Genomic DNA, 115343 nt, shown 5'->3' with positions numbered 1-115343 from the left:
TTGGGATTTAAATGTGCTTAACAACATGCTTATGCCCAATTTTGATGCTCAAATCATGATTTTTGAAAACGGGCAAAATGTGTTTAACTTAAAATCTATTGATTGATTGAAAACATGTGGGCTTCATATTAATCTGTTTCTTATTTTCATTTGCTTATCCTGCTCAGATGAAAAGACAGAAAGTTATGTGCCTACACCAAGTCCTTTAGATATTCCGCAGTTATTTGAAGACAATATTCTATCGCCCGTTATCCCTGTCGATAACCTGCAAACCGTTGAAGGTATTGCTCTGGGTAAAAAATTGTTTTTCGACCCGATTCTTTCAGTCAATAAAACTCAAGCCTGTGCCGATTGTCATGTCCCACAAAATGCATTTACTGACCCAGATAGATTTAGTGACGGTGTAAATGGCTCTTTAGGCAATAGAAATTCCATGCCGCTATTCAATTTAGCCTGGAATTACGATGAAAATTTCTTTTGGGATGGCAGTGCCTTCAGTTTAGAGCATCAAGCTTTTGACCCCGTAAGAGACCATAACGAAATGGCTAGTAGCTGGCCCGAGGTAGAGCAAAAATTACAGCAACATACCGAATACTCCAATTTATTCGAAAAAGCTTTCGGAACCCAAAAAATTGACTCCAATTTGGTAACCAAAGCCATTGCTCAATTTGAACGCACATTAATTTCTTCAAATTCAAAATTCGATAAATTCCTTTTGGGTGAAACCAATTTAACTTCAGAAGAACTTAATGGTTTTAATGTGTTTATGGACGAAAACAGAGGTGATTGTTTCCATTGCCATGGCAGCGACAAAAATCCACTCTGGACCGATAACCTATTTCACAATAATGGTTTAGATGAGACATTTACCGATTTAGGCTTAGGTGCAGTAACTGGCGACCCTGCGGATAACGGCAAATTCAAATCACCTTCGTTACGTAATCTGGCATTTACAGCACCTTACATGCATGATGGGCGCTTTGAAACGCTCGAAGATGTCATTAACCATTATTCCGAAGGCCTAAAAAACTCTAACACTATTGATCCACTGATGAAAAAAGTTGCCCAAGGTGGTGTGGGTCTATCTGAAAAGGATAAATCCGACTTAAAAGCCTTTCTACTCTCACTTTCTGATTACGAATTCATTAATAATTCGGCCTTTAGCAACCCATAACAAAAAACTATAAAACTATATACTAATATAATGTTAGGTTCTATGGTAATCCATGACTTATATTGTATATTTGCACTCTATTTAGAGTTAATCTAATTAATAATTAACTATGATAAAAGTATCTGAAACAGCTAAAAAGAAAGTGATAGAGCTTATGGCTGATGATGGCTTCAATGCTGCCAGCGACTATGTTCGTGTGGGGGTAAAAAGTGGCGGTTGTTCTGGATTATCTTACGATTTGAAATTTGATAAGGAACAACAAGAAGGGGATAAAGTTTTTGAAGACAATGGTGTTAAAATTATTGTAGATAAAAAAAGCTTTTTATACCTCATTGGAACCACTTTGGAATATTCTGGGGGACTAAACGGAACAGGTTTCGTTTTTAACAACCCCAACGCCAACCGTACATGCGGTTGTGGCGAATCATTTTCACTATAAAATTTAAAGAAGAATTATGTCGAAGTATACCGAAGATGATCTTCGCGAAGAACTAAAAACCAAGGAATACGAATACGGTTTTTATACCGATATTGAATCGGATACGTTTCCTATTGGTTTAAACGAAGATATTGTGCGCGCTATTTCCTTAAAAAAGGAAGAGCCGGAATGGATGACCGAATGGCGATTGGAGGCTTTTCGTATTTGGCAAAGCATGGAAGAACCCGAATGGGCCAATGTCAAATATGTAAAACCAGATTTTCAGGCCATTTCGTACTATTCAGCACCCAATAAAAAACCGAAATATGAAAGTTTGGATGAGGTGGATCCTGAATTATTGGAAACCTTCAGTAAACTAGGTATATCGTTAGACGAGCAAAAAAAGCTCGCTGGCGTAGCTATGGATGTTGTGGTCGATTCCGTTTCCGTAGCAACAACTTTCAAAAAAACACTTGGTGAAAAAGGCATTATATTTATGAGCATTTCTGAAGCTATAAAAGAGCACCCGGAACTCGTAAAAAAATACATGGGCACCGTTGTTCCCCAAACAGATAACTTTTATGCCGCCTTAAATTCTGCTGTGTTTAGTGACGGTTCATTCTGCTACATACCAAAAGGAGTGAAATGCCCTATGGAATTATCAACCTATTTTAGAATCAACCAAGCGGGAACCGGGCAATTTGAAAGAACATTAGTAATTGCCGACGAAGGCAGTTATGTAAGTTATCTTGAAGGCTGTACTGCACCAAGTCGTGACGAAAACCAATTGCATGCGGCCGTAGTAGAATTGATTGCTTTAGATGATGCCGAAATAAAATACAGTACAGTACAAAACTGGTATCCCGGAAATGCCGAAGGAAAAGGTGGGGTTTACAACTTTGTAACCAAACGTGGTTTGTGCGAGAAAAATGCAAAAATCTCATGGACGCAGGTTGAGACCGGCTCTGCCATTACATGGAAATACCCAAGTTGTGTTTTAAAAGGTGATAATTCGGTAGGGGAATTTTATTCTATTGCCGTAACCAATAATTACCAACAGGCTGATACGGGAACTAAAATGATTCATTTGGGAAAAAACACTAAATCGACCATCATTTCAAAAGGTATTTCTGCCGGAAAATCTCAAAATAGTTATCGCGGATTGGTTCAAATAAATTCCAGAGCTGAAAACGCACGTAACTTTTCACAATGCGATAGTTTGTTGATGGGTAACGAATGCGGGGCACATACATTTCCGTATATCGAAGCTAAAAATAAATCGGCTAAAATAGAACACGAGGCTACAACCAGTAAAATTGGTGAAGATCAAATTTTTTACTGTAACCAACGTGGTATCGATACCGAAAAAGCTATTGCGTTAATAGTAAATGGTTTTAGCAAGGAGGTTTTGAATAAGTTGCCAATGGAATTTGCCGTTGAGGCTCAAAAATTATTGGAAATCAGTTTAGAAGGTAGTGTTGGATAAATTAGTTCTAGTTAAAATGAAAAAAACAATTAGTCTACTTTTGTGTATTTCAGCCTTTTTAAGCTGTAAAAATGATAAAAAAGCAGAACAACACGAAGAACCCATTTCTATTGAGAGTTCAGAAAAAACCGCAAAGCAAAACGACGGTTTAACCCTGCTAAAAGGTGATTTTATTTATTTTGCCGATGCTGCCGTTTTGCAGACGCATGCCGAAATTTATGGTGTGGTAATAGACGAAACCATGCACAAACTTGACAAGCAAGTGCAACAATATAAATCTGTAGATACAGATATGGTTCCTGTTGAAATAAGAGGGAGAATTTCAGCAAAACCAGAAAATGAAGAAGGTTGGCCATTTAGAGTTGAAGTGAAAGAAATTTTAAATGTTTACAAACCCAAAGAAAAAGATAGTAACGTTATTAAACTAGGAGAAGAGTAGTATGTTAAAAATTAACAATTTACACGCAGGTGTTGACGATAAAAGCATCTTAAGAGGTATCAACCTTGAAGTAAAGCCAGGAGAAGTACATGCCATTATGGGACCAAACGGTTCAGGAAAAAGCACATTGGCATCAGTGGTTGCAGGAAAGGAAGAGTATGAAGTTACCGAGGGAAACATTGAATTTGAAGGCGAAGACATTGATGAATTGGCTGCCGAAGAGCGTGCTCACAAAGGCATCTTTTTATCATTTCAGTACCCAGTTGAAATTCCAGGTGTTTCAGTAACTAACTTTATGAAAACGGCCATAAACGAAACTCGAAAGGCCAAAGGATTAGAGGAAATGCCAGCTAAAGACATGCTAAAACTTATCCGTGAAAAATCAGAACTGCTTGAAATTGACCGTAAATTTTTATCGCGTTCTTTAAACGAAGGGTTTTCTGGTGGCGAGAAAAAACGTAACGAAATTTTCCAAATGGCTATGTTAGAACCTAAATTGGCTATTCTAGACGAAACCGATTCTGGATTGGATATTGATGCGCTTCGAATCGTAGCCAACGGGGTTAATAAATTGAAAAGCAAAGACAATGCCGTCGTGGTTATTACACACTACCAACGTTTATTGGATTATATCGTTCCAGATTTTGTTCATGTGTTACACAACGGGAAAATCGTGAAATCCGGATCTAAAGAATTAGCTCATGAGTTAGAGGAAAAAGGATACGATTGGATTAAAGAAGGTGTAAAAGCGTAAAAAAAGTTTGCAGTATTCACTTCGCAGTTTGCAGTAGCTCACTCCATACTGAATACTCAAAACCTTAAAAATAGTAAACAGTTTCTTACTTAGTAACCATTATCTGAATACTGAGACCGGGACTGAAAACTGAAAAACATGGAATTAAAAGACAAATTAGTATCATCATTTATGGCATTTGAAAACAATGTGGATGTAGACGCCTATGTTCACGATGTTAGAAGTGACGCCATAAAAATATTTGAAGAAAAAGGCTTCCCATCAAAAAAAGAAGAAGCTTGGAAATATACGTCTTTAAACAAAATATTAAAAGAAGATTACAGCGTATTCCCAAAATGCGAAAGAGTTTTAGAATACAGTGAGGTAAGAGAGTATTTTATCCATGATATCGACAGTTATAAAATTGTGTTTATCGATGGCAAATACTCATCACATTTATCACAAACTACGCACGATGGCATAGATGTTTGTTTAATGTCGGCTGCACTAGCCAAGCCAAAATACCAATTGGTAATTAAAAACTATTTCAATAAAATAGCCACAAAAGATAGCCTATCGTCTTTAAATACTGCTTTTTCTCAAGAAGGTGCATATATCCATATTCCTAAAAACAAGGTTGTTGAAAAACCAATTCAGATCATTCATTTTTCAACAGGCAATGAAGCGGCTACCATGCTTCAACCACGAAATTTGGTCGTAGTTGACGAGAACTCGTATGTTCAAATCATCGAACGTCATCAAAGCTTAACCAGTAATGCTGTTTTAACCAATAGCGTTACCGAAATTTTTGGGAACAAACGTGCCATTGTAGATTATTACAAAATCCAAAATGATGCCGAAAACGCATCGCTAATAGACAACACGTTTATTAACCAAAAACAACAAAGCCATGTTTCTGTTCACACCTTTAGCTTTGGTGGTAAATTAACGCGCAACAACCTTAATTTTTTCCAAAACGGCGAACATATCGATTCTACTTTAAAAGGCGTAACCATTATCGGTAATAAACAGCATGTAGACCACAACACGTTGGTGCACCACATCGAGCCAAACTGCGAAAGCCACCAAGATTATAAAGGTATTTTTGATGAAAACTCAACTGGTGTTTTTAATGGAAAAGTGGTTGTTAACAAAGAAGCCCAAAAAACTAATGCGTTTCAGGCTAACAACAATATTTTAATCAGCGACAAAGCAACAATAAACACTAAACCGCAATTGGAAATTTTTGCTGATGATGTAAAATGCTCTCACGGTTGTACCATTGGCCAGCTAGACGAAAGCGCCCTGTTTTACATGCGCTCAAGAGGTATTCCAGAAAAGGAAGCCAAAGGGCTTTTAATGTACGCTTTTAGCAACAACGTATTAAGCTCGGTTAAAATCCCAGAATTAAAACAACGTATCACCAAAATTATCGCCGAAAAATTGGGCGTGAATATTGGGTTCGACCTTTAAAAATTTTTGAAGCTATTTCCCGCTATCCGCTATATCTTTTTTGCTTTTAAGGGCAAAAAAGGATGCCGCTTCTATCGGGGCTAAACAACAACGCTATGTTCAATGTACACAATATCCGAAAAGACTTCCCCATACTTTCACGCAAAGTAAACGGGAAACCTTTAGTGTATTTTGACAACGCGGCTACATCTCAAACGCCACAACAGGTTATTGATGCTATTGTAGATTATTATTCAAACTATAACGCCAATATACACCGTGGCGTGCACACCTTAAGTCAAGAAGCCACAGACTTATACGAACAATCGCGCGAAAAAATAAGAGCCCATTTCAACGCTAAGTTTACCCACGAAATTATTTTTACATCGGGGACTACACATGGAATAAACCTAGTTGCAAACGGTTTTGGGTCATTCCTAGAAAAAGGAGATGAAGTCATAGTTTCAGCTTTAGAGCATCACAGTAATATTGTGCCTTGGCAAATGCTTTGCGAACGTACAGGAGCCACTTTAAAAGTCATCCCGATGAATGAAGAAGGCGAATTATTGATGGACGAATTCGACCAACTTCTTTCTAGCAAAACCAAACTTGTTTTTGTCAATCATATATCAAACGCTTTGGGCACCATCAATCCCATAAAGTATATCATTGAAAAAACCCATAAGGTTGGTGCGGCTGTTTTAATTGACGGGGCGCAATCCTGTCCGCATATAAAACCAGATGTTCAAAAATTGAATGTTGATTTTTACGTGGCTTCGGCCCATAAAATGTGTGGTCCTACAGGAGTTGGCATACTTTACGGAAAAGAAGAATGGCTTAAAAAATTACCACCATACCAAGGTGGTGGCGAGATGATTGCCGAAGTTACTTTTGAAAAAACCACTTACGCCGAATTACCCCATAAATTCGAGGCAGGCACCCCCAACATTGCAGGAGGTATTGTTTTTGGCACAGCCATCGATTACATGAACAACATTGGCTTTGACGATATAGCAAACTACGAACACGAACTCCTTGAGTATGCTACCGAAAAACTTTTAAGTATTGAAGGCTTAAAAATATACGGCACATCAAAGCATAAAACATCGGTAATTTCATTTAATTTAGAAGGCATCCACCCTTATGACGTTGGTACTATTTTAGACAAAATGGGCATTGCCGTTCGTACAGGCCACCATTGCGCGCAACCTATTATGGATTTCTATAGAATTCCGGGTACTGTGCGTGCTTCGTTTGCATTCTACAATACCAAAGATGAAATCGATGCTTTGGTTGAGGGTGTAAAAAAGGCGAAAATGATGCTATCTTAGCGTTGACAATAATTCGAAACGAAGCATTATCATTTTAACTAAATTTCGAAAAAATGAAAACAACAACATTTCTAACATTTGTGGGTAATCAATGCGGAAAGGCAGAAGAAGCTATAAATTTCTATACTTCAATATTTCCAAATTCGGAAATTAAAAGCATAACAAAATACCGAGAGGGAGAGGATGGCGGAACACCGGAGCTTATCAAATATGGAGTATTTACATTGAATGGTGAAGAGTACATGGTTTCCGAAAGTAATTTTAATCACGCTTGGTCATTTACGCCTGGGGTATCACTTTTCGTTGCATGCAACTCTGAAAGTGAGATACAAACATTATTTGAAGAACTTTCAAGAAAAGGAGGCCAGATTATGGTTCCTCTTGACAACTACGCAGGTTCAGGGGATTACGGCTTTGGTAAAAAATTCGGGTGGTGCGAAGACAAATATGGCATTTCATGGCAACTTAACCTTTCAGAATAAATTCGAAAAATGCTAATAACTGCTGCAACAATGTAAATGAAATCATAGCTCCCATTCAGTCGTTAAGCTTCATATACTAACCGTTATGGCATTTATCTAATCTACCATTAAAATTCAATAAATGTTATCAATTTGCAAAAACATTGAATAGCAATTTTACTTGTTGTATTTTTGCATAAAATTACTGATTGTGAGTATAGAAGACATTCAAAATGAAATAATAGACGAATTTTCCATTTTCGAAGATTGGGAAGAACGTTACCAATATATGATTGATTTAGGGAAAGATTTACCCCTAATTGACGACCAATATAAAACCGACAATAATATCATCAAAGGCTGCCAAAGCAAAGTTTGGGTACATGCTGAAATGAAAGACGATAAAATAGAGTTTACAGCCGATAGTGATGCCATCATCACCAAAGGTATTATTGCTATTTTAATCCGTGTGTTTTCAGACCAACGCCCTAAAGATATTATTCATGCCGAAACTGATTTTATTGATAAAATTGGACTAAAAGAACATTTATCACCAACGCGTGCCAACGGTTTAGTAAGTATGGTAAAGCAATTAAAAATGTATGCCATTGCATACCAAACACAACTTAAGTAAGTTGATTTGTTTAGTCGTTTAACTGTTAATCATTAGTAACAAATAAACGCATAACAAATAAACGCATAAACATTATAGAGATGAGCGAAACAACCATAGACACCGCAGAATTAGGAGAGAAAATTGTAAACGTTTTAAAAACCATTTACGATCCAGAAATCCCAGTAGATATTTATGAATTAGGATTAATTTACGATGTATTTGTTAATGAAGATTACGATGTAAAAATCTTAATGACACTTACAACCCCCAATTGTCCAGTGGCCGAAACATTACCTCTTGAGGTAGAAGAAAAAGTAAAATCTTTGGATGCTGTAAACAGTGCCGAGGTTGAAATTACTTTTGATCCGCCATGGACACAAGAGTTAATGAGCGAAGAAGCCAAATTGGAACTAGGAATGCTGTAACAACAAAAACTAAATAATATTATCATGTCAAAAGAAGTCATCAAACATAGCGAAGGGTTTGAAGCCTTAAACCCCAACTTAAACCGCAAAGTGGTTCATTTAAATGATTTAATGGTTACAGTAATCGATTTTACCAACGGCCCAATGGAACAACCTGATCCGCCGCACAATCACCCACACGAGCAAATTACTTACGTGGCCAGTGGTTCGTTAAAGTTATTTGTTGAAGATCGAGAATACCTTTTAAACGAAGGTGATGTGTTCAAAATAGCATCTAACCTAAACCATTCGGTACAAACCCTAACCGAAAATGTGCGTTTAATTGACAGCTTCAATCCAATTCGTGAAGATTTTCTATAATTAAACCATTATATAAATATGGCAGACGAAATCATCAACCGCGTTGCGAACAGTAAATTGGTTACAGTAAACCTCGAGGATTATTATCCTAAAGGACAGCGGGTGCTTTTCGATGTAAAAGATTGGCTATTTGAAGGTTTTGTTTTGCGTGAAAAAGATTTTAGGAACCAGGTTAGCGAACATAATTGGGAACAATACCAAAATAGTTATGTGGCACTGACCTGCAGTTCTGATGCCATTATTCCAGGCTGGGCTTATATGCTCATTAGTATTCATTTAGAGCCCTACACTGCGAAGGTGGTTATAGGTAATCTTGAGCAACTGGAAACTTCCATTTACCAAGATGTTATCCATAATTTGGATGTTTCAGATTTTGAGGGTAAACCACTTATTATAAAAGGCTGCTCCAAAAAACCCGTACCTCAGAACGCCTACATCATGTTAGCCAACAAATTAAAACCCATTGCAAAATCTATAATGTATGGTGAGGCATGCTCTTCTGTGCCGCTTTACAAAAAGAAATAATTTCTTATTACTTTTGTGACTTAATTCCCAATAATGGGTCTTAAGCCATAACCACAGATTTATAAAAACCTTAAACAATTAATATGAAAAGAACGTTATTATTACTTGTATGTCTTATCGGAATGGTTTCGGTAAAGGCCCAAACCATGGAAGAACTTAAAGCCCAAAAAAAAGTTAAAGAAGATTCTATAAGCACCATTAAAGACAGAATAAAAGAAATACAAAAAGAAATGGATGCTATACCTGGCTGGAGAATAGGAGCCTTTGGTATTGTTGGAGGTAGTATTTCAAACTTTAATAACTGGTATGCTCAAGGAAAACCAAATAACTCTTCAGGTAATTTTGGAATTACATTTAATGGTTATGCCAATTTAATTCAAGAAAAATATTTTTGGAGAAACACATTAACCTCTAATTTAAATTGGGTTAAATTAGATGATAGAGACGACCCCAATGATGATGATAGTTTTAGCCCTACAACCGATGTATTCAATTTATCATCTTTATACGGTAGAAACATAACCAAAACCTTGGCTGTTTCTGGTTTGATGGAATACCGAACTACCTTGCTGGATAACTTTAACGACCCAGGTTATTTAGATTTAGGTGTTGGTGCCACTTGGACGCCCATTGAAAACCTGATTGTGGTGATTCATCCATTAAACTATAATTTTGTTTTTAGTAGTGGCGATACGGTTTTCGAATCGTCTTTAGGAGCAAAAATATTAGCTGATTACACCAGAGAAATTGGGGCCATAAAGTTTAAAACAAATCTGTCTATGTTTCAAAGTTACAAAAGCAGCGACTACTCAAACTGGACGTGGACCAACTCGTTTAGCTACACGCTTTGGAAAATGATTGGTGTTGGTTTCGATTTTGGTTTACGTAGCAACAAGCAAGAAGCTTTAAATTACGCCTTAGGTCAGTTTGATCCTATGGCAGTTCCTGCTCAAACCGAACCAACTTTTGATAACGTAGATAACAAATTACAAACCTATTACACCGTAGGTATATCGTATAAATTCTAATTATCCATTAGAATGGCTAACTCTGAAAAACGTTTCCTGATTGCAGGGGGCGTTTTTTGTTTTAAAAAAAACATATTGGTTTCTAACTTACTCAAACTTCCGTTTCTTCTTCCTCCCAAACAAGCGTTTAAAAAAGCCATCACGCTTTTCGGGTTCGCAATCTAAATCTTCTAAAACGTCGTTTGATGGTTTTTCAAATTGTGCCTTTGTTATGGCGTTAAAGTTACTATCCGCATTCAGTTTTTGGTAAAACTTGGCAAAAATGGGCAATGCCGAGTTGGCGCCCTGCCCCAATCCCGTGGTTTTAAAACCAATACTGTGGTTATCGTTGCCCACCCAAGTTACGGTTACCAAATTGGGGGTTAGACCCACAAACCAACCATCTTTATTGTTTTGTGTCGTGCCCGTTTTTCCTGCGATGTCGTTTTTTAAGCCGTAGGTACTTCGCAAGCGCGAAGCCGTACCAGTGTTTACGGTTGCTTTCAAGATTTCCAATAGCACTTCCCGGGTGTAGTCGCTATAGGCTTGGATTGGGTTTATTTCAGGCTTAAATTCGGCAATCACTTTGCCATGTTTATCCTCAATTTTGGTGATACTGTAGGTCTTAACGGATTTGGAATTGTTTACATAACTGGCATAAGCACCTGTTAAGTTTTTAAGATTGATTTCGGCAACACCCAAAGCTAATGAGGGTTCATTGGGCAAATCTTTTTCAATACCCAGTTTTTTAACTTGCTCATGCACCTTATCGATGCCTACTTTATCCAACACTTTTACGGCAATGGTATTTACGGAATGGCTCAGTGCTTTTTCTAAAGTGTAATTAATATTTGGGTCTTCTTCTTTGCTTCCCGAGTTGGTGGGCGTCCAGTCGTCATAATTGGTATAAGTGACTTCTGCTAACGAAAAGTAAGTACAAGGTTTCATCCCACCATCAATAGCTGCGGTATAAACAAAGGGTTTAAACGTAGAGCCCACTTGTCTTTCGCTTTGCGATACATGATCGTATTTAAAAAAGCGGTAATCGATGCCGCCAATATAGGTTCGTATAGCACCTGTTTGTGGATCAATAGCCAGCATACCGGTATTTAAAAACTTGAGATAATGTTGTAAACTGTCTTTTACCGAAATGGTTTTTATAGTATCGCCTGTCCAACCGAACAGCTCAACAGGTCGTTTTTTAGCTAATGAATCTTGGATTTTCTCTTCTGAAAATCCCTTGTCCTTCAAGGTTTTATAAACAGGCAGGTTTTTCACTGCGGCTTCAATAAGGCGTTTGTTGGTTTTCCATGGGGCACTATTTCCGTAGGACACTTCAAATTTGGCTTGCAGCTTTGCCAAATGTTCTTTCATGGAGTCTTCCGCCAAGGTTTGCATATCGTAATCTAGTGTGGTATGTACGATTAACCCATCTTTATATAAATCGTACGCTTCTCCGTCTGGCTTTTTTATGGAGTCTAAAATAGTGGCTAATTCTTGTTTTACCTGTTCCCTAAAATAGGGCGCTATACCCAAATCGTGATTGAACGACCGATAGTTTAATTCGAGTTTTTTATTCTGAAAGGTTTCCAAAGAATCTTTTGATATATAATCGTATTTAAACATTTGATTAAGCACCACATTGCGTCGTTCTTGACTGCGCTCCACATTCAACCGAGGATTAAAATAATGATTGGCTTTTAGTGTACCAACCAATGTAGCGGCTTCAGAAATGCTTAATTCTGAAGTGGTTTTATTAAAAAATTTTTGCGACGCACTTTCAATACCGTAAGTGTTATCGGAAAACGGTACCGTATTAAAATACAGGGTTAAAATATCGTTTTTGGAATAAATATCCTCAATACGCTTAGCGATGATGGCCTCCTTAAACTTGTTTATAAGCATAGTGAAAACCACATAATCTTTCCGCCCGAACAAGTTTTTAGCTAATTGCAACGTAATCGTACTTCCGCCACCTGCTGACCTATCCCTCAAAAGAATAGTCTTTATAAATACCCGCGCCAGACTCACATTATCGACACCATCATGCTCATAAAACCGAATGTCTTCGGTAGCTACTAATGCATCAATAAGATGTTGGGGAAAATCGTTGAACTCTAAAGGTTGCCTATCGTAAATATAATATTTACCAATAAGTTTTGCGTTCCTATCTAATACTTGGGTAGATTCTTCCTGCTTGATGGAACTAAGTTCTTCTTTGGTGGGCAGCTTACCGAAAGCACCCCAATAAATGCTGAAGTAAAGCACAATAAAAAAAGTAACCACGGCAGTTCCAGCCATCAAACTCCATCTAATCCATTTATTTTTGAGCAGTTTTGAAACCCATTTCATATAAACTATAGCAGTTTTCTTTAACTTTCCTCATCGTAATCGGGATAAAGAAAGTGATTGTATGGAAAACGGGTAATATGAATTTCTCTCACCTCATCATAAACCCGTTTTTTAAAGTCTTCTAAATTCTCCTTATTTAACGCAGAAATAAACAAAGCATTGTCTCCTACCTTGTTCATCCAGGTTTTTTTCCACTCGGTAAGCGTGTAGTGTTTTTCGGTGCGTTCGGTTTCCAAATCGTCTTCCTCAAAAGGTTCGGGTTCGTAAGCATCAATTTTATTGAACACCATAATGGTTGGCTTATCGTTGCTATCAATTTCACCTAGAATTTTATTTACCGAATCGATATGCTCCTCAAAATTAGGATGCGAAATATCAACCACGTGCAATAGCAAATCGGCCTCGCGAACCTCATCAAGAGTACTTTTAAAACTTTCAACCAACTGGGTAGGCAGTTTTCTGATGAATCCTACCGTATCGCTTAACAAAAACGGTAAATTTTGTATCACCACTTTCCTAACGGTAGTATCTAAAGTAGCAAACAGCTTATTTTCGGCGAACACCTCACTTTTACTTATCGTATTCATTAAGGTAGATTTACCAACATTGGTGTAACCAACTAGTGCCACACGCACCATTTTACCTCGGTTACCGCGTTGCACGGCCATTTGTTTGTCGATGGTTTCAATACGTTTTTTTAAAAGTGCAATTTTATCGCGCACTATACGTCTATCGGTTTCTATTTCCGTTTCACCGGGTCCGCGCATCCCAATACCCCCCTTTTGGCGCTCAAGGTGGGTCCACATACCTCGTAATCTTGGTAGTAAATATTCGCATTGGGCTAATTCCACTTGCGTGCGGGCATAACTGGTTTGGGCGCGTTGGGCAAAAATATCCAATATCAAATTGGTTCTATCCAATACCTTAACATCCAATATTTTACTAATATTACGTTCTTGTGCGGCCGAAAGTTCATCATCAAAAATAGCAGTGTCAATATCGTTTTCTTTTATAAAATGGCGTACATCTTCCATTTTCCCTGTACCAATAAAGGTTTTCGGGTTGGGCATATCCATTTTTTGGGTAAAACGCTTTATCGCATCGCCACCCGCCGTATAGGTTAAAAACTCGAGTTCATCCAAATATTCTTTAGATTTTTCCTCATCTTGATCCTTGGTAATAATTCCTATTAAAACAGCTTTTTCTAAGCCCATATCATTTAATTGTAAAATCCCTGCAAAGTTACGCAATTACAAGCATTTTCTTTTTTATATTTTTAAGCCTATTTTTGATTTATGATTGAAAACTTAGAAGATATCCCTGTTCGGAAAGATTTACAAACCATAGGGTTTTATAATCTTGAAAACTTGTTTGATACTAAAGACGACACCAAAACAACAGGTGATAACGATTTTTTGCCGACTTCAAAAAAAAAATGGACTCCAAAACGCTATGACAATAAGTTACGGAAATTGGGATTTGCCATTTCAAATATTGGCAGACAAGAAACAGGGAAACACCCAGCCATCGTTGGTCTGGCAGAAGTTGAAAACGCGAAGGTTATTGAAGATTTGATAAGCTCCAAACATCTGGAAGAACTCAATTATGGCTACGTACATTATAATTCCCCAGATGAACGTGGCATTGATACAGCCTTAATCTACGATATGTACGCCTTTGAAGTTTTACATTCCGAAGCTTTCAGCGTGCCTTTGGTTGATGACGATGGCGAACCCGATTACACACGTGATATTTTGTTGGTTTCGGGATTGCTCGATGGCGAAAAAATACATATGATTGTAAACCATTGGTCCTCAAGACGTGAAGGTGCCAAGGAAACTGAGCATAAACGTTTTGCCGCCGCCGATAGGGTAATATCAATTATTGACAAATTAAAAACAGATGACACGAATGCAAAAATTGTGGTGATTGGCGATTTTAACGACGACCCATCGAGCAACAGTATAAAACGAATGGTTAATAACCAAGATTTGTACAACCCCATGGAAGTACTGCATACCTATACCAGAGGAACAACCTCACACCAATTTAGGTGGAACCTCTTCGACCAGATTATCTTTTCTACGAATTTTTTTGAGGCGACGCCTGATACCTTAAGTTTTGATAAAGCCGAGATTTTTGATACCGAATTTTTAAAACTCTTTAAAGGGAAGTATAAAGGAAAACCTTTTAGAACCTACGTTGGTCCAAAATACAGAGGTGGTTATAGCGACCATTTTCCTGTGTATGCTATTTTTAAAAAGTAGCATCGTTGCGAATGAAGTAGCCTGCTCTGAGCCTTTTGGCTACGCTCAAGATAAACTAAATCGAAGTGTAACAATTTTAATTCCAACTCCAAACAAACTGATTCTCACGTCGCTCCTAGCGTCACTCCTCAGAATGACAAGGCTATAATAAAACCTGAAATATAAATGGACACGTCATGGTGAGGGAGGCACAACCGTGAGCATCTCTCGATTAAGACAAAAAATTAAAAGATTCAAAGACTATCACTCAGAATGATGGAAAAAATAGTCGCTTGGTGAGACCCTGAATCGAGTTCAGGGTGACGTCATAAATGACGTCAAACCGCTTGAAGCAACACAAAAGCCAAACCTAAAATAGCCATTGGCAAAAACCAAAGCAGTCCTATACTGTAATTCAACTTTTTGTTTTTAAGCATGTTGGCGTTTAAAACTTTACGTTTTCTACCGCCATACTTCATCCAATTTTTAAAATAGATAGAAACAACCACTAAACCAAATAGCGTCCATGCTTTGCCTGCCGACATCACGGCTACATGCATACTTCTAAAAAAACCAGTAAAAAATACGCCCAATACCAGTAGTAAACTACACTGCAAAAAGCTTATGTAAAATACCGCAATGCCGCTGGCGCTTTTGATTTTTTTGGTTTTGTAATGTTGAAAAACATTGAAGAAAAGGGCATCGAAGGTTGTCATTCAGTTTTTTGGTAAATATAGCATTTAGAAAACTATTCTATATAGTCAACCCTAATTTCGTCCAATTCATAAACCCCATCAAAATTATCAAATCCGCTACCTGTATATTTAAATGCGATATGTATTGTTCCTGATACGCAAGATAAATCTACAGTTCCAGAGTTAAACCAAGGAGCAAAAGAGTCAGTATCCTTCACCACATAGGCATCAGTAAGAATGCCCCAAGTAGCTAAGGTTACACCTGCTTCGGTACCATCCCAATCGAGCGAATAAAGAACTTCCATGTAACTGCTATCAGCCAAACTGTTCGAAGTTTTAAAACGTAAGGTTTCCCCATCTTGAGCATCTAAATTAATGGCTGGCGTTATGAGCCAACCTATGTTGCTCACATCTCCAGAACTAGCCGATTGAAACCGTGCCGAACGACCTAACGAGCCATTTGATGATGTTGATGAATAGCCTTCCCAAGCCTCGGTTCCTGCTTCCATATAATTGGTCCAGCCATCAATTTCAATGGGCCTATTGTTTCTTTGCGGCTCGAAGTCTTCATATAATAAATTACCCGTTCCTAGCTTTGAAGCTATACCGCATGACAGTTCCATGGGGTCGCAGCGTTGGTTGTTTTCAAAATTAACGTCGGCAGAACTATTTAATATAAACACATTAAAATCGTCGCCAAAATCGCGACTAAAAATACCCGTTACGCTGCCTTGCCCTTGGGGCACTATCAAGGATTTAAAATCGGCGAATGTGCTAGTTTGCATCATAATGGAAATTCCCGATTCGCAACTTTCCAGCAGACGGAAACCATCAAATTCATCAAAAGATTCGCTGGCATAACTGGCTCCCAACTCAAAACGGTTGAGTTGCACATTGTCCAATTTTATTAAAGTATTTTGGTCCCAATCGGATAAATCGGCCAACCCAACGGTTTTTGGGATAATGGTGGCTATTTCGTTACTTCTTAAAACAATATCTTTATATTCGGCAGCCTGAATTTGCTTCACGTTTACGCCATCACCTTTACCAATGTTTATAACACCATTTTCTTCACCAATAGTCAATCCGCTCATTTTCACATAAACTTTTTGCCCAAATTGATAGGTGTCCGACAAGCTGCTGACATTGATGCTTATACGAAACCCAATCCTCGGGTCATTATCAGGATTGCTATCGTCCGTTTTGTTTTGAACGATGAGTTCCTCAAAAAAGTTTCCTGATTTATCGGAGGACACCACATAACCTTCAATGTACAAATCGGTTTCATCATCAATCATTGCAGTACTGTTTCCATTATTTACAGCTTGCTCGTACAAGGCTTTAATAGCCTTAAAAGTGGTGATTTGTTCTTGTGGGATTTCAGGCTCGGTAATTGAAATATCTGGTGTGCTAAAATCGTCATCCTGAACACAGGAAGCCAAAAGAGGCAGCACCATTAAAAACCCGAAAATTGATCTTACATTCTTCATCTATTTATTTTTTTTGAATACGCATTACTCATAATCATTGCTCTTGTTTGTCATTCCGAATTTACTTCGGAATCTCATCATTCTACAATCAAAAACTTTATGAGAACCTGAAACAAGTTCAGGTTGACAAAACCTTTTTTATTACCATTTACAACCCGTTATTTGTTATTATGCCAAATGCCCATTATTGGTTAGAACCTAAAGTTTAAATTTAAAAAATAAGTGGTTCCACGGCCATACCAGTATTTTGGTCCGAAAACGGGTGTTGACAACGCTTTATCGTCTCGCAGTTCACGGTAATTCGCATTTCTTCCCTGTTCAAAACCTCCCGTTTTGTAAATTTCATTTAAAAGGTTGTTGATACTTGCGAACAAGCCCACGTAATATTGGCCAATTTTCCAAGATTTTCCACCAACAAGATTTACAACCATATAATCATCGAAACGCTCTTGTTTTAAAAGTTCTTTAGCCAATTCTTCGTCGTAATCATTAAACACGTTTCCATCAAAATCAGTATTAAAATTTGAAGAACGCGTTAATGGGCTCACATCAATATATGTATTGCTGAAAAAATTGGCAGTAGCGCCGAACCACCAATAATCGGGGTCGCGGTATTCAAAGCCCACCGAATAGGCATTTTGTGGACCCGAAGCCAATCTGTAATTTTTTAAGTTTGATTTACCGAAATCTTTAAAGCCGTCAACAAAACCAGCTGCTACCGATTCGTCATCAGGTTCTGTTGATAAATACAAATTCGGGTTATTACCATAAGTAAATTGTCCAACGGCAGCAGCACCTTTAAGTTTTATGGTGGACGTAACCTGGGCTTCTACCCCAAGCTCTGCTCCAAAATGTTTTTTGTCAATACCTTGCAGAATTTCTTGGACAAAAACGGCATTATCACCACCAATACCATCGGCGAAATAAAATGATATTTCATTGGCATCAGTCATTTTTGTAAAATACCCCGTGAGCTTGGCTTTAACTATTGGAGACCGAAAAACATAACTCGCATCGGTAGAAGTTATTTTTTCTTCGGAAATATTAGGAGTCACATTATGGTTTTCCCTAGAGTTTGAAAAGGTATTTTGAATGGATGGCGGTCTGGAAAGATAACCCGCATTGAGATTAAAAACATGTTTTCCTGATAATTTATAGGTAAAACCACCTTTACCGCCAAAGCCCATAAAGTTTAATTTTTCACCCTTGCCAAGGGAATTATCTGGAAAGCCTCCGTTTTGGTAAATACCCTCACGCTGGTATTGGGTATTTTTCAAACTTCCCGCAACGTAAAAGTCAATTTTTTTATAGCTGAATTGAGCTTGTGCAAAAGCACTAATTTCGTTTGCAAATATGTTGTAATGGTATTTAAAGGCATCGCCTACCGAAACCAATCGATTGGGATTGAGCAAATCGCTTTGTGCTTCATTAATCTCAGTAGCAAAACCATCAATATCCAAATAAGTTGAGGCTCCCATAAGGTCTATAACCTCCGCAAAGTTTGTAGATTTTAAGTTTTTATAATTCACACCTGTATTGAAAATAATGTGGCCGTTAATTTCTTTTCTTAAAATAGAATTGACCGTAAGTTGGTTATCGTCCACTCGGTCCTCGTAAAGTGCATAAATAGCATTGCCCCCATTTTGGGCATTTATAATGTTTGCTTCGTACATACTCCTCCAATTAATTTGACCATCATTTTGAAAGGTTTTTAGCGCGCCATAGGCAAACTGCAAATCTTCAGGAAAATTACGCTCAAAATAACTGGGAAGTTTCTGATAATACGACGGGCTTGGGTTAGCCCCACCACCTTGTGGAAAACCGTCAATTAAATCGGTGCCATTATAATCCAATCGACTATTTCCCATTTTTCCAAATTGATAAGACACATTAGTATTTAAAGAAGTTTTGCTGTTTATATCCCAATAATGGTTGAGAATTACAATGGGCTCATTGATTTCTTTAATTCGGGAATTTCGCTTTTCACCATCCTGCCAACCCCAATATCCGTTGTACTTTATATCCTTTAAATTGTAAACTTCTTGCGTGTTGGGTGACGATTTACCTCGTCGGTTTGGTGTGTAAATAGCCGTTAAATTCAAACTGTGTTTCTCATTAAATTTCTTTTCTATTGAAGTGAAAAACGAGTTGGCACTATATAATGTTGCATCTTGGTAGCCTTCATTTCCCCAACGCCTTCCGAAGGAAACCGTGTATGCCCAGTTATTTTTTAATAATCCAGAGGCGTAAGTGGCCATAAGTCTATTGGTATAACTCCGGTTTGATGACGAATAGGTTATGCGGCCACCGGGACGTGCCTGTGTTGCTCTTACATTCATATTGGTTGTTCCCAAAACCCCTCCAAATGCGTAACTAGAGGGTGTTAATCCCAACGACAGCTCTTGGTTTCGCAATACATCGTTTATACCGCCCCAATTACTCCATTGTGGTCTGCCGTTAAAGGTTTTGTTCATTTCGATACCATTAATTAAAACAGTACCGTTGTTGGAATCGAGCCCACGCATTCGGAAGAAGGATGAACTAAACTCAAATGCGGCCGTTCTTTGGAAAACATCGAGCGAAGACGCCAATAGCCCTGAAATATTATCGGCACCACTGGTATCGTCGTTAAGTTCGTCATCAGATAAGGTTATGGTAAATAAATCGGCTGCATAAGCAGTGTTATGCTCTAAAATCATATCAGAGATATCAACCGTTTCGCCTTCATTAACTATAATGGGATAGCGATTGGTTAGATACCCCGTTTTAGTAATTCTTAAAACCTGTTCACCCAAAGGCACATCCTTATCAAACACAAATTCACCCAAAACATTGGTCAAAACGTATTGATTTGTTTCTTCGATGGTTACCGTAACATCTTGGAGAGCATCATATGAAAGAGCATCTTTAATACTTCCTCTTATGAGCGTTTCTTGCGAAAAAGAAGCACTAGAATACACACTAAAAAGAAAAAAAAGCAATACCTTATTCATAGTAAATTTTATACAAAATTAGTTAAAAAAGCAACTTATTGTGTAGAAATTTACAACATTTATAAGAAACACGTAAATTTGTCTTAGGTTTTGTACAATACTTTAAAACTAATAAGTACTGCATAATAATGAAAATATCAAAATATAGCTTTTTAGTGTTCCTTTACTTTGGAATGATTGCTAACGCCCAAGAAAAGACATTTAAAATCCATACCGTGGCATTTTACAATCTTGAAAATTTATTTGACACCATAAACAATCCCCAAAAGTTAGACGAATACAGCCCCATAATGGAGCTAAAAACCAATAGGCAAGATGCGTATAAACAGAAAATAAGTAATATGGCTCGGGTAATTGCGGACATTGGTAGCGATGTAACTCATAACCCACCCAGCATTATAGGTGTTTGCGAAATTGAAAATAAAAATGTTTTGGATGATTTGGTTAACGATTCGACATTAGTTGATAAAGATTATGGTATCGTTCATTTTGACGCACCAGATGCCCGAGGCATTGATGTCGCCTTGTTATATCAAAAAAAGGCATTTATGCCTATAAACACGAGTAATCACGAACTTAAAATTTACGACGACCAAAGTCAGAAACGCGTTTATACCCGTGATCAACTTTTGGTAAGCGGAACACTTGAAGGTGAATTGATTCATATTATTGTTAATCATTGGCCCTCTAGACGGGGTGGCGAGTCTAGGAGTCAACCCAAACGTATTGCCGCAGCTAAACTTAACAAATATTTAATGGATTCGTTACAAGTAATAGACCCCTATGCTAAAATTATTACGATGGGCGACTTAAACGACAACCCCAACAATAAAAGCGTAACAAACATCTTAAAGGCCAAAAACAAGCCAAAAAAAGTAGGACTTAAAGGTATTTACAATCCCTTTATTGATTTTTACAAAAATGGCTTGGGTACTACAGCATACCGTGATAATTGGAGTTTATTTGATCAAATTATGCTTTCAAAGCCTTTCTTGAAAAAAGATTTTTTGTCTTTTATGTTTTACAAGGCTGGCATCTTTAACAAGAATTATTTAATCCACAACAAGGGGCGTTACAAAGGCTACCCTTATAGAAGCTGGAGCAATGGCGCATTTAGCAATGGTTATAGCGACCATTTCCCTGTCTATGTTTATCTCATTAAGGAAGTTGATTAACTACCCTATCCAAGCACCCCAAGGGATTCTTGATAAAAACAAAATTAGGGCAATGCTGTAAAAAATCGCAATGGTTTTAAGCTTAACTTTTGATGTGAGTTTCTTTTTATGTTTAGAATAGCCAATGGTAATTAATGCCACAGCCAAAATATTTATGATAGGGTGCTCAACCAAATACAATCTATTTAAAGAATCTTTCATGATTTCACCCATACCTAGTTCGCTAAACAATTTTAATCTTGGCGAAACAAAATAAAGTACCAGACCAATGAGTAATTGAATATGTGATACGATTAAAGTGAACAGCGATTTTCTAAAATCGTTGGCTTCGTACTCTTTATCTCCAAAGGTTTTAACAATAGCATTAAGCGTTGCAATTATTAGAACCAATAATACCAAATAGGCCCAATAGGAATGAAGTGCTTTTACGGTTTCGTACATGAATTTCTAAATTTATTTGTTGTTACATATTTAACAATTTGTCTAGTCCTAAAAGAATCGACACAGATTTTTAAACAAATTCTATCGTTTCCCTTTATAATAATTCAACAAATTTGTAGTTGAAGAATCATGGCTATTGGTTGCGCTATTGTTAAATTCCTGTAAAATTTTGTTGGCCAACTGCTTTCCTAATTCTACTCCAAATTGATCGTAACTAAAAATATTCCAAATTATACCTTGTACAAATATTTTATGCTCGTACATCGCTATTAACTTTCCTAAACTTTCTGGTGTTAGTTTGTTAATGAAAATGGTGTTTGTAGGTTTATTGCCCTGAAACACCTTGAATGCAATGACATTGGATTGCGTGCTTTCAGCAATGACTTGCTGTTCGGTCTTACCATTCAACAACGCTTCCGTTTGAGCCAAAAAGTTAGACATCAATTTATCTTGATGATCTTGGTTGCCATGCAACGCCTCTGCAAATCCAATAAAATCGGCTGGAATTAATTTTGTACCTTGATGTATCAACTGGAAAAAGGCGTGTTGTGCATTTGTACCTGGTTCACCCCAAATTATTGTACCTGTTTGGTAGTATATTGGTTTTCCGTTTCGGTCTACACTCTTACCGTTACTTTCCATAATGCCCTGTTGCAAATAGGTTGCAAACTGATTTAAATACTGAGAATACGGAATAATGGCTTCACTTTCAGCTTCAAAAAAGTTATTGTACCATACACTTATCAGAGCTAAAATTACTGGTATATTAGAATTGAAATCTTCATTTTTAAAGTGCTCATCCATTTGGTGCGCACCCGTTAACAGGCTATCAAAATTATCGTACCCAACAGCTAAACTGATACTCAAACCTACAGCACTCCAAAGAGAAAAACGACCGCCAACCCAATCCCACATCGGAAAAATGTTGTTTTCGTCAATACCAAAAGCTTTCACATTTTTAATGTTAGTCGATACCGCCACAAAATGTTTCGCAATTGCATCTTCCGAAGCCGATTTTAAAAACCATTCTTTGATGGTATTGGCATTTGAAAGTGTTTCCTGAGTGGTAAACGTTTTTGAAACGATTACAAATAGAGTGGTTTCTGGGTTTAATTTTTTTATAACTTCATTTACATGATCACCATCAACATTACTCACAAAGTGTGTTGTTAAATGGTTTTTGTAAAACTGTAAGGAATCAACCACCATGGCTGGACCTAAATCTGAACCACCAATTCCAATATTAACCACATCGGTGAATGATTTGCCAGTGTGCCCTTTTCGCTCACCGTTTACGACTTCATTGGTAAAGGCTTTTATTTTTTCTTTAACCTCATAAATCTCAGGCATAACATTTACACCATCAACTTTCAAATCGGCTGTTTTAGGTGCTCTAAGTGCTGTATGCAATACCGACCTTCCTTCAGTTTTATTGATGGTTTCTCCAGCAAACTGACTATTAATTGCTTCTTTTAACTTCACCTCGTCAGCGAGTTCCAATAAGTGTTTTAAGGTTTCTTCCGTAATTCTGTTTTTAGAATAATCTACATAGAAGTCGTCCCATTTAATGGTGAAATTATTTGCACGATTAGCATCTTTTGCAAATAAGTCTTTCATGTGAAGACCTTTTACATTTCCAAAATGCTCCTGTAACTTTTTCCAGGCTCCCGTGTTTGTTGGGTTGATAGTTGGTAGTGCCATATTATGAATTTGCTTGTGTTATTGTTGGTTGAACTGGTTGTTCTTCTTTTATTTCTGGTTTAAAATACAAATTATCTAGCTGATACTTTATAGGTTCTATAAAATCTAGATATTTTACCTTTAAACTATCTGAAATAGGCTTTGCTTCAGGCAATTTTTGCTTAAATGGATCGACTTGTCTGCCATTTTTCCAGAAACGGTAGCAAACGTGCGGACCACCTGTGTTGCCGGTCATACCCACCCAGCCAATAACATCACCTTGCTTTACAAAATCACCTACTTTAGATTTACGTCTGCTCATATGCAGGTATTGTGTTTCGTAAGTGGCATTATGACGTATTTTTACATAATTACCGTTACCTCCTCTTCTTTTCGATTCGGTTACAGTACCATTTGCAGTAGCCATAATAGGTGTACCTATTGGCGCGGCAAAATCGGTACCTTTATGTGGGCGCACTTTATAACCATAAACCGCAATACGTCGCCTTAAATTATATCGTGACGAGATTCGGCTGAATTTTACTGGCGCTTTTAAAAAAGCGCGACGTAAATTTTTGGCTTCTTCATTAAAATAATCTACAATACCTTTAACACTATCGGTTTGAAATCTGAAAGCATAAAATGGTTCGCTGTTATGTTCAAAGTATGCTGCCTTAACATCATGTACACCTGTATAAATACTGTCGTCAATATATTTATCGGTGTAAATCACCTTAAAGCGGTCTCCTTTTTGAAGACGTCTAAAATCTATAGTCCATGCATAAATTTCATCTGCTAATTTGTTGGTTAAAACGGCACTCACCCCTTGCTCGTCTAAGGTTTCAGAAATACTACTATTGATAACTCCCGTTACCGTTTTTTCAACATAGGTAATAGGTTTTACGCCTTTAAAAGCATGAATAGTATCTTTAAAATTTATTACCACATATTCTTCTTTTGATGGCTGATAAATAAAAGATTGAGGCGACTCTAAAGAATCTTTAGCGCATAAAATGGTATAAGGCTTTCCTCTTTGAAAGAACCTTGCTATGTTATAGATTTCCTTTGTTTTTTCGGCGATATGGAAGATTTTAGGGTATCCAATATTGTTACGCTCCAAAATTTCACCAAAACTTTCTCCAGCCTTGACGGTGTCTCGTTTAACAATATAATCGTTGAGTTTAAAGCCAAATTCTATAATCTCTTTAACTTCCTCAACAACTTTTTCTGGTTTTTCAACTAGGACTTTTTCTTCCTCTTCTTTACAACTTATAAAAAAAGCTGCAATCGCTAGTAACGCGATTAAATATCTGTTCCCCAAGTTTCTTTCTCGTTCTCTGTCCATAAATCTGGAAAAAATATTCTTTTTTGGTATTTTGGGTGCATATACTTTACCCATTCACTTCCTCCTGTGGCTTCTGCGGTTTGCCCCCCAATATTTAAATAATGGTTTGCCGTATGGTAATGGGCCATCACCCATTTTATATTTACCGTGTAATCGTAATGCCGCATGGCCTTTATCAAATCTTTATTGATTTGCGAAGCTTTGGGCAATGCCTTAAACTTGATCCACAAATTATTAAATTGATAAAATTTTGTAAATCTAATAAATTCCTCTTTATATCGCTCTTCAAAAGCCGATAATGTATAGGTTTTTTTTCCTGTTTTATAGTCTTTACCAGCTGCTTGCCAATACAAATGCTCAAAAGCATGCTCGTAGGATGAATTTCTATCTATAGTGTCTCGAAATCTCTTATCGATTAAATTGATAAGCTCGGTAGATGCAAACTCAATTTTTCTATATTGTGCACTTTGGAAACCGCTCGCTGGAGTTAAAGTTGTTCTGAATTTGTTGTATTGGCAAACATCCATCCCATCTTTCATAATACTGAAAGATGAGGTTAGCACATCAAAGTATCTGCTAATGCGCATAATTTTATCGGTAAATACTTCTGTCGTTATTTCATCTGCCTTCGCCAACTGCTCTATTTCACTAAGAATCATTTTGAACAGCAACTCAGATATTTGATGGTACATGATGAAAACCTTTTCATCAGGAAAATCTGTTCGTTGTATCTGAAGATTCAGCAAGGCATCTGTTTGGATATAATCCCAATAATTAATAGGTTTGCTGTGCAGCAATCCTTCTAAATGTGCCTCGACATCTTGGTCGATAGCATCGTATTTCTCCTTTAGTTTTTTATTTAAGTTGGTGCTCAAAATGCGCTAGTTGTTAACTATTATTCTAAAAGGATGCTTTAACCCTTTAAAGGCTTCTAAATCTGCTCTTAAAGAGCCCACAGCCAAATTGGCCTTGATACGTAAAGGTATTTTATTTTTGTCTTTAGACACCCATAATGTCAAACTTTCTTCCTCTTTAAACACGCGGCCGGCCATTACATAGGGCCTAAACTTTAACGATTTAATGCGTCCAAAATCAGTTTCAATTGTTTCTTCACCCAGGTACTGCAATTTAAAGCCGTAATTTTCTTCATCAAAAAACATATCTACTTGAAGCTCGTCTCCTATTTTTAGGTTATCAATTTTTAAATGATTACGTAAATAATAGTAAGTAGATACCATGTCTTGTATATTCGGTCTGGTATCAACAACTTTTTTCGTATTGTGTTTTTTGTCGTTTATGTGGGCCTCATTTTTTTCATGGTCAAACTCAATCTCGAGATCTTTCGTATAACCGCCCTCATCAATATTCCTAATGAATTTATATGGTCTTATAGAATCCTTATCGAAGTAACTTTCATAACGGTCTTTTACTTTAAAAAACCATTTAATCATTCCTGTAGTCCAACCTTTACCAACTACGTGATAAACATCTTTGTCGTTTAATTTCGCATCTTTTACTGTAAGTGTAGCGTTACCTGCTTTTAGCCAATTGCTATAGCTCATTCTAAACTTAAACCATTCGCCATCGCCAAAAGCAGATTCCTGCTGTGCGAAAAGCACTTGAGCCGAAACAAAGGTTATTATTATCAGTAGTGTTTTTTTCATCGTATTTGGAACTTAAGATAGTGTAACTTCTATGTGCCACATTTATTGTTTTTCAATCAAGAAATTACAATTACTGTTCCAAAAATAAAAATTTTATCCAAACGGCTAAGGTTTATACCGTTATAGTTCTGTTAGAATTTCCTTCAAAAAACAACAAGGGCGTTTTGTACGTTACCACAAGGGTAGAGCTATCCACTGCAAGTCTTCACTTCTCACGATATCAACAGCATTACATTGGGCTTTCCTTTTCTATCGCTAACACAGAAGTAAGTTTATGCTAAAAAGAATACCGAATTGAAAAAAGACACATTTCTTGAAACAAAATATTTTAAAGCATCTTTAAAGTATTAAGTTCCTGTTCGGTTAAGTGTTTCCAATGGCCACGTGGAATATCCTTTTTGGTTAAATGTCCAATGGCTACACAATCGATACTTACAATATCGTAGTTAAAATGTTCAAAAATAGTACGGATAATAGTATTGCCGGTGTTTTTAATTTTCACACCAATCTCACGTTTTTTGGCACCATCTATATAGCTTATTTCCTCAACATCAATAAGTTTTCCATCTACTTTAAAACCGTTTTGAATGGTCTTAAAATCTTCATACTTTAAGTTTTTATCGAGTTCAATATGAAATAAACGAGCCACGCCATTTTTAGAATTGGTGAATTTTTCAACAACCGAATCATCGTTGGTAAATAATAACAAACCTTTTGAGTTGCGTCCCAATCGACCAATGGGTTTTATATTGGCATTGGTGGCATTGGCTACCAAATCCATAACCGTTCTTCCTTTACTTTCACTAGTTGTAGTCGCAAACCCTTTCGGTTTGTTAAGCAATACATAGGTGTCTTTTTCAGGGTTTATTCTTGAACCATCGTAGCGTACATCGTCGCCAAGCTTTACTTTATAACCCATTTCCGTAATAACTTTTCCATTTACCGTTACTAAACCAGTGGCTATGTGTACATCGGCCTCGCGGCGTGAGCAAATACCCGCATTGGCTACATATTTATTCAATCTGATTTCATCAGGATTACCTGATTTTTTCTGATTTGGATTCGATTTTTTTACGGGCGCATTTCCTCTGGCATAACTAGTAAACCGTTTGTTACCACTACCACGCCCTGATGGCTTTCCTTTTCCTTTACCCCCTTGATGTCTGTTCATTCTATTAAATTTTATACAAAGATATACTTAAAATTATGATTGTTCGTTTTTTTGATTAATGAGTTAATAAAAATGAAAGAATAAGGCCCAAGCATTGCTATGATATGAAAGCTAGTAATACTAAAAGGGTTTTAAATGTGGTTTAAAACCACACTAACTTTAATTAACACAATAGAAAAAACCCCAGCTACAATAATAAATTTAAGAATATTATGAAGAATTAAATAATGCATTTTTGTTCGTGAATGCCAAAGTATAAGTAAAAAAACGAGCAACAACGCCAGGCTTAAATAAAAATATAGGTACATATAGCCAATATCGTAGTGATACAATAACAGGTATGTTGGAATTAACGTTAAAACCGCAAGTATACTAAGCATGATTTTTGAAGCCTTATCCCCATAAACTACTGGTATCGTTTTATAACCCTGGGCTAAATCGCCCGTTATGTTTTCTAAATCTTTTGTGAGCTCTCGCATTGAGATAAGCAAAAACAAAAACATGGCGTGTACAAAAATGACGGTTTCGAAATTTTTGTAATACATAAAAATGGCAAAAAACGGCGTAATAGTAAGTATAGCAGAGGTTAAATTACCAATAAATGGCCTTTTCTTTAGTTTATGTGAATAAAACCAAATCCCAAAAATGTAAAAAGCAAAGAAAATTACAGCATTAAACGACACATAACTGGCCATAACCACCGCAATAAAATTTAATACAAAGTAAAATGAAAGCTTGGTGTTTTGACTTACAAGTCTATCTAATCTACTTTTTATAGGCCTGTTTATAAGGTCTTTTTCAGAATCGTAAAAATTATTGATAATGTAGCCACCTGCTATTGTTGCGGCCGATGATAACACAAGCATAAGTAAATTAACATCAAAAATCACTTGTTTTAATGGCAGGTCGTGTGCCATAATGTAAATAGATGCCAAATATTGAGCAACTACTATAACCAATATATTATAGCCTCTCACTACAGAAAACATACTAAAAAACTTGAGTAGAATGTATTTCTGCCTACGACTTAGCATAAAAAGTTATTTTGGTGATTGCTTATAAAGCAAATCTAGGAAAAAGCAAAATCTTAGAAGTTGTAAACAACCTCTAATTTGTGTGAACCAAGTTCTTGCTTGGCTTTTTGAAAATCTTCAGTAAAACCTAAAATATAGCCCCCACCGCCAGACCCACACAACTTCAAATAGTAAGCGTTAGTATCAATGCCTTTTTGCCAAAGCTCATGGAATTGCTTTGGAATCATGGGTTTAAAGTGATTCAATACAATCTTTGAAAGCTGTTTGGTATTCTTAAATAAAGATTTAATATCACCTTTTAAGAAATCATCAACACAAGCATCGGTACGTTTAATAAACTGGTTTTTAAGCATATTCCTAAACCCTTCCTGTTTCATGTTTTCCATAAATAGGCTCACCATAGGAGCCGTTTCACCAATTACGCCACTATCGATTAAAAACACCGCACCTTTGCCTTCGCTTTGCTGTGCAGGGATTCCGGTGGCCTCAATATTGTCTTTTGAATTGATAAGAATAGGAATGCTTAAATAGCTATTTAAAGGATCTAAGCCCGATGATTTTCCATGAAAAAATGATTCCATAGCAGAAAAAATCGATTTTAAATTTAACAGCTTTTCACGGGTTAAGTTTTCAAGAACCGTAATTTTATCAAACGCATATTTATCGTAAATCGCAGCTACCAAAGCACCACTACTGCCCACCCCGTAACCTTGGGGAATGGATGAGTCGAAATACATTCCTGCATTTACGTCTTCGGTTAGTTTTTGGATATCAAAACGAACTAAATCATCATCAATATCCTGAATGTAAGCTGCAAAACGTTTTAAACCTTCATTCGATCTCAGGGCAACTTCTGAAGTATTTCCATCATTTTTCAAAGCACCGTTGTAGAAATTGTAAGGGATTGACAAACCTTTGGAATCTTTTATAATACCATACTCCCCAAAAAGCAAAATTTTAGAATAAAATAGAGGTCCCTTCATAATGTAGTGCGGTTTAGAGCGACTTGTTTAACAAATATACAGTTTTTTTAAACAAAAAAATAAATTTTATAAAATGTTTTTGGCGCCTAAACCAACAACATCACAAATATAATGACCATTTTGGCAATACGCAACTAATTCATTCTTAATGAATTTCAAAACATTTTCGCTTTCGTTTTCGGGATACAACACATGTACGTTAGCCCCTGCATCTAAGGTAAAGCAAACCTTAGAGTCCATCTTTTCTCTGAAAGTCCATATTTTGTTAATAATTTCCAAAGTATTGGGTTTCATTAAAATAAAATAAGGCACGCTGGTCATCATCATGGCATGCAAGGTTAAGGCCTCACTTTCCACCAAGGCCATAAACGCATCTAAATCTCCTGTTTTTAGAATATTTTTTACTTCTGAAATACTCTTTTTGGCTTGTTTAAACCGCTCTTCAGCAAATGGGTGACCATGCATTAAGTTATGCCCTACTGTACTGCTCACTTGCTTTTCTCCTTTGTCAACCAATAAAATAGTGTCTTGGTAATTTTTAAAATTTTCGTGGACTTTGTAAGGGTATTTTACCCCGAATAAATCACTGCTTCCTTCAACCGAGTCGTGTTCGCCCCAAATTACCAAATCGCCTTCAATACTTCGGCATGCGCTTCCCGAGCCCAATCGTGCTAAAAACGATGCTTTTTGAATAAAAAAAGCATCTGAAATATCTCCTCCAACCAACTCATTTTCAATACTCATTAAACACAAAGCCAATGCGCTCATCCCTGAAGCTGAAGACGCAATTCCAGAACTATGCGGAAAGCTGTTTTCTGTTTCAATTTTAAAATAAAAATCTTTTAAAAAAGGCAAATAAGCTTCAACCCGTTCAAAAAAAGTTTCGATTTTAGGTTTAAAATCATCTTTTTTATCACCATCTAAAAACACATCAAACGAAAAATTATTTTTGTTTTCTTTTTTCGAAAAACTCAGTTTTGTAATTGTTTTACAGTTATTTAGAGTAAAACTTATGGATGGATTTTCTGGAATTTGGTTTTTCTTTTTGCCCCAATATTTTACCAAAGCAATATTACTTGGTGACGACCATGTAAAAACTCCAGATTCCATACTTTTGGAATAAGACTTCGGAATAAAATCGCGTTCTACCATGTTTTTCTTTTAACGGGCCAATTTTGGCAAAAATAGAAAATCCCAACGGTTTTTCTCATTTAAACTATGATAATGCCATACTTTGAGCAGCAATATAAGCCCCTGTCCATGCATTTTGAAAATTGAATCCACCTGTTACAGCATCAATATTTAAAACTTCACCAGCAAAATAAAGGTTTCTAACTATTTTACTTTCGAAGGTTTTAAAGTTTACCTCTTTTAGATTTACGCCTCCGGCGGTTACAAATTCTTCCTTAAACGTGCTTTTTCCGTTTACATCAAAAATGGCGGCAGTAAGTTGATTAGCCAAATCTTCTAGTTGGCCTTTGTTTAAGTCTGCCCAACGAGCTTCAGCTTTTATACTTGATGCCAAAACCAATTGATGCCAAAGTCGTTTCGGCAAATCAAATTGCGTGGATTTATATACCGTTTTTTTGGTCAATTCTTGTTTTCTCGTTTTTAAAATCGCTAGACAGTTGTCAAAAGATTGCCTTATGAAATTAATTTCAATTTGAAATTTATAATCACGTTTGGCCAATTCTAAAGCACCGAATGCCGAAAGCTTCAAAATGGAAGGCGCACTCATTCCCCAATGCGTAATGAGCAGTGGCCCTTCGCTCCAAAGGCTAGCATCCAAAACCTTAACCTCAACGTTTTGTGCCACCACCCCAGGGATATCTATAATGCGGTGGTCTTCTATATTAAAGGTAAAAAGCGAAGGTACAGCTGGCGAAATGGTATGCCCAAAAGCCTCTAAAAGCTTCCACATTTTTGAATTGCTACCTGTAGCGACTAAAATTTTTTCTGCGGAAAAACTCCCTTGAATGGTTTCAATTTGAAAAACATTATTTTTTTTTGATATAGATTTTACCGAGTGGTTGTAGTATAACTCAACTCGATATTTTTCAGCCTCATTTAAAAAACAATCGATGATGGTTTGTGAAGAATTTGAAACTGGAAACATCCTGCCATCATCTTCAATTTTTAATTCTACGCCTCGTTTTTCAAACCATTCAATGGTGTCTCCGGTCATAAATTGATGGAAAGGCCCTAACAATTCCTTTTCTCCACGCGGATAATTTTGAACTAGTTCCTGCGGAATAAATTCGGCATGCGTTACATTGCATCGGCCACCACCAGACACTTTCACTTTGGTTAAAACCTCTTTTCCACGTTCTAAAATGACCACTTTTAAATTAGGATTTTGCTCGGCTATATTTATTGCTGCAAAAAATCCTGCTGCACCACCACCAATTATCACGATGTCTTTTTTAATCATAATCTATCTGGGAAATCTGAAATAATACCATCAACGCCATAGTCTTTCATTCGTGCAATGGTATCTGGGTCATTAACCGTCCACGTATTTACTTTATAGCCACTTTGCTGAGCAATTTTAACATTTCCTCTAGTTAACAAAGCAAAATTAGGATGTATGATTTTAGTGTTTATGGTTTCAGCAAACTCAATGGCCTCGGCTACACTAGCCTTGGTCAAAACCGCTAACGGTATTTGCTTGTTGATGTTATAAACATCTTCGAGTTCATGATGTTGGAAACTGGACACAATAAAATCACTATATCTCCACCCTTTTTCGTTAACGTAAGTTTCTATAACCTCACAAGTTTTAGCTGCCGTACCCCTTCCTTTTAGCTCAATATTCAAAAGGCATTTTTTATCTATAACATTTAAGACTTCCTGTAACGTTGGTATTTTATATTCCTCTTTAACCTTCAATTGCTTTAATTCGGAAAGCGAATGCTTTTTAAGTTCACCCTTTCCGTTGGTTACCCTATCTAGAGTAAAATCGTGAAAAACGACCAATTCGCCAGTAGCGCATAGGTGTACGTCAACTTCAATACCATCTATATTAAAACTTAATGCTTTTTCAATGGATGGAATGGTATTTTCTGCAATATATGCCAATGCACCTCTATGTCCCATTTTTATACATTTTTTGGTCATTAATTATTTTTTATTGGTCGCATTAGTCCCTCTTGTGCTACAGAAGCTATAAGTTTTCCTTCTCTTGTAAAAATGTTTCCCCTAGCGAAACCTCGCGCGTTTGATGTGCTTGGCGATTCCATTGAGAACAGCAACCAGTCATTAAACTCAAAATCTCTAAAATACCACATAGAATGGTCTAAACTAGCAGTTTGGGTATTACCCCAGTGCGCTTTACTGGCATGCGGATTAAGCGCTGAAACCAAAATATTATAATCGGAAATGTAGGTTAAAATCTGTTGCTGTTTTTCTAAATCCAAACCACTTACGTCACCTTTTAATTTAAACCAAACATCTGTATATGGTGGTAAATCTTTTGGCTCCATGGGGTTTGGTATGTAAGTTGGCTTAAAATCAATGGGACGCTCAATCTCAAAAAAGGCCTTTAAGCTTTTGGGCAAAAAATCACCATATTGATGCAAAATATCAGTCCAACTCAATAAATCTTCGGGCTGTTTTAAACCTTCTTTCATATCAATCTGGTGGTTATAACCTTCTTCTTTTTTATGAAACGACGCCGACAATATAAAAATCGTAGAATCTTTTTGGTGTGCCGTAACACGCCTAACAGAAAAACTACCTCCATCCCTCACTTTACTTACGTTATAAGTAATACGTTGCTTTAAATCGCCAGGTTCTAAAAAATAGGCGTGCATGGAGTGCAATATTCGCCCATTGGTTATGGTTCTGCTAGCTGCATGAACCGCTTGCGCCAGTACCTGTCCACCAAAAACAATAGGACTCCCAATGGTTTTGCTTTCACCAGTAAACTCACTTTCCGTAACTTTCTCTAAGGTGAGTAAATCTAACAGATCATCAACTGTGGTCATTTTAATTTTTGATTTTAATACCATAAATCTATTAAATTATGGAAGCTTTTTAAGCATCTTTTACGAATAGTTTAAGATTTTTAATTTTCCATTGCATAACAAAGTGTGTATTTTGGTTTTAAATTAAAATACATGATATATCAAATTTCAAAAATATGGTCTCTTGTATTCTTGTTCACTTCTTGCAACACAGGAAAACTAAATGTGATTGCAGATTTACCTAGTAACCTAAAAGAGGCATCTGCCGTTGAAACCATAACGAATTCTGATTTGCTTTGGACTATTGAAGACGCTGGAAACAAAAACAACATTTATGGCTTTAATGAACAGGGGGATTTGATAAAAAATATTGAGATTAAAAACGCTAAAAATATCGATTGGGAAGACTTAACTTCAGACAACAATGGCAACCTTTATATTGGTGATTTTGGCAATAACAGTAAAAACAGAGAGCACTTTACCATTTATAAAGTATCAAATTTTGAAAAGGATGTAACTACTGCCGAAAGCATACATTTTACTTTACCAAAAGATGTGAAACCCGAGGATTTTGAGGCCTTTTTTATTTTGGAAAATTTCTTCTACATTTTCAGCAAAGAAAACAAATCCAGTATTCTATTGAAAGTACCCAATGCCATTGGAAAACACACCGCTGAATTGGTTACTGATTTTAATTTAGATGGGAAACACCACAAAATCACCTCTGCCGATATTAGCCATGATGACAGTACTATTGTACTTTTAAACCATGATAAGCTCTGGAAAATAACAGATTTCGAACCTGATTCGTTTTTTAAGGGTACGATTGAAGAACTCAAGTTTGAGCACGATTCACAAAAAGAAGGTGTTTGTTTTAAAAACACCAATACCGTTTATATAACCGATGAAAAAAATAAAAGTGAAGGTGGTAATTTATATACTTTTAATTTAAAAGTTTAATCCAAATCCAAACGAAAACCGTAATCCCTCGTTACTATTAAAAAGGTTAAATGTACCCGATAAACTCTCGGCTGCGGTTATCCAAAAACCGCCGCCGTAATCGTTATGCCATTTATCTGAAAAATCATCTTTTAACCAAACACGCCCCACATCGGCTCCTCCAAAAACACCAATTTGAAATGGTAACGTTCTCGTTTTAAACGATGGAAAACTATATCGTAAATCAGCACTACCAACAAAAGAGTTTTTACCTGTAAAACGCTCGGTTCGATATCCTCTTAAGCCATTTTTACCTCCAATATTTGCGGCTTGATAGAACACTAAATCGTCTCCAATACGAAACTGTGAACGCACATCGGTTTTTAAAACAAGCTTTTTATTTGTTGTTAGAGAGTTATAAAATCCTAAATTAGAATTAAGATAGCCGTAAGTGTTTTTAGTTTCTTGAAACTCTGTTTTACCTCCAATTTGAAGATTAAATACCATACCTTTTTTAGGGTTTATTTTATCATCAAAACTCTCGTAATTAAATTGAGCTTCCAGACCTCCAAAATACCGACGTTTATAAAATTCTTTATTACTTATGGGTATAAAGTCAGCAATAAATCGATTTTCGGTTTCTTCTATTTCAATACCCTCCAAAATAGCCCTAACACCATAATCGCTACCAAAACTTCCTTTTTTCAGAATCCCGGCTTTAACGGCATAAATACTTGTTTTTACACGATTATAATCTAAATCGAGTTCATCATCATTATTTTGGGTTTCGTTGCCATAGCCAAAGAAATTATTGGTGAAGTTTTCAGAAGTAAAAAGACCACCTATATGTAAATTCCAATCGTTCATAATATTAGCAAACTCACCATCATAATTCAATGAAAATCCGCTTGTAGCAAAATAATACCCGCCCTTAAACCGGTGTTGTTGGGAGAATGGATTACGCTGAAACCCTTTAGTAGTTATAGAGTAAGATACCCCTAACAAAAACCCATCATCTGGATTAAACCCTATTGCTGGTGTTAATAAGCTTGTTTTGGTAATATTTTTATTAAAATCAAATAGATTTAACTTGTAAATATCTGTAAGCCTAATGGTTGCCCCATTGCTTTCCTTTATAGTGTTTTTCTTGCTTTCATGGTCATATACCTTAACGCGTCGTCCATTCTTAATGATGTAAGTGTCGTTTTCTTGTCCTCCAATCAATCTTGTGAAAATTAAATTATTGGCCTTTCCCGTAACTTCAAAAATATCTTTATCATCTAAACCATACACCCAAAGTTCTTTGGTGACGTCTTTATTTAAAGTTCTATCTACTACAACCTTATCTTTTTTACCATCTATAATTCTCGAAATCTTCACGTGGGTTTCGTTATCGCCAATACGGGTTACTTCAATGTAATCGTCTTTATCCGTTCCAGTTAAAATAACCAAAGCATTCAGTTCATTATAATAGCGTGCTGCGATATCTTGAAGGTTGCTTCGCCTACCTTTAAGTTTTTTCTTGATATCTGACAAAGTTTTATCCTGGACTGCCTTTGGCACCTTTAAAAATGCTTGTTCAATTACTTCGTCTGTCACATGTTCCTGAATAAATTTGGCATGATTAAGCCATGTTTCTAGCCCTGCATTCTGAATAAGTACGCGATCTAATTTTATTCCCGCACTATTCATCCACTTAATATTTTTTAGTTCTTCATCATAAACTTGCAATTGTTGCGTAGAGCCCAAAATATTGCGCATAATATCGAGTAATGCCCCGTCAAAACTCGAAAATACTTGATCTCTGTCCCTTGGTATTGGCCTATAGTAATGATCGCCGTTCTCTTTATCAAATTGCGCCCAACGCCATTGATCTTGGTGCCTGTCCCAATCTCCTAATAGCATATCGAACAAACGTGCTCTTATAAAGGCATTTTCATCTATTTTATGCTCTTCGTCTTCTCTTATTTTTTCGATGATATCGTAAGTGCTTTCAATATCATCAGCATAACCAAAGTTTTTTTCGTTAGAATAGTTTTCTTCCGGACGCTCTTCAATCAAATAAAGCTCTCCACCATATTCCTCGTTAAACTTACCTAAATGTTTGTGTTTAGGTATAAAATACAACCTTGGGTTGGTATGATAAATTTCTGCTGCATCAGATAGATTTGGAACTACCAAAAATGCATAAGGATGTGCGGCGGTATAAAAATCGAGAATAAGTTCCTCAACGGCTGTTTTCTCAAATTGATCTTGAATATAAGTATCTTTAAAAAGGACTGTTTGCAAGTATTGGGTTGCGCTTTTTCTAAGTGCTCGCATATTCAACTCTTTTCCATCTTTTGTTTTTAAACGCAATGAGCGCGTTTGGTGCCCTCCTCCTTTTCTCACCACTTCCAAACCACCATAAAGGGTATCTAGAGTAGCCACTCTTGCTTTTATTTTGGTACTGTAAACATCGCGATAACGGATACCCCAAACCGATTCAAAAAAACCTGTAACATCGGTCTCTTCTTTTGAATATATGGAAACCTCAACAGCTTCGGGAAAAGTATCCGGAAGTTTTGAAACATCATACGTTTTTGCAGGAGGCCAAATCTCTTTTGTAAACAACAGTTTAGGATTTCCATTTTCTTCTCCAAAATACCGAACCCAACTACTGCCATCCTTAAAAACTGAAAGTTCAGCAAACCCTTGTCTGCCATAAGTAAACAAACCATTTGTATTCAAATCAGCAGAAGATTCTTTAGCACCAGAGCCAGACACAATCTGCTTGACGCCCTCCTGTTCAATGTATTGCAACGTGTGTTCATGGCCTGATACGAACACAAGATTCTCTACCCCCATTGCCATGGTTTCCAATCGGTTCATCAGTTCTTGATACCGTTCGTTGTATCTATCCTGAATGGACACGCCACCTTGCGTTCTTATTTGTGTGACCAGTGAGGCCAAGCCTGGCATCGGGATTTTTTTCTGCAATGGGTATAAATGTTTTCTAAAAGCATACCTACCACCATGCGTGCCGTTTGTGTACATGGGGTGATGCATAGCAAATACAATAGTTTTGTTTTGGGCCTTTTTTAATTCACTTTCAACTTCTAGCAAAAACCTTTCTCTAGTTTTTATATCGCATTCATCGTTTACTGTAGGATGCCTGTTCCAGTTTTCCAAATACCATTGGGTATCAATGATTATAAGCTGAATGGTTTCGCCAATATCAATACTCTCTAACGGACATCCATTTTCTGGCTGAAACGTATTCTTACCCAGTGCATCTTCAATAAATTTCTCTTGTCTTTTTAATCCTTTTACACCATTGGAATACCAATCGTGATTTCCTGGTATAAATAGCACTTCTCCTCTAAAATTTTTAACCGCCTTAATTTGTGCATTTAATGTATTTTCAGCTGAAAAACGACGTTTATCATCCTTTTTAGGCAAACCAGCTGGGTAGATATTGTCTCCCAAAAAGACGGTATAACTGTTTTTTGTATCCTTCCCTTCCAAATGTTTGCTGAATGCCATTAAGGCTTTAGACATACCACCCACTGGCGACACTCCGGCATCACCAATTAAATAAAACGTCTGGTCTATTTCATTATTTGGAAAAGTGACATCGGTATGGTTTTCATTAGAATATTGAGGTTTGTAAGTAGCACAAGCACTCAGAATTATCAATATTGAAGAAATCGAAATGTATTTAATTATTTTCATTTTTATATTATCTAAGTCCAAAATTAAAGAATCCGATAACCTAAAGATATTGCATTTACTTAAATAAGTACTTCAAAAGAAATGGCAATTACTAAACTTTTATACTTTAACATAGGTTGACGACTATTTTTCGGCTTTTTTTAAGTGTGCTAATTGATTATGGTCAATTAAACCAGAATACTCACTCAGCAAAAACTGAAGTTTTGGATTGATAAAATTTCTACAAAATGGCTTTTCGGGATTCCTGTAATAGTAATTTTGGATTTGCGTTCTTGATACCTTAAAATAACCAAACGGAAGCACTCGCGTTATTAGTTTATGGTCAAATTGGCTATTTAACTCATCCAAAATCAGCATTGATTCATTAGCTTGTTCTTTAGAAAATGAATAAATAGCAGACCGGTATTTACTTCTCATGGAATGATTTGAAGTGCTCTTGTGCGTATGTAAATGAACTTCGATGAGGGGTTTTAATGGAATTTCATTCAGATTAAAGTGAACGATGACAGCTTCAGATAACGTAGATTCTTTTCCTGTTGAAGCCACGTAGCCTTGCTCAACTTTCTTAACACCTTTCAGCGACTGAAAAACCGCCTCAGTACACCAATGGCAACCACCACCAAAAGCTATTTTAGCTAACCCATCCATTTTTATGAGCTACAAGATAACATGGAACAACCCACCTTATGCCTTGCCCATTCTGGCCTTTTGGCAAACCATTTTTCGTATTCTGGTTGTTCATCATAAGGGTTTTTGAGCATTTTAAATAATTCATCAATTAATCCATAATCACCTTTATCAGCGTCATCAATAGCCAGTTGTGCCATATAGTTTCGCAACACGTATTTTGGATTGACGGAATTCATATGTTGTTTTCGCTGTTTGCCGGTAAGATCTTCCTGCTCTAGCCTTGATGCATACCGATTAAACCAATTTTGCCATTTTTGCTTTATTTCCTCTGAAAGTTCATCCAAATTGTAAAAGGCATCTTCAATAATTTTTAATCCCTCTGAAGATTTTTGAGGCACAAAATCGCTTAAATTTCTAAAGAAAATTGTCATGTCAGTTTCGACAAGCAACAAATTATCTTCCAATTCTTGAATAAGCGATTTATCGAAAACATCTTCTTTCACCAATCCCAATTTAGCTTGCATCATTGTTAGAGATTTTGCATCAAACTCCGTCTTATAGCTATCCAAAATGACTTGAAAGGGCTCCACTTCTTCCACTAAAGGGTATAGCGCATTAGCCAGCTGGTACAAATTCCAAAGCCCAATGTTGGGTTGGTTACCGTAACGGTAACGTCTGTGTTGGCCATCGGTGGTATTGGGCGTCCAACCGTAATCAAAACCTTCTAACCAACCATAAGGACCATAATCAATAGTCAATCCCAAAATAGACATATTATCAGTGTTCATGACGCCGTGCACAAAACCAACACGTTGCCAATGTATAATCATATCGAGTGTAAGTTCGGCGACCTCTTTAAAAAAATCAATGTAGATGCTTTTCGAAGGTTTTCCTAAATGTGGAAAATGATGCTTTATAGTGAAGTCAACTAATGTTTTTAGTGTATCATGATCCTGCCTTGCAGCAAATATTTGATAGCTACCAAACCTCAAAAAACTTGGAGCCACACGGGTAACTATTGCGCCTTTTTCGTACGCAGGATTACCATTATACATAACATCTCTTAACACATTGTCACCAGTTAAAGCCAAAGACAATGCCCTGGTTGTGGGCACACCCAAATGAAACATGGCTTCACTACACAAATACTCCCGAATGGACGAACGCAACACGGCCAAACCATCGGCAGATCGCGAATACGGTGTTTCGCCGGCGCCTTTCAACTGAACCATCCAATGTTTATTTTTATGCTCGATTTCGAATAGGTTTATGGCACGCCCATCACCCAACTGTCCTGCCCAATTACCAAATTGATGACCGCCATAGCACATGGCATAAGGCTTTGTATTTGAATATACGGCGTTGCCAGTAAATAGATTTAAAAACTTTTCAGTTTTTGCTTCTTCTTTGGTTATCCCTAAGTTTTCCAAGATTTCTGGCGAAACATGAATTAATTCTGGATTTGAGGTTGGCTTTGGTGAGACAAAAGAGAAACATGCATTGGTCACCTGCCTGCGACTATTCTCTTTAATGGAATCGGCAGGTAATTCAATGTTGAATCTGTCTTTTATATTAAGCTTCATTTATTCAATTTATCCGCATGTAACTTTCTTAGTTTTGATAACTTTGGTGTTATTACAAAGCTACAATAGCCTTCAGTTGTGTTGTTACGGTAGTAGTTTTGATGATAATCTTCAGCCTTATAGAAAGTTTCCAGTGCCGAAATTTCAGTAACTATCGGGTCATCATAATAGGACGCTACTTTATTTAAGACGGTTTCGGCCATTTCTTTTTGATTTTCATCATGATAAAAAATAACCGAACGATACTGCGTACCGTGGTCTCCCCCTTGTCTATTTAGGGTGGTTGGGTCGTGGGTAGTCATAAAAATAACCAAAATATCTTCGTACGAAATAAGGTTAGTGTCAAATGTAATTTGAACCACCTCGGCATGACCTGTTAAACCAGAGCAAACCTCGCGATATGTTGGATGCCCAGGCGCATTACCTCCTGAATATCCAGAAAACACTGTCTCAACACCTTTAATTTCTTGAAACACTGCTTCGGTGCACCAAAAACAACCACCTCCTACGGTGGCGATTTCTAAATTTTTATTTATCATTTACTTCTTCCTTTATTAATTGCATGGCCTCAGAATTGATGCAATACCTTAAACCATTAGGTTCGGGGCCATCGGGAAAAACATGCCCTAAATGGGCATCGCATGTATTACACATAACCTCTACCCGAACCATGCCCAACGAACTGTCTTTTTCGTACTTAATGGCATTTTCTTTTATAGGTTGCGTAAAACTAGGCCATCCAGTACCAGAATTAAATTTAATAGTAGAATCGAATAGCGGTGCGCTACAACATACGCAACTGTATTTACCTTCTTCATAAGTTGTACAAAGTTCGCCACTATGAGGTCGCTCAGTACCTTTTTTCCTAGTAATTCTAAATTGTTCGGGGGATAATTGGTTCTCCCATTCGGCCTCGGTTTTTTCTATTCGTTTATCCGGTTTTGGGTTTCCATTTACGGCAAATTTTATCACATCTTTCCAAGTCAGCATTTTAGATTCCTTTTTTTAATTAATATTTCAACTTTAACTATGATTAAGTCGGAAACAACTAACATTTCTTACCGTCAAAATCTTTATAGATAAAGCATGCTTAATATATTTAAATTTTAGTAATTTGTGTTAATAATCCAATTTCATTTTATGTCGAAATTAATTGAAGCTACCGAAAAATTCGTTTTTGATTTATTTAAAGAAGAGTTAGATAATACGTTTCACTACCATAATTACATTCATACCAAGCGCGTTTTGCGAAGTACACGTGAAATTATTGAAAACTCAGATATAAATAAAAAGAAGGCTGAAGTACTAGAGCTTGCGGCATTGCTGCATGATACTGGCTATACTAAAACACGTGAAGACCATGAAGAGGAAAGCGTAAAAATTGCCACTGCATTTTTAAAAGAAAACAATACTGCGCCGGAAACCATAGAGGCTGTTAACGCGTGCATCATTGCAACCAAATTCAAAAATACCCCAGACAACGAGTTGGGTAAAATAATACGAGATGCAGATTCCTCGCATTTTGGTAAGGAATATTTTTTTGAGGCTAGCGAATTTCTAAGAAAAGAGCTAGAAATTCAAGGAATTGAAACTTACACACCGTCAGAATGGCTTAGAGAGAACATTAAGGTTCTTACAAAAAACCATCAGTTTTACACAGATTATGCCTTGAAAAACTGGCAAAAGCAAAAGGAGAAAAACCTATCTAAACTAAAAAAAACGATAAAAAAACAGAAGAGAAACCTTAAGAAGGAGGAAATGAAAGCCAAATATAAGGCGCAATACAAAAATGAAAGCCCCGAGCGTGGTATACAAACATTTTATAGGGTAGCTTTAAGAAACCACATTAAATTGAGTGATATTGCCGATACCAAAGCCAATATTTTGCTTTCGGTAAACGCCATCATTATTTCGTTGGTTTTAGCCAATTTAATTTCTAAACTTGACACTAACCCCTATTTAATTTATCCGACTGCAATTTTTACGCTATCGTGCATAATCTCCATGGTACTGTCTATTATTGCAACACGGCCAAATGTAACTAGCGGCGAATTCACCAAAGAAGATGTAGCCAATAAAGAGGTTAATCTCACCTTTTTTGGAAACTTCCATAAAATGGAGCTTAAAGAATTTGAATGGGCGGTGAGTGAACTTTTAAAGGACAAAAATTACGTTTATAGCTCGCTTACCAAAGACCTTTATTTTTTAGGAAAAGTGCTGGAGCGAAAATATAGAATTTTAAGAATTACCTATACCATTTTTATGATAGGCATGATTGTTTCTGTTATTTCGTTCGGAGTAGCATTGAAAAGTAATGGAGCCGAAATTGAAGATGTTTTACCAGAGGAGCCTCCACTGCCTTCCCATAATCTTGAAGCCGACAAAGAAAACCCCAGCCAGAAAATATTTAGGCTTTAATTTCCTTCATAAGGTCATCGTAGGTGTAAAATGTTTTATTGTCATCTTTATCATGATAAAGAATACCAACTCTTAAAGCTTTTAAACCTGTAACCCCTTGCAAATTTTCAAGTTCAAGAACCTCAACGTCTTCGTTTAAAAAATTTTTGCTTTGCAAAAACTTGATATATCTTAAATATTCCTCTTCGTCTTCTTTTTGTGAATATACAATGGCTATTTTTCCGTTTTGGGTAATACGCTCTTGAGTGCCTTTTATAAAGGCTTTATCTACACGTTTTTTCACCACTTCATAACGGGCATTGTAAGTGCCATCTACATCAAATTGTTTTTCATCCATTCTAAACCTTATGGATAATGGTTGATTAAACACTAAAATCATGGATGCTACATCTAGGTTAACTGGGTACAAATGTTGGTTGCTGTAATACTCATTTTCCATTTCGCACATAACCTGCAACTGCCATAATCTTAAATTATATAAATAAATGGGATTAAAACTGACTGTTTTGGTAATGGCCTCACCTATGTACATGTTATGTTCTACTCCATCAGTTTTATATCGTTCAAAATAATGCGGGTACATGCCTTGAGCATCTTTCTGTTTTTCATCTAAAACCGATGCCATATTTTTATTGATGAGCATTATGGTTTCATCATAGTTTTTTCGATAGTAATAAATCAGGTTTAGATCACTATCCATCTTACTAAAGTAATCTTCAATTTCCTCCTTTAAACCCTCATTTTTGTTTAACTGGAATTTAAATAAAGGATCAATATCTTTTTTAAAAAAAGCTATTACACTGTGCTCGCTATCAACTTTAAAATTTGTTTTTAAATTATCGACAAAACTGGATATTTGAAACAAGACTTCTTCATAAATTAGCAAAGGCTCGGTTTCATTTATTTGTGAAACGATTTTTTCTGCTAACGACAATTGTAACATTAAATCTTTTTGGGTGGCAGAATTTCTAGCATCAGAAGACCCTTTTACATCAATTTGTCCGAATAATGGATATATGTCTTCAAAAACTATTTCTTGGAATACTGCATTACTTCCAATTTCCATCTTATCCTTTAAAAACTGACGTGCCGCAGTGACAAACTTCCAATAAACACTGGAGTGAATTGAAGTACATTCCTGCTGGATTACAGCTTCAATGGTATTTTGTTCTTCGTTTTTAGAACGTTCTACAGCCGAAACTATAAATGGCATAACATCAACCAATTTATTGGCGTTTATACTGTTGAGTGCCATAGGTTGAGTCGATACAATTTCCAATACCCCCATTACCCCATCACTATTGGCAATGGGTGCAAAAATCGCACTTTTTATACCTTGCTCATGTAATCGTAGTATATGTGGTGGGTGTCGTTCTGAGCTTTCAAAAACCTTATCGACATTAGATACGGTTACATATTTTTTTTCAGTCATTAAAGTATTGTATGACCAACTGCACAATACCTCTAAACATTTTGCATTATCGTTATTCCCGAGCAAAAAACTGTGCATTCCAGAACCATGTACGCACTCAAATATATCCTCCGCTTTGTTAAAAATGGAAAATCCAGCTCTTATGTCTTTAATTCCTAATAACGAACGGAAAATTTCCTGAAAGTTCTCCATAAAACCTTCATCCTTACGCTTGCCCCCTACAATAAGACTCGATTTTATATTAGATATAGATTGGTCGTCGGTAACTTCAAAAATATTAGAAATTACAAAGCCCTTGAAAATATAACTCTGTGGAGGAAATTTTTCTCGCCACAAATCGATGTTCTCAAAGTTATCCAATAATTCGTCGAAGTCAGCCTCTGTAATTTCCTTGGCCTTATCGGTTCTGATAATTTCACAGAAATCGCCATTGTACAAAATTTTATAATAGCGCATTATGCCATTGACGTCAGGTATTTCGTAAAAGAATGGTCTCTTAAAATTAAGATTATAACCGTAACAAAAACTTAAAATAATAGTACAGGCGATGATATACGTATCATCTTGAGGCATATTTTTTATTTGAAGTTCAAAATTATCACCTGCAGAGTTTATAATATTTTTAAAACGTTCTGAAGAATTGAAAATCAAATTGTGCAAGGGTACCGAAGCCGTTTTAATTTCATTGTTCGTTAAAAGTGGGCTAAAAGTGTCTTGAAGAACAAAAGCTATTTCTTTGGCGCGTTCTTTTAAAATGGAAAATTCACTAAAGCCATTGCGTAGCTCAGGATAACCCTCAACACTTTTCAAAATACGTTTTGCCTTCGCTGCGACATACTCATTTTCACCTCTTGCCAAGGTTTCGTAACGCTCTAACAACTTGTTAAAACTAACCTTTAGCAATAATGGTGATTCGATATCATTATTAATATCCATAAAATGAAAGTTCTTGTAAAACAAAATTACGAAATATTGGGTTAGTCGATATGATTTAGACTTACTAACGCCAAAATTGTTAGGTTTAAAATCTGTTGAATTAGAAACTCTTAAGTATTATGGAACTTTTTCTAAAAAAATAAAAAGACTAGTTTACCGCTGGGCAGTGACACGCATAACGTTTAGGACTACAATTAAAGTTATACCCTAATGTTAACTGGTGGAAACCACCGTTTGTAAATACTACAGAATTGGTTTGATACGTGTAAGTGTAAGCAAACATAAACTGGTTATAATCAATGCCCAGAATTGGAGTTATTTGTTGTAACCTTTGGCTATCAACTCCATTCCCAGTGGAGAACTCGGCACCGTCAAAACTATTTCTATAAGATAAACCTCCCCATAACGTTCCGAAGTCCATCTCTTTATAAGCCTTAGCATTAATATCGATAGCAGCCTCTTCAGTTAAATCTCTGTATTGAAGCATCACGGAAGGCTCGAAACTCCAACTACTTCCAAGTTTATTAAATACGTAACCTGTCGACAATAAATAACGTCTTAAATTACTGGTAATTTCAATATTGTCATTTACCCCCGAATTATTCAGAACATTTTTTACAGTGGCATGCGCATAAAAATTAAGAAAGTGATACGAGAAGCCAAAATCTATATTAAAATTAGTTTCGTTCTGTACAGTACCACTAATTATTGGATCCGGTATGGGAGCACCGTTTAAAAATGATGTTTCATCCAATTGGTATTGTATAAAACCAGCACTTAAGCCAAACGATAACATATTTAAATCAGCCTCACTTCTTGAAAACATTAAATGATGCGCATAAGTAGCATAAGCTCCTTTTTGAGAATGATAACCATTTTTGTCGGCAAAAACAATACCACCTATTCCCGATTGCGATTCACCAATTCTACCATTCATACTTAAGGTTAACAATTTTGGCGCATCATCTTGCCCAAACCATTGTTGCCTACCTGTGAGTCTAACCTTAGAACAATTGGCTGCACCAGCCATAGAAGGGTGGATTAAGTAATAGTTATCAGTTAGATAATCTGTATATATTGGCAACCCCTCCTGCGATGTAGCTAGTTTGGAGCATAACAAGAACGTTACGGCTAAAAAAAGAGTTCTTAGTTTCATAATAGTTTCATCAAGTAGGCTTGGTTTTATAAAAACACTTTAACAATCAAAACATTAAACCTTAAAAATTGCGCTGTTTTTATATTTGTTTTATGCTATTAAAACATACAACAAAACTCAAATATATGATATCTAATGTTTTCTTTTAGTATTTTTGTAAAAAATTCGCTAAAATGAACACTTACAAAGTTTCTGTGCAAGAAACATCAAATAATGCCATTATAAAATTTGAAATAAACCAGTTTGTTACTAAACAGCAAAGTTTTGAGTTTAATAACATTGATGAAGCTAAACATTCACCATTGGCACAACAGTTATTTTATTTGCCATTTGTTAAAAAAGTATATATAACCAGCAACTTTATTGCGGTTGAGCGATACAACATTGTGGAATGGAATGACGTACAGGATGAAGTAGCCGAACAAATTGAGGCTTATTTAAATGATGGAGGTGTTGTGGTTGAAGAAGAAGCTGCGCCAAAAAAAGTACCTGTAACCGTTTATGCCGAGAGTACTCCTAACCCAGCAGTTATGAAGTTTGTGTCTAACAAGAAAATTGTAAATACCCTATTTGAATTTACATCAATTGAGGAGGCAAAGCTATCGCCATTGGCTACAGAATTATTTCATTTTCCTTTTGTAAAGAGTGTTTTTCTGGACGAAAATTATGTTTCGATTACAAAATATGATATTACGGAATGGCAAGACATTACCATACAACTTAGGGAGTTCATAAAAAACTATATTGAAAACGGAAAAGAAGTTGTGGCTCCTAATGCTGCCGAATCCTTGGATAAATCGACTGTACAACTTGACAGGCGTTTTGATGGTTTAGATGATACTTCGAAAGAAATCATAAACATACTAGAAGAATATGTAAAACCGGCTGTAGCCAGTGACGGCGGAAACATCCAATTTATTTCGTATGACGAGGACACCAAGAATGTAAGCGTTATGCTTCAAGGCGCTTGCAGTGGCTGCCCATCTTCAACACTTACTTTAAAAAGTGGCATTGAAAACATGCTAAAACAAATGCTGCCAGGAAAAGTTGAAATGGTTGAAGCCATAAATGGATAACTTTTTGTGCTTTGATTTTTCTAAAATATAAAACATCCGAAAGGAACTTATAGAAAGCGATCTTTTCCAGATCGCTTTCTATAAGTTTTAATTAACTTTGAAAATATCACATAAAAATGACAGTTTTCACTATCTTTTTGGTTGTATTGGTTGCCTTAGAGCACATCTATTTTTTAATCTTGGAAATGTTTCTTTGGACCAAGCCACAAGGTATCAAGACGTTTGGATTAAAATCAAAAGAATTTGCTGAAGAAACTAAAGTTTTGGCGGCTAATCAAGGGCTATATAATGGTTTTTTGGCTAGTGGCCTTATTTATTCAATAATTCAAAAAGATAAAAGTATCGCCATTTTTTTTCTAGTATGTGTGACAATTGCCGGTATTTATGGGTCTTACTCAACAAAGCAAATAAAATTGTTTTATATTCAAGCTATACCTGCAACTCTAGCATTAGCAAGCTGTTATTTTTAAAAATTAACAATCTCATTATATAACTAATAATTAACTTAATACTTTATGGATTTAGAAAACGTAGATACAGAAAAATGGATAGACTTAGCAGCCGATTATGGTTTAAAAATAATCGGTGCTATTCTTATATGGATTATTGGCTCTTGGTTAATAAAAAAACTGATAAAGGCCACACGAAGTGTCATGACCAAACAAAACTACGACGAAAGTCTCCAAAAATTCTTAATGAATCTTTTAGGTTGGATTTTAAAGATTGTTTTGATTATTGTAGTACTAGGTACTGTAGGTGTTGAAACTACATCATTTGCAGCCATTATTGCCGCTGCTGGTTTAGCCATTGGTTTAGCGCTTCAAGGTTCGCTGGGTAATTTTGCTGGTGGAGTTTTAATCATGATTTTCAAACCTTTTAAAATTGGTGATTTGATTGAAGCCCAAGGTGAAATTGGAGTCGTTAAGGAAATTGAAATTTTCACTACCAAATTAACTGGTTTGTCTAACAAGGAAATTATTATTCCCAACGGTTCGCTTTCAAACGGTAATATTGTAAACTACACAACTGAGGGCACACGCCGAGTGGACTTGGTTTTTGGTGTGAGTTATGATGCTGACATCAAGAAAACCAAAGAGGTAATAATGAATGTTCTTACATCGCACCCAAAAGTATTAAAAGACCCTGCTCCAGGCGTTACTGTTCTGGAACTAGCAGACAGCTCGGTAAATTTTGCGACAAGACCATGGTGTAAAACTGAAGATTACTGGACCGTGTATTTTGACGTTACTGAAAATGTAAAAGAAGCTCTTGATGCTACCGGAATTGAAATTCCTTATCCACATCAAGTTGAAATACACAAACAAGGATAATAAGACAAAAAACAATTAATTAAAACCCTATTGTATACCATATGCAATGGGGTTATTTTTTTGATTTTAGTGCAACAAAATCTTTTAAATAATAAGGTTCAAAATAAGCAACATCTTCCATGTTATTTTTTTGATATTTACTATAAGCAATTCTGCTCATTTCGTTGGCAGAAGGTAGTTCATTTTCAACGAAAACAGCATTGTCATGATTTAATAGCAATTTAGTTTTTTCAACGCCATTGCCAACAAAATATACTTTACCTCGTTGTAAATATTCCGCGAAAGCATTTTCATCTAAAATCTGTGCTTGGGTTTCCCTTATTTCATAATAATTTGAGTCGAATATTGCAGAATAGACCTCCATTCTTCTCGCATCAAGCATTGGTACAATAATACCGTCTTTTTGATTTACTTTATGTGCCAAAGCCTCCAAAGTTGGCACCGAAATTAGTGGCTTGTCCAGCGCGAAACAAAGACCTTTAGCTGCCGATACTCCAATTCGTAAACCCGTGTAAGAGCCAGGGCCTTTGCTGATGGCTATAGCCGACAAATCTTCAGGGGTAATTTTAGCTTCCTTTAGTGCGGCATCAATATAAACGTGAAGTCTTTCGGCGTGCGAATAACTTTTATCATTGTCTTCTTTTAAAACTATGGTTTCGCCATCTTTAGAAATGGATACTGAGCAATTTGTGGTTGCGGTTTCTATGTTGAGGATGTAGCTCATGGTGCGTTTAATTTATTATAGAGATGCCAAAATAAAACTCTAATACCTTTATCCCAAAAATATAATCGAATTTGGTTCGAATAACATCCGATTGTGCATTATCAAACAAAATACGGGATTGGTTCAAATCAAAGGCATTGGACAAACCTAAATCATAACGTTCTTGCGCATAATTGAAGGCTAATTGTCTAGCTTCCTCAACCTTTAAAGCAGCATCATAGGCTTTTTTTGCATTTTGGGCATCATTATACGCCTGATAAACTTTAGACTCTAAATCGAGTTCGACCTGCTTTGCCTGGTTTTCCAAGCGGCTTATATTAATTTTACTACGCTTTACACTGTTTCTAGTGTTAAACTGATTAAAAATTGGAACATTAAGACGTAATCCAACAGCCGTACCATCGAATAAATACAATTGGTCTATAAAATTAATTTCTTCCCCAGTAAAGGGATTGGTTTGCGAACTGGACCAACGCGCATTATAACTTACAAATCCTGAAATTGTTGGGTAATAGCTAGACTTTGCTATTTCTAAATTCTTTTTGGCCAAATCTAAGTTAGACGTTGCTATTTTTAAATCATTGACAGTTTCCTTGGCTTTCTCAACAATCTCTTTTGGGTTTTTAGATAACATGGTATTGGGTACCAAGTCATAATCCATATCAACAACATCAAAAGTTTCATAGTTTTCCAATTGAAGGGTTTGTGCCAAACCTAATTTTGAAATAAAAAGAGCGCTCTCTGCTTGAATAATCTGTTGCTGCTGTGTCGCATCGGTGGCCTTAATCTCCAATAAATCACCTTTTGGCAAAACCCCAGATTCTACCAGTTGGACTGTATTTTTTATATTTTCCTTCGTTATTTTGTTTTGTCCTTGCAATACTCTAAGGCGTTCTTTATTGGCCAAAATTTGTAAAAACGAATTAGCTACAAAAAGTGAGATATCGTCTTTCATTTTATCTAGCTGATAACTAGCTGCTATTTTATTAAGTTTGGCGCGCTGAAGATTTTTCCAATTTTGAAGACCTGAAAAAATATTGATTCCAGAACTTATGCCTCCGGAAGATGACTGGAAAGTTGAATTTTCAAATTGGTTGGTTGCAGGATTAATATTAGCTCCAGTATTTATATTATATGATGCATTGGAATTCAAATTGGGCAAAAAGTTATATACCGCCTGTTCTTTATCTAAATCTGCTAAATTTTGGTCTAGCATAGCTTGCTGCACCGATATATTATTCTCTATTGCATAATATACACACTCTTGTAAAGTCCATTTTTTTTGTTGCGCAATAGACAGTATAGACCAAAAAAGACCTACAAATAGTATGACTTGTTTTATTCTAGTTTTATCCATTGTCTCCATCTCCATTGTTGTCTTTTGATGCTTTGTTCCAAACTTTTATTTTGTCACCCTCATTAACACCTTCTTTAATTTCAACATTAATACCATCTGAAATACCCAATTCTACATTCTCTTTTTTGAATTTATTATCGTCTTTCAAAACTTCAACAAATGGCTTTTCGGTAATTCGGTTATATTGAAGTAAGGCCTCTCGAATAGCCAATACACTATCTTTGCTTTCTAAATCCATTTCCGCATTGGCACTGTAACCCGCCCTTATATTTACGTCGGAATGAATTTTCACATCAGCCTTAATGGTAAACTGTACGGCTCCATTTTCTTCAATTCCCTTTGGTGCTACAAATGTTAATATGGCTGGAAACTCTTTATCTTTTATCGCACCCAAAATCACTTTTATCTCTTTACCCTCTTTTAGCTTGCCTACTTCGGCCTCGTCTACTTTTCCTTCAAAAATCATTTGACTCATATCTGCAATCGTAGCAATGGTTGTTCCAGCATTAAAGTTATTGCTTTGAATAACCTGATCACCTTCCCTAACGGGGATTTCTAAAATAGTTCCTTGAATTTGAGCCACAATATTTGTGTTCGCCGAACTGCCACCAGAAATGGAGCCTCGCCTAATTATCTGGTAATCGTTTTGCGCTTGTGCCATAGTCTCTTTGGCTTGATTATACGATAGTTCGCTATTTTCAAAATCTTGTTTTGAAATTACACCTTTTTCAAACAGAGCTTTATTACGATTGTACAAGGTTTTGGCATTATCAAAAGACAGTTTTGTAGAAGAAATTCTACTTTTGGCACTTACCAAACTTTGCTCGTTGGGTACTACCCTGATTTTTGCAATTAAATCGCCTTTTTTTACCACATCGCCTTCTTCAACCAGAATCTCATCAACTATACCCGAAATTTGGGGCTTTAGTTCAATTTCTTCTTCTGGGTTAAGCTTGCCTGTTGCAACAGCCTTGGTATTAATAGATGTATAAAAAGGCGCTTCCACCTTATAATCTATAATATCATCTGAATTGGCATCCTTAAAATACTTCAACACAAATGCCAGTGCTATTACAGCCACCAATACTAAAATAATCTTTGCTGTTTTGTTCATTTTTTTGATTGTTTATTCTTCTCTTAATGCTTCAATTGGTTTTACACTAGTAGCTTTAAATGCAGGAATGAGACCAATTAATATTCCTAAAGCCACAGATATAACTAGCGCAATAAAAACTACTGCTATAGATACCGATGCGTTTACAAGCGCTGCATCCTCCCCTTGCCCAAAGAAATAATCCAACAAAATAAGAATCCCACCTCCTGTTATGATTCCGAAAAAACCAGCCACCAAGGTTAAAAAAACGGCTTCGATTACGATTTGTCTTTTTATTTCGAAGGGCGTAGCTCCTAATGCCCTGCGTACACCAATTTCTTTGGTACGTTCTTTTACGGTTATCAATAAAATATTGCCAATAGCAAAAACACCAGCCAATAAAGTAGCTAAACCCACGAACCATGTTAAAAACTGCATTCCTGTTAAAAAGCCCGTAACCTTGGCGAACTCTTTTCCTATATTAAAACTTCTGAAAGCTCTTTTGTCTTCAGGATGGACGTTGTTTAAGTTTCGCAACAACAATAGAGCATCCTCTTCAATCTGTTGAATATCAAACTCGGGCTTTCCTGTAATCATAAAAAAACCAATTTTTTCGCCTTGGTTGTAAACTTGCTGAAAAGTGGTAAACGGTATGTGAATGTCTTCACTCGGACCAAAATTAACATTACCCTGATCATACATACCAATCACCATATAATTAATATTATTTATCTGTATGTATTCCCCGATAGGATTTTCATCTTTTTCAAAAAGTTGTTTGTAAATACTTTCTGAAATTACCGCTACTTTTTTATGGTCGTCGATATCGTTTCGGTTGATAAAGCGACCATGCACCAGTTTCTTTTTTTGCACTTTATCTAACACCGGATAATCACCCATAACATTGAAGTTTCCAGAAAGAAAGTTTCTAACAACAAGCCCTTGATTCATATTTCTAGGAACTACAAATTCAATACCCTCAACATTATCTTCAACTTTTTTAATGTCCGCTAAGGTTAACTGTACGCGCCTACCTTCCTGAAAACCTTTAAACGGTTTACCCGTTGCACTACCCATTATAAAAACACTATTGGTAGCGAAATCGCCAAAGATTCGGTTAAAAGCATTTTCTAAACCTCTAGCCGAACCCAGTAAACCAATGAGCAATAATATGCCCCACCAAACACCAACCATGGTTAAAATAGAACGGAGTTTGTTTTTATTGAAGCTATCAAAAACTTCTTGCCATGTATCTCTATCTAGTAAAAATCTAAACATCGCTAATCGTTTCTTAGTGCTACAATGGGTTTAATTTTGGAAGCCCTTTTTGCCGGCACATAACCGGCAATGGCTCCAGCAATTATTAATACAATGGTAGCGCCAATAACCAAATTATTACTTACGCCAGGATTCTTTATAAAGTATTGTTCCAAATATGGAGCCACCCATTCTAAAACGCCAACCCCAATTAATAAGCCTACATAACCTGCAGCCGCGGTAATTAGTATAGATTCAATTAAAATAATAGATACAATGGATTTTGGTGTAGCGCCCAGTGCTTTTCTGATACCAATTTCTTTGGTTCTTTCTTTTACAATAAAAATCATGATATTGCTAATACCTACCACTCCCGCAATTAAAGTACCAAAGCCTATTACCAAAATAATTATGGTTAACCCATAAGTCATCATATCTACTTGTTTAGTAGCTTGTGCCATATTTTGAACTCTAATAGCACGTTGATCACTTCTGGCCACAGAAAAACGTTCTTTCATTTTTCTTGTAATCGCATTTCCGAAGGCCAAAGCCTCATTGCCGTTCATTTCTGGGTTATAGGTTAGATGCATGAAGTCGATAAAATCGTTATTCCCGTACAAAAACTGTGCTGTAGAAAGCGGTACGTAGATTACGCGTTCTTCATTGTCACCTTCATCGTCTGTAAAAACACCAACTACTTTAAAAGAAATACCGTTTAAACTAATGTACTTCCCAATGGCGGTTTCTTTTAAAAATAATTCGTCGTTAACCACATTGCCAATTACGGCCACTTTAGTTTTATTACTTAAATCGTTTTGGTTTATATAACGGCCCTCACTCACTACATTATTCTCGATAAACATGTATTCTGGATGTACGGCGCGCATTTGGTAACTGTTCTTTTCTCCTTTGAAAGTGGCTGTAACATTTTTATTTACCTTACTGGTAATGTACTGCACCTTTTCGCCAAATTCGTCCAATATAAAATCGTGGTCTTCGTTTTTAAATCGAATTTGTCTTCCCGCTTGAAGTCCGTCATGCGCTTTGGTTGTTCTGCCAGGATAAATAACTATGGAATTATTAGCATCAGTACCAAAGGCTTCAGCGAAATAGTTTTGTAGCCCATTGGCGATACCAAATAGAATGGCAAATAAAAGAATAGCAAAAGACACCGTAAAACCAGAAAGCAAACTTCTGGTTCTGTTTTTATTAATACTTTGGAATATTTCTCGCCAAAGGTCTAAATCAAACATGTTGACCCGCTCTTACTTGATTTACTTTTTTATCTTCCATTATTATCCCATCACGCAGTCTCACAATACGCTTACACATATTGGCAATATCTTCCTCGTGGGTTACCATTAAAATGGTTTTTCCCTCATCGTTTAACTGTTGTATAAACTCCATGATTTCATACGAGGTTTTGGTATCTAATGCTCCTGTAGGTTCATCGGCAAGAAGTAATTTAGGATTTGCTGCCAGCGCCCTAGCAATGGCGACACGTTGATTTTGGCCGCCTGATAATTCCTTTGGTAAATGTTGCGCCCAATCAGCTAAGCCAACCTTTTCCAAATGAAAAAGCGCCTTTTCTTGACGCTCTTTACGCTTCATTCCTTGATAATACAACGGTAGTGCTACATTTTCTAAGGCATTCTTGTAATTTATAAGATTGAAAGATTGAAAAATAAAACCTAAAAATTTATTTCGGTAAACAGCGGCTTTTTTTTCGGTAAGGTTTTTTATTGGTAGTCCATCTAAAACATATTCTCCCGAATCGGCTTCGTCCAACATGCCTATAATATTTAAAAGAGTGGACTTTCCGGAGCCAGAAGACCCCATAATGGCAACCATTTCGCCCTCTTCAACATTAAGATCGATACCTTTTAATACATGTAAACTAGAATCACCTATAGGATAGGATTTGTGAAGCTGATGAATTTTTAACATAACCTTGGTTTATTTAACTAACCCAATAATTTAAAAGTTAGACTATCTACACAAAGAAATGTTACAAAAAACGCAAATAAAACTTTTTATTACTTTTTTAACGTATTGTACTTACGGTAAATAATATAGCCCAGACCCGCAACCAAAATATACGGAATGGCCATGAGATAAACTATGCCATCGTTAATACCCTCTGCTGTATTTTGGCCTACTTCACTCTCTAACACCGCACGGCACATGGCACACTGGGCATTGGTCTTTATAAAAAAGACGACAAAGAATAATAAAAAGACAAGCTTTCGTTTCATTTCTATGCGTAATAAGGAGAAATCATAATATATACTATAACACCCGAAACAGCAACATATAACCATAATGGAAATGTTATTTTTGCGATTTTTTTATGCTTCTCAATATTGTTAGTAATTGCTCGAACATAAGTTATCAATACAAACGGTATAATTATAATAGACAATAAAATATGTGAAATTAATATAATATAATAAACATATTTTATGAAACCTTCACCTCCAAATTTAGTAGAATCGCTTGTCATGTGATAGGCTACGTACATCACCAAAAAAGCAATAGAACACCAAATAGCGGTGGTCATTAAGTTTTCGTGAAGCACTAAATTTTTATTTTTAATAGCGATGAAAGCAATAACCAAAATAACAGCCGTTAAACCATTTATTGTGGCATAAATGGGAGGCAAAAAGCTTAAAGGTTCTACATTTGGTATTCTAACACCAAATAGAACGGCCACCGCCACCGGTATTAAAATAGACAGTACAACAATTAATTTATTGTATTTTTTATCGTCTAAAATCTCCTTTGAATTATTCATTAAGCAATTTCTTTATGTCTTCTTTTAAGGCACTTATTTCTTCGAGTGAACCGTCGTCATCTACTTTTTCTTCTTCTGAGGTAATGCCATTATAATAAATTATCGGGTTACCAAAATCATCTTTTCTAGATCTAATAAACCCGTTTTTATCAATAAGCGCAAAATTTCCTGAATGTTCAAAACCACCAGCTACACTTTCTTCTTCAGCCGTATATAAATTAAAGCCTTCATTAGCCAATTTATAAATAGCATCTTTATCTCCAGTCATTAAATGCCAGTTGGGATTGGTAATATCATATTGCTCGGCATAGGCTTTTAGAACCCCGGAAGTATCATGTTCTGGATTAATGGTGAATGACGCCACACCAAAATCCTCAAATGCCTTAAACGTATTTTGAATTTGGACCAAATTTCGGTTCATTCTTGGACAAATGGTTGGGCACGTTGTAAAGAAAAATTCAATAACGTAAACCTTACCTTCGTAATTTTTGTTGGTGATGGTTTCTCCATTTTGATTGGTAAATGAAAATGGGGGTACTTTTTTAGGCACACCGTTAATTTCGATAAAAGCCAAACCAGAATCGGTCGACTTTTTGTCATCAGCAAAATCGCTCCTACTTTCTTGTCTCACTACATCTTGGTTTGTAATTCTATCTACAATTTTCGGAATAAAAATAATTCCGAAAACCAAAATAATAAAAGCGATTCCTATATATGAATAGTTACTTTTTTTCATCGTTACTTTTTAAATCGTTAGCCCTTCGTGTGTCAGAATTAAACTCGCCTTTACGTTTTTGTCTGTATTCGGTAAACAAAACACGCATGTCTTCGCTCATTTTGTTTTTTAATTCTGCCACTTCTATACAGTCATAGCTATTTAAACCATAAACAGATCTGTTTATACTCAATTCATTATCGGTCCTGTCATCCAACCTTCCACGTTGATTTAAATCTTTATCGACAATAAAAACATGGTCTGTCGATAAATCGCTAAGTAATTCCTCTTCACTTTTTAAACTATTGAACAGCCTTTTTATTTCCTGTGGCTCGCCAAATACGAAATGCCAAAACCTTAAGTCTTCATACGAACTGATTTCAGCCTTTAGTTGCTTCACATCTTCCTCTGTTCCATAAGGAGCTGCAATAACAATCTGAAAACGCTTAAAGCCCTTAAATTTATCGTAAACCAGCTCTTTTAAATTTGATGCGCTTGTTGCACGTTTCATTGGACTAGCACCTATAAAGCCCAAAACCGTAATATGATTGTTTAAAAGAATTTTTTCTTCGGAAGTTGAAGTGAGGTTTTCTAAATCGGCAACCGATTCATTAACAATATCAAGTGGTGTGTAGTTGTGCGTTGCCGGATACAAAAACAGCAAAAACGTTACAGGAAGAAAAAATAAAATTCCTAAAACACCATATCGTCTCACTTTTTTGTAATCCATAGTTACTTACTAATTGCACTTAAAATTGCGCTGCAAAAATAGAAAAAGGCGGTTTAAAAACCGCCTTTATACTTTTATTTAACACTTAAATTCCAGCTTAAAATCTGAAGTAAAATTTAAAAATCTCTTTTTATAAAACCTTCGTCATACACTCTAAAAACATACCCACCTTCTTGCAAAAGGATAAAAATTAAATAAAGTATTAAGAAAATGGTTGTCCAAATAACGGCTCGTCTTAGGCCTTTTGTTTCGTCACGCATGTGCATAAAGTCCCAAGTAATGTAATAGGCTTTTACTAAAGTAAGAATAATGAATATCCAGTTAAGGCCTTTCATACCTAAAACCTTGCCCATAAGCGATTCTGGTTTATATATACCTAAAACAACTTCTACTGCAGTAACAATCGTTAAAAAGACCAATACACCCCAAATTTTCTGGGTATTGGATTTAAACTTTAATAACCCTCTAAATATTTCTAATTTATGTTCGTGTGCCATTTTTTACGTTTTGTTATTTAGATTCCCGTCTTCACGGGAATAACAATTTTATATGATTCCGCGATATGGTCGCGGAGCTATTTTTTAATTAAACTAGGTAGAAGAATGTAAATACAAATACCCAAACTAAATCTACAAAGTGCCAATACAACCCAACTTTTTCAACCATTTCGTAGCTTTTACGTCTTTCGTAAGTTCCCAATACCACATTAAAGAAAATAATGATATTGATTACTACACCTGAAAATACGTGAAAACCGTGAAAACCAGTAATAAAGAAAAAGAAATCTGCAAATAACGGTGAGCCATATTCATTTACATGAAGATTAGCCCCTTCAACAACTTGCCTACCGTTTTCCTTTACTTGCTTTAAAGATTCTGCCCTTGACAATACTGTTTTTTCACCTTCTTCGGTTAACAACTGTGTTCTTACCAAAATATTATCGTGACTTTCCAAGCCATGTATTACTTCTTCAACCGTGTAAGTTGGTAAAGTCCCTTCACTTACAAACCATAATCCGTTTTTACGTTCTTGTTGTGTTCTTTCCCCATGGGTATCAGCAACAACAAAATCTCTTAACGCAACACGATGACCATCGGTATCAACAAACTGTAAAATATTTCCACCTTTAGTTTGTATAGCACCATAATCACCCTGAATAAACGTTGCCCATTCCCATGCTTGAGATCCAACGAAAATGAGACCTCCAATAATGGTTAAAAACATGTAAAGAGTAACCTTTGCTTTGTTTAAATGATGACCAGCATCAACGGCAAGTACCATAGTTACAGACGACATAATTAGAACGAACGTCATAAATGCCACATAAATCATTGGTAATTCCTGTCCGTGCAAAAACGGTACGTGTGTAAACACCTCATCGGCAATTGGCCATGCATCAATAAATTTGAATCTTGAAAATCCGTAGGCCGCTAAAAATCCAGAAAATGTTAAGGCATCTGAAACGATGAAAAACCACATCATCATTTTACCATAACTTGCTTTTAGTGGCTGGTTACCACCGCCCCAAGTTTTACCTTCTGCTACTGCTGTACTCATATATAATGGTTGTTATTTAAAAGTTGCACAAAAATAATCAATTTATTTATCTAATAAAATATAAAAACAAAAAGAGGTACACCCACAGTATGTCTATAAAGTGCCAAAAGGTTGCGGCCAGTTCAAACCCTAGCATTTTTGTTGGATTATACTTTTGTTTATAATGATTATAAATTACCACCAACAAGCATATTAACCCAGCAATAACATGAACAATATGAACAAAAGCTATTAAAAAAATGTAAGACATCGTTACGTTACTCGTTGGCCCAGTAAAATTATAGCCCAAATCAATAATTTCTTGAAAGCCCGAAAACTGATTAAAAATAAACACGACACCCAAAGCAAGTGTAACAAATAACCAAAGCATCGTGGTCTTTCTCTTATTGTTTTTTAAGGCATTTTTAGCCAAAATAAAAGACACGCTACTTAAGACAATAACCACTGTACTTATTATAAAAGCATTGGGCAGCTGAAAATCTTTTAACCAATCAGGCCTTGAACTACTCACTATAAAAGCACTCGTCCACCCCATAAAAGACATAATGAGTGAAATAATACCAAACCAAAGCATCATTTTTTTGGCTCTGGCGTGTTTTTCTTCTTGAGTACCTTGCGTTAAATCCATAGTTATCTAATAAATTTATCTATAACATATATTATTTGCACTAGTGTGATATAGGACACACTGACCAACATGAGCTGTTTCGCAGCCTTTTCGGTCATTATCCTAAATAGTCTTATAGCGTAATACAGCATCCATATTCCCGAAGCCAAAACCAATATGGCCGCCACTATCGATAATTGTAACCTTCCTGTAAAACCAAATACCGGAATGATGGACACCAAAATCGTCCAAATGGTATACATAATGGTTTGAACGGCTGTGCCTTTATCTTGTTTTCCAGTGGGCAACATATAGAAACCACCTTTTTTATAGTCGTCGTATAAAAACCAACCAATGGCCCAAAAATGCGGGAACTGCCAAAAGAATTGTAACGCAAATAATGTACCCGGTTCAATACCAAAATCGTCGGTTGCAGCCACCCAGCCTAACATAAATGGAATAGCCCCCGGAATAGCTCCTACAAACACCGCCAATGGCGTTTTAGTTTTTAAAGGCGTGTAAACACAGGTATATAAAAAAATGGAAATGGCGCCAAACATGGCCGTTTGTTTGTTTATAGTGTACAAAATAACCACTCCCGCAACGGTAAATATTGAAGCTATTATAAAAGCTGTGGTTACCGACATACGTCCCGATGGAATAGGACGGTTTTTGGTTCGATTCATCAAGGCATCCAAATCTTTTTCAATTATTTGATTGAATGCATTCGATGCGCCCACCATAAAATACCCACCAAAAGCCAGTAAAACAAGTGTTTTAAAATCTACCGTTTCAACCCCCAACAAATAGCCCGCCAATGACGAAAACACCACACTTAATGCCAAACGCATCTTAGTGATTTCCTTAAAATCTGAAATTATAGAAGGTGTTACTAATGAATATTTTGAGTTACGCAATGGCCTAAATTCTTAACCGCTTTTAAATGCGAGTGCAAAGATACTCTTTAAAAGCGTTTTGGGCAATGGTTTTGGTGGTGAAATTGAAATGGCTGTAGATTATCGTTTAATCAGGAGTTTTTCGGCGATTAAACTGTAAAACTTTTTACTCGCGTAAAGTATTTATATAAGATAAGAACAGTGCGCTTTTGTTTAAGCCTAAACAAAAATTAATTTTTTATAGTGTCAAAAACGCTTTTAAAGAGTATCTAATTTAAACTGGTAAAAGTTAAAGCATTCAAAAATACTAAATGGGAACTTCAATACCTAAACCAGTTCTTAATCCAGACCAATTAGTTTTTACTTTGTCTCCATTATTATTTTCTAAATAAAAGTCGTTATTCTCTTTAAATTTTAATGTACCCCCAAAGGTCATATCATAGCCTAATGAAGCTTTAATGATTAAAAATGACATCGGGTATTCATAAATTAATCTGCCTCCAATTCCAAAGCCAACAGATTGAAACTTTATGCTCTCATTAGTGATATTATCTGAAATTTGAGTATAATTTTCTAATTTTAAATTTGATAACACACTAAATCCTTTAAGACCTAAACTTAAGTTATTATTGGTTTTGGATAGGTTAATCTGATACTCACCTCCAAATACGTATGCATTCAATGGCTGTGTTATTCTAATAACTCCAGAATAATCTGAATACGATATTTTTCCTCCTGTTGAATTATAACTAAAAAATAAGGACGTATTAATTTGGTTTAGTTTATAACCTAAAGTAAAACCAATGTTTGAAGGGAAATCATCATTAACCTCAATGGGTATTTCGGGGATGTCTTCAACAAATTCTTGTTGAAAAGACTTTAAAGAAGAATGTGAAAATGTATTGTAATTTAACTCAACAAATATTCCTCCATTTTGACCATAACCTACTAAACTAAAAGAGGTTAACAAAATAAATACTACTTGCTTTTTCATTCTATTCGTTTATGTAATGATCTAAATAAAATCCTAGGCTAGGTTGATGTGAATAAATTAGCTTATTGCTTTGGAACCAATATGCTTTAGGGATTCGATTTGGAAAAAATATCGAAACAACATTTCTCACTTCAATTCTTTTGAAATTTTTCGTTTTAATATCATAAACATATGCATAAGAGGATTGTGTATTGTTTACACCAAATTCACTTCTAACAAATAACAGCTTATTTGTTGCTTTGTCATAATCCATAATATTAATTCTTGTAAAATCACTTAAAGTTGATTTTGCTTTGGTTATCAAGTTAAGCATAATTGGGTTTCCATCATACGAATTGTAAACACAAAGGTTTTCTGACTCAATAAATTCTACTAGATTTATAGAATTATTTGTTTCTGTTGTATAAACAAGATTTACAGAATTATTTGTAATTTCAAAAATAGAATCGTTCACATAAAAATACCTGCCGTTTGCCGACTTTTTAAAATAGCCTGTTTTATTCAGAGCGTAAAATTGCTCTTTAGTGGTTGAATCATAAAAAGAAACTTTATCATTGTGCTCAATACCGATAATATTGTTTATGTAAAAAATACTGCCACTTTGTTTACCAAAATCTAAAAGCGACCATTGATTTATAATTGACAAACTATTATTATCTATTAAAAACGAAATGCTACCAGCATCAACAATCAAGTTTCCCGTTGTAGGGTCTATCGCTAAATTTTCAATATCATAATCATTAACTCTAGCTATTTGTTTTGAATTAAGTACTGATAAATCATTAGAATCCCTTTGTTCTATTGTAATTTTATCATCACAAGTAGGGCAAGCACTGTATATCCGTAAAGTATATGTGTAACCATCTGATTCATTATAAAGAAATTTGTTGTACCCACCTGGCCCGTAATCCGATTGAAAATGTTTAAAGTAAGATTCGGATGTATACAAAGAACCTTTATAAATATCTTGACCTCCAGATTCTTCATATAACGTAAAATTGGCACCAATATCATAATCAGGAATTATAATAGGCTTATTTACTACTATTTCCCCTCCTTTAGAATTTACTTTATATGAATTACCCATTTGATCAGTAAATAAATAGTAATCAAAATTGTTATACAAAGTATGTTGAGGTATAATTAATTTATATTGATTTTCATTTAAGATTATCTGTTTAATTTCAAATTTGTCCGTAAAAACATTTACTTTATTGCTAACTGTGTTCCCTCTTGTATTTTTAAGCCGGATTTGATACTCTATATCATGTTCCATTTGTTCTTCTCCTGCAGGAATGAATGTATGCACATTTGTGTCATTATAATTCAATTTTAACAATTCTTGTTTAGTGATTTCAAAGTAGTTTGAAGAACCATTATTAGTAATTATTAGTGTAGCACTATCAAAATTTAATTTAGTGATTGGTTCCCAAGACAGATAAATAGAACCATCAATAATTTCAGCACTTTTCATATCAATAGTCTCTGGAGGAGATTTATCAACTATGAAATTGTATTCTTCAGTTTTTATATAAGCCTCAACACCGCTTATATCAGCTAAACTACCAGTTCCTGAAGAAAAAATATACTCAACTTTTAAAATATGATTGCCATCTTCTAGTGACTCTGTATCAATAACGAATTCCCCATAATTGTATTCGCTAGTTTTAATTAAATTATCATCAATGTAAATATTTATTTCATAAAGGAGGTGTTTGTTATTTCCTTGATAGTTATAAGTGATTTCAGTGGGAACATAAAAAGGTTGATTGTCACTTATGGAATTTAAACTAACAGATGCAGATGGGGGTTTTTGACTAACTTCCAAGAATGAATCTTCTGAAAATTCATAAGCACAATTTGATAAAATAATTGATATGGTAAAAACCAATAAAAACTTACTAAATTTCTGGAGAGATAATTTCATATATTTTACCATTATAACACATTTAAATATAATTGAATACCCATTAAAAACAATTGGTTTTTTTATTTATTATTTTGCACATGTTTCAACGTGTTATAGCATAACTTTTATCTACTGATATCCCACAAATTAGTAAACGTAAAGTAAGATTTTTTACTACTGCGTGGTAAATATAATTGTTTCACGCTATTAATTAATCGTCTTTTACATATTTAAACTCTTTTATTAAGAGAATAATCGCTCAACAACGTCATGGCGAGGAAGCATGACTAGACCATCTCATCAAAGAAACTTCAATTGAACAGATTACGTCGGTCATCCTTCCCTCGTAATGACGAAAAGCTGCTTATTTGGTTCTAGTTATGAGATAATGAGACCCTGAAACCAGTTCAGGGCAACACCTGTAGTGTCAAAAATCAAAATACCAATTAAACAAATCGGTTCTAATTCCGAAATTAAACCACACGGTATTGCTTTCAAAAGTAGATGCTGTACTAGCCTCAGGGTTAAAGTTTCTTATGGTGACATCGGTAAAAATCTTCAAATTAGATGTCGGATTTATCAAGTAGCCTGCTTGTAAATTGCCGTAAAAGCTATTGGTTTTTATGCCTTGCCCCACTTCAATGCCAGTATCAAACGGGCGGTCGTCATAATCGCGGTAAATATCACCGCCGTAACTAAAATCGTCTGTGCTATTGTTATAATCCAAGCCGCGCATACCAAAAATAAACTTCGCATTACCATACCAACGTTTGTAACGGTAGCGGCCAATCAAAATAACTTCACTAAAATTGGCTCCCCACAAATGCGCCATACTTTGGTTGTTGTGCGCATAATTCAATACGATAGTATTATGTGAATAGGTATATGGACGAATGCGATTGTATTCAAACTGAAACATTAAATTATCCACCTTAAAGGCGTTATAATATTTCACCCCAAGTTGGTAACCGTACTTATTTTTCCAACTTTTATCACCACCTTTAATATCACCCAACGAAAATTCATCTAGTATAAATTGCCCGTAAGCGTTGATATTGTCATTGAATTTATATTTGGCCGAAGCTCCCAAAAGTGCATTGCCCGCACCTTGACCAGTTTCAAATTCTATGGCACGGTAAAAAATTATGGGGTTTAAATAATTAACATCGAAACCTCGGTTGTTGGAGTTGGTCCAAAGAACGGATTCAAACAAACCAATATTTAATCGCTTTGATACGTTCCAACTCAAATAATGATTAGCCATGTATTTGGTTAAAAAGGCTTTATCGGCAACAACCTCGTCCCTAACATCTTTTAACCACATCCATGTATTGGTATATTTTATCTTCCAAAATTTTGTGTTCAGTTTTAAAAATGGGTGCGGACTTGCCACATCGCTCATTAATAGTGAGCGGTAGCCATCACCGATAAAGTTTTTACCGTGCCCAAATTGAATATTCATGAAATCGGTTGGAGCATACGACAAATAGGCTTCGGCCACCGGGTAATCGTAACTATCGGTTTTAAAACGCTTGGCGATACCACGTCCTGGAATAATAGCAGGGTCTGGACCGAAGGCTTTTAAGCTTTCCGAATAACGGTTAACATAATCGGCAAATCGGCCTTGGCTTTCAAAAACCGTTGTATAGAAATTCAGCTTTTTACCCAAACCACCTTGGACCAAAAGCCCACGCGTGTTGTTGTATGTAGACCCTGCTTCAGCATCATTACCCAATTGCAAATCGAAAATCGGGTCGATAGTAAACCAATAGTCTTTTCCTTGAAGTTGTACCAAATGTTCGTTCCACAGTTTTTTTCCAGCCCAAGTTCCTGTTTCTTTTTTAAGCCTTTCTTCTTCATCTTCAAAATCATGGTATTTTGAAACCTCTTCATATATAAAGGGCTTTGATGCAGTATGACTGTTAGTACCAATAAGGTTCATCCCTCTATCAAATCGGGTGTAATCACTATGCGTAAACGGGATATTTAACTGGCTCTTATATTTAGGGTTTTCAAATTTTTGCAAACTGGCGTTTACACTATCAAACTCCATTTTAGACCTCGCCATTTGGGTTTCAATCGCATTTACCTTCTGTAAATCTTTTCGCTTTATATATTGGTTTTGAAGTGGTATTTTAATAGGAACAGAATATTGCCTAAAGGTGTTTCTACCATTATAAGTGGCAGGTTTTATTTTTGGAAATATTGAAAACACCCTTTTTACTTCATCTTTCAGCTCTGGGTAAATCGCTTTGGTATAAACAACTTGAAACTGCCCAAGGCTATCGACTTCAAAAACAATCACAACTTCACCTTCATATTTTTCGCTTAAAACTTGCTCTGGCACTTCAAAGTTGTTGTAAATATGATTATAAAACTGCTTGTTAAAACAATCCTGCAATGCTTCAACTTCTATGCTTTCACATTCAGGAAACACAGGTGGCTTTTCATTAAAATCATTTTGGGCATTGCCATATTGAAGTACAAAAAGTAGGAATGGTAAAATGAATCGCTTCATGTTAGTTATTAAGCGTTAATTTAGGGCTGAAAGATACTATATTTTTTTAGATTCGTGATGCTTATAAAAATCGGCAAATGAATAAGTTCAAAGAGTTCATTTTTGAATAAAAATAGGGTGTTGAGATAAAAAAACCGCTATTACATCATGTAATAACGGTTTTGAGTACAATGAATTGTAATGTCATTTACTCGACTTGAAATATGATGGGTACATCATATACAACACCAACATTTTTGTTGTTTTGCCTACCAGGCGTCATTTCCGGTATTAATTTAATAACCCGTTTGGCTTCTTCACGAAGCTCTGGAATGGGCGCCTTTGTTTGAATATCTTTTACATGTCCTGTTTTATCAACCGTGAATCTTACAAAGATCTTTTGTTTTCCAGTTAATCCATAATCGGATGCAATATTTCCGCCCTCAAATTTTCTCTGAATCAGCTTGGTGATTTTATCAGACATGCATTTTCTGCGCTCATCATTGCTTTTAGATTTTTCACACCCTGGATAAATGGGTACATTTTGGATGAAAGCCACAGGGATATTTTCCTCTTCGGGCTTATCAACTACATTAACCTTGCCAGGGTCAATGGGTTTATCAGGTGAAGTATTTTGCTCCGCTGTAACGACATTCAATTCTTTTTCAATTTTATAATCATTATCCACTTCATCTATTTCATCAATTAATTTAACTTCCTTTTGCAACTTCTCTTGCGGTTCAGGTTTTGATTCTTCATAAACTTCAAAATTTTCAATTGAAACTTCGGCAAAATCATCTTCAATTGCAATAGTACTCACAATATCCACAGATTTTGTTTCAAACTCCATTTCTAACAAGCCATAAGCGGTTAGTAAACATACAATCAACCCTATTTGGAAGTAAAGGGTGGAGTTTTTTTGTAAATTTGTGTCATGCTTTTGTGATTTTTTCACGACGTGTCCATTTTGCCGAATGGTGTCGTGAGAATCTTTTTGATTTCTCATAATAATTATAGTTTAAATGTTAATATTATGATAAAGTCACAATAAGCATACCAAAAAGAAATCCCGTTACAGTTCGTAACGGGATTTTGATTTTATGAAAAAAGCCCTGAGGTTTTCTCAGGGCTAATATTTATTTTTTTGGATTCCCGCTTCCGCGGGAATGACAATTTCTATTAAATCATTAATGCTAATCGCATTAATGAATATTTTTTCAAGTTAATCTTGAACTTGGAAAATAATTGGTAAAGAGTAAGGAACGTTTACTGGCTTACCACGTTGCTTACCTGGTTTCATTTTTGGCAACAGTCCAATAACACGCTTAGCTTCTCTTTCTAAACCTGGGTGCGGTGCTCTGGCACGAATACCTGTAACTGTACCTGTTTTGTCTATTTTAAAAATAACATTAATACGTTGTCTTCCTGATAAACCTAAATCGCTGGCCAAATCTGTATTAAACTTTTTATTTACAAATTGAGATATTTTTTTAGACATACATGCTCTTTTCTCGTTGTTACTTCCTTTTTCACAACCTGGAAAAACCGGCACATTTTCAATTACTGAAAATGGTACATCAATATCTTCCTCAACCTCTACAACCTCAACTTCTTCCACCTCTACGATTTCAGTTTCTTGATCAACCTCTGTAGATTCTATTACCGTTTCTTCAACCTCAACTTCATCTTCAACAATTTCAATCACCTCAGGTGCGGCTGGTGGTGGCGGTGGAGGTGGCGGGGTTTGTATTTGTTCTGTTAAAGGAATTTCTTCTTCAAGCTCCTCCTCCATATTTACCATACCTATATCTATATCAGATTTATCATAGGTTTTGTAATTAATGGCATAATTGGTAATGAATAGCATTAACGCTAAGCCAATGGCGAAATAAAGTGAACTGTTACGTCCAACATTTGCTTTAGGATTTTTTTTAGGTTCCATAATTTATTCGTTTATCAAGATTGCTAATTTAACCATTTATTTGCCAAAAAAGCAAGTCTTTATTGGTTTTTAACTTGTAATTTTTCACTCAACCACAGTGCTACGGCAGTTAATAAAGCACCGAAACCATTGGCAAGGACATCATAAACATCAAAAGCTCTATAATCTGTGGCCGTACCTTGTAATACTTCAATAATTATACCAAAAATCATTGAGAAAATCAATGCATATCCAATAGCTTTAGATTTTTTAAGCCTCATATTAAAAAAGAAAGTGCCAAACCATAAACAGGTTAAAAGACCATAGGCCAAAAAGTGAAATAGCTTATCGCCAAAAGAGACCCCAAGATTAGGAACATCTTTTAAACGTACAAGGCACATGGCTGTTAGAGCCAAAGTATACAATAAAGTTACCCAGAGAATTAGCTTTTTAAGCACCTATGAGAGCCTTATAATCATCAGCAGACATCAATCCGTTTACCTCTTCAGCATCCGACAATTTCACTTTTATCATCCAGCCTTTACCGTAGGGGTCCGTATTTACTTTTTCTGGCTCATCTTCCAACGATTCGTTAAACTCAATAACTTCACCTGAAAGTGGCAAAAACAAGTCGGATACCGTCTTTACGGCCTCAACCGTTCCAAAAATTTCTTCGGCATCCAAAGTCTCGTCCAAAGTTTCAACCTCTACATAAACAATATCACCCAATTCGCTTTGCGCAAAATCGGTTATTCCAATGGTGGCAATATCATCCTCAATAGACACCCACTCGTGGTCTTTTGTATACTTTAATTCGGAAGGAATGTTCATATTATTTTTTTATTAAATTTTATTTCAGCAAATGTATCTATTCACTTGTAAAATTCAAATATAAAGTGTGTTAATTGCCGAAATTATACCTTAGAGTAAGCCCAGACCGAATAGTTGTTTGTGGAAATGCCGTTGAAATAGCATAATCGGAAAACGTGTAATCGAAATAAAAGATACCGGTTAGGTTTTTACTAAAAGCATAATCAGCCGAATATTTCAGGCCCCAAATGGTTTGGCCAGAGGTGATTTGATTGTTCTCTAAATCTAAATACCTGATGATGGTTTTATTGTCACGCACCGAGATATCAGCTTTCATATTCAAATCGCTTACAATGCGTTTACGCGGCCCGGCCAGTTTAGAACGGATACGCAAATCTTTTATGCGATAGCCTAACCCTAAAACATATTCGTTACCCAACACTTCTGTCATTAAATTATTATCAAAACTTAATGAAAGCAGTCGGTCCTTTTTAATCTCAGCCAGAATTTTTACCGAGTTATTCATTTCAAAATCCAATCGCACCAACGGACTGAACATTTCCGTTAAATTAATATTACTAAACAAACGGGCATTTTTAAAATTACCTGATTGGTCTTTTGACCCTGGCACTTGATCAGAATATGATGCTCCGGGAACAGGCACGTCGCTTTCGGTTAAATTTAAATTGGTATTGAATTGATTAACGGTATAAGTTGAACGGTACCCATGCGTTAACGAGAATCGTTTAAAACGTTTTTTAAACCACTCGAACTTCATGAAGCCCGTGTACTTTAAATCCCAGTTTGGTATAGGTACATCTCTAAAAGCAGAAGTTTTGACCTTGTTGGCATCTTGCCCAGAATAGGCTGCTAAAAATGCTGGTAACAGAACTTTTTGGCTATTTTTTCCAAAACCTAAAGGGAAATTATCTTCTGGGTCTCTTTCATAGGCTGTTGTGCCATAAAATTCTTCTGCCAAACGCTCTGCCACCTTCAACCTGTTTGACCTAAAATCATTAAACGCAGCAGATTGTGTTTCGTCACTTTTACTAAATGCCGTTTTAATCAACACCGTTGAAATATTAAAATTCCCAAATGTATTTGGAGTTAATGAATTATAAATGCCATTTTGTACATTATAATTTTCGGCATAATTTTCATAATAAGCCCTATTTCCAATTAAATCAATTTTTAAATCCGTAACAGGTTGCAAACTGGCCGATAAATCCAATTGCTTGGTGTTTGTAGCTGTGTATTGCTGATTAAACTCTGGAAAAACAGTTAACCAACCACGTCTTGCCGCTAGATAGCGTACATCGCTCTGGCTACCAAAAGTAAAGCCAACGGTTGGCTTTAGTGTTCCTATAAAACCAGGTGTTCTGGTGTAACCAGGTAAAAATATTCCGTTGTTTTCAGAGTAGCTTGCCTGGATTCGCTTTACGCTGGTTAAAATATCAACACCAGCATTTAATATTTTTGTTAGTGATTTATTTTTGGGTTTTGGAGCTTTATTATTTTTCGCATTACCTTCCGGAAGTCCACCAGGTGTTGCTGCTCTTCGCCTCACCGTTCTAACAGGTTTTTTAACCAACCCAATGTGTTTATAGAATTGGTTCATGTCCAATGACACATTAATATTGTGCACGTTGGAGTTTTGGACGGTATTTCCAAGATCATAGAATTGCCCATCCAATTCAACATTCCCAAACAAATCCGATCCCTTTTGCCATTGGAAACTTCCAGTATATTGATAAGTAGCATCAATAAAACTAAAGGTTGGAATTTTGTTTATTGGCAATTGATAGGTGACACCCAGGTTTTGGGTTTGCCTATTCGGGTCGCCCACATCCAACAAGCCATCCCAAACATCCAATCTGTCGTCCTGTTCGCCTCGGATTAAATCGTTGTCTTTAAAATAATTTCTAACAATGTTGTTGTTTGCGGCCGTAAAGTTAAGCTGTAAGGCATCAGTTAAATTGTAATTGATAGTGTATTGAAAATCGAACGTATAATTTCTTCTGAACAACTCTTCAATACCAATATTATCACCTGTTAAATCAACTTCTCTAAACTTTTGCCTGTTGAATTGCCTATTAATATCGGTATTTACGACAAAACTAGATGGCATTAAATTTAGGTTGAAATCTTTAATGATTTTCCAATATTTATTTCTAAAAAGTGAATCGTTATTTTTAAAAGGCTCTACTTTTACTGGATTGAAATTATGTGCGTAATTGGCTCCAACCCTTAAGGTTTTGTTTACCGAGTTTTCAATTTCGAAATCACGGTGCTCCACTTTATTATAAGAGTAGTTTAAAGTAACATTCTCAACGTCATAAAAACGAGGTTCTTTATCTGTAGTCCTATTTTTTCTAACCCCAATAAAGTTAATGCTTTGTCGCTTGGTATAATCTTCCGATTGCTTTTTTACCCTTTCACGTTGAGCATTATCATTGGCGGCTTCCAATCTCGAATCCAAGGTCAAATCTTTATAAAATTGATCGTACTTTGGTGTAATCAACTCTTCACTTTGTCCATAATTAAACGGTAATTGTATACCCCATTCCTTTGGTAAAAGTTGACCAACATTAACATTCGTTACAACATCATACTGCTTTACATCCTCTAAACTACGTTGGCTAGGCCCTTGCTCTAAGCCACCAAAACCAGAGGTGCTTTGTCTTGCTGTAGCACTAACGTTTGCAAAATCGGCAATATTACCGTCCATACTAACTACAGCCGCCCAACCGCCTTCATTATCTAAATCGGAAAGACGTAATTCATTAAACCAAATTTCGGCGCAAGTATTATCATCACCCGATGCATTTTTTACACCAACCATTAAGGTTCTAATATCACCAAAACTCGGATTCCCCTTTACCCCCACACGATGTTGGTTGATGGTATAACCCCCAAAAGGGTTGGTCGCTAAAACCAATTCGCCATCTACGATGTCATAAAAGGTTGGGTCTTCATTGGCTAAAGTCATATCTGAAATGCCTTGTGCCTTAACTTTTCCCAATATTTCAATAGGCAGGTTTATTTCATTTTCGGTTGGCCAGAGTCCTTCTCTTGTTGTTGAAGTTGAAACTACCAGCGGTATTTCAATTTGATAATAGTTTTCAGTAAGGTCATTACCCATCCTGATAAAACCAACCAAATCGCCATCGGTTAGATTTCCTGTACCTGAATCATCGCCGTCTTCAGCATGCATAAACATCCTGATGCGTTTGTATTGGCGCATATCCAAATCAATGTTTTTGAATGCCGCTCTGGCATCTTCAGATTCTAGGTTACATACTTTTGTTACTAAAGATTGTTCATTTTGACGTACCACGGTGTTGTTATTAAACAACTCTTCAGGCTCAATACCAGGTGGCCTGTCGTAGCTTCCTTCGTTTTCAATGGTTCCTATAACACCAACCGAAAAATCAGTTTGAGGGTCACTTGGATCTGGGTCATCTTTGTCTAGAGGCTGGGTGAATCTTCTCCAATCACTACGCACCAAATCTAATGTACCAAAACGGAATACAGTTGGCTCTTGAAATTCTTTTAGATAAATTCTTGTAAATCGCACCGACCTTAAATCGCTAATCCCTCCAATTGCTTTGGCGTGAGCACCCTCAACAGGAATTCTAAACTGATACCACCTTACATTTTCAGAATCGCCATTTGGAAAACTACGCTGTCTTTGTTTAAAGTCCCTTAAAAATTGCTTTAATGGATTGGAATCCGGAAGGTTTTCAAATTCCTCAAGGGTTTCTGGCAAATTTTGTCTGGTAAGATTTAATTCATATTCAAAATAGCTATCAATCGTGTTCATGGTGTTGTCACGATTAATGTCTTCGACATCGGGTTGTGTGTTGGCGCCTCTATTTGTATTTGAAAAGGTGTCGGGCGTGTTGCCATCTACCCCATTAAATCTTTTGTAACGCTCAAAAATACCACCTTCAGCGTTTAAGAAATAGGTGTAGTTATCGTTTGAAGGGTCTTCTAAATCTCTAAAATCAGAATATATAGTATTAAGCTGATTGATGTTCGGGTCATTATCTGGGTTTTCTAAAATTGGAGCCTCATCATTATCGCTATACCCATCATATCCTACATCTTGATTGGCGCGTTCTTGCCCAGTGGTATCGAAAGCATAGACCAAACTTTGGTTTTGAGGTGTAACGGTACCCCATGTTGTTTTGCGCAATAAATCTATGTTCCCATCTTCTGGCAGGCCATTCTCGTATAGTTTTTTACCATCTCGAACAATATCTTCCGAAATATTCCCAAGGTTAAACACCAGTTTACCTCCTGGATTGTTAGGATTACCCTGAAAGGGGTCTTGCAGCCAAAAATCGATATATTCTACATTTTGTTGTTCAAAATCGGTTGATGTGATTTGTCGCGTGATGCCTGCCCATGAATTTTCAGGATCAGAAATTGTACCATCGGCAGTGTTAGGGTCAAAGTTATATGGCCCTCTCTCGTCTGGATAATAAGCCAAGTCTAGCGAGTACAATACTGAATTCTGACCTTGTACAATATCCCTATCAGGAAACAATTCGTTAATAAATACTCGACTTGTATATAGATTTGAAAGGTCATCGTCGGTTATACCATCGGGACGTCTGTTCGTATAAAAAATAGGATCGATAACATACCAGTTTAGCATGGCCCTGCCAAAACCGTTATTTATTATATTATCCTCTTCTGGGTCTGGGTTTACACCATCGCCTCTAAGGTCAACTGGTCTACTTGATAAAAACCACGATTGCTGCGAGGTTAAATCGATACCGTTTTGCGAACCCTCAAAATCATCGATATACGAGGTAGCCTCGCCATTTAAATTGGTTCCTTTTGGAGCTCCTGGCGCTAAATAAGCGAATTCACCTCGAAGCGATAAATTAGATTCTACATCGGTATCGATATTGGGCAGTTTATTAGCCAAACGTGTTAAAAAAGGCACTTTGGTGGCGTAATTTCCATTGAAACCAAATATAGTATTGTTAATAGACTCCGATCCGTAATTCGCCTTTTGTGTGATTGGGCGTTCGTTTAGATTTAAAAGTGTACCGCCCAATACAAAGTTTTCGTTGAATTTATGTTCAATATTAAATCCTGTAAAACGGCGGGTTTGCTGACCGAAAACGGCATTGTTTTCTGTTGAAACCTCAATTGGCGTGTTTGATGCTTTTAAAGCTTCATCTAAAATTTGAACACGTCCCAACTGATAATTCACCGTATAATCAATGCCTTCAACCAGCACGCGACCACCAGCAGTAACACGCACCGAGCCTCTTGGAACATTAAATGAACCTATTGGAATACCGTCTCCACCACTCGATTTGTAGCGTCCTTTAATTTTGAATTTGTTTTTTTCTGCCTCTTCTAACGCCGCAGTTTTTGTACTGTTATATAGCGTACTGAAAACATATTTTTGTTGGTTTTCGTTCCATGTGGTGTTATTGTCGTAAGTTCCCGTTCCCAAAACGTTGAAGAGATATTCACCAAACGGTTCGGCACTGGTAAACACAATCTTTCCGTTTTGCGGAATAACAGTAATTCTGGGAACAAAATCGAAAAAGCCATCACCGCGTGTTTGCGGGTCGTTGTTAAAATTCAACTTATCTAAATTGAAGACTCTTAAAAGTGGTGAGTTTTGAATTAAATCGTCTTCTGGGGTGGCCCCATTGACTGGGTTTCCATTGATATCGAATTCAAAACCAGAACCGCCAACAGGTTCAATATAATTCAACGGTGACGCTTCGTTGTAAAAAATGTTCAGTTTAAAATCTTCCTGACTTAAATTGTACGCGCCCGTGTCATAGATGTTTTTCATCATTAAGTCCCAAACCGGTAAGTCTACATTTGTGATGCTACTCTTTAGCATCTTTAATATTAAGCTAGAGTTAACAACCGAAGTTACCTGGCCTTGACTATTGGTTTCAACGTCGGTAGCATCAACACCATCATTGGCAAATTCGCCAACTTGGTAAACATTACCTCCAACTGTATATTGAAAAGCAACCGCTAGAATTTCATCGTTATTTAAGCGCTGGTTTAACGAAATATAGCCTAATTCGGTATTCAAGGTATATTCTTGTCCCTGATTTAGTTTTCTAGCATTTTCCAGTTTAGCGTAATCAAAGCCTTCATTCACTTCTGATGACAAACTTCCAAACCCTTGTCCTGCCGTGGAAATATCTCTAATCTGTTCAGTAAGCACTGACCCTGAACCAATAGATGTAGGGTTGAATGCATTATTTCCATTATCCGGGAAAGCACCCGGACCAGCAGACACGCCAACATTAGAATATACTTTATCGCTCTCCCCTAAATCTTGAAGTGCCACGATATTTCTAACATTTTCAGTACGGTTACTTCTGTTGGTTACCCAAACTTCCAATCTCGTTATCTGTAATCCTTTGTTGTTTATAAATGGGTAGTTTGCCAAAGAAGCATCATAGGTATCCCTAAAATATTGCGCTAAAAAAAAGTGCCTGTTTTCATCGTAATCTCTGGCGAACAATTCAAATTCTTCCAATGTTCCGCCACCCTGAGCTACAACGGTGTTGCCTTGTGATTTTTGTTCTGAAAACACACCTGTAACCGTAGTTTTTCCGAATTGAAGCTGCGCTTTCACACCAAACAAGCTTTGCGCCCCGGTAATCAAAGAACTATTTAAAGGCATACTAACATTACCTACTTCTATTTTTTGAATGATATCGTCTTCTGTTGGGGTATATTCTAACTTGATTAAATTTTGAAAATCAAAGGTAGATTGTGTATCGTAATTTGCGGTTACTTGAAGGCGTGTACCCACTTTACCCAATAAACTTAAACTAATACGTTGGTCGAAATCGAAGGTGAAGTTGCTTCTATTTCGTGGTGAAAAGGATGGATTATCTTGTTTGGAAAATAAAATCCCCAAATCCATTTCAACCGAACCTTGAGGTACGACTTCAATAACATTACTACCAAAAATAGTTTCAAAAAAATCGGATTTCACGTAAAATTCAGGCAAAAGGTTTTTCTGCTCTTCTTCTGAGCCTTCCTTTTTTCCATCAAAAGCATCAATCTTTTCTTTGTAATAGCCTTTTAGATTTTCCCTCGCCACCAAAGCGTAGTATTCGTCAGGTGTTAAAATTATGGGGTAGTTAATGTTGAAGCTTCCTATTTTTTCTGTGTAAATATACCTGTCGGTTACTGGGTCGTATGTATATTTGGATTCAATACTGTCGGGGTTTGGCACTTTTAATCTCCCAACGTTATAACCCGTTTGCAAAGAATCTTGAGCCGGCTCTTGCCCCCAAGACCCAATGGCAAAACACAAAACAAAAGCTAAAAAAGTATAATGTTTATAAGATTTTCGGTTAGTTCTGTTCAAAATAATTATAAATTTTTTAGAGCTTGTTTTATAATAGTTTCAACGTTGGCATCGGGTTGGGTCGCCACAATCTTATCTATCACACGTTCTGCTTGTTTTTTGGCAAAACCAAGCACTTCTAAAGCAGATAACGCTTCATCTTTGTTGGTATTGTCTTTTGAAACAGAAACTTCGTCAATATCGTAAATCTTTAAAATTTTATCCTTGAGGTCAATAATAACGCGCTGTGCCGTTTTTGCGCCAATCCCTTTAATGGATTGTATTAAGGCAACATCGCCTTTCGCAATACCTTCCCTAACCTCTTTTGGTGTTAAAGACGACAGCATGGTACGCGCGGTACTGGCACCAATACCGCTTACAGAAAGCAGCAACCTGAAAATTTCGCGCTCTGTAATAGATGAAAAACCATAAAGTGTATGAGAGTCTTCTTTAACTTGAAGATGAGCAAACAGCTTTAAACTCTCGGCATCAGGTATTTGCGAATAGGTATGCAATGAAATATGAAGTACATACCCCACTCCATTACAATCAATAACCACATGTGTTGGATTTTTTTCAGTAAGTTTCCCTTGAATATGTGTTATCATCTACAGCACTTCGTTAACCGACCAAATGTAATAAAATTATTTTCAATTGAATTAGTTTGCCATTGCCTTTTCTTTATCCAATTGTTCCTTGTGCTGTGCGTCAATAACAGCAATTGCCGTCATATTAACAATCTCATCAACACTAGCGCCTAACTGAAGAATGTGTACTGGTTTTCGCATACCCATCATGATTGGCCCAATGGATTCTGCTTCATTTAAAGCCTTTAAGAGCTTGTAGGTGATATTTGCAGAATCTAAATTTGGAAAAATAAGTGTGTTTACTTTTTTGCCAACTAATTTTGAAAACGGAAAACGCTCTTTCAACATTTCGTCGTTTAGGGCAAAATCGGTTTGCAATTCGCCATCAACAATCATATCTGGATAATAACGATGGAGGTTGGCCACCGCATCGCGAACTTTTGAAGCTTTTTCGTAAGTTGACGAACCAAAGTTTGAATATGAAATCATAGCCATTACGGGGGTCATTCCAAACATTTTAACCACCTGCGAAGTCATTTGAGCAATCTTGGTCAACACCTTAGAATCCGGATCAATATTGATGGATGTATCACTCAAAAACAACGGACCACGTTTGGTCATCATCACATTGGTAGTCGCCACTCTATTTACGCCATCTGCCATTCCAATTAACTCCAGCATAGGTTTTACTACACTTGGGTAATTTCTGGAATAACCCGAAATTAAAGCATCGGCATCACCTTCATTCACCATCATGGCCGCAAAATAATTACGTTCACGCATCAATCGCTGTGCGGAATAATATGTTACCCCATGACGTTTACTTTGCTCCCAATATACTTTGGCGTATTTATTTTTTCGGTCGTTTTCCTCTTCAGTTTTGGGGTCTATTATTAAAACATCATCAGCTTCAAACTCAATTTCCTCCATTAAACTTTTAATGGTATCTATTCTTCCCAGTAAAATAGGGATAGCCACGCCTTCTTCATAAACAATTTGTGCAGCTTTAATAACAGCAAGCTGATCGGCCTCTGCAAAAACTACACGTTTTGGATTAATTTTTGCACGGTTTAGCAATAACCTGACCAATTTATTATCAGAGCCTAAACGCTCTCTAAGAACATCTTTATAATCTTCCCAATCGGTAATTGGAGATTTAGCCACACCACTCTCCATAGCTGCTTTCGCAACTGCAGGTGGTACTTCTGCGATTAATCTAGGGTCGAATGGTTTAGGAATAATGTAATCTCTACCGAATGTTAAGCGGGTTTCCCCATAAGCAATGTTTACCTGTTCTGGCACGGGTTCTTTTGCTAAATTTGCTAAAGCCTCTACTGCAGCCATTTTCATGGCTTCATTGATTTTTGTAGCTCGCACATCCAAAGCGCCTCTAAATATAAACGGAAAACCAAGCACGTTGTTCACCTGATTAGGATGGTCGCTACGGCCTGTTGCCATAATAACATCTTTACGTGTAGCAGTAGCCAAATCGTATTTTATCTCTGGATTTGGATTTGCCATAGCAAAAACAATAGGGTCATTTGCCATGGATTTAAGCATATCTGGAGATAACACATCGGCCATAGACAAGCCAATAAACACATCGGAATCTACCATAGCTTCATCAAGGGTATCAATTTTTCTATGCGTGGCAAATTCAGCTTTTTCAGAAGAAAGGTTATCGCGATCTTCACGAATAACACCTTTACTATCTAACATAACCATATTCTCGCGTTTAGCACCAAAAGCCTGATACAAACGAGAACACGAAATAGCGGCAGCACCTGCTCCACTTATTACAATTTTTACCTCTTCAATTTTCTTTTTGGTCAACTCTAAAGCATTAATTAATGCTGCGGCGGAAATGATGGCTGTACCGTGCTGATCGTCATGCATTACGGGAATATCGAGCTCCTCCTTTAAACGGCGTTCAATTTCAAAAGCGCCAGGCGCCTTAATGTCTTCCAGGTTAATCCCTCCGAAAGTAGGTGCTATATTTTTAACCGTTGCAATGAACTCATCAACATTTTCCGTATCCACTTCAATATCAAAAACATCGATATCGGCAAAGATTTTAAATAATAAGCCTTTACCTTCCATTACCGGTTTTGAAGCTTCTGGACCAATATTTCCTAGCCCTAAAACCGCTGTACCATTTGATATGACGGCAACCAAATTTCCTTTAGCTGTGTATTTATAGGCATTGTCTTTATCCTTTTCAATTTCCAGACATGGTTCGGCTACTCCAGGCGAGTAGGCCAAAGACAAATCTCTTTGGGATGCATATTTTTTTGTTGGGACTACTTTTATTTTACCCGGAACAGGTTTTGCATGATATATAAGGGCTTCTCTACGTTTACTTTCTTCGCTCATGGGATTATGTTAATTATACCAAACAAATATAATAATCCTATTTATGGTTACCCCCATTCTTTATGAAAATTGATTAATTCTTTTTTTAATAAAAAGGAATTTTTTAAAACCCCAGTAGTATTCAAAATACTAAATACTATTAACCAAAAAGACTTCCAATTTTTGAAAGTCTTTTTTAATAATAATAACTGGCTAAGTCTTATATAAATAATAATTGGCACCCTTCTTGATCGGCTCTACTGTAAAAGTCTCCAATTGTCAAAATACCATCCAATTCATCAATAAGGTCTTCTTCCTTTAAGTGAAACATATCTACTGCTAACTTACAGGCCCAAAGTTTGCAACCCGAATCTGATAGTATTTCTAAAAACTCTCCTATTGGTGGCATATCCAATTTATCCATTTCTTTCTTCATCATTTTTGTTGCCAATGCCTCAACTCCTGGCAAGCCGCCTAACATTGTAGGAATGTGCATTCCTGGATTACCTACGGTTGCTACATGCAAGCGTTCTAACTTTTTCTTTTGAATAGCTTCTAATCCAAAAAAAGTAAAAAATATCTCGGATTCAATGCCTTCCATTCTTGCACCATTTGCCATTACAAAGGCTGCATAAGCATTTTCAATTGTTGCTTTCGATAATATGAAAAGCATTTTTTTAACTTTTGTACCCATAATTTCTGTTTTTTCGATGATTTAAATACAACTTTTGGGTTTAGGAATTCCCGCAATAAGTGTTGCTTTTTTTAGTGGTCCTCCTGGAAATAAGCTGTAAAACTCCTTAATATTTATAACACCACTTTTTTTAATACCTCTTATTGATAATGGTTCTTCATTTTGATATTTATCGTGGATATAATCTATCACTTCCCAATGCTTATCTGTCATGGAAATACTTAACTCTTCGGCTAAAGTTTTACCGATTTCTTGATCCCATTGTTTAAAATCAACTAGGTATCCTTCTTCATTAACATCTACTTCTTTATTTGCGATTACTTTTTTCATGATTATAAAATTTAAATATTTATATTTTTTTAATTTTGTTCTATATCGAGTTTTTTTCCTTTAAAACTCATGTTTCTGCCAACAAATGGAATTGGAATCCCTTTTAACAACATATTCCAATAAATCCATCTAAAGGCTAATTTCCCCCAATGGTTAAATATGCTTTCTTTTAATAGTTTAAGAGGTCCTATTTTTGCAAACGGAAATGTACCATGAACTGGTTCCTGCTCATAATTAAAATCTATTAATAAAGCTTTATTATCTCCTGTTTCAATAAAGCAATTGGCATGACCGTCAAACTCTTGCTTTAATTTATTGCCTTGTATGTATAAAACAATATTATCAGTTAGTGTTTCTGCTTGAAAGTGTGCAACAGATCCTGCTTTAGAAGCTGGCACATTGGTTGCATCTCCTATAACGAAAATATTATCATGAGCTATAGATTGTAATGTGTGTTTATGTGTTGGAATAAAATTTAAATCATCACCTAATCCAGATCGTTCTATAACTTCATCTCCCATGTTTGTAGGTACCGTTACCAACAAATCAAAAGGAATTTCCCTGTCAACATAATCTACAATGGCTTTCTTTTCATTATCAACTTCCATTATTGCAAAATCGGTCTCTATCTTAATTTGTTTTTCCTCCAACAAGTAATTTAATGCTTTGGTACAGGTTGGTTTTGTGAAAGCACCGTCTAAAGGTGTTACATAGGTAATTTCAACCTTGTCTCGCATCCCTTTTTTCTTAAAATAAGAGTCAGCCAAAAATGCAAACTCTAATGGGGCTACTGGACATTTTATAGGCATCTCTGTGATATGCACTACCAGTTTGCCACCTTGCCAATCTCTTAACTTATTACGTAATGCCAAAGCTCCTTCATAAGTGTAAAAATCAAAAATGTCTTTTCTCCATAAAGAGCCCAATAATCCATCTGTTTCATCTGGTGCAATTTTAGACCCTGTTGCTACAATTAAAATATCATAATCCAAGGATTCGTCTTCTAATTTAACTTTATTCGATTCTGGTAAAATCTGTTCAATCTTTTTCTGAATATAATTGACTCCCTTTGGTATAAATTTCTTTCCCTTCTTTTTAACTTGATCCTCTGTGTAGGTATCAAAAGGAAGAAACAAAAACCCCGGTTGATAGTAATGTGTTTTATATTGATCTACAATAGTAATCTTCCATTCTTTCATTGGCAGTTTGGAAACTAAATGATTAGCCATCATCGTTCCTGATGTTCCCGCGCCTAAAATCAATAAATTTTTCATTTGTTTTATTTTTAAACCAAACCATTTTTTTCAAATAGTTATGATTTTAATTTGGTATAAAACTAATACAAATGTACCTCATAAAACATGACAAAAATCATTATAACCCCTTGTGTAACAAAGGTTACACAAGATTTACCATGGGTTTTAAAAATATTTTGGGGTAAGTGATAAAAATCATAAAATGAAATAAGCCTTAGGTGTAGCTTTGTTAATATTCTTAATTTTTTAACACACGCTGTTTATAGAAATTACATTTTTATAGAAGCGCCTAAATATTTCAATCATGAAATCCTATTTGTTAAATTTTATTTTTCTGCTATTTTATTCAACAATTTTATCACAAGCCGGGCATATTATGCAGGGTGTTGGTGCTGTTAATATGTCGATGGGAGGTGCTTCAACAGCTCAACCTTTAGATATTTCTGGCGCATTACACTGGAATCCGGCGGCTATATCAAGTTTTGACAACACCATAATTAAGTTAGATATTGGGCTGTTCTATTCTTCACCAGAACTATTCTCAACCGTACCAGAATTCGACTCTAACAACATGCCTACTGGCAATTCTTTTAGTGGTAACACCAAAGACGATAGAGGTGTTTCACCTATGCCAGCATTAGCCATGGTTTGGGGCAAAGAAGATAGCAAACATACTTTTGGAGCTTCAGCTTTTGGGATAAGTGGCTTTGGTGTTACTTTTCCTGAAGACCTCAACTATCCTATGGATATTATGGGGAATTCTAACCCAAACTATAATCCATCGCAAAGCTCTAACCCAATAAACTTTCCCCAAATGGCTGGTGGGTTTGGACATATCGAATCAGACTACATTCTATTACAAATAGGTTTATCATATGCATATGAGGTTACCGATAAATTATCTTTTGGTATACAGCCAAATATAGACTACGCAACATTAGAATTAATGCCTAACCCAACAGCAAACCCTAATGCGACTGGTTACGCTTCTGCAGACAAAGCATCCGCTATCGGTTTTGGAGCTCAAGTAGGTATTTTCTTTGATTGGGGGAATGGACTGAAATTAGGTGCTTCGTATAAAACTACCCAAAAGTTCAGCAAGTTTGAATTTGAAAATACATATTTGGATAATTCAATAGCAAAAAATGAACTTCAAATGGATTATCCAGCAATTTTATCCTTTGGTTTAGGGTATTCTAAAGGCGATATTGATTTAGCTTTAGATTACAGAATAGTAGATTATGAAAACACTGATGGGTTTTCTAAAACAGGGTGGACACAAACGGCCTCTGTATCTGGATTTGGCTGGGAGAATATTAATATAATTTCAGCTGGCCTTTAATATAAAGGTATTGACAAACTCCCGTTAAGATTAGGTTACACATATAGTTCAAATCCGATAAATGAAGATGTGGCATTTTTTAATATTCCAGCTACAGCCATTATAAAAAATGCATTTCAATTTGGTTTAAGCTATGACCTAAATGAAAGCTGGAAAATTGATGCGGTTTACCATTATGGCGATAGTGGAGACAAAACTTCTGGTCAAATTCTAAATCCGATGTTTATTCAGGCCTACCCTCCCTATGGAGCTATTCCAGGAAGTAATGTATCTTATGATATGACGACATCAATGATTCAATTTGGTGTAAGTTATAAGTTCAAAAAGGCTGAAATTAAATAGCTTACTTTTAATTTAGAAACTAAATAAAGCCCTTAAACCTTAAATTTTAAGGGTTTTTGTTGATATCTAGAAGTTATTATTTTTTAAAAAGTCAATATTCCTTTTTAAACCTGTAAACTTAGTACGTTTTACAGCAGATTTTTTAAACACTTTCTTAAAAGTTTCCTCCGTGATTTCTTCCCAATCTTTTTTACTCATGGAAAGTAATTCTGGATGCGAATTGAAAAGCGGCTCGTTATGGGATTTTGAAAACCGATTCCATGGGCACACATCTTGGCAAACATCACAGCCAAACATCCAATCGTCCATTTGCCCTTTAAATTCTGTAGGGATGTTTTCCTTTAACTCAATGGTTAAATACGAAATACATTTGCTGCCATCAACTACGTATGGTTCAACGATAGCTTCCGTTGGGCAAGCATCTATACAAGCGGTGCAGGTGCCGCAGTGGTCGGTGGTTGGGGTATCATATTTCAAATCTAAATCAATAATCAATTCGGCGATAAAATAAAACGACCCGACTTGCTGGGTCAACAAATTGCTATGTTTACCCATCCACCCCAAGCCACTTTTTGCAGCCCATGCTTTGTCTAAAACTGGAGCCGAATCTACAAAAGCACGTCCTTCCACGTCACCAATTTCCTCTTGAATATAACTTAAAAGCGATTTAAGTTTATCTTTTATCACAAAATGATAATCGGTGCCATAGGCATATTTGGATAGTTTATAGCTTTCTGTATTTTGTTGTTCTGAAGGAAAATAGTTCAAGAGCAATGACACAACGCTTTTTGAGCCTTCGACCAATTTTGTTGGATCTAAACGCTTATCAAAATGGTTTTCCATGTACCTCATTTCGCCGTTCATGTTATTATTCAACCATTTTTCCAATCGGGGCGCTTCTTCTTCCAAAAACTCCGCTTTACTAATACCACTTGATAAAAAACCGAGGCGTTTGGCTTCGGTTTTGATGAGTTGGGTATGTTTTTCTTTGTTATTTATCATTTTTGAGATTCTGAAAATAAATTCAGAATGACCCCTTATATCAAAACAAACCACCTTGTGTTGGCCCTTTAATTTTACCAAGGTGTTTATAAGCTTGCTCGGTAACCTCACGCCCACGCGGTGTACGCATGATAAACCCTTGTTGAATTAAAAAAGGTTCATAAACTTCTTCAATGGTTTCTGGGCTTTCACTTACGGCCGTAGCGATAGTGGTTATTCCCACCGGACCTCCTTTAAACTTTTCTATAATTGTAGATAGGATTTTATTATCCATTTCATCCAATCCGTGGGCATCTACATTTAAGGCTTCCAACGCAAATTTTGCGATTTTTATATCAATGTTACCATTACCCTTTATTTGGGCAAAATCGCGAACACGTCGTAACAAAGCGTTTGCTATACGCGGTGTTCCTCGACTTCTTCCGGCAATTTCTACAGCGGCTTCCATAGAAATGGGAACGTTTAAGATACCCGAACTACGCTGAATGATAGTGGTAAGTAAATCGGTTTGATAATATTGAAGCCTGCTTTGAATACCAAAACGCGCACGCATCGGCGAGGTTAAAAGCCCTGAGCGTGTAGTGGCACCTACTAGAGTAAACGGATTTAAATTGATTTGAACTGTACGGGCATTTGGCCCTGTTTCAATCATAATATCAATTTTATAATCTTCCATGGCCGAGTACAAATACTCCTCTACAATGGGGCTTAATCGATGGATTTCATCAATAAACAACACATCACGTTCTTCAAGGTTGGTTAACAACCCTGCAAGGTCGCCAGGCTTATCTAAAACAGGTCCTGAGGTGACTTTAATACCAACCTCCAATTCATTGGCTAAAATATGTGCTAAAGTCGTTTTTCCGAGTCCTGGAGGCCCGTGAAACAATGTATGGTCTAAAGCTTCTGTACGTAAATTGGCTGCCTGAACGAAAATTTGGAGGTTTTCCAACACTTGATCCTGACCCGTAAAATCATCAAAAGATAGGGGTCTTAATTTTTTTTCTACATCAACTTCTTCAGGAGAAAAATTATCGTTTGTTGGGTCTAGGTTTTTGTTCATTAAAATTTAAATGAAATTATTAAGGTGTCGAAACAAGTTCAGCATAAACAAATATAAACAAAAAGCCTTTCCGATCCGGAAAGGCTTTACCAAATAATTGGTTTAAATTAAGGTTGGTTATAGGTTCTATATTAATTCAAAATGGTAAATTCACAACGACGGTTAATATCGTACTCATCGTCATCACAAATACCTTCTTTTACGCATTTGTTAAGCGGTTGCATTTCTCCGTATCCAATGCTTTTCAATCGGTTACGTTCAATACCCTGGCTCACCAAATATTCCAACGTTGAAGCGGCACGACGTTTAGATAAATCTAAATTATATTGGTCTGGCCCTTGGGCATCGGTATGTGCCGAAACCTCAACTTCCATAGTTGGATATTTTTTCATTAAATCCACCAACACGCTTAATGTTGTTGCAGCATCTTTGCGGATATCAGATTTGTCGAAATCGAAATAAATTTTTTCCAGCTGTACCTGCATATCACCTTTGTCATTCTCTTTTACACGCTCTTCGGCATCTGCAAATGATTCTAAACTTAAGTAAATGTTATGTTGCATTTTTCCTTTGCTGTCAGTTGAAAATTCTACATCTTGCGGAATGTATGCTTTTTTTGTTCCGCGAACTTTATATTTCTTATTTGGTTCAATTTTGAATTTATAATAGGCATCATCGCCAATAATGGTATCTTGAATTACTGTGTCGGATTCGTCAAACAAAGTTACTAACGCCCCATTCAACAATTCTTTACTGTTTTTATCCTGAACAATGCCTTCAACTTGATATTTGGTCAACAGATTTTCTTCTCTGTCAAAACCAAAAATTCTATCATAACCCGTGCGGTTTGAAGAAACATAGCCTTGGTTATCTTTCTCTCTAACTACATATGCAAAATCGTCCAAATTACTATTTACTGAGCTTCCTAAGTTCACAGGTTTATCGAACTTGCCGTTTACCATGTTGCTTCTAAACACATCCAATCCGCCATAGCCTTGGTGACCTATTGATGAAAAATACAACACGTTATATTCGCTAATAAACGGGAATTGTTCACGCTGTTTTGTGTTAATGGTTTTACCTAAATTTTCGGGCTCTCCATACGCTCCATCATCATTTATCGCAACTTTATAAATATCAAAACCCCCTATAGTACCGGGCATGTCACTAGCAAAATAGAGTGTTTTTTCATCTTTGCTCAATGCTGGATGTTCGGTACTGTAACTATTTGAAGTAAACGGTAATGCTGTAACGTTGGTCCAAATGCCATCAATCAATTCGGCCTTATAAATTTTGATGTGCGCAATCCGCTCTTCATCGGTTTTTTTACGTGTAGTATTGGTTCTGTTGAAATACATGGTTTTACCATCTTTAGTGAAAACTGCATTACTTTCGTGCGAATCGGTATTTATGGCATCAGAAAATGGTTGGATATCTTCCAAAGTATTCGCATCGGTTAACCTGGCGCTGTACAAATCCAAATAAGGTAAATTGTTCCATGAATAGGCTGGATTTTCAGAGTTTCTTGCCGAAGCAAAAACCACTTTATCATCGCCATAAAACGATAAGCCAAAATCGCTACTGGAACCTTGGTTTACTATTTGTTTTAAATTAAACACATGCGGTGTGGTTTTATCAGTTTGCTCAATAAAAGCAGTCGTATTAAAAGGTTCATTGTAATACATGCTTAAATGCTTATCGGCTTCTTTATAGTTTTTTATGCCTTTTAAGGCTTGTGCAAAACGAAAATGATAATCAATATCGATAGAATCGCCATACTCAACAAACAACTCCCTGTACGTTTTAACAGCCTTTCGCAAGCTGGTATTGTAATAATAACTATCGGCCAAATTTTGTAGGACCTCTTGCGTACGATCTTTGGTTTCATAAGTTTCAGCAGCTTCTGTGTAAGCTCTCATTTCAAAAAGTTTATTGGCTCTTTTTATGTTTCCTTTTTGTGCTAATGCCGTTCCACTAACTAATAAAAGGCTTGCCAGTATGTATATGTATTTTTTCATTTTTCCTTGTTATTAAATATTAGAAGAATCTTGGCGAACGGTCGTATCCGCTTTTAAATCCAAATAAATCCACATCGAACAGAACGAATATTTCGTGCGAGCCCGAATTGTAATCTCCTAAATTAGTAGTTGTGTAATCGTAGGCATAACCAATCCTGAGTTCTGATGTTACCCTAAAATTGACCAAAGCACTTAAGGCGTCGCCCAAACGGTAACCTAAACCGGCTTCCAATTTTTCGTTTATCAAAACGTTTGCCGTAACATCAACCGCCAACGGGGCACCTTTTACGCCTCTGGCCATAAACGCGGGTTTTAATTTTAGGTTTTTGTTTAAATCAAACACATAACCGCCCGTAAAGAAATAGTGGACATTTTGAACACCTGTTGCTTTTATGCCATTTTCATTCTCCAGGTGTTTTGTAGATAACATGTTTGGAGCCGATAGTCCGAGATAGTAATTCTCTCCAAAAAAGAAAGTTCCTATACCTATATTTGGAAAGGCTCGACTGATGTTTTCATCAAAAGCACCATCAAGACCATTTGATGCATTTCCTGATTGTAACATAAAACCATCAAAATTGGTATCGAAAAGTGTTACTCCTGCCTTCAATCCAAATGAAATTTTACTTTCAATACCCACGGGTAGGACATAGGCAAAATCGGCGTAAATGTTATTTTCGTTGACTACATCTCCAATATTATCGTTGGTGAATGAGATGCCCATTTCAATTTTTTCATTTATTGGTGTATGGGCAAAAAAGGTTCCAGTTCTTGGCGCACCCTCAATACCAACCCATTGGGTTCTGTAAAGTCCGCCTAAGTTCAAGATACCTTCTTCGGAGGTGGCGTAGGCCGGATTTATCACACTCAAGTTGTACATGTACTGCGTAAATTGGGGGTCTTGTTGCGCAAAGCTTTGAAATGACAAGAACGTCAAACTTAACAAAGCAGCTATTTTATGATATATATTTAAATGTTTCATCCTTCTTAAATTTTGCTTTATCTATAAATTATCTGCTCAAGTATAAGCGCCCTTGTTCTGGTTTATTTTCTCCGTCGTTAAACTTGAAGATGTAGAAATACACTCCAACTGGTAATTTTCCTTTTGAAACGACTCTCGATTGATTTGAAGTACCATCAAAACGAGGCGTGTTGGCATTACCTTTGTAAACCACGTTTCCATTTCGATTGAATATTTCTATTTCAAAGTTTGGATAAAGCAGTGCTAAATTGTCAACATCATAGGTATCGTTCACGCCATCGTCGTTTGGTGAAAAGCCATCCGGTAATTCTATTTTGCCACATGCAGTAACATCTGGGGTAACGGCCAAACGTATGCTGCTTTCACAACCCGAGGTAGGGTCTATTAGTGCAGCGTAATATGTGATATCCGATAATGTTTCACTTACGGAGATGATTGAATCTCCTGTTGCAGCATCGTACCAAATCACATTATTTGTGTTAGAATCGTATTCCACAATATTATTAGCCAAATCTAAAACAGTTGGGCCATCATTGATACAATATTCTTCTGAAGCATCATCTAAAGTAGGTGTTGCAGCATCGCTGATTGTACCATTTATTTGAACTGCTATTGAGGATTCACATCCCGAACTTGCAGTTTGTGTGGCGTAATAATCTTCGCCGTCAACCAAGGCTTCTGTGCCAGTTAAGAGTAGTGTTAAAGAGGCATCTTCATACCAGTTTACCGTTCCACTTGGACTAATGGCAATTACTAAATCAGCAACCGTTGGATTATCAATTAAACAGAATGATGGATTAGGGTCGTCAACTATTATTGCCGGACTATCGTTTACCGTTACCGTTATTTCGGCCATTGCATCTGGTGAACACGGTGAAACTGCAGTAACGGTATAAGTATAAATGCCCGCTGCATCAACAGACGGGTCGAAAACTCCTGTTCGGCTGGCTAAAGCCGGTGACCAAGTTCCGCCACTTTGCGCAGCAGTTCCTAACAAGTCAAATAAATCTGCCGGGGCATCAATTACACATAAAGCAACCGAATTGTCCGCACCAGCATTTGGTGCTAGAGTTACTGTTACATCAATACTACTTGATACTGTTCCACATGCATTTGTTAGGGAATAAGTATAGGTTCCATCTACATCTACTAACGGATCAAAAACTCCTGTCCCGCTGGTCAAGGCTGGCGACCATGTTCCGCCTGTATCTGGTGTTCCTCCAAGTTGTGTAAACAAATCGACCGTACCATTATTACTGCATAAATCGAGTGGTGCGCCATCTGTTCCTGCATTTAGAGGTTCTTCGATCGTTACAGTTATTACGGTGCTATCGTCAACGCATGGTGCCGAAGCTACAGTATAGGTAAAACTGTACGTACCCGCCGAAACACCCGTGGCATCAAATGTGTTTCCTGTTAAAGTGCCTACGCCATCATCATTATTCCATGTTCCACCAGCATCTTGCGAACCATCTAAACCTGTAAATAAATCGATATTGTTATCACTATTACAAGCTACGATAGCCGTTGTGCTGGGAACACCTGCATTTGGGGATTGATAAATAGTCACGTCAACCGATGTTCTCACCGATGATTCGCAACCTGTTGTTGCATCGGTTTGGGTGGCATAATAGGTTTGCCCATCGACTAAAGCTGTAGTGTTTATAAGTGGTGTTCCGTCTGTTGAAACATCATACCATTGAATACTATTCCCAGTAGCTATTAAATCTGCAATCGTTGCCGAATCGCAAAAATCTTGCGGTGTAGTTGCTGTTGGCGCAGGAGTATCGTTAATTACAATACTTACGGTTACATCAACATCGTCGCAGCTTCCAATGGCATCAACATCAAAGGTATAATTATAAGTGCCTTGAGCCAACCCATCTAGTGTTAGAGTGTTTCCAGATAATGCTCCTGAAGCATCATCATCGTTCCATGTTCCGGTTTGATCTTCGCCAGTCAGTAAATCAAATAAATTATAGGTCTGCCCTGTTGTAATTTCAGAAAGACAAAACTCAACTGGTGTATTTGGTGTCCCTGATTCCGGGGCGTCTACAACAGTCACTATTACCGTGCTGCTGTTCGTACAGCTATTGACATCTGTTATTGTATATGTGAAATTATATGAACCGATAGTCAATGCTGTTAAATCGACATTGCTTCCGGAAAGTGCTCCGGAGGTATCGTCGTCACTCCATGTTCCACCAGTATCCTCGCCCGTTAATTGTCCGAATAAATCCAAGGGTGAATTAGCTACCAAGTCGTTTTCACAATAGTTGACATTTGAAGGTGTTCCTGTATTTGGCAATGGATTGATGATTACGCTTACCGTTACATCCACGTCGTCACAGCTTCCAATAGCATCCACATCGAAAGTGAAATCGTAAGTTCCAGCGGTCAAGCTAGATAAATCAACGGTGTTTCCTGCTAACGCTCCGGTGGTATCGTTATCATTCCAAGTTCCAGTTTGGTCTTCACCAGTTAACAGGTCAAATAGATTGTAACTTGAAGGTGCAGAGCCTTCGCAAAATTCAGCAGGCGTGTTTACGGTACCCGATTCCGGGGCGACTTCAACGGTCACTATTACCGTGCTGCTATTTGTACAGTCGTTAACATCTGTAATTGTAAAAGTGAAATTATATGAACCGATGGCTAATGCTGTTAAATCGACATTGCTTCCGGAAAGTGCTCCGGAGGTATCGTCGTCACTCCATGTTCCACCAGCATCCTCGCCTGTTAACAGTCCAAATAAATCCAATGGTGAGTTGTCAATTAAGTCGTTTTCACAATACGTTGCATTTGAAGGTGTTCCCGTATTTGGCAATGGATTGATGATTACACTTACCGTTACATCCACATCGTCACAGCTTCCTATAGCATCCACATCGAAAGTGAAATCGTAAGTTCCGGCAGTCAATCCAGATAAATCAACTGTGTTTCCTGATAACGCTCCGGTGGCATCGTCATCATTCCAAGTTCCAGTTTGGTCTTCCCCAGTTAACAAATCGAACAGATTATAATTTGATGGGGCTTCACCTTCACAATATTCAGCTGGGGTATTTACCGTGCCAGATTCTGGGGCAGGTTCAATGGTAATGGTTATTGGTTCGGTGTCTGAACATGAGCCATTATCAATGGTGTAACTAAACGTGTACGGGCTCCCCGAAACGTTAAGCGCTGTTAAATCTAAAGTATTCGATATGGTTGTATTGCTTGAATCAGTCCAAGTACCACTATTATTATCTTGAGAACCATCTAAAGCGTCAAATAAATTGAACGGCGAGTTTGCTGCCAAGTCGTTTTCACAAAACGTTTGGTTTATGGCGACTCCTGCATTAGGGTCTGGCAATACGATAACTTGTACCATTGTTGATTCCTCTGGACAAGGGTTTGGTAACAAGTTTTGGGTATACGTAAAATTATAGGTTGCTGGTGTAAATCCTGTTAAATCTATTGGTGATGTTACGACGGGGTCTGAACTCGTTGTTCCCTGAGTCCATTGGCCGCCTCCGCCTGTATCGTAATTTTCTATTAACGAAAACAAATCAAACGATGCAGGTAAACCAGATTCACAAAATGAGGCTGGATTTGTGGAGGAAGGTGTCCCAGAGCTATATGTCTCATAAACTGTTATTGAAACGCTAGAAGTAGCATCAGGGCACGCACTATTACTCAATACAGTATAAGTAAAAGTGTAGATTCCGGCGGTTGTTAAGGATGAAATATTAACCGTCCCTTGATGACCACTTGATGTACTTAAAGGCCCTGACCAAGTTCCTGTTGTATCAGGTGTAGCTCCCAATTCATCAAACAAATTAAAATCTGAAACAGGCAAACTATCATTACAGTATTCTAATGCGGCAGATGTTCCTGCGTCAACAGGATCATCTATATTTACAATTACTGCAACCGGATTGCTTACACAAAAAACATCATCCACTTGAATGTAATACGTGTTTCCATCAACCAATGGGTCCAATAAGGATAAGGATGGTTGAACTGGATTCCCAAAGGCGTCAAGGCTGTCGTACCAAGTATAGTTTGTAGCTGTTGTTCCAGGGTCTAAATTTCCAACAGTCGGATTAGTATCTGAACAAAAATCTTGCGGATTAGCAGGCGTGGGGTCTTCTGGAGCTTTGAAAACCCCAACTTGTCCTATTTCCAATTGGCTTTTACATCCACCGTTATCAACAAAAACAATAAAGTAGTTGGAAGCACCAGAGGGAAGTATGTCAGATGGATTTGCTTGATTTGTTAGAGCATAATCTGTATAAACCTCTACGTAACCACCTACTGGTATACTAGACTGCAATACATCATCAATATAAGTTTGAATAGTAGCATTTTCATTACTACAATAAATTCGGTCAAGATTTAGACCACTATCATTTACCTCAAAATCAATAACTATTGCAGTTCTTGCTCCACAAGATCCTGAGTTGTCATCAATATAATAAGTACCCTCTTGTACTAGCTGATTATCATTAAATAGCAGCCCTCCAGTAGATTGGTCATACCATGTAATACCATTACCATTATCGATGGCGTAATCGATACTTAAATCTGAAAAAGTATAGCCTGATGCATCGCAAACTGGCGGCGGTGTAGGGTTAGTTACCGTGGGACATTGGGCATTTCCATCAAAAGACGTCCACAGAAAGACCATAATAAAGGCTACAAATGCATTTGATTGCCTTGAAAGTAATTGTGTCTTCATAGATTTGGTTAATTAAGAACGGTTAATTACATTGAAAATCTGATATCTAGTACTATAAAATTTTATAACAGTATTTTTCGCACGGTAATTTAACGATTTTTTTTGTATTTCATCGTGTTTTTTAGCTATTATTTGTATTTCATCGAAAAAATAAGTACTTAAACAACAAGAGCCCACCTAACGGCGGGCTCTTAAACCTTATATTTTTTTTATAATTATTTATCTAGTGTTGAAGTTCCTCTTCACCATCTTTTAAAGGTATATTTTGAGGAACAAAATCTACATCATGCCCAGGTTTACTGTAATCGTAAGCCCAACGATATACATGCGGAATTGCACCTGGCCAGTTACCATGCATATGCTCTACTGGGGCTGTCCACTCTAATGTTGTTGACTTCCATGGGTTTTGCGTAGCTTTCTTTCCATAGAAAATACTGCTAAAGAAGTTGTATAGATACACTATTTGAACGACTCCACCAACTAATGCAAATACAGTAATGATAACATTTACGTTAGCTAAATCATCAAATAAAGGAAAGTTACTATTTGTATAATATCGACGCGGTAAACCTGCCATACCTATAAAGTGCATTGGAAAGAATACACCATAAGCACAAACAGCAGTGATCCAAAAATGAATATACCCTAAGTTTTTGTTTAGCATACGACCGAACATCTTTGGGTACCAATGATAAATACCGGCAAACATACCATATAGTGCAGATATTCCCATTACTAAGTGGAAGTGAGCTACAACAAAGTAGGTATCATGTACATTAATATCTAAGGCACTGTCTCCAAGAATAATTCCTGTTAATCCACCTGTTATAAATGTTGATACAAAACCAATAGAAAATAACATGGCAGGATTCATTTGTAAATTACCTTTCCAAAGTGTAGTTATCCAGTTAAAAGCTTTTACCGCAGATGGAATTGCAATTAATAAAGTTGTGAACGTGAATACCGAACCTAAGAATGGATTCATTCCTGAAATAAACATATGGTGACCCCAAACAATAGTTGAAAGGAACGCAATGGCTAATATTGAAGCAATCATTGCACGGTAACCAAAAATCGGTTTACGTGAGTTAGATGCCATAATCTCAGAAACTAGACCCATCGCAGGTAAGATTACAATATATACCTCTGGGTGACCTAAGAACCAGAATAGGTGTTCAAATAAAACAGGCGAACCACCTTGATAATGTAATACCTCACCTTGAATAAATATATCTGATAAGAAGAATGAGGTTCCAAAACTTCTATCCATTATTAATAGTAGAGCTGCCGATAATAAAACTGGGAATGAAATCACACCAATAACAGCGGTAATGAAGAAAGCCCAAATAGTTAATGGCAATCTTGTCATTGACATACCTTTTGTACGTAAGTTTATTACAGTAACAATATAGTTAAGTGAACCCAACAAAGAGGAAGCGATAAATATGGCCATAGATACTAACCAAAGTGTCATACCCATACCTGAACCACCTTGAGCCATTGGTAACGCACTTAATGGTGGATAAATAGTCCATCCAGCTGCTGCAGGTCCTGCTTCAACGAATAAGGAAATCACCATGATTACACTTGATAAAAAGAATAACCAATAGGATACCATATTTAAGAATCCTGATGCCATATCACGTGCACCAATTTGCAACGGAATCAATAGGTTACTAAAGGTACCACTCAAACCAGCTGTTAATACAAAGAATACCATAATAGTACCATGTATTGTTACTAACGCTAGATAAATATCGGCATCCATAACGCCACCTGGAGCCCATTTGCCCAATAAAGCCTCAAACAATACGTTTGGCTCTTCAGGCCATGCGATTTGCATACGGAACATCATAGACATTAAAACCCCAATAACTCCCATTATCGTACCTGTAATTAGATACTGCTTAGCAATCATTTTATGGTCTTGACTAAATATATATTTAGTTACAAACGTTTCTTTATGATGATGTCCGTGGTCCTCTTCGTGAGCGTGGTTATCTGCGTGTGCTGACATAATCTTATATCGTTTTTCTTTTTTTTAATTAATTAACTAGAGAGTTCTTGAATTCCTTTTGTTCAGCAATCCAAGCATCATATTCTTCTTGCGTTTCTACTACAATCTTCATTTGCATATTGTAGTGGGACTTTCCACAAATTTTGTTACAAAGCAATAGATAATCAAACTCATAGCGTTCTAAAGGATCTTCACCTTTAGCAACAAGTTTTTTACTATTCTCAACTCTAATATTGTTAATGTTTTGAACTTTTTCTTGCATTTGAGGTGTTTGACGCATCTCAGCAGTGGTAACAGTCGGGGTAAAACCAAATTGTGTTATCATACCAGGAACACAGTTCATTTGTGCTCTAAAATGAGGCATATAAGCCGAATGCAAAACATCTTGTGAACGCATTTTAAACAATACTGGTTTTCCAACAGGTAAGTGCAACTCTGTAGTAATTACATCATCCTGCGCATTAGGATCAGCTTCATCCAATCCTAAAATATTAGCACGGTCTATATCAATTAATCGAACATTGGCTTTACCTAAGGTATTATCGGCTCCACCGTATCTTGCTTTCCAGTTAAACTGTTGCGCGTAAAGCTCAACTACTAATGGGTCATCACTTTCATCAACTCCCATGATATTTACCCAAGTACTCAATCCGTAAATAATTAAACCAGCTAAAACAATTACGGGAATAATAGTCCAAATAGCTTCTAATTTATTGTTATCTGCAAAGAACAGAGCCTTTTTACCTTTTTCGCCTTTGTATTTATAAGCGAAGTAGTGTAATAAAAACTGTGTTACTGTTTGAACAAAGAATATAATTACCATTGAAATAATCATTAAATTATCAATGGTTGGTCCATGCTCTGAAGCTGAATTAGACATTAATGGTAAATCGCCCCACTTAGCAAAACAAACAATGGTTATTATATATATGAAAGCCAAAAAGCCCATCATTAAATATCCATTTATTCTATTGTCCTTATCGGTAGCTACACCAGTATTGCCACTTTCGTTTTTAGCTTGTGCTAAATCGAAAATCTTTACCATTTGCCAGATGGCAATTAAAATAAATACTAAAACTATAATTGTTAATAAAGCAGTCATTGGTATCGTTCGTCTTTATTTATATCTTAATTAATAATGGAATTCTTCGCTTTCCTTTCTGAAAGGATAGCCCTTTACAAGTAATGGTGCTTTTGTTAAGGCTGTAAATACTACAAAAATGAACAATCCTGCGAAAAGCAACACTGAGCTTATTTCTGGAATACCAATAAACCATCTGTCACCTACAGTAGCTGGCATAATCATGTTAAAAATATCAATGTAATGTCCAAATAATATTACTAAACCTGCCATAACTACAAACCATGGAATACGTTTATAATCAGCATTCATTAGCATTAATATCGGGAATACAAAATTCATTACTACCATACCCAAAAATGGTAATTTATAATCTTGGAAACGTGTAACAAAATAAGTTACCTCCTCTGGAATATTTGAATACCATATCAACATAAACTGTGAAAACCATAAATAGGTCCAGAAAATACTGAAAGCAAACATAAACTTGGCAACATCATGTAAATGATTTTCGTTTACAAATTCTAAATAATTTCTTGATTTTAAATAAATTGTTATCAAAGCGATTACCGTTATACCACTTACAAACATACTAGCAAACACGTACCATCCAAACAATGTTGAAAACCAGTGTGGGTCAACACTCATAATCCAATCCCAAGACATCATCGATTCTGTATAAATGAAGAATACTAAGAATCCAGCTGAAATACGAAATGATTTTTTGAAGTTACTTTTATCGTCTGCAGTATCTTGAGCGATTGAGAATTTACGTGAAAAATGACGGTATAAACTCCATCCAGCAATAAAAATCAATCCGCGAATAACAAACCAAGGCAGGTTTAAAAAACTAGATTTTCCTTGAATTAATTTATCGTGTGCTACAACTTCTGGATCCATCCAAACAAATAAATTGTAATGGCCAATTGTACCTGATGCCACAGCAATAGCCAACACAATTAAAGCCCCAGGTAACAGATAAGCTGTCATGCCTTCCATAACTCTAAACAATACAGGAGACCAACCTGCTTGCGATGCAATTTGAATCGCATAAAAAGCTAAAACACCTAATGCTATCATCATAAAGAAAAACGCTGCTACATATAGTGCAGACCAAGGTCTGTTTGCTATTTGATGCTGTACATGCTCAATGTGCTTAGTATGCTCGTCGACTTCTGCATGAGCTTCCGCAGCATGATTGTCAACAGTTGCGTGCGCACCATGACTAGCTTCTGCATGAGCGGCTTCTTCACCATGACCACCACCATGATGTGATTCTTCTGCAAGCAAGGTTTCAACCTCTTCAAAAGATTTATGAGATGTCATAAAACCATATCCAACTCCTAATAGTCCTAAAACCATTAGAATGACAGAAAATGTCTTTAATTTATTTGAAAATGTATACATATCTATTATAATCTTATCAGTCTTACTTTTCTAAATCAGCCTTTAACATCAACACATACGAAACCACTTGCCAACGCTCTTCTTCGTTCAATTGATTCGCGTATGATCCCATAGCGTTTTTTCCGTAATAAATAACATGGTAAATACTACCTTCATTTATTGCTCTTCCAGCATCGTCGTAACTTGGGATACCAAGTATTTTTTCGCGTTTTACTAGTTTACCCTGTCCATCACCTTTATTACCATGACATATTCCACAGTAAATATCATAAAGTTCCTTACCTCTTTCTAAATCTACTTGAGTAGAATCTAAAGGACTTTTTAAAGTTTCTTTAGCAAAAGTGTAACCTTCAGTTGTATTTTCTATATCAAAAGGCACATACCCTCTAGGTATTGAACCCTCGGCTGGCAATTGTGCTTCAACTCCATTTCGAAATGCCTTAGACTCAGCATACGTTTCATAACTCACAGCCTCATACATGTTGGGCATGAACTGATAGTTTGGTGCAGTACTTTTATTACATGATACAGCCACAAAAACGACTGCTATTGCTACTATTTTAATTAAGCTTTTCATATTATCATTAATGGGCTTTATCAACTAAATTAACTTCAACTGCACCGGTTTCTTTAAGTAGACCTGAAAGTTCTTCTTCATTGCCATGCACAGCAACTTCCATTAAAAAATGGTCGTCTGTAGTTCTTGGGTCTGGATTTTCAGCATTTTTAAACGGCCACATTCTACTTCTTAAATAAAACGTAATGACCATTAAGTGGGCTGCAAAAAATACTGTAAGCTCAAACATAATTGGCACAAATGCTGGCATGTTCTCTAAGTAACTAAAACTTGGTTTACCCCCAATATTTTGCGGCCAATCTTCTATCATGATAAAATTCATCATGACAATAGCAACGGTAAGACCTACCAAACCATACATAAACGATGTTATGGCAATACGCGTTGGCGCTAAGCCCATTGCTTTGTCTAGCCCGTGAACCGGAAACGGTGTATATATTTCTTCAATATGATGTTTTGCTGCCTTAACTTTTTTAACGGCCGACATTAATACATCATCATCGGTATAAATAGCGTGAATAACTTTTGAAGCTTCCATTGACTATAATTAGTTTATTAATTTTTTAGCTTGACCTGCCCAATCATCGCGCTCTGCCCTTCCTGGGAAAGAACCAGTGATACTGTCTAACAAGTCATATTCTTTCTTGGTCATTTTACTTACTTGAAGGAAGGTATAAATACCAATGCCGTTTAGCACGTCCTCCATTTTAGGTCCAACACCACTTATTTTCTTTAAATCATCAGCTGTTTGAGTAGCAGTATCAAACGAACCAATACTCTCAAGCAAACTATTAACTTTATCTGATTTCTCTTCCTCCCAGACTTCAACTACTTCTTTTGTAGCAGCTTTAGCTGAAAGAGAAGATGTTCTTTGATCGGCACCCGTTCCTACTAAACTTTCGCCTCTTTCTCTGATGTTTTTATAACGCTCTCCAGAAGATTTTAAAATGGTTTTTACCTCTGCTTGTGCAATTACTGGGAATGTTCTTGAGTACAATAAGAACAGTACAAAGAAGAATCCGATGGTTCCAATGAAAATTCCAATATCTACGAATGTTGGAGAGAACATGGTCCATGATGATGGTAAGTAATCTCTATGCAATGAGGTAACGATAATTACAAAACGCTCGAACCACATTCCTATATTTACAACAATTGAGATGAAGAAAGAGAACATAATACTTGTTCTTAATTTCTTGAACCACATAAACTGTGGGGAGAATACGTTACAGGTCATCATTGCCCAGTACGCCCACCAGTAAGGGCCTGTTGCTCTATTTAAAAACGCATATTGTTCGTACTCAACACCAGAATACCATGCAATAAACAACTCGGTAATATATGCCACACCTACAATAGAACCTGTAATCATAATTACAATGTTCATCAATTCGATATGTTGTACGGTGATATAATCTTCTAGATTACACACTTTTCTCATAATAATAAGAAGCGTATTTACCATGGCAAATCCTGAGAATACCGCACCAGCAACGAAGTATGGTGGGAATATCGTGGTATGCCAACCTGGAATAACCGATGTGGCAAAGTCAAAAGATACAATGGTATGTACGGAAAGTACCAGAGGTGTTGCTAAACCTGCCAATACCAATGATACTTCTTCAAAACGTTGCCAATCCTTAGCACGTCCTGACCAACCGAAACTTAACAAAGAATATATTTTCTTTTGAAATGGCTTTACAGCTCTATCACGAATCATAGCGAAATCCGGTAATAAACCTGTCCACCAGAACACTAATGATACTGATAAATACGTAGAAATCGCAAATACATCCCAAAGTAATGGTGAGTTAAAGTTTACCCATAACGATCCAAATTGGTTTGGAATTGGTAACACCCAATACCCCAACCATGGACGACCCATGTGAATAATTGGGAATAAACCGGCTTGAACTACCGAGAAGATAGTCATTGCCTCTGCAGAGCGGTTAATAGCCATTCTCCATTTTTGACGGAATAACAAAAGTACTGCAGAAATAAGTGTTCCTGCGTGACCAATACCTACCCACCAAACGAAGTTAGTAATATCCCAGGCCCAACCTACGGTTTTATTTAAACCCCAAGTACCAATACCCGTAGATATTGTATATAGTATGCATCCAATACCCCAAAGAAAAGCGGCAAGTGAAATACCAAAAACTATCCACCATTGTTTATTTGCTTTTCCCTCTACAGGCTTTGCTACATCCACAGTAACATCGTGGTATGATTTTTCGCCTGTAACTAAAGGTCTTCTAATAGGTGCTTCGTAATGAGACGCCATAATTATATAATTGATTCTTTAATTAGATTTATGCTTCAGTTGTATTTCTCACTTTGGTTTGATACTGCACGTTAGGTTTTGTTCCTACATGCTCTAACAAGTGATACATACGGTTATCTTCTTTAAGTTTTGCAACTTTGCTTTCCTTATCGTTGATGTCTCCAAATGTCATCGCACCACTGCTACAAGCTGCAGAACAAGCTGTTTGGAATTCACCATCTTTAATTTCACGTCCGTCACGTTTTGCGTCAAGAATAGTTTTCTGTGTCATTTGAATACACATCGAACATTTTTCCATCACACCTCGAGAACGCACCACCACATCTGGGTTTAATACCATACGACCTAAGTCGTCATTCATATGATAGTCAAACTCATCATTTTCATTGTACAAGAACCAGTTAAAACGACGTACTTTATAAGGACAGTTGTTAGCACAGTATCTTGTCCCTACACAACGGTTGTACGCCATGTGGTTTTGACCTTGACGACCATGAGATGTTGCTGCCACAGGGCAAACTGTTTCACAAGGCGCATGATTACAATGCTGACACATTACTGGCTGGAATGCTACCTGTGGATTATCAGAAGCATGTTCCATTTCAGCAAATTCGCTTAACGAACTTCCTAAACCAGAAATATCGTCTTTCTTATCGTTATCGCCTTCAAATGATTCTTCAGACGAATAATATCTATCGATTCGTAACCAGTGCATATCACGGCTACGACGAACTTCAGTTTTACCAACAACAGGCACGTTGTTTTCAGCGTGACAAGCTATAACACAAGCGCCACATCCTGTACATGCATTTAAGTCGATTGATAGGTTAAAGTGGTGACCAATAGAACGGTCAAATTCATCCCACAAATCAACTTCAGGTGATGTTACTGGAGTTTCTTCGTGGTTTAAAGACACTACAGGAACAGCATTCCAGTGTTTTTTATCTTTAGTATTGAATATTTCTAAAGTAGTTTCCTTTACAATATCCCCACGACCCATTAAGGTATTATGCAACTGAACACAAGCAAATTCGTGCTCGCCGGATGCTGCTTCAATGGAAACACTTTGAACGTTGTTAAAGTTCTGATATAATGAATATGCATTAACACCAGTCTGCATTTCTTCTTTCACGCCTAGTGTTCTTCCGTAACCTAGTGAAAGTCCAACAGAACCTTTTGCTTGTCCTGGCTGAATAATTACAGGCACAGTGATGATCTTACCGTTTACAGTAACATTTGCATAGCTACCGTTTAGGGCACCATTCGCAACATGCTTATTAACTAAGCCCAATGCATCGGCATCAGCCTTAGACACTGTTAAGTAGTTATCCCAAGACGTTCTTGTAATAGGGTCTGGAAACTCTTGTAACCATGGGTTATTGGCTTGTTGGCCATCACCCATTCCAGTTTTTGTATATAATGTTAACTCTAAGCCTTCTGATTTTGCAGAAGCTGCTAAAGCTCTTGCTGCATTACTAAACGGTGTAGCTTGTGTTGGTTCTTCTTCAGTTCCTACCTCGGCTGTTTCTTCAACTTCTGTTTCAATTGAACCTACATAAATACCATCATGCAAAGCTTTGTTGAAAGAACTTTCACCTAAAATAGAAGATCCCCAAGCATCCTTGATGTAATTATAGTAAGACGTATCATTACCCGTCCACTTTAATAAAGCTTCTTGAAATTGTCTAGTGTCAAATAACGGACGAATAGTTGGCTGCGTTAATGCATAATGTCCTTTTTTAATCTCAACATCACCCCAAGATTCTAAATAATGTGGTGCCGCTGCTATATATTGTGCTTCAGTAGATGTTTCATCAACTTTCATTGAGAAGGCTACTGATAATTCAGTTTTTTTCAAACCTTCAACAAAATCTGCTGAGTTTGGCAATGTGTAAACTGGGTTAACACCACTCATAATGATGGCCCCAACTTTTCCGGATTTCATATCTAAAACCAATTGGGCTACCGCCTTATCACTACCTTGTCTTGTTTTTATTGGTGTTTTAGGGTCGAATGCTTTACTTCCTAATGCTTCATTAATCTCAAGAACCACAGTTTGTGCATTAACATCCTGAATTCCTGAAACAACCAATGCTTTACTTCCTGCCTTTTTCAATTGTGACGCCGCCTTTATTACAGCGTCTTCAATTTTCTCAGGAAGACTTCCAGACACAGAACCACCAACGATATAGCTATGTAATTTAGCTAAAGCGATTTTTTGTTGTGATGGTGTTAACGGCACACGCTTATCTGCATTAGCACCAGTTAACGACATATTAGATTCAAACTGAATGTGGCGCGACATTTTTCCGTGATCTGGCACTCTATTTTTAGAATAACCAGAATCGAATCCTCCACCTTGCCAATCACCTAAGAAATCAGCGCCAACAGAAACAATAGTCATGGCTTCAGCAAAATCGTAATTTGCCAATCCACGCTCTCCGTATTTAGCTTGGTAAGCATCTAGTGCAGCAGATTCTGAAACAGCATCATAAACTATATGACTTACATTACCGTATTTTTCTTTAAACTCTGAAATCAACTTACTAGTAGAAGGACTTGCATATGTTTGAGTCAACAGTACGATTCTCTTATTAGTAGCTGCTATATTTGTAAGCTTTCCTGTTGTTTCAGCATCAAAATCACTCCAAGTAATAGATAATTCACCTTTCTTAGGACCTTGAACTCTTAAACTGTCATACAGACCTAAAACTGAAGCATTCACTCTGGCATTCGCATTACCATTGGCAGCTGCCATCGAATTGTTTTCAATTTTAATTGGACGACCTTCACGCGTTTTCACCAAAACACTTGCAAAATCGAAACCATCCGCAATCGTGGTTGCATAGTAATTAGCAACACCCGGAATAATTTCGGTTGGTTGAACTACATAAGGTATCGATTTTTTTACAGGCCCTTCACATGCTGCCAAAGAAGCAGCAGCTGTACTAAACCCTACATATTTTAAGAAATCGCGACGAGTAGTTGAAGAAGATTCTAATGCCTCTTTATCACCTAAAAATTCATCAGCAGGAATCTCGTTAACAAACTCGTTTTCTTTTAGCGCCTCAACAATAGAGCTATTCTCGTTTAGCTCTTCAACACTTTTCCAGTATTTCTTGTTTGATGACATATGATATAATTGAATTACTTCTTGTTAATAATTAATAGTGACATTTACCACATTCTAAACCACCCATTTGAGCAGCGGTTAACTCATCAACCCCATACTTTTTAGAAAGTTCTTCATGGATTTTCTCGTAGTAAGCATTGTCTTTTACATCCACATTGGTTTCTCTGTGACAGTTAATACACCAACCCATTGTAAGCGGCGCATGCTGATAAAGCACTTCCATTTCTTCAACAGGACCATGACACGTTTGACACTCTACACCCGCCACTGTAACGTGTTGCGAGTGGTTAAAGTAAGCGAAATCTGGCAAGTTATGAATACGAACCCATTTTACTGGTTGTGATTCTCCAGTATATTTTTGATCGGCATCACTCCATCCTGCAGCTGCATATAGTTTTTGAATTTCCCCATCATAGAATTCTTTAGAGTACTCTGGAGATGTTTCACCATTGTATTCATAAATAGATTTATGACAGTTCATACAAACATTCAAAGATGGAATACCCGAAGTTTTACTAACTCTTGCAGAAGAGTGACAATATTTACAATCGATACCGTTATCTCCAGCATGTATTTTATGTGAAAAATGAATAGGCTGCACTGGCTGATACCCTTGGTCTACCCCTATTTGAGACAAGTAGCCATATACAAAATATGCACTTGACAACAAAAAGAATATCGCCACAACAATCATTAAAAATTGATTTTGCACAAAAGCTTTCCATAAGGGTTTTCTTGAAGTTGCTTCTGGCAAATCAATATTTTGAGCTGAGGCAAAACGACGCAATGTTTTGTTTACCAAATAAAGACCAGCAGCTAAAAGAATAAATAAAATAGCTAAGGCTCCTAAAATAATTTCATTTGAAATACCTCCTGATGAAGAACCACCTCCTTGAGCGCCTTGAACAGCTGTTGCGGTTTCAGCCGGAGCGGCTTTTTCTTCAGCTGTGTAGGCCAAAATATTACTTATATCTTCATCTGATAATTGTGGGAAAGCCGTCATGGCTGCACCACCATACTCATTATAGATTTTGTTCGCGTAAGCGTCGCCAGATTTAATAACCCCAGCACTGTTCCTAATCCACGCATAAATCCAATCTCTATCTAAGCCTTGTTCGTCTGACAGACGCTGCTCTACATATCGCAACGCAGGACCTGTCATTTTTTTGTCTAATTTATGACATGCCGCACAATTGGCATTAAACAAAGTTTTTCCTTTTGCAGGGTCTCCTTCTTGAGCAGAAAGAGAGGTTGTGAACGCTAATAAAAAAATTAAGCCTAATCGAAGTAAGTTTTCGCTCAATTTGCGGTGAATCACCTGTTTCATATTGTTGGTTATATTAACTTCTAAACTTTGGTATGATTTTTTCATTTACTAAAATAGTAAATTACATTTTAAAAAATCTGTCGCAAAAGTAATATTAAAAGTCCATTTTAGAAATGTTAGCGAAGTGTTAATTGTTAATTTAGAGCAATTCTAAATAATAAAAAAGCACACTTTTAAGTTAATAACTTATACATTTGTGAAAAATATTTGAAAATGAAAGCATTGAATAAAAGAATACGTTTTTTAAGCCTTTTTGTTTGCATTTTGAGTACTGTTTACAGCTTTTCCCAAGAGGGAGGTGTTGAAGTGAATCAGGACAAAAAAATAGACATTTTGTTAAACTTGAAGAAAGAAATGAACAAAAATGAAAATGATTCCGACCGTTATAAAATACAGGTATATTCTGGAAATCGCTCTGGTGCACGTGAGGCGCAAAGTGAATTCAGTAAGTCATTTTCTGACTGGAATCCTTCTATGCAATATGAAACCCCAAACTTTAAAGTGTGGGCAGGCAATTTTAGAACGAGGCTTGAAGCAGACCGCGCTCTGCTAAATATAAAAAGAAAATTTCCGGCCGCCTTTATTTTTAAACCGAAGAAATAGATATTAAAATATTCCAAAAAATAAAAAAGCGACTGTTAAGTCGCTTTTTTATTTTCTATAGTTTCATTAAAAATTACTTCAATTTCTTTTTAACCTCAACTTCATGGAAGGCCTCTACGATATCACCTTCTTTAACATCGTTGTAGTTTTTAATTTGCATACCACAATCGTAACCTTTGGTCACTTCTTTGACATCATCTTTAAATCGTTTTAACGACGCTAATTCTCCTGTGTACACAACCACGCCATCACGTATTAAACGAACACCAGAGTTTCTCATAATTTTACCATTGGTTACCATACAACCGGCAATAGTGCCTACTTTAGAAACCTTAAATGTTTCTCTTATTTCTGCAGTACCAGTAATCTCTTCTTTAAGCTCTGGCGACAACATGCCTTCCATTGCGTCCTTAAGATCATTTATGGCATCATAGATAATAGAGTAAGTTCTAATATCAATCTCTTCCTTATCTGCAATCGAACGGGCATTACCTACCGGACGAACGTTAAATCCTATAATAATAGCATCTGAGGCCGTTGCCAACAACACGTCACTTTCTGTAATGGCTCCAACTCCTTTATGGATAATATTAACATGGATTTCTTCAGTTGATAGCTTTTGGAATGAATCTGTAAGGGCTTCCACAGAACCATCCACATCCCCTTTAAGGATAATATTGAGTTCTTGGAAATCGCCAAGCGCAATCCTTCTACCAATTTCATCAAGTGTAATATGTCGTTGTGTTCTCACCGATTGTTCACGCTGTAGCTGAGAACGTTTGGAAGCAATTTGCTTGGCTTCACGCTCATCTTCAAAAACATTAAATTTATCACCAGCCTGTGGGGCACCGTCCAATCCTAAAATAGATACTGGAGTTGATGGGCCGGCCGCCTCAATATCGTGGCCTCTTTCATCGTGCATAGCCTTAACTTTACCACTGTGCTGACCAGCCAACACATAATCACCCACTTTTAATGTTCCTGCTTGAACCAAGATGGTAGACACATAACCACGACCTTTATCTAAAAAGGCCTCAACAACCGTACCTTGTGCCGGCTTATCTGGGTTTGCCTTGAGCTCTAACAATTCTGCTTCAAGCAATACCTTCTCCAAAAGCTCCTTGACACCTGTACCAAATTTGGCTGAAATATCATGGGATTGAATTTTACCCCCCCAATCTTCAACCAAAAGGTTCATATTCGCCAAGCCTTCCTTAATTTTTTCAGGGTTGGCATCTGGTTTATCAATTTTGTTGATTGCAAAAACAATAGGTACTCCTGCAGCTTGAGCATGCGATATAGCCTCTTTGGTTTGCGGCATAATATCATCATCTGCAGCAGCCACAATAATAGCAATATCAGTAACTTGGGCACCACGAGCACGCATGGCCGTAAAGGCCTCGTGACCTGGTGTATCTAAAAACGCTATCTTTTGTCCATTTTCCAACATTACGCCATATGCTCCGATATGCTGCGTAATTCCACCAGACTCACCCGCGATTACATTCTCTTCACGAATGTAATCCAAAAGTGATGTTTTACCATGATCCACATGCCCCATTACGGTAACAATTGGAGCTCTAGGTTCTAAATCTTCTGGTTTATCTTCTACTTCTTCAATAGATTCTTCTATATCTGCAGTTACAAACTCAACTTTGTAACCAAATTCTTCAGCAACGATTGACAGTGTTTCAGCATCTAATCGTTGATTCATGGTTACCATCATACCAAGTGACATACAAGCTGATATGATTTCGGTTACACTAACGTTCATCATAGTTGCCACTTCACTAGCGGTTACAAACTCGGTAACTTTAAGCACCTTGCTTTCTGCCGCCTCTATTTGTTGGTCTATTTCTGTTTGTTCTCTGTGCTGATCTCTTTTGTCTCTTCTGTATTTGGCGCCTTTACCTTTGCTAGATTTACCTTGAAGTTTTTCAAGTGTTTCACGCACTTGTTTTTTTACATCCTCTTCACTAGGCTCTTCCTTGACAGTACTTCTACGTCCTTTACCTTTAAAACGGTCGTTACCACCTCTGCCTGCGCCTCTATTATCTTGGGGACCACCAGCTTTACTAATTCTACGTCGTTTTCTCTTATTAGAACTTCCAGAATCACCAGGTTTTGAATCGGCTTTCTTTTCTTCTTTCTTTTTCTTGGGTTTATTAAATTGGGATAAATCAATTTTATCTCCCGCGATTTTTGGTCCGCTTAATTTTTTATACTGCGTTTCAACTTTTTCATCAGACTTAACCATCTCACCATCAATCTCAACTTGTCTTGGCTCAACCTTAGATACCTCTTTCTTTTGCTCCTCTTTAGATTTTTCTTCCTTTTTAGGAGTTTCTTTCTTTTCTTCTTTTTTGGCTACTGGTTTTTCTTCAACCTTTTCTTCTTTAGCCGCAGGGCTTTCTTCTTTTTTCTTAGGCTCTAAATCTATTTTACCCACTTGCTTTGGGCCTGATAGGGCTTTTGAGGCCTTTACAACTTCTTCTTCCTGCTTGGCTTTTTCTTTGGCTTCTTCTTCTTTTTGTTTGGCCTCCAGTTCTTTCTCGCGTTTAATACGCAAATCTTCCTTTTCCTTAAGCTTAGCCTCGCTAACTTTTTGTGACCTCATTTTTTTGTTAGCGTCTGTCTCAAATTCATCGGAAAGAACATTATATGTTTCCTCAGAAATTTTTGTAGTAGGACGCTTCTCTATTTCGATACCTTTTGAATCTAAAAATTCAACAGCTCGATCTAGTGAGATATTCAGTTCGCGTAATACTTTATTTAATCTAATTGTTTCAGCCATAAATTGCCTTTAAAATACTCAAATATATATATTATGCCTGTATTAGTACATAATGTTGTGCAAATCTGCACTATTTTTATTATTCTTCAAATTCTTCCCTAAGAATTCTGATAACATCGTTAATTGTTTCTTCTTCTAGGTCTGTTCTTTTAACTAAATCATCAACTTCTTGCTCTAATACGCTTTTCGCAGTATCTAATCCAGCTTTACTGAATTCAGCGATAATCCAATCTTCAATTTCATCAGAGAACTCTCTTAATTCTACATCTTCTTCTGCTCCTTCTCTAAATACATCAATCTCATAACCAGTTAGTTGACCAGCCAAACGAATGTTATGCCCACCTCTACCAATGGCTTTGCTCACCTCTTCTGGCTTTAAAATAACCTCAGCTCGCTTAGTTTCTTCGTCGATTTTTATTGAAGTTACTCTTGCCGGGCTCAATGCACGTGTAATGTACAATTGCAAATTGTTAGTATAATTTATTACATCGATGTTTTCGTTACCCAACTCACGCACAATACCGTGTATTCTGGAACCTTTCATACCTACACAGGCACCAACTGGATCAATTCTATCATCATAAGAATCTACAGCCACCTTTGCTTTTTCGCCTGGTATTCTTACCACGTTTTTTACGGTTATTAAACCATCAAAAACTTCTGGTATTTCTTGTTCGAATAGTTTCTCTAAAAATACTGGAGAGCTTCTTGACATGATGATGGTAGGCTTAGCCCCTTTTAGCTCTACACTATCAATTACACCACGAACGTTATCGCCTTTTCTAAAGAAATCTGATGGTATTTGTCTGTCTTTTGGAAGAACAATTTCGTTGCCTTCATCATCCAATAGGATTACAGCCCTATGACGGATATGATGCACCTCTGCCGTATAAATTTCGCCAACTAAATCTTTGAATTGCTTGTAGATTATAGCATTGTCGTGCTCATGGATTTTAGAGATTAGGTTTTGGCGCAATGCTAAAATAGCACGCCTTCCTAAGTCTACTAACTTTACTTCTTCAGATACATCTTCCCCTACTTCAAAATCGGGTTCAATCTTGCGTGCCTCAGTAAGTGAAATTTCCTGATTTGGCTCTTCAACTTCTCCGTCAGCCACAACAATTCTATTTCTCCATATCTCCAAATCCCCTTTATCTGGATTAACAATAATATCAAAATTATCATCATCTCCAAATTTCTTTTTAAGGGCACTTCTAAATACATCTTCCAAAATAGCCATTAACGTTACTCTGTCAATTAGCTTATCGTCTTTGAATTCTGAAAAAGATTCAATTAACGCGACATTTTCCATATCTCTTTTAAATTAAAATTTAATCATAACTTTTGCTTCTACAATATTTTCATAAGGAATTTTTGCTTCCTTTTTTACGGTTACTTTGCCTTTTCCTACTGGTTTTGGCTCTCTAACCTTCCACTCTAATTTTATAAAGTCATCATCGGCTTGCGTAAGTACGCCTTCTATTGTTTCAGAATTTGTTTTTACATTAAGCGTTCTGTCAATATTTTTTTTGTACTGGCGTTTGTGCACTAATGGCGATGCTGCACCTGCCGACATTACCTCCAACGAAAAATCTTCTTCTTCACGATCTAAATTATGTTCAATGGCGCGACTTACAAACATACAGTCTTCAACCAACACACCGTTATCGCCATCAATAATTACTTTAATATGGTTGCTTGGCGAAATGTTCAAATCTATCAGGAATAAATCAGGTCTTTCAATTAAGGCGCCTTCAAGTAATTCTGTAACTTTCGTCTTAAACATTTTTTAGTATAAAAAGAGGGGACTTTCCGTCCCCTCATAATCTTTAATTTCGTCTTTCGATGGTGCAAATATATAATATTTTATTGATTTTTAAAGGAATATTTCATAAATTTAAATATAACTTACGTGTTAAAGTGAGTGAACTAAAAAGCACTTTGGCCTAAGTTTAACGCTTGGCTTATTTCATTTTAAAAGTATTAACTTAATAAACCTTGAACCAATGAAAAAATTACTTGTTCCAACCGATTTTTCAGACCAAGCCGAAAACGCACTTAAAGTGGCCGCCCAAATTGCTAAAAAACACGATTGTGAAATCTTTTTACTGCACATGCTTGAAATTCCTTTACAGGAAGTAGACCCTATGGGTGCCCAAAGCAGTTTGCCAGAAGCTATGTTTTTTATGAAGTTGGCCCATAAAAAATTCGAACAGCTAAAACAAAAAGATTATTTGGATGGTTTAACGGTGCATGAAACAGTTGATTTTCAAGAGATATTTAAAGGTATTTTTCATATTTCTAAAAAAAATGATATCGACTTAATTGTTATGGGTTCCAATGGTGCTAGCGGCTTGAGGGAAATGCTTGTTGGAAGTAACACCGAAAAGGTTGTAAGAACTTCTGAAACCCCTGTATTGGTGGTGAAAAAAGAACATCCTGTTTTTAATATTTCCGAATTTGTTTTCGCTTCGGATTTCGAAAACGATAACAAGGATACTTTTAAAAAGGCAATTGATTTTGCCAAAACTTTTGGGGCAAAAATACATTTACTTATGGTAAACACCCCTAATAGGTTTATTACTACAGACGAAGCCAACAAACGCATTGAAGAGTACATCAAACTTTTAGATTCTGTACCCTACACGCAGAATATTTATAACGACTTAAGCGTTGAAAAAGGAATTATGAACTTTTCGCAATCTATTGGGGCGGATTTAATAGGTATGAGTACCCATGGGCGCCAAGGTATATCGCACTTTTTTAATGGGAGCATTAGTGAAGATTTGGTAAACCACGCCAAACGCCCTGTGATTACTTTTAAGATTTAAAACTTAATTATTTAACCAAAACCCCTTTAGATTCCATCAGCGGAATAGTCTGCAAAGCGTTTTTGTTAATGGTATTTTTCCTGAATAGATAAGTTTTATCAAACATTTGGTTGCCCTCAAAAAAAGACACTTTAAAGGTATTGTTTAACGCAAAAAGTTCTTCCTGCATCAGTTCTATTTTAGCATAACTTTTTTTAGGAAGCAGGTCTGTTTTTTTTCTAAAAACCGAAGTTGTTTTCTCATCGGAGTAGCCACTAGTAACAATAATCACCATCTCTAAATCAACATCCTTATCGTTTATAATGTAAGCGTTCCAATCTTCAATTTTGTAAAGATCGTTGTACTCGTTGACAACAGCAACGTAAACACCTTCAACCTTTGGAATTTGAATGTCTTTTTTCATTTTCTGTTTTTCCCGCGAAAGCAGGATCAATTTAATTGAAGTTTTACAAAGCAGACTTAAACTGCTCCAAGAAACGTACATCATTTTCGCTCAACAAACGGATATCTCCAATTTGATGCAACAGCATGGCTATTCTGTCTATGCCCATACCGAAGGCAAATCCTGAATATTCTTTAGAATCTATTCCGCAATTTTCTAAAACATTAGGGTCTACCATACCGCAACCCATAATCTCCAACCAGCCCGTACCTTTAGTAATACGGTAATCTATTTCGGTTTCTAAGCCCCAGTATACATCTACCTCGGCACTTGGTTCAGTGAAAGGAAAATATGATGGACGCAAACGAATTTTACTTTTTCCAAACATTTCAGTGGTAAAATGCTGAAGCGTTTGTTTTAAATCAGCAAAACTCACATCCTTGTCAATGTATAAACCTTCTACTTGATGGAAAAAACAATGCGAACGTGCTGAAATAGCTTCGTTTCGGTAAACCCTTCCGGGAGAAATGGTACGGATGGGCGGTTTGTTATTTTCCATATATCGCACTTGCACAGAACTTGTGTGTGTACGCAATAAAATATCGGGATCCGTTTGTATAAAAAATGTATCCTGCATATCGCGTGCCGGATGGTACTCTGGTAAATTTAATGCCGTAAAGTTATGCCAATCGTCTTCAATTTCCGGACCTTCGCTAACATTGAAACCTATTCTTGAAAAAATATCTATAATTTGGTTCTTTACTATAGAAATAGGATGGCGGGCACCAATCTGAATCGATTCGCCCGGACGCGATAAATCGCCATAAACTCCTTTTACTTCTTCTTTGCTTTCCAGTTCTTCCTTTAGGGCATTTACTTTGTCTTCAGCCGTTTTTTTAAGCTTGTTAATGGTTTGCCCAAATTCCTTTTTTTGGTCGTTCGCCACATTTTTAAACTCGGCAAAATACTGTTTCAACAAGCCTTTGGAACCTAAATATTTTATACGAAAAGCCTCAACCTCTTCTTTAGATTGGGTCTTAAACGCTTCGGCTTCGTCAATGAGTTCTTTAATCTTATCTATCATAACATTTTCAAAATGATGGCAAATTTAGTGATTTTTACACATAAAAAAATCCTTCTAAACAGAAGGATTTTTAAATTTAACTTTTCAACACAATTAGCTTTTTATATATACAATCTTATAAGTATAAGTTTCTCCGCCAAAAGTTTCAGATTCCTCAACAAAAAATGTATTGCCTTCAAACGTGATTTTTATATCAATAATATCATCTCCACTGTAGACAATTCTGTATGTGCCGCCGCCAGTATTTTCCCATGTGGCCATATCGGTGCCGTCTGACTCACAAGTACCGTTATTGTCGTAATAATAGGTCTCTGTCAAAGTACCATCCGCAGCTACAACGATATTATCTTTTTTATCACAGTCGTCCAAAGGTTCTTCAACACCGTTTTCAAAACTTTTAAACCAGGTCCAGGTTCCTATTAAAGGGTCTTGTGAGCCTGAATCATCATCGTTACTGCAGGATGACAGTCCAACCAAAACAACAGTAAAAAGTAAAATTAATTTTTTCATAATTGATTTGTTTTAAACATTAAAGCTAATTTAAGTGTTTTCTTGTTAAAATATACTAAAAAGCTAGTTTTTTGTAGTTTACATCCTATTATGCTTGAGGAATTCTAAAGGCTTTTTACATTTTTGTTAAACCAAATAATTGATTCAACACTTTTTACAAAACCGCGATTATAGCTAGACCCAAAAAACTAATCGATATATTCAGTTTCCACAAAGTAATTTACAATAGCCTCTTTCACTAAAACGGATTGCTCGCCAGCTTTTAAGTGCGGTAAGGCTTCCAACACTTTGTAGTGTGGCCAGCCTTCATCGTCCACAAAATCGAGCTCGTAATAGCCATAAGGCGCTAAAAGTTTACATATGGCAATATGCATTAAATCTAATTTTTGGTCTTTTTTAAAGCGCTTATCCAACTGGCCTAATTCCTGAACTCCTATTAAATAAATAATGGCATCAAGGTCCATTGAATCGCCATCTGCAAATTGATCGGACAGTTTTTCAACCACCAAATCCCAGCGTTCTTTTAATTGCTCGTCTCTTGCCATATTAATGTTTTACAGTAAAATGTTAAAGTTGCAAAGTTAATTTATATTTGTTGAAATTATTTAAACATGGACATAATAGATATTGTTTTAGGCGGTTTAATTTTATTTGGGCTAATTCGTGGTTTTATGAAAGGCTTTTTTGTTGAAGTAGCTTCTTTAATAGCCTTGGTTGCCGGTGTTTATGGTGCCATTCACTTTAGTGATTTTGCAGCTGAATTTTTGCAAACGAAAACCGAATGGAGCGAAAATACCATTAAGTACTCAGCGTTGGCCATTACCTTCATTATTATAGTATTGGCCATAGCTTTTGCAGGAAAGGCACTAACCAAATTGGCAGATTTTGCCGCCCTCGGCATTGTAAACAAACTGCTCGGAGCTCTTTTTGGAGCGCTAAAAATTGCATTGATTCTAAGCGTGGTCTTAAATCTATTCGACAAATTGAACAATACCATTACCTTGGTTGAAGAAGAAAATATAAACCATACCATTATTTACAAACCCGTAAAATTGTTGGTACCTACTATTTTTCCGAATATTTTACCACCTAAGAAAGACAATGGCAGCACCGTGGAAAATGAAGCTTAAATTCTCTTTTATAGCAGCTTAATCTAAATGATATATTTCCATAATATCGTGTAAATACTTTTCGAAATCTATTTTTAAATCGATAAGTTTTCCTGTATGGACATCAAACACCCAACCGTGCACTTTTAATCCTCTATCTCTATAGGCTTTTTGTACAGCGGCAGTTTTAATGAGATTAACACATTGTTCCTTTACATTAAGTTCTACAAGTCGGTCGTACTTTTTTTCTTCATCTTTAATGTTATTTAATTCGGAATTATGAATTCTATAGACATCACGAATGTTGCGTAACCATGGGTTTAAAATCCCTAAATCGGCCGATTGCATAGCCGCTTTTACACCACCACATGCATAATGCCCACAAACTACAATATGATTAACTTTTAGGTGGTTTACCGCATAATTAACCACAGACATCGTATTTAAATCGATACTAATAACCATGTTGGCTATATTACGATGCACAAAAACCTCACCCGGCTTGGCGCCCATAAGCTCTTCGGTAGATACTCGGCTATCACTGCACCCTATATACAACAGTTCTGGGCTTTGCCCTTTACCTAACTCTTCAAAATAATTGTCCCGAACTTCAAGCTTACCTTTTATCCAAGCTTTATTGTTTTCAAATACTTTTTCTAAATTCATAATAAGCTTAGTATATATCTTTTACGTTCGTTCTTACCCACTTCATACACTGCTTAAAAGTTTCAAAAATATGTTCCCTGGGAATTAAATCGGGTATAATATCAATGCGTTCCATCATGTATTTAGGTTGATTCAACAAGCCTACAAAAAGAACCTCAATGTTTTTCTTATTCAATTCTTGAAGCATATCTTCCATAGCATAAAGCCCAGATTGGTCCATATATTGCATACGCCCAAGCCTGATAACAACCGTGCTGGCCGTATCTGGAATTTGCTCTGATAATTGCTGAAAATCACTTGTTGACCCAAAAAACAGAGGTCCTTTAATGTGCTTGATAAACACTTCTTCTTTTAAATTTTCAGGAAACCCAGCTTCGTCTTTCCAAGCCTCTTCTTTTAAAGGTTTAACATCGCTCCGTTCGGCCATTAAATCACCTATTTTCTTCATAAACATTAATGACGCTATGATTAAACCAATACCTACCGCGTATACTAAATTCCAAAATGTTGAAAGAAATAAAACTACTAACATAATCAACACCTCCGAACTCAATTTAAAAGGCCCTATTTTTATGTCTTTTGGCAAACTCGGGATAGCCTTTAATCCTTTATAATCCATAACCCCTATACCTACGGTTATTAAAATGCCAGCCAATACGGCCGCTGGAATTTTTGAGGCTATGGGCCCTAGCCCTAGCAGAATAATAAACAACAAAATACCGGCAATCATTCCTGAAAGTTTCGTTTTTCCTCCAGAAG

General features: G+C 36.4%; 99 protein-coding genes (2 of these 99 only partly in view). 26 read left to right on the top strand and 73 right to left on the bottom strand.

Annotation, left to right across the window (positions count from 1 at the left end):
- The 14 genes from ACIEHO_RS01780 to ACIEHO_RS01715 all read left to right on the top strand — a co-directional run.
- A protein-coding gene (locus ACIEHO_RS01780; protein WP_406968030.1) for an MbnP family protein crosses the window boundary here: on the top strand, window positions 1-106 show its end. 662 nt of this gene lie to the left of the window's left edge; 106 of the gene's 768 nt are visible here — the last part of the coding sequence; its start codon lies beyond the left edge, outside the window; the stop codon is at window positions 104-106.
- Between the two features lie 81 nt (window positions 107-187).
- On the top strand, window positions 188-1174 hold the full coding sequence (locus ACIEHO_RS01775; protein ID WP_406968028.1) for a cytochrome-c peroxidase: 987 nt from the start codon (window positions 188-190) through the stop codon (window positions 1172-1174).
- Window positions 1175-1283: 109 nt separating this feature from the next.
- Entirely contained in the window at window positions 1284-1613 is a 330-nt protein-coding gene (locus ACIEHO_RS01770; RefSeq protein WP_406968026.1) for a HesB/IscA family protein, read from the top strand.
- Between the two features lie 16 nt (window positions 1614-1629).
- The gene (sufB, locus tag ACIEHO_RS01765; protein ID WP_406968024.1) at window positions 1630-3078 is read left to right on the top strand and encodes a Fe-S cluster assembly protein SufB; all 1449 of its coding nucleotides are present in this window, start codon (window positions 1630-1632) and stop codon (window positions 3076-3078) included.
- Window positions 3079-3094: 16 nt separating this feature from the next.
- Complete coding sequence (locus tag ACIEHO_RS01760; RefSeq protein WP_406968022.1) at window positions 3095-3517, top strand: hypothetical protein; 423 nt, start codon at window positions 3095-3097, stop codon at window positions 3515-3517.
- A 1-nt stretch (window position 3518) separates the two neighbouring features.
- Complete coding sequence (gene sufC, locus ACIEHO_RS01755) at window positions 3519-4271, top strand: Fe-S cluster assembly ATPase SufC (RefSeq protein ID WP_406968020.1); 753 nt, start codon at window positions 3519-3521, stop codon at window positions 4269-4271.
- Between the two features lie 138 nt (window positions 4272-4409).
- Window positions 4410-5723, top strand: coding sequence for a Fe-S cluster assembly protein SufD (gene sufD, locus ACIEHO_RS01750; protein ID WP_406968018.1), 1314 nt, complete (start codon window positions 4410-4412; stop codon window positions 5721-5723).
- Window positions 5724-5818: 95 nt separating this feature from the next.
- The gene (locus ACIEHO_RS01745; RefSeq protein ID WP_406968016.1) at window positions 5819-7033 is read left to right on the top strand and encodes an aminotransferase class V-fold PLP-dependent enzyme; all 1215 of its coding nucleotides are present in this window, start codon (window positions 5819-5821) and stop codon (window positions 7031-7033) included.
- Window positions 7034-7086: 53 nt separating this feature from the next.
- Window positions 7087-7515, top strand: coding sequence for a VOC family protein (locus ACIEHO_RS01740; RefSeq protein WP_406968014.1), 429 nt, complete (start codon window positions 7087-7089; stop codon window positions 7513-7515).
- Between the two features lie 190 nt (window positions 7516-7705).
- Entirely contained in the window at window positions 7706-8128 is a 423-nt protein-coding gene (locus tag ACIEHO_RS01735; RefSeq protein WP_406968012.1) for a SufE family protein, read from the top strand.
- Between the two features lie 80 nt (window positions 8129-8208).
- A complete protein-coding gene (locus ACIEHO_RS01730) occupies window positions 8209-8535 on the top strand; it encodes an SUF system Fe-S cluster assembly protein (RefSeq protein WP_406968010.1) in 327 nt (108 codons plus the stop codon).
- 24 nt (window positions 8536-8559) lie between these two features.
- Window positions 8560-8895, top strand: a complete 336-nt coding sequence (locus ACIEHO_RS01725) for a cupin domain-containing protein (RefSeq protein ID WP_406968008.1) — start codon at window positions 8560-8562, stop codon at window positions 8893-8895.
- An 18-nt stretch (window positions 8896-8913) separates the two neighbouring features.
- Window positions 8914-9420, top strand: coding sequence for a DUF2480 family protein (locus ACIEHO_RS01720; protein WP_406968006.1), 507 nt, complete (start codon window positions 8914-8916; stop codon window positions 9418-9420).
- An 83-nt stretch (window positions 9421-9503) separates the two neighbouring features.
- Window positions 9504-10448, top strand: coding sequence for a DUF3078 domain-containing protein (locus ACIEHO_RS01715; RefSeq protein WP_406968004.1), 945 nt, complete (start codon window positions 9504-9506; stop codon window positions 10446-10448).
- 87 nt (window positions 10449-10535) lie between these two features.
- On the opposite strand, the gene ACIEHO_RS01710 is transcribed toward ACIEHO_RS01715, so the two are convergent.
- Both ACIEHO_RS01710 and hflX read right to left on the bottom strand, forming a co-directional pair.
- Entirely contained in the window at window positions 10536-12779 is a 2244-nt protein-coding gene (locus ACIEHO_RS01710; protein ID WP_406968002.1) for a transglycosylase domain-containing protein, read from the bottom strand.
- 20 nt (window positions 12780-12799) lie between these two features.
- Complete coding sequence (gene hflX, locus ACIEHO_RS01705; protein ID WP_406968694.1) at window positions 12800-13993, bottom strand: GTPase HflX; 1194 nt, start codon at window positions 13991-13993, stop codon at window positions 12800-12802.
- Window positions 13994-14074: 81 nt separating this feature from the next.
- Between hflX and ACIEHO_RS01700 the strand changes: the two genes are divergently transcribed.
- The gene (locus tag ACIEHO_RS01700) at window positions 14075-15046 is read left to right on the top strand and encodes an endonuclease/exonuclease/phosphatase family protein (RefSeq protein WP_406968000.1); all 972 of its coding nucleotides are present in this window, start codon (window positions 14075-14077) and stop codon (window positions 15044-15046) included.
- A gap of 317 nt (window positions 15047-15363) precedes the next feature.
- Here the strand turns inward: ACIEHO_RS01700 and ACIEHO_RS01695 are convergent, their stop codons facing one another.
- The 3 genes from ACIEHO_RS01695 to ACIEHO_RS01685 all read right to left on the bottom strand — a co-directional run bounded on the left by ACIEHO_RS01695 (window position 15364) and on the right by ACIEHO_RS01685 (window position 20203).
- Window positions 15364-15741, bottom strand: a complete 378-nt coding sequence (locus ACIEHO_RS01695) for a hypothetical protein (RefSeq protein WP_406967998.1) — start codon at window positions 15739-15741, stop codon at window positions 15364-15366.
- A gap of 32 nt (window positions 15742-15773) precedes the next feature.
- On the bottom strand, window positions 15774-17210 hold the full coding sequence (locus tag ACIEHO_RS01690) for a DUF5689 domain-containing protein (RefSeq protein ID WP_406967996.1): 1437 nt from the start codon (window positions 17208-17210) through the stop codon (window positions 15774-15776).
- 191 nt (window positions 17211-17401) lie between these two features.
- Window positions 17402-20203 carry a TonB-dependent receptor gene (locus ACIEHO_RS01685; protein WP_406967994.1) on the bottom strand — a complete coding sequence of 934 codons (2802 nt, stop codon included), beginning with the start codon at window positions 20201-20203 and terminating at the stop codon, window positions 17402-17404.
- A gap of 128 nt (window positions 20204-20331) precedes the next feature.
- Here ACIEHO_RS01685 and ACIEHO_RS01680 point away from each other — a divergent pair, with 128 nt between their 5' ends.
- Window positions 20332-21378 carry an endonuclease/exonuclease/phosphatase family protein gene (locus tag ACIEHO_RS01680; protein ID WP_406967992.1) on the top strand — a complete coding sequence of 349 codons (1047 nt, stop codon included), beginning with the start codon at window positions 20332-20334 and terminating at the stop codon, window positions 21376-21378.
- Here ACIEHO_RS01680 and ACIEHO_RS01675 read toward each other — a convergent pair whose 3' ends face one another.
- From ACIEHO_RS01675 to ACIEHO_RS01620, 12 genes are all read right to left on the bottom strand, one after another.
- Window positions 21379-21819, bottom strand: coding sequence for a hypothetical protein (locus ACIEHO_RS01675; protein WP_406967990.1), 441 nt, complete (start codon window positions 21817-21819; stop codon window positions 21379-21381). It lies immediately after the preceding gene.
- 81 nt (window positions 21820-21900) lie between these two features.
- Window positions 21901-23520, bottom strand: coding sequence for a glucose-6-phosphate isomerase (gene pgi / locus ACIEHO_RS01670; protein ID WP_406967988.1), 1620 nt, complete (start codon window positions 23518-23520; stop codon window positions 21901-21903).
- Window position 23521: 1 nt separating this feature from the next.
- Window positions 23522-24844, bottom strand: a complete 1323-nt coding sequence (locus ACIEHO_RS01665; RefSeq protein ID WP_406967986.1) for a peptidoglycan DD-metalloendopeptidase family protein — start codon at window positions 24842-24844, stop codon at window positions 23522-23524.
- Entirely contained in the window at window positions 24802-25719 is a 918-nt protein-coding gene (locus ACIEHO_RS01660) for a tryptophan 2,3-dioxygenase family protein (protein ID WP_406967984.1), read from the bottom strand. The genes ACIEHO_RS01665 and ACIEHO_RS01660 overlap by 43 nt, the downstream gene beginning before the upstream one ends.
- 6 nt (window positions 25720-25725) lie before the next feature.
- Window positions 25726-26508: a DUF3108 domain-containing protein gene (locus ACIEHO_RS01655; protein WP_406967982.1), complete on the bottom strand. Its 783-nt coding sequence runs from the start codon at window positions 26506-26508 to the stop codon at window positions 25726-25728.
- A 328-nt stretch (window positions 26509-26836) separates the two neighbouring features.
- Window positions 26837-27679 carry a pseudouridine synthase gene (locus ACIEHO_RS01650; RefSeq protein WP_406967980.1) on the bottom strand — a complete coding sequence of 281 codons (843 nt, stop codon included), beginning with the start codon at window positions 27677-27679 and terminating at the stop codon, window positions 26837-26839.
- A 131-nt stretch (window positions 27680-27810) separates the two neighbouring features.
- The gene (locus ACIEHO_RS01645) at window positions 27811-28713 is read right to left on the bottom strand and encodes a geranylgeranylglycerol-phosphate geranylgeranyltransferase (protein ID WP_406967978.1); all 903 of its coding nucleotides are present in this window, start codon (window positions 28711-28713) and stop codon (window positions 27811-27813) included.
- A gap of 53 nt (window positions 28714-28766) precedes the next feature.
- Complete coding sequence (locus ACIEHO_RS01640) at window positions 28767-29696, bottom strand: mevalonate kinase family protein (RefSeq protein WP_406967976.1); 930 nt, start codon at window positions 29694-29696, stop codon at window positions 28767-28769.
- 66 nt (window positions 29697-29762) lie between these two features.
- The gene (locus ACIEHO_RS01635) at window positions 29763-30848 is read right to left on the bottom strand and encodes a diphosphomevalonate/mevalonate 3,5-bisphosphate decarboxylase family protein (RefSeq protein WP_406967974.1); all 1086 of its coding nucleotides are present in this window, start codon (window positions 30846-30848) and stop codon (window positions 29763-29765) included.
- 64 nt (window positions 30849-30912) lie between these two features.
- Window positions 30913-32127 (bottom strand): BaiN/RdsA family NAD(P)/FAD-dependent oxidoreductase, encoded by a 1215-nt coding sequence (locus ACIEHO_RS01630; RefSeq protein WP_406967972.1) that lies wholly within the window; start codon window positions 32125-32127, stop codon window positions 30913-30915.
- Window positions 32124-32792 carry a glycerophosphodiester phosphodiesterase gene (locus ACIEHO_RS01625; protein WP_406967970.1) on the bottom strand — a complete coding sequence of 223 codons (669 nt, stop codon included), beginning with the start codon at window positions 32790-32792 and terminating at the stop codon, window positions 32124-32126. The genes ACIEHO_RS01630 and ACIEHO_RS01625 overlap by 4 nt, the downstream gene beginning before the upstream one ends.
- A gap of 20 nt (window positions 32793-32812) precedes the next feature.
- Window positions 32813-33682: an acyl-CoA thioesterase gene (locus ACIEHO_RS01620; protein ID WP_406967968.1), complete on the bottom strand. Its 870-nt coding sequence runs from the start codon at window positions 33680-33682 to the stop codon at window positions 32813-32815.
- Window positions 33683-33814: 132 nt separating this feature from the next.
- On the opposite strand from ACIEHO_RS01620, the gene ACIEHO_RS01615 reads away from it, so the two are divergent.
- Window positions 33815-34621 (top strand): hypothetical protein, encoded by an 807-nt coding sequence (locus ACIEHO_RS01615; protein WP_406967966.1) that lies wholly within the window; start codon window positions 33815-33817, stop codon window positions 34619-34621.
- Here ACIEHO_RS01615 and ACIEHO_RS01610 read toward each other — a convergent pair.
- From ACIEHO_RS01610 to msrB, 5 genes are all read right to left on the bottom strand, one after another.
- Window positions 34610-38314: a metallophosphoesterase gene (locus tag ACIEHO_RS01610; protein ID WP_406967964.1), complete on the bottom strand. Its 3705-nt coding sequence runs from the start codon at window positions 38312-38314 to the stop codon at window positions 34610-34612. The genes ACIEHO_RS01615 and ACIEHO_RS01610 overlap by 12 nt on opposite strands.
- A gap of 123 nt (window positions 38315-38437) precedes the next feature.
- Entirely contained in the window at window positions 38438-38962 is a 525-nt protein-coding gene (locus tag ACIEHO_RS01605; protein ID WP_406967962.1) for a peptide-methionine (S)-S-oxide reductase, read from the bottom strand.
- 2 nt (window positions 38963-38964) lie between these two features.
- The gene (locus ACIEHO_RS01600; RefSeq protein ID WP_406967961.1) at window positions 38965-40527 is read right to left on the bottom strand and encodes a protein adenylyltransferase SelO; all 1563 of its coding nucleotides are present in this window, start codon (window positions 40525-40527) and stop codon (window positions 38965-38967) included.
- Window positions 40524-41066 carry a peptide-methionine (S)-S-oxide reductase MsrA gene (msrA, locus tag ACIEHO_RS01595; RefSeq protein WP_406967959.1) on the bottom strand — a complete coding sequence of 181 codons (543 nt, stop codon included), beginning with the start codon at window positions 41064-41066 and terminating at the stop codon, window positions 40524-40526. The genes ACIEHO_RS01600 and msrA overlap by 4 nt, the downstream gene beginning before the upstream one ends.
- The gene (gene msrB / locus ACIEHO_RS01590) at window positions 41056-41517 is read right to left on the bottom strand and encodes a peptide-methionine (R)-S-oxide reductase MsrB (protein WP_406967957.1); all 462 of its coding nucleotides are present in this window, start codon (window positions 41515-41517) and stop codon (window positions 41056-41058) included. The genes msrA and msrB overlap by 11 nt, the downstream gene beginning before the upstream one ends.
- Before the next feature lie 150 nt (window positions 41518-41667).
- On the opposite strand from msrB, the gene ACIEHO_RS01585 reads away from it, so the two are divergent.
- A complete protein-coding gene (locus ACIEHO_RS01585; RefSeq protein WP_406967955.1) occupies window positions 41668-42945 on the top strand; it encodes a Pycsar system effector family protein in 1278 nt (425 codons plus the stop codon).
- Here ACIEHO_RS01585 and ACIEHO_RS01580 read toward each other — a convergent pair.
- Both ACIEHO_RS01580 and ACIEHO_RS01575 read right to left on the bottom strand, forming a co-directional pair.
- Window positions 42935-45313: a GAF domain-containing protein gene (locus ACIEHO_RS01580; protein WP_406967953.1), complete on the bottom strand. Its 2379-nt coding sequence runs from the start codon at window positions 45311-45313 to the stop codon at window positions 42935-42937. The genes ACIEHO_RS01585 and ACIEHO_RS01580 overlap by 11 nt on opposite strands.
- A gap of 148 nt (window positions 45314-45461) precedes the next feature.
- Window positions 45462-46469: a PorP/SprF family type IX secretion system membrane protein gene (locus ACIEHO_RS01575; RefSeq protein WP_406967951.1), complete on the bottom strand. Its 1008-nt coding sequence runs from the start codon at window positions 46467-46469 to the stop codon at window positions 45462-45464.
- 173 nt (window positions 46470-46642) lie between these two features.
- On the opposite strand from ACIEHO_RS01575, the gene ACIEHO_RS01570 reads away from it, so the two are divergent.
- From ACIEHO_RS01570 to ACIEHO_RS01560, 3 genes are all read left to right on the top strand, one after another.
- Window positions 46643-47545 (top strand): NifU family protein, encoded by a 903-nt coding sequence (locus tag ACIEHO_RS01570; protein ID WP_406967949.1) that lies wholly within the window; start codon window positions 46643-46645, stop codon window positions 47543-47545.
- A 116-nt stretch (window positions 47546-47661) separates the two neighbouring features.
- Window positions 47662-48015, top strand: a complete 354-nt coding sequence (locus tag ACIEHO_RS01565) for a DUF1304 domain-containing protein (protein WP_406967947.1) — start codon at window positions 47662-47664, stop codon at window positions 48013-48015.
- A gap of 45 nt (window positions 48016-48060) precedes the next feature.
- Complete coding sequence (locus ACIEHO_RS01560; protein WP_406967945.1) at window positions 48061-48876, top strand: mechanosensitive ion channel family protein; 816 nt, start codon at window positions 48061-48063, stop codon at window positions 48874-48876.
- Window positions 48877-48928: 52 nt separating this feature from the next.
- Here ACIEHO_RS01560 and tsaB read toward each other — a convergent pair whose 3' ends face one another.
- From tsaB to sqr, 27 genes are all read right to left on the bottom strand, one after another.
- Complete coding sequence (tsaB, locus tag ACIEHO_RS01555) at window positions 48929-49600, bottom strand: tRNA (adenosine(37)-N6)-threonylcarbamoyltransferase complex dimerization subunit type 1 TsaB (protein ID WP_406967943.1); 672 nt, start codon at window positions 49598-49600, stop codon at window positions 48929-48931.
- 7 nt (window positions 49601-49607) lie between these two features.
- The gene (locus tag ACIEHO_RS01550; protein ID WP_406967941.1) at window positions 49608-50957 is read right to left on the bottom strand and encodes a TolC family protein; all 1350 of its coding nucleotides are present in this window, start codon (window positions 50955-50957) and stop codon (window positions 49608-49610) included.
- On the bottom strand, window positions 50950-52071 hold the full coding sequence (locus ACIEHO_RS01545; RefSeq protein ID WP_406967939.1) for an efflux RND transporter periplasmic adaptor subunit: 1122 nt from the start codon (window positions 52069-52071) through the stop codon (window positions 50950-50952). Before ACIEHO_RS01545 ends, ACIEHO_RS01550 begins: the two co-directional genes overlap by 8 nt.
- Window positions 52072-52083: 12 nt before the next feature.
- On the bottom strand, window positions 52084-53328 hold the full coding sequence (locus tag ACIEHO_RS01540; RefSeq protein ID WP_406967937.1) for an ABC transporter permease: 1245 nt from the start codon (window positions 53326-53328) through the stop codon (window positions 52084-52086).
- A gap of 2 nt (window positions 53329-53330) precedes the next feature.
- Complete coding sequence (locus ACIEHO_RS01535; RefSeq protein WP_406967935.1) at window positions 53331-54560, bottom strand: ABC transporter permease; 1230 nt, start codon at window positions 54558-54560, stop codon at window positions 53331-53333.
- Entirely contained in the window at window positions 54553-55254 is a 702-nt protein-coding gene (locus ACIEHO_RS01530; RefSeq protein ID WP_406967933.1) for an ABC transporter ATP-binding protein, read from the bottom strand. The genes ACIEHO_RS01535 and ACIEHO_RS01530 overlap by 8 nt, the downstream gene beginning before the upstream one ends.
- 89 nt (window positions 55255-55343) lie before the next feature.
- Entirely contained in the window at window positions 55344-55562 is a 219-nt protein-coding gene (locus ACIEHO_RS01525) for a hypothetical protein (RefSeq protein ID WP_406967931.1), read from the bottom strand.
- A 2-nt stretch (window positions 55563-55564) separates the two neighbouring features.
- A complete protein-coding gene (locus ACIEHO_RS01520; RefSeq protein ID WP_406967929.1) occupies window positions 55565-56101 on the bottom strand; it encodes a DUF420 domain-containing protein in 537 nt (178 codons plus the stop codon).
- A complete protein-coding gene (locus ACIEHO_RS01515) occupies window positions 56094-56837 on the bottom strand; it encodes an SCO family protein (RefSeq protein WP_406967927.1) in 744 nt (247 codons plus the stop codon). Before ACIEHO_RS01515 ends, ACIEHO_RS01520 begins: the two co-directional genes overlap by 8 nt.
- The gene (locus tag ACIEHO_RS01510) at window positions 56824-57546 is read right to left on the bottom strand and encodes a hypothetical protein (RefSeq protein ID WP_406967925.1); all 723 of its coding nucleotides are present in this window, start codon (window positions 57544-57546) and stop codon (window positions 56824-56826) included. Before ACIEHO_RS01510 ends, ACIEHO_RS01515 begins: the two co-directional genes overlap by 14 nt.
- Window positions 57547-57662: 116 nt before the next feature.
- On the bottom strand, window positions 57663-58043 hold the full coding sequence (locus ACIEHO_RS01505) for a cytochrome C oxidase subunit IV family protein (RefSeq protein ID WP_406967923.1): 381 nt from the start codon (window positions 58041-58043) through the stop codon (window positions 57663-57665).
- Between the two features lie 88 nt (window positions 58044-58131).
- The gene (locus tag ACIEHO_RS01500) at window positions 58132-59103 is read right to left on the bottom strand and encodes a cytochrome c oxidase subunit 3 (protein ID WP_406967921.1); all 972 of its coding nucleotides are present in this window, start codon (window positions 59101-59103) and stop codon (window positions 58132-58134) included.
- Between the two features lie 46 nt (window positions 59104-59149).
- Window positions 59150-59731, bottom strand: a complete 582-nt coding sequence (locus tag ACIEHO_RS01495; RefSeq protein WP_406967919.1) for a cytochrome c oxidase subunit 3 — start codon at window positions 59729-59731, stop codon at window positions 59150-59152.
- Between the two features lie 2 nt (window positions 59732-59733).
- Window positions 59734-60627: a heme o synthase gene (gene cyoE / locus ACIEHO_RS01490; RefSeq protein ID WP_406967917.1), complete on the bottom strand. Its 894-nt coding sequence runs from the start codon at window positions 60625-60627 to the stop codon at window positions 59734-59736.
- Window positions 60628-60913: 286 nt separating this feature from the next.
- Window positions 60914-61600, bottom strand: a complete 687-nt coding sequence (locus ACIEHO_RS01485) for a hypothetical protein (RefSeq protein ID WP_406967915.1) — start codon at window positions 61598-61600, stop codon at window positions 60914-60916.
- 1 nt (window position 61601) lies between these two features.
- Window positions 61602-63539 (bottom strand): hypothetical protein, encoded by a 1938-nt coding sequence (locus ACIEHO_RS01480; protein ID WP_406967913.1) that lies wholly within the window; start codon window positions 63537-63539, stop codon window positions 61602-61604.
- A 397-nt stretch (window positions 63540-63936) separates the two neighbouring features.
- Window positions 63937-66027, bottom strand: coding sequence for an energy transducer TonB (locus ACIEHO_RS01475; RefSeq protein ID WP_406967911.1), 2091 nt, complete (start codon window positions 66025-66027; stop codon window positions 63937-63939).
- Between the two features lie 187 nt (window positions 66028-66214).
- On the bottom strand, window positions 66215-67012 hold the full coding sequence (locus tag ACIEHO_RS01470) for an energy transducer TonB (protein ID WP_406967909.1): 798 nt from the start codon (window positions 67010-67012) through the stop codon (window positions 66215-66217).
- A 216-nt stretch (window positions 67013-67228) separates the two neighbouring features.
- The gene (locus ACIEHO_RS01465; protein ID WP_406967907.1) at window positions 67229-67948 is read right to left on the bottom strand and encodes an energy transducer TonB; all 720 of its coding nucleotides are present in this window, start codon (window positions 67946-67948) and stop codon (window positions 67229-67231) included.
- Window positions 67949-68007: 59 nt separating this feature from the next.
- Window positions 68008-68385 (bottom strand): VanZ family protein, encoded by a 378-nt coding sequence (locus tag ACIEHO_RS01460; RefSeq protein ID WP_406967905.1) that lies wholly within the window; start codon window positions 68383-68385, stop codon window positions 68008-68010.
- A complete protein-coding gene (gene gcvH / locus ACIEHO_RS01455) occupies window positions 68378-68758 on the bottom strand; it encodes a glycine cleavage system protein GcvH (protein ID WP_406967903.1) in 381 nt (126 codons plus the stop codon). The genes ACIEHO_RS01460 and gcvH overlap by 8 nt, the downstream gene beginning before the upstream one ends.
- A 70-nt stretch (window positions 68759-68828) precedes the next feature.
- Window positions 68829-76115, bottom strand: a complete 7287-nt coding sequence (sov, locus tag ACIEHO_RS01450; protein WP_406967901.1) for a T9SS outer membrane translocon Sov/SprA — start codon at window positions 76113-76115, stop codon at window positions 68829-68831.
- 5 nt (window positions 76116-76120) lie between these two features.
- A complete protein-coding gene (ruvA, locus tag ACIEHO_RS01445) occupies window positions 76121-76702 on the bottom strand; it encodes a Holliday junction branch migration protein RuvA (protein WP_406967899.1) in 582 nt (193 codons plus the stop codon).
- A gap of 51 nt (window positions 76703-76753) precedes the next feature.
- The gene (locus tag ACIEHO_RS01440) at window positions 76754-79054 is read right to left on the bottom strand and encodes an NADP-dependent malic enzyme (RefSeq protein WP_406967897.1); all 2301 of its coding nucleotides are present in this window, start codon (window positions 79052-79054) and stop codon (window positions 76754-76756) included.
- Window positions 79055-79253: 199 nt separating this feature from the next.
- Entirely contained in the window at window positions 79254-79727 is a 474-nt protein-coding gene (locus tag ACIEHO_RS01435; RefSeq protein ID WP_406967895.1) for a DsrE/DsrF/DrsH-like family protein, read from the bottom strand.
- A gap of 21 nt (window positions 79728-79748) precedes the next feature.
- The gene (locus tag ACIEHO_RS01430; RefSeq protein ID WP_406967893.1) at window positions 79749-80057 is read right to left on the bottom strand and encodes a TusE/DsrC/DsvC family sulfur relay protein; all 309 of its coding nucleotides are present in this window, start codon (window positions 80055-80057) and stop codon (window positions 79749-79751) included.
- Window positions 80058-80086: 29 nt separating this feature from the next.
- Complete coding sequence (gene sqr, locus ACIEHO_RS01425) at window positions 80087-81331, bottom strand: type III sulfide quinone reductase, selenoprotein subtype (RefSeq protein WP_406967891.1); 1245 nt, start codon at window positions 81329-81331, stop codon at window positions 80087-80089.
- Between the two features lie 286 nt (window positions 81332-81617).
- On the opposite strand from sqr, the gene ACIEHO_RS01420 reads away from it, so the two are divergent.
- Together ACIEHO_RS01420 and ACIEHO_RS01415 are read left to right on the top strand one after the other, a co-directional pair.
- Window positions 81618-82655, top strand: a complete 1038-nt coding sequence (locus ACIEHO_RS01420; RefSeq protein ID WP_406967889.1) for an OmpP1/FadL family transporter — start codon at window positions 81618-81620, stop codon at window positions 82653-82655.
- A gap of 69 nt (window positions 82656-82724) precedes the next feature.
- Entirely contained in the window at window positions 82725-82997 is a 273-nt protein-coding gene (locus ACIEHO_RS01415) for a hypothetical protein (RefSeq protein ID WP_406967887.1), read from the top strand.
- Window positions 82998-83063: 66 nt separating this feature from the next.
- Here ACIEHO_RS01415 and queG read toward each other — a convergent pair whose 3' ends face one another.
- The 13 genes from queG to ACIEHO_RS01350 all read right to left on the bottom strand — a co-directional run bounded on the left by queG (window position 83064) and on the right by ACIEHO_RS01350 (window position 104605).
- Window positions 83064-83999 carry a tRNA epoxyqueuosine(34) reductase QueG gene (queG, locus tag ACIEHO_RS01410; RefSeq protein ID WP_406967885.1) on the bottom strand — a complete coding sequence of 312 codons (936 nt, stop codon included), beginning with the start codon at window positions 83997-83999 and terminating at the stop codon, window positions 83064-83066.
- Window positions 84000-84039: 40 nt separating this feature from the next.
- Window positions 84040-85062 carry a Holliday junction branch migration DNA helicase RuvB gene (gene ruvB / locus ACIEHO_RS01405; RefSeq protein WP_406967883.1) on the bottom strand — a complete coding sequence of 341 codons (1023 nt, stop codon included), beginning with the start codon at window positions 85060-85062 and terminating at the stop codon, window positions 84040-84042.
- A 131-nt stretch (window positions 85063-85193) separates the two neighbouring features.
- Complete coding sequence (locus tag ACIEHO_RS01400; RefSeq protein ID WP_406967881.1) at window positions 85194-87080, bottom strand: OmpA family protein; 1887 nt, start codon at window positions 87078-87080, stop codon at window positions 85194-85196.
- A 19-nt stretch (window positions 87081-87099) separates the two neighbouring features.
- Window positions 87100-88062, bottom strand: a complete 963-nt coding sequence (locus tag ACIEHO_RS01395) for a PorP/SprF family type IX secretion system membrane protein (protein WP_406967879.1) — start codon at window positions 88060-88062, stop codon at window positions 87100-87102.
- Between the two features lie 28 nt (window positions 88063-88090).
- Window positions 88091-92779 (bottom strand): gliding motility-associated C-terminal domain-containing protein, encoded by a 4689-nt coding sequence (locus tag ACIEHO_RS01390; RefSeq protein WP_406967877.1) that lies wholly within the window; start codon window positions 92777-92779, stop codon window positions 88091-88093.
- A gap of 223 nt (window positions 92780-93002) precedes the next feature.
- The gene (locus ACIEHO_RS01385) at window positions 93003-94796 is read right to left on the bottom strand and encodes a cytochrome c oxidase subunit I (RefSeq protein ID WP_406967875.1); all 1794 of its coding nucleotides are present in this window, start codon (window positions 94794-94796) and stop codon (window positions 93003-93005) included.
- A gap of 28 nt (window positions 94797-94824) precedes the next feature.
- Window positions 94825-95898 (bottom strand): cytochrome c oxidase subunit II, encoded by a 1074-nt coding sequence (locus tag ACIEHO_RS01380; RefSeq protein WP_406967873.1) that lies wholly within the window; start codon window positions 95896-95898, stop codon window positions 94825-94827.
- 30 nt (window positions 95899-95928) lie between these two features.
- Entirely contained in the window at window positions 95929-97284 is a 1356-nt protein-coding gene (locus ACIEHO_RS01375; protein ID WP_406967871.1) for a quinol:cytochrome C oxidoreductase, read from the bottom strand.
- A gap of 22 nt (window positions 97285-97306) precedes the next feature.
- A complete protein-coding gene (locus tag ACIEHO_RS01370; RefSeq protein WP_406967869.1) occupies window positions 97307-97861 on the bottom strand; it encodes a c-type cytochrome in 555 nt (184 codons plus the stop codon).
- A 7-nt stretch (window positions 97862-97868) separates the two neighbouring features.
- Entirely contained in the window at window positions 97869-98399 is a 531-nt protein-coding gene (locus tag ACIEHO_RS01365) for a DUF3341 domain-containing protein (RefSeq protein WP_406967867.1), read from the bottom strand.
- Between the two features lie 9 nt (window positions 98400-98408).
- Window positions 98409-100145, bottom strand: coding sequence for an NrfD/PsrC family molybdoenzyme membrane anchor subunit (nrfD, locus tag ACIEHO_RS01360; RefSeq protein ID WP_406967865.1), 1737 nt, complete (start codon window positions 100143-100145; stop codon window positions 98409-98411).
- A 28-nt stretch (window positions 100146-100173) separates the two neighbouring features.
- A complete protein-coding gene (locus tag ACIEHO_RS01355) occupies window positions 100174-103278 on the bottom strand; it encodes a TAT-variant-translocated molybdopterin oxidoreductase (protein WP_406967863.1) in 3105 nt (1034 codons plus the stop codon).
- Window positions 103279-103309: 31 nt separating this feature from the next.
- Window positions 103310-104605 (bottom strand): c-type cytochrome, encoded by a 1296-nt coding sequence (locus ACIEHO_RS01350; RefSeq protein ID WP_406968692.1) that lies wholly within the window; start codon window positions 104603-104605, stop codon window positions 103310-103312.
- A gap of 213 nt (window positions 104606-104818) precedes the next feature.
- On the opposite strand from ACIEHO_RS01350, the gene ACIEHO_RS01345 reads away from it, so the two are divergent.
- Window positions 104819-105208, top strand: coding sequence for an SPOR domain-containing protein (locus ACIEHO_RS01345; RefSeq protein ID WP_406967861.1), 390 nt, complete (start codon window positions 104819-104821; stop codon window positions 105206-105208).
- Between the two features lie 73 nt (window positions 105209-105281).
- Here the strand turns inward: ACIEHO_RS01345 and infB are convergent, their stop codons facing one another.
- The 3 genes from infB to rimP form a co-directional block, all read right to left on the bottom strand.
- On the bottom strand, window positions 105282-108002 hold the full coding sequence (gene infB / locus ACIEHO_RS01340) for a translation initiation factor IF-2 (RefSeq protein ID WP_406967859.1): 2721 nt from the start codon (window positions 108000-108002) through the stop codon (window positions 105282-105284).
- 79 nt (window positions 108003-108081) lie between these two features.
- Entirely contained in the window at window positions 108082-109314 is a 1233-nt protein-coding gene (gene nusA / locus ACIEHO_RS01335; protein ID WP_406967857.1) for a transcription termination factor NusA, read from the bottom strand.
- Between the two features lie 12 nt (window positions 109315-109326).
- Complete coding sequence (gene rimP, locus ACIEHO_RS01330) at window positions 109327-109788, bottom strand: ribosome assembly cofactor RimP (protein WP_406967855.1); 462 nt, start codon at window positions 109786-109788, stop codon at window positions 109327-109329.
- Window positions 109789-110008: 220 nt separating this feature from the next.
- Between rimP and ACIEHO_RS01325 the strand changes: the two genes are divergently transcribed.
- Entirely contained in the window at window positions 110009-110833 is an 825-nt protein-coding gene (locus ACIEHO_RS01325; RefSeq protein ID WP_406967853.1) for a universal stress protein, read from the top strand.
- A 7-nt stretch (window positions 110834-110840) separates the two neighbouring features.
- Here ACIEHO_RS01325 and ACIEHO_RS01320 read toward each other — a convergent pair whose 3' ends face one another.
- From ACIEHO_RS01320 to ACIEHO_RS01305, 4 genes are all read right to left on the bottom strand, one after another.
- Window positions 110841-111236, bottom strand: coding sequence for a hypothetical protein (locus ACIEHO_RS01320; RefSeq protein ID WP_406967851.1), 396 nt, complete (start codon window positions 111234-111236; stop codon window positions 110841-110843).
- Window positions 111237-111279: 43 nt separating this feature from the next.
- Complete coding sequence (pheS, locus tag ACIEHO_RS01315; RefSeq protein ID WP_406967849.1) at window positions 111280-112299, bottom strand: phenylalanine--tRNA ligase subunit alpha; 1020 nt, start codon at window positions 112297-112299, stop codon at window positions 111280-111282.
- A 93-nt stretch (window positions 112300-112392) separates the two neighbouring features.
- Window positions 112393-112809 carry a lipocalin-like domain-containing protein gene (locus tag ACIEHO_RS01310; RefSeq protein WP_406967847.1) on the bottom strand — a complete coding sequence of 139 codons (417 nt, stop codon included), beginning with the start codon at window positions 112807-112809 and terminating at the stop codon, window positions 112393-112395.
- 188 nt (window positions 112810-112997) lie between these two features.
- On the bottom strand, window positions 112998-113354 hold the full coding sequence (locus ACIEHO_RS01305) for a hypothetical protein (protein WP_406967845.1): 357 nt from the start codon (window positions 113352-113354) through the stop codon (window positions 112998-113000).
- A gap of 66 nt (window positions 113355-113420) precedes the next feature.
- On the opposite strand from ACIEHO_RS01305, the gene ACIEHO_RS01300 reads away from it, so the two are divergent.
- Complete coding sequence (locus ACIEHO_RS01300; protein ID WP_406967843.1) at window positions 113421-113939, top strand: CvpA family protein; 519 nt, start codon at window positions 113421-113423, stop codon at window positions 113937-113939.
- A gap of 18 nt (window positions 113940-113957) precedes the next feature.
- On the opposite strand, the gene ACIEHO_RS01295 is transcribed toward ACIEHO_RS01300, so the two are convergent.
- Complete coding sequence (locus ACIEHO_RS01295; protein ID WP_406967841.1) at window positions 113958-114584, bottom strand: carbonic anhydrase; 627 nt, start codon at window positions 114582-114584, stop codon at window positions 113958-113960.
- 7 nt (window positions 114585-114591) lie between these two features.
- Window positions 114592-115343, bottom strand: partial view of a SulP family inorganic anion transporter gene (locus ACIEHO_RS01290; RefSeq protein ID WP_406967839.1) — the 3' portion only. The gene runs 1111 nt beyond the window's last position; the window shows 752 of its 1863 coding nt (coding positions 1112-1863); its start codon lies off the right edge, out of view; its stop codon occupies window positions 114592-114594.

This window comes from Flavisericum labens (assembly GCF_045446075.1).
Taxonomy (GTDB): domain Bacteria; phylum Bacteroidota; class Bacteroidia; order Flavobacteriales; family Flavobacteriaceae; genus Flavisericum; species Flavisericum labens.
This window is presented reverse-complemented; position numbering and strand designations above follow the sequence as displayed.

What these genes read in the sequence shown, in the direction of transcription:
- ACIEHO_RS01770 (WP_406968026.1), top strand. Translation starts at nt 1,284, where the DNA reads ATGATAAAAGTATCTGAAACAGCTAAAAAGAAAGTGATAGAGCTTATG.
- sufB (WP_406968024.1), top strand. Translation starts at nt 1,630, where the DNA reads ATGTCGAAGTATACCGAAGATGATCTTCGCGAAGAACTAAAAACCAAG.
- ACIEHO_RS01760 (WP_406968022.1), top strand. Translation starts at nt 3,095, where the DNA reads ATGAAAAAAACAATTAGTCTACTTTTGTGTATTTCAGCCTTTTTAAGC.
- sufC (WP_406968020.1), top strand. Translation starts at nt 3,519, where the DNA reads ATGTTAAAAATTAACAATTTACACGCAGGTGTTGACGATAAAAGCATC.
- sufD (WP_406968018.1), top strand. Translation starts at nt 4,410, where the DNA reads ATGGAATTAAAAGACAAATTAGTATCATCATTTATGGCATTTGAAAAC.
- ACIEHO_RS01745 (WP_406968016.1), top strand. Translation starts at nt 5,819, where the DNA reads ATGTTCAATGTACACAATATCCGAAAAGACTTCCCCATACTTTCACGC.
- ACIEHO_RS01740 (WP_406968014.1), top strand. Translation starts at nt 7,087, where the DNA reads ATGAAAACAACAACATTTCTAACATTTGTGGGTAATCAATGCGGAAAG.
- ACIEHO_RS01730 (WP_406968010.1), top strand. Translation starts at nt 8,209, where the DNA reads ATGAGCGAAACAACCATAGACACCGCAGAATTAGGAGAGAAAATTGTA.
- ACIEHO_RS01725 (WP_406968008.1), top strand. Translation starts at nt 8,560, where the DNA reads ATGTCAAAAGAAGTCATCAAACATAGCGAAGGGTTTGAAGCCTTAAAC.
- ACIEHO_RS01720 (WP_406968006.1), top strand. Translation starts at nt 8,914, where the DNA reads ATGGCAGACGAAATCATCAACCGCGTTGCGAACAGTAAATTGGTTACA.
- ACIEHO_RS01715 (WP_406968004.1), top strand. Translation starts at nt 9,504, where the DNA reads ATGAAAAGAACGTTATTATTACTTGTATGTCTTATCGGAATGGTTTCG.
- ACIEHO_RS01710 (WP_406968002.1), bottom strand. Translation starts at nt 12,779, where the DNA reads ATGAAATGGGTTTCAAAACTGCTCAAAAATAAATGGATTAGATGGAGT.
- hflX (WP_406968694.1), bottom strand. Translation starts at nt 13,993, where the DNA reads ATGGGCTTAGAAAAAGCTGTTTTAATAGGAATTATTACCAAGGATCAA.
- ACIEHO_RS01700 (WP_406968000.1), top strand. Translation starts at nt 14,075, where the DNA reads ATGATTGAAAACTTAGAAGATATCCCTGTTCGGAAAGATTTACAAACC.
- ACIEHO_RS01695 (WP_406967998.1), bottom strand. Translation starts at nt 15,741, where the DNA reads ATGACAACCTTCGATGCCCTTTTCTTCAATGTTTTTCAACATTACAAA.
- ACIEHO_RS01690 (WP_406967996.1), bottom strand. Translation starts at nt 17,210, where the DNA reads ATGAAGAATGTAAGATCAATTTTCGGGTTTTTAATGGTGCTGCCTCTT.
- ACIEHO_RS01685 (WP_406967994.1), bottom strand. Translation starts at nt 20,203, where the DNA reads ATGAATAAGGTATTGCTTTTTTTTCTTTTTAGTGTGTATTCTAGTGCT.
- ACIEHO_RS01680 (WP_406967992.1), top strand. Translation starts at nt 20,332, where the DNA reads ATGAAAATATCAAAATATAGCTTTTTAGTGTTCCTTTACTTTGGAATG.
- ACIEHO_RS01675 (WP_406967990.1), bottom strand. Translation starts at nt 21,819, where the DNA reads ATGTACGAAACCGTAAAAGCACTTCATTCCTATTGGGCCTATTTGGTA.
- pgi (WP_406967988.1), bottom strand. Translation starts at nt 23,520, where the DNA reads ATGGCACTACCAACTATCAACCCAACAAACACGGGAGCCTGGAAAAAG.
- ACIEHO_RS01665 (WP_406967986.1), bottom strand. Translation starts at nt 24,844, where the DNA reads ATGGACAGAGAACGAGAAAGAAACTTGGGGAACAGATATTTAATCGCG.
- ACIEHO_RS01655 (WP_406967982.1), bottom strand. Translation starts at nt 26,508, where the DNA reads ATGAAAAAAACACTACTGATAATAATAACCTTTGTTTCGGCTCAAGTG.
- ACIEHO_RS01650 (WP_406967980.1), bottom strand. Translation starts at nt 27,679, where the DNA reads ATGAACAGACATCAAGGGGGTAAAGGAAAAGGAAAGCCATCAGGGCGT.
- ACIEHO_RS01645 (WP_406967978.1), bottom strand. Translation starts at nt 28,713, where the DNA reads ATGCTAAGTCGTAGGCAGAAATACATTCTACTCAAGTTTTTTAGTATG.
- ACIEHO_RS01640 (WP_406967976.1), bottom strand. Translation starts at nt 29,696, where the DNA reads ATGAAGGGACCTCTATTTTATTCTAAAATTTTGCTTTTTGGGGAGTAT.
- ACIEHO_RS01635 (WP_406967974.1), bottom strand. Translation starts at nt 30,848, where the DNA reads ATGGTAGAACGCGATTTTATTCCGAAGTCTTATTCCAAAAGTATGGAA.
- ACIEHO_RS01630 (WP_406967972.1), bottom strand. Translation starts at nt 32,127, where the DNA reads ATGATTAAAAAAGACATCGTGATAATTGGTGGTGGTGCAGCAGGATTT.
- ACIEHO_RS01625 (WP_406967970.1), bottom strand. Translation starts at nt 32,792, where the DNA reads ATGGGACATAGAGGTGCATTGGCATATATTGCAGAAAATACCATTCCA.
- ACIEHO_RS01620 (WP_406967968.1), bottom strand. Translation starts at nt 33,682, where the DNA reads ATGACCACAGTTGATGATCTGTTAGATTTACTCACCTTAGAGAAAGTT.
- ACIEHO_RS01615 (WP_406967966.1), top strand. Translation starts at nt 33,815, where the DNA reads ATGATATATCAAATTTCAAAAATATGGTCTCTTGTATTCTTGTTCACT.
- ACIEHO_RS01610 (WP_406967964.1), bottom strand. Translation starts at nt 38,314, where the DNA reads ATGAAAATAATTAAATACATTTCGATTTCTTCAATATTGATAATTCTG.
- ACIEHO_RS01605 (WP_406967962.1), bottom strand. Translation starts at nt 38,962, where the DNA reads ATGGATGGGTTAGCTAAAATAGCTTTTGGTGGTGGTTGCCATTGGTGT.
- ACIEHO_RS01600 (WP_406967961.1), bottom strand. Translation starts at nt 40,527, where the DNA reads ATGAAGCTTAATATAAAAGACAGATTCAACATTGAATTACCTGCCGAT.
- msrA (WP_406967959.1), bottom strand. Translation starts at nt 41,066, where the DNA reads ATGATAAATAAAAATTTAGAAATCGCCACCGTAGGAGGTGGTTGTTTT.
- msrB (WP_406967957.1), bottom strand. Translation starts at nt 41,517, where the DNA reads ATGCTGACTTGGAAAGATGTGATAAAATTTGCCGTAAATGGAAACCCA.
- ACIEHO_RS01585 (WP_406967955.1), top strand. Translation starts at nt 41,668, where the DNA reads ATGTCGAAATTAATTGAAGCTACCGAAAAATTCGTTTTTGATTTATTT.
- ACIEHO_RS01580 (WP_406967953.1), bottom strand. Translation starts at nt 45,313, where the DNA reads ATGGATATTAATAATGATATCGAATCACCATTATTGCTAAAGGTTAGT.
- ACIEHO_RS01575 (WP_406967951.1), bottom strand. Translation starts at nt 46,469, where the DNA reads ATGAAACTAAGAACTCTTTTTTTAGCCGTAACGTTCTTGTTATGCTCC.
- ACIEHO_RS01570 (WP_406967949.1), top strand. Translation starts at nt 46,643, where the DNA reads ATGAACACTTACAAAGTTTCTGTGCAAGAAACATCAAATAATGCCATT.
- ACIEHO_RS01565 (WP_406967947.1), top strand. Translation starts at nt 47,662, where the DNA reads ATGACAGTTTTCACTATCTTTTTGGTTGTATTGGTTGCCTTAGAGCAC.
- ACIEHO_RS01560 (WP_406967945.1), top strand. Translation starts at nt 48,061, where the DNA reads ATGGATTTAGAAAACGTAGATACAGAAAAATGGATAGACTTAGCAGCC.
- tsaB (WP_406967943.1), bottom strand. Translation starts at nt 49,600, where the DNA reads ATGAGCTACATCCTCAACATAGAAACCGCAACCACAAATTGCTCAGTA.
- ACIEHO_RS01550 (WP_406967941.1), bottom strand. Translation starts at nt 50,957, where the DNA reads ATGGATAAAACTAGAATAAAACAAGTCATACTATTTGTAGGTCTTTTT.
- ACIEHO_RS01545 (WP_406967939.1), bottom strand. Translation starts at nt 52,071, where the DNA reads ATGAACAAAACAGCAAAGATTATTTTAGTATTGGTGGCTGTAATAGCA.
- ACIEHO_RS01540 (WP_406967937.1), bottom strand. Translation starts at nt 53,328, where the DNA reads ATGTTTAGATTTTTACTAGATAGAGATACATGGCAAGAAGTTTTTGAT.
- ACIEHO_RS01535 (WP_406967935.1), bottom strand. Translation starts at nt 54,560, where the DNA reads ATGTTTGATTTAGACCTTTGGCGAGAAATATTCCAAAGTATTAATAAA.
- ACIEHO_RS01530 (WP_406967933.1), bottom strand. Translation starts at nt 55,254, where the DNA reads ATGTTAAAAATTCATCAGCTTCACAAATCCTATCCTATAGGTGATTCT.
- ACIEHO_RS01525 (WP_406967931.1), bottom strand. Translation starts at nt 55,562, where the DNA reads ATGAAACGAAAGCTTGTCTTTTTATTATTCTTTGTCGTCTTTTTTATA.
- ACIEHO_RS01520 (WP_406967929.1), bottom strand. Translation starts at nt 56,101, where the DNA reads ATGAATAATTCAAAGGAGATTTTAGACGATAAAAAATACAATAAATTA.
- ACIEHO_RS01515 (WP_406967927.1), bottom strand. Translation starts at nt 56,837, where the DNA reads ATGAAAAAAAGTAACTATTCATATATAGGAATCGCTTTTATTATTTTG.
- ACIEHO_RS01510 (WP_406967925.1), bottom strand. Translation starts at nt 57,546, where the DNA reads ATGGATTACAAAAAAGTGAGACGATATGGTGTTTTAGGAATTTTATTT.
- ACIEHO_RS01505 (WP_406967923.1), bottom strand. Translation starts at nt 58,043, where the DNA reads ATGGCACACGAACATAAATTAGAAATATTTAGAGGGTTATTAAAGTTT.
- ACIEHO_RS01500 (WP_406967921.1), bottom strand. Translation starts at nt 59,103, where the DNA reads ATGAGTACAGCAGTAGCAGAAGGTAAAACTTGGGGCGGTGGTAACCAG.
- ACIEHO_RS01495 (WP_406967919.1), bottom strand. Translation starts at nt 59,731, where the DNA reads ATGGATTTAACGCAAGGTACTCAAGAAGAAAAACACGCCAGAGCCAAA.
- ACIEHO_RS01485 (WP_406967915.1), bottom strand. Translation starts at nt 61,600, where the DNA reads ATGAAAAAGCAAGTAGTATTTATTTTGTTAACCTCTTTTAGTTTAGTA.
- ACIEHO_RS01480 (WP_406967913.1), bottom strand. Translation starts at nt 63,539, where the DNA reads ATGGTAAAATATATGAAATTATCTCTCCAGAAATTTAGTAAGTTTTTA.
- ACIEHO_RS01475 (WP_406967911.1), bottom strand. Translation starts at nt 66,027, where the DNA reads ATGAAGCGATTCATTTTACCATTCCTACTTTTTGTACTTCAATATGGC.
- ACIEHO_RS01470 (WP_406967909.1), bottom strand. Translation starts at nt 67,012, where the DNA reads ATGAGAAATCAAAAAGATTCTCACGACACCATTCGGCAAAATGGACAC.
- ACIEHO_RS01465 (WP_406967907.1), bottom strand. Translation starts at nt 67,948, where the DNA reads ATGGAACCTAAAAAAAATCCTAAAGCAAATGTTGGACGTAACAGTTCA.
- gcvH (WP_406967903.1), bottom strand. Translation starts at nt 68,758, where the DNA reads ATGAACATTCCTTCCGAATTAAAGTATACAAAAGACCACGAGTGGGTG.
- ruvA (WP_406967899.1), bottom strand. Translation starts at nt 76,702, where the DNA reads ATGATAACACATATTCAAGGGAAACTTACTGAAAAAAATCCAACACAT.
- ACIEHO_RS01440 (WP_406967897.1), bottom strand. Translation starts at nt 79,054, where the DNA reads ATGAGCGAAGAAAGTAAACGTAGAGAAGCCCTTATATATCATGCAAAA.
- ACIEHO_RS01435 (WP_406967895.1), bottom strand. Translation starts at nt 79,727, where the DNA reads ATGGGTACAAAAGTTAAAAAAATGCTTTTCATATTATCGAAAGCAACA.
- ACIEHO_RS01430 (WP_406967893.1), bottom strand. Translation starts at nt 80,057, where the DNA reads ATGAAAAAAGTAATCGCAAATAAAGAAGTAGATGTTAATGAAGAAGGA.
- sqr (WP_406967891.1), bottom strand. Translation starts at nt 81,331, where the DNA reads ATGAAAAATTTATTGATTTTAGGCGCGGGAACATCAGGAACGATGATG.
- ACIEHO_RS01420 (WP_406967889.1), top strand. Translation starts at nt 81,618, where the DNA reads ATGAAATCCTATTTGTTAAATTTTATTTTTCTGCTATTTTATTCAACA.
- queG (WP_406967885.1), bottom strand. Translation starts at nt 83,999, where the DNA reads ATGATAAATAACAAAGAAAAACATACCCAACTCATCAAAACCGAAGCC.
- ruvB (WP_406967883.1), bottom strand. Translation starts at nt 85,062, where the DNA reads ATGAACAAAAACCTAGACCCAACAAACGATAATTTTTCTCCTGAAGAA.
- ACIEHO_RS01400 (WP_406967881.1), bottom strand. Translation starts at nt 87,080, where the DNA reads ATGAAAAAATACATATACATACTGGCAAGCCTTTTATTAGTTAGTGGA.
- ACIEHO_RS01395 (WP_406967879.1), bottom strand. Translation starts at nt 88,062, where the DNA reads ATGAAACATTTAAATATATATCATAAAATAGCTGCTTTGTTAAGTTTG.
- ACIEHO_RS01390 (WP_406967877.1), bottom strand. Translation starts at nt 92,779, where the DNA reads ATGAAGACACAATTACTTTCAAGGCAATCAAATGCATTTGTAGCCTTT.
- ACIEHO_RS01385 (WP_406967875.1), bottom strand. Translation starts at nt 94,796, where the DNA reads ATGTCAGCACACGCAGATAACCACGCTCACGAAGAGGACCACGGACAT.
- ACIEHO_RS01380 (WP_406967873.1), bottom strand. Translation starts at nt 95,898, where the DNA reads ATGACTGCTTTATTAACAATTATAGTTTTAGTATTTATTTTAATTGCC.
- ACIEHO_RS01375 (WP_406967871.1), bottom strand. Translation starts at nt 97,284, where the DNA reads ATGTATACATTTTCAAATAAATTAAAGACATTTTCTGTCATTCTAATG.
- ACIEHO_RS01370 (WP_406967869.1), bottom strand. Translation starts at nt 97,861, where the DNA reads ATGAAAAGCTTAATTAAAATAGTAGCAATAGCAGTCGTTTTTGTGGCT.
- ACIEHO_RS01365 (WP_406967867.1), bottom strand. Translation starts at nt 98,399, where the DNA reads ATGGAAGCTTCAAAAGTTATTCACGCTATTTATACCGATGATGATGTA.
- nrfD (WP_406967865.1), bottom strand. Translation starts at nt 100,145, where the DNA reads ATGGCGTCTCATTACGAAGCACCTATTAGAAGACCTTTAGTTACAGGC.
- ACIEHO_RS01355 (WP_406967863.1), bottom strand. Translation starts at nt 103,278, where the DNA reads ATGTCATCAAACAAGAAATACTGGAAAAGTGTTGAAGAGCTAAACGAG.
- ACIEHO_RS01350 (WP_406968692.1), bottom strand. Translation starts at nt 104,605, where the DNA reads ATGAAACAGGTGATTCACCGCAAATTGAGCGAAAACTTACTTCGATTA.
- ACIEHO_RS01345 (WP_406967861.1), top strand. Translation starts at nt 104,819, where the DNA reads ATGAAAGCATTGAATAAAAGAATACGTTTTTTAAGCCTTTTTGTTTGC.
- infB (WP_406967859.1), bottom strand. Translation starts at nt 108,002, where the DNA reads ATGGCTGAAACAATTAGATTAAATAAAGTATTACGCGAACTGAATATC.
- nusA (WP_406967857.1), bottom strand. Translation starts at nt 109,314, where the DNA reads ATGGAAAATGTCGCGTTAATTGAATCTTTTTCAGAATTCAAAGACGAT.
- rimP (WP_406967855.1), bottom strand. Translation starts at nt 109,788, where the DNA reads ATGTTTAAGACGAAAGTTACAGAATTACTTGAAGGCGCCTTAATTGAA.
- ACIEHO_RS01325 (WP_406967853.1), top strand. Translation starts at nt 110,009, where the DNA reads ATGAAAAAATTACTTGTTCCAACCGATTTTTCAGACCAAGCCGAAAAC.
- ACIEHO_RS01320 (WP_406967851.1), bottom strand. Translation starts at nt 111,236, where the DNA reads ATGAAAAAAGACATTCAAATTCCAAAGGTTGAAGGTGTTTACGTTGCT.
- pheS (WP_406967849.1), bottom strand. Translation starts at nt 112,299, where the DNA reads ATGATAGATAAGATTAAAGAACTCATTGACGAAGCCGAAGCGTTTAAG.
- ACIEHO_RS01310 (WP_406967847.1), bottom strand. Translation starts at nt 112,809, where the DNA reads ATGAAAAAATTAATTTTACTTTTTACTGTTGTTTTGGTTGGACTGTCA.
- ACIEHO_RS01305 (WP_406967845.1), bottom strand. Translation starts at nt 113,354, where the DNA reads ATGGCAAGAGACGAGCAATTAAAAGAACGCTGGGATTTGGTGGTTGAA.
- ACIEHO_RS01300 (WP_406967843.1), top strand. Translation starts at nt 113,421, where the DNA reads ATGGACATAATAGATATTGTTTTAGGCGGTTTAATTTTATTTGGGCTA.
- ACIEHO_RS01295 (WP_406967841.1), bottom strand. Translation starts at nt 114,584, where the DNA reads ATGAATTTAGAAAAAGTATTTGAAAACAATAAAGCTTGGATAAAAGGT.